The 115,343-nt window shown below is 43.5% G+C and carries 102 protein-coding genes, 1 tRNA gene and 2 rRNA genes (2 of these 105 only partly in view); 52 read left to right on the top strand and 53 right to left on the bottom strand.

Annotated features, from left to right (window positions below; genetic code table 11):
- Together V7S74_RS05150 and rrf are read left to right on the top strand one after the other, a co-directional pair.
- Positions 1–2,230 (top strand): 23S ribosomal RNA (locus V7S74_RS05150) (it extends 709 nt beyond the left edge of the window).
- A gap of 67 nt (positions 2,231–2,297) precedes the next feature.
- Positions 2,298–2,409, top strand: a 5S ribosomal RNA gene (rrf, locus tag V7S74_RS05145).
- 182 nt (positions 2,410–2,591) lie between these two features.
- On the opposite strand, the gene V7S74_RS05140 is transcribed toward rrf, so the two are convergent.
- Genes V7S74_RS05140 through V7S74_RS05125 form a run of 4 tightly spaced genes read right to left on the bottom strand, consistent with a single transcriptional unit; the run spans position 2,592 to position 8,456 of the window.
- Complete coding sequence (locus V7S74_RS05140; RefSeq protein WP_406777686.1) at positions 2,592–3,011, bottom strand: Fur family transcriptional regulator; 420 nt, start codon at positions 3,009–3,011, stop codon at positions 2,592–2,594.
- On the bottom strand, positions 3,012–4,820 hold the full coding sequence (locus V7S74_RS05135) for an ABC transporter ATP-binding protein (RefSeq protein ID WP_406777685.1): 1,809 nt from the start codon (positions 4,818–4,820) through the stop codon (positions 3,012–3,014).
- A gap of 1 nt (position 4,821) precedes the next feature.
- Positions 4,822–5,832, bottom strand: a complete 1,011-nt coding sequence (locus tag V7S74_RS05130) for a gliding motility protein GldB-related protein (protein ID WP_406777684.1) — start codon at positions 5,830–5,832, stop codon at positions 4,822–4,824.
- On the bottom strand, positions 5,832–8,456 hold the full coding sequence (locus V7S74_RS05125) for a valine--tRNA ligase (RefSeq protein WP_406777683.1): 2,625 nt from the start codon (positions 8,454–8,456) through the stop codon (positions 5,832–5,834). Before V7S74_RS05125 ends, V7S74_RS05130 begins: the two co-directional genes overlap by 1 nt.
- A gap of 97 nt (positions 8,457–8,553) precedes the next feature.
- On the opposite strand from V7S74_RS05125, the gene V7S74_RS05120 reads away from it, so the two are divergent.
- Entirely contained in the window at positions 8,554–8,991 is a 438-nt protein-coding gene (locus V7S74_RS05120; RefSeq protein ID WP_406777703.1) for a sterol desaturase family protein, read from the top strand.
- Between the two features lies 1 nt (position 8,992).
- Here V7S74_RS05120 and V7S74_RS05115 read toward each other — a convergent pair whose 3' ends face one another.
- From V7S74_RS05115 to V7S74_RS05105, 3 genes are read right to left on the bottom strand one after another with little or no spacing between them, the layout of a single operon-like run.
- Positions 8,993–10,243: a sulfate adenylyltransferase subunit 1 gene (locus V7S74_RS05115; protein ID WP_406777682.1), complete on the bottom strand. Its 1,251-nt coding sequence runs from the start codon at positions 10,241–10,243 to the stop codon at positions 8,993–8,995.
- 21 nt (positions 10,244–10,264) lie between these two features.
- Positions 10,265–11,179: a sulfate adenylyltransferase subunit CysD gene (cysD, locus tag V7S74_RS05110; protein WP_406777681.1), complete on the bottom strand. Its 915-nt coding sequence runs from the start codon at positions 11,177–11,179 to the stop codon at positions 10,265–10,267.
- Positions 11,180–11,182: 3 nt separating this feature from the next.
- Positions 11,183–11,875, bottom strand: coding sequence for a phosphoadenylyl-sulfate reductase (locus V7S74_RS05105; RefSeq protein ID WP_406777680.1), 693 nt, complete (start codon positions 11,873–11,875; stop codon positions 11,183–11,185).
- A gap of 85 nt (positions 11,876–11,960) precedes the next feature.
- Here V7S74_RS05105 and V7S74_RS05100 point away from each other — a divergent pair, with 85 nt between their 5' ends.
- The 3 genes from V7S74_RS05100 to V7S74_RS05090 all read left to right on the top strand — a co-directional run bounded on the left by V7S74_RS05100 (position 11,961) and on the right by V7S74_RS05090 (position 15,181).
- Entirely contained in the window at positions 11,961–12,656 is a 696-nt protein-coding gene (locus V7S74_RS05100) for an AlbA family DNA-binding domain-containing protein (protein ID WP_406777679.1), read from the top strand.
- A gap of 166 nt (positions 12,657–12,822) precedes the next feature.
- Positions 12,823–14,784 carry a KUP/HAK/KT family potassium transporter gene (locus V7S74_RS05095; protein ID WP_406777678.1) on the top strand — a complete coding sequence of 654 codons (1,962 nt, stop codon included), beginning with the start codon at positions 12,823–12,825 and terminating at the stop codon, positions 14,782–14,784.
- 1 nt (position 14,785) lies between these two features.
- A complete protein-coding gene (locus tag V7S74_RS05090; protein WP_377977476.1) occupies positions 14,786–15,181 on the top strand; it encodes an HIT family protein in 396 nt (131 codons plus the stop codon).
- Here V7S74_RS05090 and V7S74_RS05085 read toward each other — a convergent pair.
- The gene (locus V7S74_RS05085) at positions 15,173–16,198 is read right to left on the bottom strand and encodes an NAD(P)H-dependent glycerol-3-phosphate dehydrogenase (RefSeq protein ID WP_406777677.1); all 1,026 of its coding nucleotides are present in this window, start codon (positions 16,196–16,198) and stop codon (positions 15,173–15,175) included. The genes V7S74_RS05090 and V7S74_RS05085 overlap by 9 nt on opposite strands.
- A gap of 86 nt (positions 16,199–16,284) precedes the next feature.
- On the opposite strand from V7S74_RS05085, the gene V7S74_RS05080 reads away from it, so the two are divergent.
- Positions 16,285–18,975 (top strand): glycoside hydrolase family 2 protein, encoded by a 2,691-nt coding sequence (locus V7S74_RS05080; RefSeq protein ID WP_406777676.1) that lies wholly within the window; start codon positions 16,285–16,287, stop codon positions 18,973–18,975.
- 38 nt (positions 18,976–19,013) lie between these two features.
- Here the strand turns inward: V7S74_RS05080 and V7S74_RS05075 are convergent, their stop codons facing one another.
- From V7S74_RS05075 to ettA, 3 genes are read right to left on the bottom strand one after another with little or no spacing between them, the layout of a single operon-like run.
- Positions 19,014–21,191, bottom strand: coding sequence for a glycosyl hydrolase family 28 protein (locus tag V7S74_RS05075; protein ID WP_406777675.1), 2,178 nt, complete (start codon positions 21,189–21,191; stop codon positions 19,014–19,016).
- 53 nt (positions 21,192–21,244) lie between these two features.
- Positions 21,245–22,204 (bottom strand): AAA family ATPase, encoded by a 960-nt coding sequence (locus V7S74_RS05070; RefSeq protein ID WP_395616865.1) that lies wholly within the window; start codon positions 22,202–22,204, stop codon positions 21,245–21,247.
- 1 nt (position 22,205) lies between these two features.
- Positions 22,206–23,870 carry an energy-dependent translational throttle protein EttA gene (ettA, locus tag V7S74_RS05065; protein WP_406777674.1) on the bottom strand — a complete coding sequence of 555 codons (1,665 nt, stop codon included), beginning with the start codon at positions 23,868–23,870 and terminating at the stop codon, positions 22,206–22,208.
- Between the two features lie 120 nt (positions 23,871–23,990).
- Here ettA and V7S74_RS05060 point away from each other — a divergent pair, with 120 nt between their 5' ends.
- Positions 23,991–25,265: a DUF349 domain-containing protein gene (locus V7S74_RS05060; protein ID WP_406777673.1), complete on the top strand. Its 1,275-nt coding sequence runs from the start codon at positions 23,991–23,993 to the stop codon at positions 25,263–25,265.
- On the opposite strand, the gene V7S74_RS05055 is transcribed toward V7S74_RS05060, so the two are convergent.
- Positions 25,251–26,621, bottom strand: coding sequence for a UDP-N-acetylmuramate--L-alanine ligase (locus tag V7S74_RS05055; RefSeq protein ID WP_406777672.1), 1,371 nt, complete (start codon positions 26,619–26,621; stop codon positions 25,251–25,253). The genes V7S74_RS05060 and V7S74_RS05055 overlap by 15 nt on opposite strands.
- Positions 26,622–26,724: 103 nt before the next feature.
- Here V7S74_RS05055 and V7S74_RS05050 point away from each other — a divergent pair, with 103 nt between their 5' ends.
- A complete protein-coding gene (locus V7S74_RS05050) occupies positions 26,725–28,185 on the top strand; it encodes a type III PLP-dependent enzyme domain-containing protein (RefSeq protein ID WP_406777671.1) in 1,461 nt (486 codons plus the stop codon).
- A gap of 98 nt (positions 28,186–28,283) precedes the next feature.
- Here V7S74_RS05050 and glpK read toward each other — a convergent pair whose 3' ends face one another.
- Complete coding sequence (gene glpK, locus V7S74_RS05045) at positions 28,284–29,780, bottom strand: glycerol kinase GlpK (RefSeq protein ID WP_406777670.1); 1,497 nt, start codon at positions 29,778–29,780, stop codon at positions 28,284–28,286.
- Positions 29,781–30,482: an MIP/aquaporin family protein gene (locus V7S74_RS05040; protein ID WP_406777669.1), complete on the bottom strand. Its 702-nt coding sequence runs from the start codon at positions 30,480–30,482 to the stop codon at positions 29,781–29,783.
- A gap of 87 nt (positions 30,483–30,569) precedes the next feature.
- On the opposite strand from V7S74_RS05040, the gene ruvB reads away from it, so the two are divergent.
- Positions 30,570–31,595 carry a Holliday junction branch migration DNA helicase RuvB gene (gene ruvB / locus V7S74_RS05035; protein WP_406777668.1) on the top strand — a complete coding sequence of 342 codons (1,026 nt, stop codon included), beginning with the start codon at positions 30,570–30,572 and terminating at the stop codon, positions 31,593–31,595.
- A 9-nt stretch (positions 31,596–31,604) separates the two neighbouring features.
- Positions 31,605–33,707 carry a prolyl oligopeptidase family serine peptidase gene (locus V7S74_RS05030; RefSeq protein WP_406777667.1) on the top strand — a complete coding sequence of 701 codons (2,103 nt, stop codon included), beginning with the start codon at positions 31,605–31,607 and terminating at the stop codon, positions 33,705–33,707.
- A 62-nt stretch (positions 33,708–33,769) separates the two neighbouring features.
- On the opposite strand, the gene V7S74_RS05025 is transcribed toward V7S74_RS05030, so the two are convergent.
- On the bottom strand, positions 33,770–34,546 hold the full coding sequence (locus tag V7S74_RS05025) for a T9SS type A sorting domain-containing protein (RefSeq protein WP_406777666.1): 777 nt from the start codon (positions 34,544–34,546) through the stop codon (positions 33,770–33,772).
- 122 nt (positions 34,547–34,668) lie between these two features.
- Between V7S74_RS05025 and V7S74_RS05020 the strand changes: the two genes are divergently transcribed.
- Together V7S74_RS05020 and V7S74_RS05015 are read left to right on the top strand one after the other, a co-directional pair.
- A complete protein-coding gene (locus V7S74_RS05020) occupies positions 34,669–36,354 on the top strand; it encodes a sensor histidine kinase (protein ID WP_406777665.1) in 1,686 nt (561 codons plus the stop codon).
- Positions 36,338–37,039, top strand: coding sequence for a response regulator transcription factor (locus V7S74_RS05015; protein ID WP_406777664.1), 702 nt, complete (start codon positions 36,338–36,340; stop codon positions 37,037–37,039). The genes V7S74_RS05020 and V7S74_RS05015 overlap by 17 nt, the downstream gene beginning before the upstream one ends.
- On the opposite strand, the gene serS is transcribed toward V7S74_RS05015, so the two are convergent.
- From serS to V7S74_RS04995, 4 genes are all read right to left on the bottom strand, one after another.
- The gene (serS, locus tag V7S74_RS05010; RefSeq protein WP_406777663.1) at positions 37,036–38,307 is read right to left on the bottom strand and encodes a serine--tRNA ligase; all 1,272 of its coding nucleotides are present in this window, start codon (positions 38,305–38,307) and stop codon (positions 37,036–37,038) included. The genes V7S74_RS05015 and serS overlap by 4 nt on opposite strands.
- A 4-nt stretch (positions 38,308–38,311) precedes the next feature.
- Positions 38,312–39,637, bottom strand: a complete 1,326-nt coding sequence (locus tag V7S74_RS05005) for an aspartate kinase (protein WP_406777662.1) — start codon at positions 39,635–39,637, stop codon at positions 38,312–38,314.
- Between the two features lie 11 nt (positions 39,638–39,648).
- On the bottom strand, positions 39,649–40,125 hold the full coding sequence (ribH, locus tag V7S74_RS05000; RefSeq protein WP_406777661.1) for a 6,7-dimethyl-8-ribityllumazine synthase: 477 nt from the start codon (positions 40,123–40,125) through the stop codon (positions 39,649–39,651).
- Between the two features lie 70 nt (positions 40,126–40,195).
- On the bottom strand, positions 40,196–40,873 hold the full coding sequence (locus tag V7S74_RS04995; protein WP_406777660.1) for a tetratricopeptide repeat protein: 678 nt from the start codon (positions 40,871–40,873) through the stop codon (positions 40,196–40,198).
- Between the two features lie 133 nt (positions 40,874–41,006).
- Between V7S74_RS04995 and V7S74_RS04990 the strand changes: the two genes are divergently transcribed.
- The gene (locus V7S74_RS04990; protein WP_406777659.1) at positions 41,007–42,533 is read left to right on the top strand and encodes a glycerol-3-phosphate dehydrogenase/oxidase; all 1,527 of its coding nucleotides are present in this window, start codon (positions 41,007–41,009) and stop codon (positions 42,531–42,533) included.
- 2 nt (positions 42,534–42,535) lie between these two features.
- On the opposite strand, the gene V7S74_RS04985 is transcribed toward V7S74_RS04990, so the two are convergent.
- Positions 42,536–42,757 carry a DUF2795 domain-containing protein gene (locus V7S74_RS04985; protein WP_130895915.1) on the bottom strand — a complete coding sequence of 74 codons (222 nt, stop codon included), beginning with the start codon at positions 42,755–42,757 and terminating at the stop codon, positions 42,536–42,538.
- A 153-nt stretch (positions 42,758–42,910) separates the two neighbouring features.
- On the opposite strand from V7S74_RS04985, the gene V7S74_RS04980 reads away from it, so the two are divergent.
- On the top strand, positions 42,911–43,675 hold the full coding sequence (locus V7S74_RS04980; RefSeq protein ID WP_406777658.1) for a copper homeostasis protein CutC: 765 nt from the start codon (positions 42,911–42,913) through the stop codon (positions 43,673–43,675).
- Here V7S74_RS04980 and ftsZ read toward each other — a convergent pair.
- The 4 genes from ftsZ to V7S74_RS04960 are packed head-to-tail and all read right to left on the bottom strand — an operon-like array spanning position 43,661 to position 48,996.
- Positions 43,661–44,938, bottom strand: a complete 1,278-nt coding sequence (gene ftsZ / locus V7S74_RS04975; protein ID WP_406777657.1) for a cell division protein FtsZ — start codon at positions 44,936–44,938, stop codon at positions 43,661–43,663. The genes V7S74_RS04980 and ftsZ overlap by 15 nt on opposite strands.
- A 52-nt stretch (positions 44,939–44,990) precedes the next feature.
- Entirely contained in the window at positions 44,991–46,472 is a 1,482-nt protein-coding gene (locus V7S74_RS04970; RefSeq protein WP_406777656.1) for a M20/M25/M40 family metallo-hydrolase, read from the bottom strand.
- A 53-nt stretch (positions 46,473–46,525) separates the two neighbouring features.
- Positions 46,526–48,049: a YifB family Mg chelatase-like AAA ATPase gene (locus tag V7S74_RS04965; protein ID WP_406777655.1), complete on the bottom strand. Its 1,524-nt coding sequence runs from the start codon at positions 48,047–48,049 to the stop codon at positions 46,526–46,528.
- Between the two features lie 41 nt (positions 48,050–48,090).
- Positions 48,091–48,996 (bottom strand): S66 peptidase family protein, encoded by a 906-nt coding sequence (locus V7S74_RS04960; protein ID WP_406777654.1) that lies wholly within the window; start codon positions 48,994–48,996, stop codon positions 48,091–48,093.
- Positions 48,997–49,190: 194 nt separating this feature from the next.
- Between V7S74_RS04960 and V7S74_RS04955 the strand changes: the two genes are divergently transcribed.
- The 3 genes from V7S74_RS04955 to V7S74_RS04945 are packed head-to-tail and all read left to right on the top strand — an operon-like array spanning position 49,191 to position 51,689.
- Positions 49,191–49,793, top strand: a complete 603-nt coding sequence (locus V7S74_RS04955) for a glycosyltransferase (RefSeq protein WP_406777653.1) — start codon at positions 49,191–49,193, stop codon at positions 49,791–49,793.
- The gene (locus tag V7S74_RS04950) at positions 49,790–50,560 is read left to right on the top strand and encodes a DUF3473 domain-containing protein (RefSeq protein WP_406777652.1); all 771 of its coding nucleotides are present in this window, start codon (positions 49,790–49,792) and stop codon (positions 50,558–50,560) included. Before V7S74_RS04955 ends, V7S74_RS04950 begins: the two co-directional genes overlap by 4 nt.
- Positions 50,553–51,689: a glycosyltransferase family 87 protein gene (locus V7S74_RS04945; RefSeq protein ID WP_406777651.1), complete on the top strand. Its 1,137-nt coding sequence runs from the start codon at positions 50,553–50,555 to the stop codon at positions 51,687–51,689. Before V7S74_RS04950 ends, V7S74_RS04945 begins: the two co-directional genes overlap by 8 nt.
- Here the strand turns inward: V7S74_RS04945 and V7S74_RS04940 are convergent.
- Positions 51,667–51,999 (bottom strand): DciA family protein, encoded by a 333-nt coding sequence (locus V7S74_RS04940; RefSeq protein ID WP_406777650.1) that lies wholly within the window; start codon positions 51,997–51,999, stop codon positions 51,667–51,669. The two genes, V7S74_RS04945 and V7S74_RS04940, sit on opposite strands and share 23 nt — an antisense overlap.
- A gap of 347 nt (positions 52,000–52,346) precedes the next feature.
- Here V7S74_RS04940 and V7S74_RS04935 point away from each other — a divergent pair, with 347 nt between their 5' ends.
- From V7S74_RS04935 to V7S74_RS04900, 8 genes are all read left to right on the top strand, one after another.
- Positions 52,347–53,183 (top strand): MotA/TolQ/ExbB proton channel family protein, encoded by an 837-nt coding sequence (locus V7S74_RS04935; RefSeq protein WP_406777649.1) that lies wholly within the window; start codon positions 52,347–52,349, stop codon positions 53,181–53,183.
- Between the two features lie 69 nt (positions 53,184–53,252).
- Positions 53,253–53,852, top strand: a complete 600-nt coding sequence (locus V7S74_RS04930; protein WP_223130023.1) for an ExbD/TolR family protein — start codon at positions 53,253–53,255, stop codon at positions 53,850–53,852.
- Between the two features lie 25 nt (positions 53,853–53,877).
- The gene (locus V7S74_RS04925) at positions 53,878–54,393 is read left to right on the top strand and encodes an ExbD/TolR family protein (RefSeq protein WP_406777648.1); all 516 of its coding nucleotides are present in this window, start codon (positions 53,878–53,880) and stop codon (positions 54,391–54,393) included.
- A gap of 33 nt (positions 54,394–54,426) precedes the next feature.
- Positions 54,427–55,245, top strand: a complete 819-nt coding sequence (locus tag V7S74_RS04920) for an energy transducer TonB (RefSeq protein ID WP_406777647.1) — start codon at positions 54,427–54,429, stop codon at positions 55,243–55,245.
- Between the two features lie 69 nt (positions 55,246–55,314).
- Positions 55,315–55,560 (top strand): hypothetical protein, encoded by a 246-nt coding sequence (locus tag V7S74_RS04915; protein WP_406777646.1) that lies wholly within the window; start codon positions 55,315–55,317, stop codon positions 55,558–55,560.
- Positions 55,526–56,437, top strand: coding sequence for a PstS family phosphate ABC transporter substrate-binding protein (locus V7S74_RS04910; RefSeq protein WP_406777645.1), 912 nt, complete (start codon positions 55,526–55,528; stop codon positions 56,435–56,437). Before V7S74_RS04915 ends, V7S74_RS04910 begins: the two co-directional genes overlap by 35 nt.
- A gap of 157 nt (positions 56,438–56,594) precedes the next feature.
- Positions 56,595–58,292, top strand: a complete 1,698-nt coding sequence (locus tag V7S74_RS04905) for a tetratricopeptide repeat protein (RefSeq protein WP_406777644.1) — start codon at positions 56,595–56,597, stop codon at positions 58,290–58,292.
- Between the two features lie 62 nt (positions 58,293–58,354).
- Positions 58,355–59,128, top strand: coding sequence for an SDR family NAD(P)-dependent oxidoreductase (locus tag V7S74_RS04900; RefSeq protein WP_406777643.1), 774 nt, complete (start codon positions 58,355–58,357; stop codon positions 59,126–59,128).
- Here V7S74_RS04900 and V7S74_RS04895 read toward each other — a convergent pair.
- The 5 genes from V7S74_RS04895 to V7S74_RS04875 form a co-directional block, all read right to left on the bottom strand.
- Complete coding sequence (locus V7S74_RS04895) at positions 59,109–61,295, bottom strand: T9SS type A sorting domain-containing protein (RefSeq protein WP_406777642.1); 2,187 nt, start codon at positions 61,293–61,295, stop codon at positions 59,109–59,111. The genes V7S74_RS04900 and V7S74_RS04895 overlap by 20 nt on opposite strands.
- A gap of 127 nt (positions 61,296–61,422) precedes the next feature.
- Positions 61,423–62,307, bottom strand: a complete 885-nt coding sequence (locus V7S74_RS04890; RefSeq protein ID WP_406777641.1) for a hydroxypyruvate isomerase family protein — start codon at positions 62,305–62,307, stop codon at positions 61,423–61,425.
- 19 nt (positions 62,308–62,326) lie between these two features.
- A complete protein-coding gene (locus V7S74_RS04885; protein ID WP_406777640.1) occupies positions 62,327–63,979 on the bottom strand; it encodes a complex I subunit 4 family protein in 1,653 nt (550 codons plus the stop codon).
- On the bottom strand, positions 63,976–65,763 hold the full coding sequence (locus tag V7S74_RS04880; protein ID WP_406777639.1) for an NADH-quinone oxidoreductase subunit 5 family protein: 1,788 nt from the start codon (positions 65,761–65,763) through the stop codon (positions 63,976–63,978). Before V7S74_RS04880 ends, V7S74_RS04885 begins: the two co-directional genes overlap by 4 nt.
- A gap of 33 nt (positions 65,764–65,796) precedes the next feature.
- Entirely contained in the window at positions 65,797–66,042 is a 246-nt protein-coding gene (locus V7S74_RS04875; protein WP_406777638.1) for a MoaD/ThiS family protein, read from the bottom strand.
- Between the two features lie 35 nt (positions 66,043–66,077).
- Here V7S74_RS04875 and moaA point away from each other — a divergent pair, with 35 nt between their 5' ends.
- Positions 66,078–67,070 carry a GTP 3',8-cyclase MoaA gene (moaA, locus tag V7S74_RS04870; protein WP_406777637.1) on the top strand — a complete coding sequence of 331 codons (993 nt, stop codon included), beginning with the start codon at positions 66,078–66,080 and terminating at the stop codon, positions 67,068–67,070.
- A gap of 16 nt (positions 67,071–67,086) precedes the next feature.
- On the top strand, positions 67,087–68,064 hold the full coding sequence (locus V7S74_RS04865; RefSeq protein ID WP_406777636.1) for a bifunctional heptose 7-phosphate kinase/heptose 1-phosphate adenyltransferase: 978 nt from the start codon (positions 67,087–67,089) through the stop codon (positions 68,062–68,064).
- Between the two features lie 35 nt (positions 68,065–68,099).
- Here V7S74_RS04865 and V7S74_RS04860 read toward each other — a convergent pair whose 3' ends face one another.
- The 5 genes from V7S74_RS04860 to V7S74_RS04840 all read right to left on the bottom strand — a co-directional run bounded on the left by V7S74_RS04860 (position 68,100) and on the right by V7S74_RS04840 (position 73,144).
- Entirely contained in the window at positions 68,100–68,612 is a 513-nt protein-coding gene (locus V7S74_RS04860; RefSeq protein ID WP_406777635.1) for a hypothetical protein, read from the bottom strand.
- A complete protein-coding gene (locus V7S74_RS04855) occupies positions 68,593–69,795 on the bottom strand; it encodes a hypothetical protein (RefSeq protein WP_406777634.1) in 1,203 nt (400 codons plus the stop codon). Before V7S74_RS04855 ends, V7S74_RS04860 begins: the two co-directional genes overlap by 20 nt.
- 98 nt (positions 69,796–69,893) lie before the next feature.
- Positions 69,894–70,280 (bottom strand): RidA family protein, encoded by a 387-nt coding sequence (locus V7S74_RS04850; RefSeq protein WP_406777633.1) that lies wholly within the window; start codon positions 70,278–70,280, stop codon positions 69,894–69,896.
- Positions 70,270–71,064: a uroporphyrinogen-III C-methyltransferase gene (gene cobA / locus V7S74_RS04845; RefSeq protein ID WP_406777632.1), complete on the bottom strand. Its 795-nt coding sequence runs from the start codon at positions 71,062–71,064 to the stop codon at positions 70,270–70,272. The genes V7S74_RS04850 and cobA overlap by 11 nt, the downstream gene beginning before the upstream one ends.
- Before the next feature lie 4 nt (positions 71,065–71,068).
- Positions 71,069–73,144: a HEPN domain-containing protein gene (locus V7S74_RS04840; RefSeq protein WP_406777631.1), complete on the bottom strand. Its 2,076-nt coding sequence runs from the start codon at positions 73,142–73,144 to the stop codon at positions 71,069–71,071.
- A gap of 116 nt (positions 73,145–73,260) precedes the next feature.
- Here V7S74_RS04840 and V7S74_RS04835 point away from each other — a divergent pair, with 116 nt between their 5' ends.
- The 6 genes from V7S74_RS04835 to V7S74_RS04810 all read left to right on the top strand — a co-directional run bounded on the left by V7S74_RS04835 (position 73,261) and on the right by V7S74_RS04810 (position 77,164).
- Complete coding sequence (locus V7S74_RS04835) at positions 73,261–74,730, top strand: S10 family peptidase (protein WP_406777630.1); 1,470 nt, start codon at positions 73,261–73,263, stop codon at positions 74,728–74,730.
- Positions 74,731–74,762: 32 nt separating this feature from the next.
- A tRNA-Ser gene (locus tag V7S74_RS04830) sits at positions 74,763–74,850 on the top strand.
- A gap of 354 nt (positions 74,851–75,204) precedes the next feature.
- The gene (gene parS, locus V7S74_RS04825; protein WP_406777629.1) at positions 75,205–75,705 is read left to right on the top strand and encodes a type II RES/Xre toxin-antitoxin system antitoxin; all 501 of its coding nucleotides are present in this window, start codon (positions 75,205–75,207) and stop codon (positions 75,703–75,705) included.
- Complete coding sequence (locus V7S74_RS04820) at positions 75,705–76,175, top strand: RES family NAD+ phosphorylase (protein ID WP_406777628.1); 471 nt, start codon at positions 75,705–75,707, stop codon at positions 76,173–76,175. The genes parS and V7S74_RS04820 overlap by 1 nt, the downstream gene beginning before the upstream one ends.
- Before the next feature lie 85 nt (positions 76,176–76,260).
- Complete coding sequence (locus V7S74_RS04815; protein ID WP_406777627.1) at positions 76,261–76,845, top strand: 3-keto-disaccharide hydrolase; 585 nt, start codon at positions 76,261–76,263, stop codon at positions 76,843–76,845.
- Positions 76,846–76,897: 52 nt separating this feature from the next.
- The gene (locus tag V7S74_RS04810) at positions 76,898–77,164 is read left to right on the top strand and encodes a rhodanese-like domain-containing protein (protein WP_406777626.1); all 267 of its coding nucleotides are present in this window, start codon (positions 76,898–76,900) and stop codon (positions 77,162–77,164) included.
- A gap of 47 nt (positions 77,165–77,211) precedes the next feature.
- Here the strand turns inward: V7S74_RS04810 and lpdA are convergent, their stop codons facing one another.
- Positions 77,212–78,606: a dihydrolipoyl dehydrogenase gene (gene lpdA / locus V7S74_RS04805; protein WP_406777625.1), complete on the bottom strand. Its 1,395-nt coding sequence runs from the start codon at positions 78,604–78,606 to the stop codon at positions 77,212–77,214.
- An 81-nt stretch (positions 78,607–78,687) separates the two neighbouring features.
- Between lpdA and prfB the strand changes: the two genes are divergently transcribed.
- Positions 78,688–79,762 (top strand): peptide chain release factor 2 gene (gene prfB, locus V7S74_RS04800; RefSeq protein WP_406777624.1). Its coding sequence is split into 2 segments (ribosomal slippage): positions 78,688–78,738 and positions 78,740–79,762, totalling 1,074 coding nucleotides; the frame shifts between segments, so codons are not numbered across the junction.
- Between the two features lie 55 nt (positions 79,763–79,817).
- On the opposite strand, the gene V7S74_RS04795 is transcribed toward prfB, so the two are convergent.
- From V7S74_RS04795 to V7S74_RS04760, 8 genes are all read right to left on the bottom strand, one after another.
- Positions 79,818–80,135: a hypothetical protein gene (locus V7S74_RS04795; protein WP_406777623.1), complete on the bottom strand. Its 318-nt coding sequence runs from the start codon at positions 80,133–80,135 to the stop codon at positions 79,818–79,820.
- A complete protein-coding gene (locus V7S74_RS04790) occupies positions 80,122–80,427 on the bottom strand; it encodes a hypothetical protein (RefSeq protein ID WP_406777622.1) in 306 nt (101 codons plus the stop codon). Before V7S74_RS04790 ends, V7S74_RS04795 begins: the two co-directional genes overlap by 14 nt.
- A gap of 1 nt (position 80,428) precedes the next feature.
- On the bottom strand, positions 80,429–80,812 hold the full coding sequence (locus V7S74_RS04785) for a TraR/DksA family transcriptional regulator (protein WP_406777621.1): 384 nt from the start codon (positions 80,810–80,812) through the stop codon (positions 80,429–80,431).
- Positions 80,813–80,905: 93 nt separating this feature from the next.
- The gene (gene pnuC, locus V7S74_RS04780) at positions 80,906–81,463 is read right to left on the bottom strand and encodes a nicotinamide riboside transporter PnuC (RefSeq protein WP_406777620.1); all 558 of its coding nucleotides are present in this window, start codon (positions 81,461–81,463) and stop codon (positions 80,906–80,908) included.
- Entirely contained in the window at positions 81,460–82,107 is a 648-nt protein-coding gene (gene nth, locus V7S74_RS04775) for an endonuclease III (protein WP_406777619.1), read from the bottom strand. The genes pnuC and nth overlap by 4 nt, the downstream gene beginning before the upstream one ends.
- Complete coding sequence (locus V7S74_RS04770) at positions 82,107–82,466, bottom strand: DUF2752 domain-containing protein (RefSeq protein WP_406777618.1); 360 nt, start codon at positions 82,464–82,466, stop codon at positions 82,107–82,109. The genes nth and V7S74_RS04770 overlap by 1 nt, the downstream gene beginning before the upstream one ends.
- Positions 82,466–82,804, bottom strand: coding sequence for a TM2 domain-containing protein (locus V7S74_RS04765; RefSeq protein ID WP_406777617.1), 339 nt, complete (start codon positions 82,802–82,804; stop codon positions 82,466–82,468). The genes V7S74_RS04770 and V7S74_RS04765 overlap by 1 nt, the downstream gene beginning before the upstream one ends.
- 240 nt (positions 82,805–83,044) lie before the next feature.
- Complete coding sequence (locus V7S74_RS04760) at positions 83,045–83,644, bottom strand: RNA polymerase sigma factor (RefSeq protein ID WP_406777616.1); 600 nt, start codon at positions 83,642–83,644, stop codon at positions 83,045–83,047.
- Between the two features lie 190 nt (positions 83,645–83,834).
- Between V7S74_RS04760 and V7S74_RS04755 the strand changes: the two genes are divergently transcribed.
- Complete coding sequence (locus tag V7S74_RS04755; RefSeq protein WP_406777615.1) at positions 83,835–84,449, top strand: hypothetical protein; 615 nt, start codon at positions 83,835–83,837, stop codon at positions 84,447–84,449.
- A 50-nt stretch (positions 84,450–84,499) separates the two neighbouring features.
- On the opposite strand, the gene V7S74_RS04750 is transcribed toward V7S74_RS04755, so the two are convergent.
- Genes V7S74_RS04750 through V7S74_RS04735 form a run of 4 tightly spaced genes read right to left on the bottom strand, consistent with a single transcriptional unit; the run spans position 84,500 to position 87,366 of the window.
- Positions 84,500–85,216, bottom strand: coding sequence for a pyridoxine 5'-phosphate synthase (locus V7S74_RS04750; protein ID WP_406777614.1), 717 nt, complete (start codon positions 85,214–85,216; stop codon positions 84,500–84,502).
- Between the two features lies 1 nt (position 85,217).
- Positions 85,218–86,210: an aspartate-semialdehyde dehydrogenase gene (locus V7S74_RS04745; protein ID WP_406777613.1), complete on the bottom strand. Its 993-nt coding sequence runs from the start codon at positions 86,208–86,210 to the stop codon at positions 85,218–85,220.
- A gap of 1 nt (position 86,211) precedes the next feature.
- Entirely contained in the window at positions 86,212–86,691 is a 480-nt protein-coding gene (locus V7S74_RS04740; protein ID WP_406777612.1) for a hypothetical protein, read from the bottom strand.
- 60 nt (positions 86,692–86,751) lie between these two features.
- Positions 86,752–87,366 (bottom strand): 5-formyltetrahydrofolate cyclo-ligase, encoded by a 615-nt coding sequence (locus V7S74_RS04735; RefSeq protein WP_406777611.1) that lies wholly within the window; start codon positions 87,364–87,366, stop codon positions 86,752–86,754.
- A gap of 35 nt (positions 87,367–87,401) precedes the next feature.
- Between V7S74_RS04735 and ileS the strand changes: the two genes are divergently transcribed.
- Genes ileS through V7S74_RS04715 form a run of 4 tightly spaced genes read left to right on the top strand, consistent with a single transcriptional unit; the run spans position 87,402 to position 94,114 of the window.
- A complete protein-coding gene (ileS, locus tag V7S74_RS04730; RefSeq protein WP_406777610.1) occupies positions 87,402–90,788 on the top strand; it encodes an isoleucine--tRNA ligase in 3,387 nt (1,128 codons plus the stop codon).
- A 5-nt stretch (positions 90,789–90,793) separates the two neighbouring features.
- Positions 90,794–91,855: a tetratricopeptide repeat protein gene (locus V7S74_RS04725; RefSeq protein ID WP_406777609.1), complete on the top strand. Its 1,062-nt coding sequence runs from the start codon at positions 90,794–90,796 to the stop codon at positions 91,853–91,855.
- A gap of 29 nt (positions 91,856–91,884) precedes the next feature.
- Positions 91,885–92,691, top strand: coding sequence for a lipoprotein insertase outer membrane protein LolB1 (gene lolB1 / locus V7S74_RS04720; protein WP_406777608.1), 807 nt, complete (start codon positions 91,885–91,887; stop codon positions 92,689–92,691).
- A gap of 4 nt (positions 92,692–92,695) precedes the next feature.
- Positions 92,696–94,114 (top strand): murein hydrolase activator EnvC family protein, encoded by a 1,419-nt coding sequence (locus V7S74_RS04715; RefSeq protein WP_406777607.1) that lies wholly within the window; start codon positions 92,696–92,698, stop codon positions 94,112–94,114.
- Here V7S74_RS04715 and V7S74_RS04710 read toward each other — a convergent pair.
- The gene (locus tag V7S74_RS04710) at positions 94,111–96,429 is read right to left on the bottom strand and encodes a TonB-dependent receptor (RefSeq protein ID WP_406777606.1); all 2,319 of its coding nucleotides are present in this window, start codon (positions 96,427–96,429) and stop codon (positions 94,111–94,113) included. The two genes, V7S74_RS04715 and V7S74_RS04710, sit on opposite strands and share 4 nt — an antisense overlap.
- Positions 96,430–96,633: 204 nt before the next feature.
- Between V7S74_RS04710 and V7S74_RS04705 the strand changes: the two genes are divergently transcribed.
- The 5 genes from V7S74_RS04705 (at position 96,634) to V7S74_RS04685 (ending at position 101,192) form a co-directional block, all read left to right on the top strand.
- Positions 96,634–97,137, top strand: a complete 504-nt coding sequence (locus V7S74_RS04705; protein WP_406777605.1) for an RNA polymerase sigma factor — start codon at positions 96,634–96,636, stop codon at positions 97,135–97,137.
- A 129-nt stretch (positions 97,138–97,266) separates the two neighbouring features.
- Positions 97,267–98,736 carry a phytoene desaturase family protein gene (locus V7S74_RS04700; protein ID WP_406777604.1) on the top strand — a complete coding sequence of 490 codons (1,470 nt, stop codon included), beginning with the start codon at positions 97,267–97,269 and terminating at the stop codon, positions 98,734–98,736.
- 1 nt (position 98,737) lies between these two features.
- Positions 98,738–99,556: a phytoene/squalene synthase family protein gene (locus tag V7S74_RS04695; RefSeq protein ID WP_406777603.1), complete on the top strand. Its 819-nt coding sequence runs from the start codon at positions 98,738–98,740 to the stop codon at positions 99,554–99,556.
- 1 nt (position 99,557) lies between these two features.
- Positions 99,558–100,271, top strand: coding sequence for a sulfite exporter TauE/SafE family protein (locus V7S74_RS04690; RefSeq protein ID WP_406777602.1), 714 nt, complete (start codon positions 99,558–99,560; stop codon positions 100,269–100,271).
- A gap of 6 nt (positions 100,272–100,277) precedes the next feature.
- Positions 100,278–101,192, top strand: a complete 915-nt coding sequence (locus V7S74_RS04685; protein WP_406777601.1) for an ion channel — start codon at positions 100,278–100,280, stop codon at positions 101,190–101,192.
- A 31-nt stretch (positions 101,193–101,223) separates the two neighbouring features.
- Here V7S74_RS04685 and V7S74_RS04680 read toward each other — a convergent pair whose 3' ends face one another.
- On the bottom strand, positions 101,224–103,572 hold the full coding sequence (locus tag V7S74_RS04680; protein ID WP_406777600.1) for a M1 family metallopeptidase: 2,349 nt from the start codon (positions 103,570–103,572) through the stop codon (positions 101,224–101,226).
- Between the two features lie 144 nt (positions 103,573–103,716).
- Here V7S74_RS04680 and xylA point away from each other — a divergent pair, with 144 nt between their 5' ends.
- The 3 genes from xylA to V7S74_RS04665 are packed head-to-tail and all read left to right on the top strand — an operon-like array spanning position 103,717 to position 108,218.
- Positions 103,717–105,045, top strand: coding sequence for a xylose isomerase (gene xylA, locus V7S74_RS04675; RefSeq protein ID WP_406777599.1), 1,329 nt, complete (start codon positions 103,717–103,719; stop codon positions 105,043–105,045).
- A gap of 18 nt (positions 105,046–105,063) precedes the next feature.
- Positions 105,064–107,562 carry a glycosyl hydrolase gene (locus V7S74_RS04670; RefSeq protein WP_406777598.1) on the top strand — a complete coding sequence of 833 codons (2,499 nt, stop codon included), beginning with the start codon at positions 105,064–105,066 and terminating at the stop codon, positions 107,560–107,562.
- The gene (locus tag V7S74_RS04665; protein WP_406777597.1) at positions 107,559–108,218 is read left to right on the top strand and encodes a DNA alkylation repair protein; all 660 of its coding nucleotides are present in this window, start codon (positions 107,559–107,561) and stop codon (positions 108,216–108,218) included. Before V7S74_RS04670 ends, V7S74_RS04665 begins: the two co-directional genes overlap by 4 nt.
- Here V7S74_RS04665 and V7S74_RS04660 read toward each other — a convergent pair whose 3' ends face one another.
- Positions 108,219–110,021, bottom strand: coding sequence for a glycosyltransferase (locus V7S74_RS04660; RefSeq protein ID WP_406777596.1), 1,803 nt, complete (start codon positions 110,019–110,021; stop codon positions 108,219–108,221). It lies immediately after the preceding gene.
- A 5-nt stretch (positions 110,022–110,026) separates the two neighbouring features.
- Positions 110,027–110,962 (bottom strand): N(4)-(beta-N-acetylglucosaminyl)-L-asparaginase, encoded by a 936-nt coding sequence (locus tag V7S74_RS04655; RefSeq protein WP_406777595.1) that lies wholly within the window; start codon positions 110,960–110,962, stop codon positions 110,027–110,029.
- A gap of 110 nt (positions 110,963–111,072) precedes the next feature.
- Between V7S74_RS04655 and V7S74_RS04650 the strand changes: the two genes are divergently transcribed.
- The 4 genes from V7S74_RS04650 (at position 111,073) to smpB (ending at position 115,043) form a co-directional block, all read left to right on the top strand.
- Positions 111,073–113,508, top strand: coding sequence for a penicillin acylase family protein (locus V7S74_RS04650; protein ID WP_406777594.1), 2,436 nt, complete (start codon positions 111,073–111,075; stop codon positions 113,506–113,508).
- A gap of 4 nt (positions 113,509–113,512) precedes the next feature.
- Entirely contained in the window at positions 113,513–113,854 is a 342-nt protein-coding gene (locus V7S74_RS04645; RefSeq protein ID WP_406777593.1) for a hypothetical protein, read from the top strand.
- Between the two features lie 68 nt (positions 113,855–113,922).
- A complete protein-coding gene (locus tag V7S74_RS04640; RefSeq protein WP_406777592.1) occupies positions 113,923–114,522 on the top strand; it encodes an OmpH/Skp family outer membrane protein in 600 nt (199 codons plus the stop codon).
- Positions 114,523–114,581: 59 nt separating this feature from the next.
- On the top strand, positions 114,582–115,043 hold the full coding sequence (gene smpB / locus V7S74_RS04635) for an SsrA-binding protein SmpB (RefSeq protein ID WP_406777591.1): 462 nt from the start codon (positions 114,582–114,584) through the stop codon (positions 115,041–115,043).
- Here the strand turns inward: smpB and V7S74_RS04630 are convergent.
- Positions 115,040–115,343, bottom strand: partial view of a CopD family protein gene (locus V7S74_RS04630; RefSeq protein WP_406777590.1) — the 3' portion only. It continues 239 nt past the right edge of the window; the window shows 304 of its 543 coding nt (coding positions 240–543); its start codon lies off the right edge, out of view; the stop codon is at positions 115,040–115,042. The genes smpB and V7S74_RS04630 overlap by 4 nt on opposite strands.

The raw sequence follows: 115,343 nt of genomic DNA, 5'->3' as shown, positions 1-115,343 counted from the left end.
ATGAGCCTACGAGTTACTTTCACTGGCGAGGTTAATCACGTTGACGTGAGCAGCCGGAGCGAAAGCGAGTCTGAATAGGGCGCTTAGTCAGTGGGAGTAGACGCGAAACTTTGTGATCTACCCATGAGCAGGTTGAAGCTCCGATAACACGGAGTGGAGGACCGAACCAGTTTACGTTGAAAAGTATTTGGATGACTTGTGGGTAGGGGTGAAAGGCCAATCAAACTGAGAAATAGCTCGTACTCCCCGAAATGTTTTTAGGAACAGCCTCGGGGTTAAGTTTTAAGCAGGTAAAGCTACCGATAGGACTAGGGGGAGTCAAATCCTACCAAATCCTGACGAACTCTGAATGGCTTAAAATATACCCGGGAGTGAGGGCTGGGGTGCTAAGGTCCCAGTCCGAGAGGGAAAGAACCCAGACCAACAGCTAAGGTCCCAAAATCTTTACTAAGTTGAACTAAGGAAGTCTGATTGCAGTGACAGCCAGGATGTTAGCTTGGAAGCAGCTATTCATTTAAAGAGTGCGTAACAGCTCACTGGTCGAGCGAGGCGGGCATCGATAATAAACGGGCATCAAGTAAAGTACCGAAGCTTTGGATTATATTTATATACTGGTAGGGGAGCATTCTGATCTGCGGAGAAGGTGAAGCGACGAGCTTTGCTGGAGCGTTCAGAAAAGCAAATGTAGGCATGAGTAACGATAATGAGGGCGAGAAACCCTCACGCCGAAAGACTAAGGTTTCCTCAGCTATGCTAATCAACTGAGGGTTAGTCGGGGGCTAAGGGTCTAGCGAAGGCGACAACCTAATGCACAACAGGTTAATATTCCTGTACTTACTTATTGGGCAAATAGATGACGGAGATTACAGGTTACCAGATACTGACGGAATAGTGTCTTTGAGAGGCGGCAGCAATGCCAAAACGAGTGTAGTGAGTAAACTTCCAAGAAAAGTCTAGGCGTGTATAACTGATAAGTAACCCGTACCGTAAACCGACACAGGTGGTCGAGAAGAATATTCTAAGGCGCTCGAGTGAATCACGGCTAAGGAACTCGGCAAATTAACCCTGTAACTTCGGGATAAAGGGAGCCACGAGCAATCGTGGCCGCAGAGAAATGGCCCAGGCGACTGTTTAACAAAAACACATGGCTTTGCTAAATCGAAAGATGACGTATAAGGCCTGACACCTGCCCGGTGCTGGAAGGTTAAGGGGGGATGTTAGCCGCAAGGCGAAGCATTGAACTGAAGCCCCAGTAAACGGCGGCCGTAACTATAACGGTCCTAAGGTAGCGAAATTCCTTGTCGGGTAAGTTCCGACCTGCACGAATGGTGTAACGATCTGGGCACTGTCTCAGCCGTGAGCTCGGTGAAATTGTAGTAACGGTGAAGATGCCGTTTACCCGCAACGGGACGGAAAGACCCCATGAACCTTTACTATAGCTTAGCATTGAGTTTTGGTACTGGATGTGTAGGATAGGTGGGAGGCTGTGAGCCGGTGTCGCTAGGCATCGGGGAGCCAACGTTGAAATACCACCCTTCTTGTACTGGAATTCTAATCCCCAAAGGGGAGACATTGCTTGGTGGGTAGTTTGACTGGGGTGGTCGCCTCCAAAAGAGTAACGGAGGCTTTCAAAGGTTCCCTCAGCACGCTTGGTAACCGTGCGTAGAGTGCAATAGCAAAAGGGAGCTTGACTGTGAGACCGACAAGTCGATCAGGTACGAAAGTAGGATATAGTGATCCGGTGGTTTAGTATGGAACAGCCATCGCTCAAAGGATAAAAGGTACTCTGGGGATAACAGGCTGATCTCCCCCAAGAGCTCACATCGACGGGGAGGTTTGGCACCTCGATGTCGGCTCGTCACATCCTGGGGCTGGAGAAGGTCCCAAGGGTTCGGCTGTTCGCCGATTAAAGTGGCACGCGAGCTGGGTTCAGAACGTCGTGAGACAGTTCGGTCCCTATCTGTTGTGGGCGTAGGAATATTGACAGGTTCTGACTTTAGTACGAGAGGACCGAGTTGGACTGACCGCTGGTATATCAGTTGTTCTGCCAAGGGCATAGCTGAGTAGCCACGTCGGGACCAGATAAGCGCTGAAAGCATCTAAGTGCGAAACTGACCTGAAGATGAGTATTCCATGAAGGGTCCGTGTAGACGACACGGTCGATAGGCTACAGATGTAAAGACAGTAATGTCAAAGTCGAGTAGTACTAATTACCCGAAAGCTTACCTTTTATTAATTTACACACTGCTGTTTATTTTATCTCACAATATGGCTAAAGGCTAAAACCTTGCAAAAAGTATGGAGCCGATAGGACGGGTGTTCACCTCTTCCCATCTCGAACAGAGAAGTTAAGCCCCGCACCGCTGATGATACTGGGATCAAACCCGGGAAAGTAAGTAAGCTCCAAGTTATTTAAAAAAGACCGCCTCCAAGGAGAGCGGTTTTTTTTTGCATAACAGTCACTAGTCACTAGTCGCCGCTATGCGGCTTAGTCGTCACTTCGTGACTTAGTCGACTGCGTCTTAGTTGAAATTAGAGAATAGATTATAGAGTATAGATAGGACTCTCGACTAGCGACTAGCGACTAGCGACTATACTCTACACGAAGTGCACACCCCCTGAATCAACAAATTACTCTCCTGCTTAATAAACCCAGCGGGAAGAACAATGGTGGGGATGTGTACGGTTTCTAGGCAGGTAGTTTGGCCGCATTGATTGCATTTGAAATGCACGTGGTCGTGTTGGTGGTTATGATCACCTTGGTGACATAGTTCTTTACACAGAGCGTATTTCACGCCTCCGTTATCATCTAAAACTTTGTGTAATAATCCTGATGAAAGGAAAGTCTTGAGTGTACGATAAATGGTTACACGGTCGTATTGCTCACTCAGCTTTTGTTCAATATCTCCCTGACTTAAGGCAAAATCTACCGATTGAAAAGAAGACAGAACGTCTAGTCTGCAAGGGGTTGATCGTAGATCAAAGTCTGAAAGGGAATACGTGGAACTCATTTAGCCTAAATGTTCGGTTTGCAATTTGACCATATTTTGGTAAATACCCGATTTCTTCTTCATTAAATCTTCGTGTGAACCGGATTCTACGATCTTGCCTTCTTCCATCACGATGATCAAATCGGCTGAACGAATGGTAGATAATCGGTGTGCGATGATCAAACTCGTTCGGTTTTTCATGAGTTCTTCTAGAGCGGATTGCACCCACTTTTCTGATTCTGAATCGAGTGCACTCGTGGCTTCGTCTAATAATAAGAACTTCGGGTTTTTGAGAATGGCCCGGGCGATGGCGATACGTTGTCTTTGGCCACCTGATAATTTTACACCGCGTTCGCCTACCATGGTATCCCATTTCTCTGGGAAGGATTCGACGAATTCTTTGGCATAGGCTAATTCGGCAGCGGATTCTATTTCTTCTTGGGTAGCGCCTGGTTTACCGTAGGCAATATTTTCACGGATGGTTCCACCGAATAAAAGAACTTCTTGTGGTACTAGGGCAACCATTTTACGCCAATCAGTGATGTCAATATCTGCGATGGCACGATCTCCCAAGGAAATTGAGCCTGACGAAGGTTCGTAAAAACGCATCAACAATTGGGCAAGTGTCGATTTACCTGTTCCTGAGGTGCCTACGATGGCTACTTTTTGGCCTGGTTCAATGGTAAAGTTGATCCCTTTAATGATTTGAACCGATGGGCGTGAAGGGTAAGAGAACTCGAGGTCTTGTACTTTGATTCGACCGAAAGTTACTGCAGAAGCGGTGGAATCACGTGTTAGATCAATCTCCGACGGATCACCTAAGATTTCTAGAATTCGGTCTGAGGCACCAATTGTCTTCTGTAACTGGGCATAAATGTCGCCTAACCCTCCCACGGAGCCTCCGATGAAGGCCGTGTAGAAAATGAAGGTTAATAGATCTGCTAAGATTAAATCACCTTGGGCCACAAGAGCGGCACCGTACCAAACGACTCCCACAATTCCACCGAATAAAGCAAAGATTACAAAGCTTACAAAACCTCCACGTAGCGTTGCAGCTTTCAAAGCTTCTCCTACTACCTTATTTAAGGAAGTGGTGTAGCGATCTACCTCGTATTTTTCGTTGGTGAAGGCTTTGACAGCTTGAATCGAAGTCAAGGTTTCTTCGACGATGATATTGGTGTTAGCGAGTTCGTCTTGGGCTTTTTTGGAAATCTTCCGTATGAACTTACCGAACACGATTGCTGAAATCACCAGAACAGGGAAGGTGGCTAACATGAACAAAGTCAGCTTCCAGGAGATGTAGGTAATTAACGCCACACCACCTACGAGTGTGAAAACCTGGCGGAAGAATTCGGCTAAGGTGATTGATAATACGTCTTGTAATTGCGTGATATCTGATGTGATACGGCTCATTAACTCACCTACGCGTCTTTTCTCGAAATGGAAAATGGGAAGGGTGATGATTTTAGCGTATAAAGTCTGACGCACATCTCGCATGGCTTTCTCAGAGACTTGCGCAAAGGTATAGATGCGGAAGAAAGAGAGAATGGCTTGTACGATTAAAACCGCGAAAAAGAACAGGGTAACTTCGTTGATTTTATACTCCGATTTGCCTTCGATGACCTTCGTCATTTCACCGATTAAAAGAGGAAAGCTTAGGGTTGTCAGGTTAGAAAGTAAGAGAAATGCCATCCCGATAATGAAGGTCCACTTATAGGGAACGACAAAACGGAAGATCTTGATGGCCTTAGAAAGGCCTTGTTTGCTTACTTTAACGGCATCTTTTGGATCTACTCCTCCGCCTATATCACCGTGCTGTTTTTTTGCCATCTTATTTTTTATCTGCTTCTCCGCGGTAGCTTGAATCGAGGAATAATCGATTCGCTTCCGGGTCAGTCAATATCTTTGCTAATGTTGTTTTAGGCTTTTGTTTCCAATAGGAATCCACAATTCGCCATCCTACCCATCGGCCAATGCCGCCTGGACATGCTGGGCCAATTTCGGTCGTTTTTGGTCGTTCGTCCAGGTACTTTGACTTGATAGCCTTATCGGTACTGAATAACAATTTACGATCAATAAAATGTTCCCAAACTTCTTTTTGGAAGGCATTCGTCTCCGCAATTTCTTGTTGAGTATAGCCAAAAAGGAGGCTGTCAGGCACGGATGGCAAAATCGTTTTCGTGAAAACGTAGCCCTTTCCATACCAAATCATATCGCTTAATAAACTGACATCATTATCTGTTTGTTTAATTAAATAGGCAGAATACTGCAGGATGATTTGAGCCACCAGCGCTTGAGGTTCTAGCTTACGCAGCTGGTATTCGTAGACATTAGGGGCTTTGTAAAGACCTTTCGAGCCCATAAAGTAGTCTAAACCCACGATAATCAGGGAGTCCGAAACGACTAAATTTTGGGCAGTATATTCTCCGCCACCGATCCCACCAAATCCCGAGAATACGGTTCTGATTTTGGGTGTTTTGACACCTGGAAACTCTTGCTGAATCTTAGTGAAGGCCTCTTTTAACTCTTTTTCTAGCGCATCACCACCGAAAAAACCAGCCTCTTGACTTTGATCATAGAACTTGCGTAAATCCGGATTCGCATACAAACGGAATAAATCCTGAGCTAAATACGGGGCATTCGAAGGGGTTGCACCGAAATAGCCAACGCTGATTTCGGGGTGCTTCGACAGCAAAGTTGCCATTTCTGCCTCCGATTTCGTGGATGCCATTTCTCGCTCTACACGCTGGAAATCCCACTCGATGGTAACGGCCGAAGCCTCCTTTTCTGAAGAACAGGACCAAAGCAGCAAACTGAAAAGTACAGCGTAGAGAATTTTCATTATCCTAAACGAGCTAGCAATTCTTGTAAGGATTGAATCTTGGTTTCCGCGTCCGCTAATTTCTGTCTTTCGCGCTCCACTAAATCTGGTTTCGCATTCGCCACGAATTTCTCGTTCGCTAATTTTGCTTCGACAGATTTTTTGAAACCTAACAGGTACGCTAATTCTTTCTCTGATTCCGCCTTCACAACGGCTGGATCTTCGTCATTAGCTAAGGGAACGAAGAATTGATCCGCCTTTACTACGAAAGTTTGGGCATCAGCCACCGCATCAGAAACAAAAGTGATAGACTCTAAGTTCGCTAGTTTCACTAAGATGGCCACTACAGGGGCATAAGCCGCTTGATTCTCCGCTTTAACGTGAAGTGCTAAAGCTAACTTAGGCGATAGCTGTTTCGAATTACGAATCTCGCGAATCTTCGTTACCACTTCGAATACGACATCGAATTGAGCTACTAGCGCAGTATCAACAGGGCCTGCTATTGGGAATTCCGCTTTGCAAATGGATTCTCCTTCTGCACGCTCATCGATCACCTGCCAGATTTCCTCCGTAATGAATGGCATGTACGGGTGCATCAAACGCATTAATGAATCGAATAAACTCAATGCATCCCGTAGCGTGTCGGCGTGAATCGGGCTTTGGTACGCTGGCTTGATGATCTCCAAGTATTTACCGCAGAAGTCATCCCAAACTAAGTTATAGATGCTTAAAAGGGCATCGGAAATCCGGAATTTGCTGAAGTCATCTTGAACATCGAGGATGGTTTGGTTTAATTTCGATGTAAACCAAGCCGTCGCTAACACGTGTTCTGGTAGGGAAGCTCCAGGAACTACTTCTAAACCGCGTAGTAGTCTGAAGGCATTCCAAATTTTGTTCGAGAAGTTACGCCCTTGTTCGCACAACTTGTCATCGAACAATAAGTCGTTTCCAGCTGGTGCGGAGAATAATAATCCAGAACGGACGCCATCTGCACCGAAACGCTCGATTAACTCCAAAGGATCAGGCGAGTTGCCTAATGATTTGGACATCTTACGACCTTGCTTATCGCGAACGATACCCGTTAAATACACATTCTTGAACGGCAATTCTTCTCTCCACTCGTAACCCGCCATGACCATGCGCGCCACCCAGAAGAATAAAATATCCGGTCCAGTTACGAGATCGTTTGTTGGGTAATAGTACTTAATCTCTTCGTTATCCGGGTTTTCGATACCATCAAAAACCGAAATAGGCCAAAGCCAAGACGAGAACCAGGTATCCAATACGTCTGGATCTTGTGTCAAATCATCCTCCACTAAGGCATATAGCTGGTATTTGTCTCTAGCGATGCGAAGCGCCTCTTTTTTATCTTTCGCCACGATCACCGTGCCGTCCTCTAAATAGAAGGCTGGGATTTGTTGGCCCCACCACAATTGACGGGAAATACACCAATCACGTACGTTTTCCATCCAAGAACGGTAGGTGTTCTTGAATTTCGCTGGATGCAATTGGATGTTATCATTCATTACATTGTCTAGCGCAGGTTTCGCCATTTCCTCCATCTTCATGAACCATTGCAAAGACAATTTCGGCTCGATCACCGCGCCCGTTCTTTCTGAAGTTCCTACGGTCGATTTGTATTCGTCTGTTTTGGTCAAATACCCTTCTTCCGTTAATTGTTTCACGATGCGCTTGCGAGCCTCGAAACGATCAACACCCACGAATAATACTGCTTTCTCGTTCAACGTTCCATCGTCATTTAAGATGTCGATTACTGGTAACTTATGCTTTAAGCCTAACTCGTAGTCATTTAAATCGTGTGCAGGCGTCACTTTTAAGCAACCTGTTCCAAAATCCAAGGTCACATATTCATCCGGAATAATGCTGATTTCGCGATCGATTAAGGGGATGCGTACTTTCTTGCCATGCAAGTGAACGTAGCGTTCGTCCCCTGGATTCACACAAATCGCCGCATCCGCCATGATGGTTTCTGGACGTGTCGTGGCAATCGTTACCGATCCGCTGCCATCTACGAGGGGATATTGGATGTGGTATAATTTGGCCTGAACATCCTTGTAAATAACTTCTTCTTCTGATAAAGCGGTTTTCCCTTGCGGATCCCAGTTCACCATACGCACGCCGCGGTAGATTAAACCTTTGTTGTATAAACGAACAAACGTATCGATAACTGCTTGATATAGAGATGGTTCCATCGTGAATCGCGTACGATCCCAATCACAAGAAGCCCCTAATTTCTTTAATTGATCGAGGATAATTCCACCGTATTTATCCTTCCATTCGAAGGCATATTGTAGGAATTCCTCGCGGGTAATATCGGATTTCGCAATCCCTTTTTCCTTCAACATCGCCACTACTTTCGCCTCTGTCGCGATGGAAGCGTGGTCCGTTCCCGGTACCCAGCAGGCCTCTTTGCCCTCCATACGCGCCTTCCGAATCAAGACATCTTGAATCGTATTGTTCAGCATATGGCCCATATGTAGCACCCCAGTGACGTTAGGAGGAGGAATAACGATGGTGTAAGCCTCTTTCTCTGGGTTCGGTTTCGAAGCAAAAAGCTTGTTTTCTAACCAGTAAGCATACCATTTTTGTTCAATTTCCTGCGGGGCGTAATTCTTATCTATCATATGTGTTCTATAAGCCTACAAAGATAATTGATTTAGGCCAAAGGTGAGGGTGGTTTTTAAAACAATTCGCCGTAATTTTGGTTGAAATAGCGTTATGATGGTAGTCGGAATTTTACTTTGGTTAGGGACATTTTTAGGAATGGAAGGCGTGGCTTGGTTCACCCATAAATACATTATGCACGGCATTATGTGGAATTGGCACGAATCCCACCACGTACATCACAAGAATAAGCTGGAGAAGAATGACTTATTCTCCGTGGTTTTCGGGATCTCTTCTACCTTAACCATCATCGTGGGGGCTGAAATTCCGGAGTATTGGCCACTTTTTTGGATTGGATTAGGCATCGCGACCTATGGCCTTTTCTATTTTATTTTCCACGATATCATCGTGCACCGTCGAATCAAGATTAAATACAAGGCGGGTTCTGCCTATATGAAGCGCATCATGAAAGCGCATTATGTGCACCACGAGGTGCATACAAAAAAAGGCGCAGAGGCTTTTGGCTTCCTCTACGCCCCTAAAAAATACCAATAATTTATTTCACGAAACCGACTCCTACCGTTGAATTTGAGAATTCATCGATCAGGATAAAGGCTCCATTGGCTGGATTTGCTGCATATTGATCGGCAGCAATCGGTTGTGCCGTGCGCAAAGCAATGGTACCAATCTCATTAAGTTGCAAACCGGAGACACCTTCTGTAGCTGTTTGAGTCGCCACGTCTAGACGTTCCGTAATTTGTGAAATTTTCGCCTTCGTTATATTAATTCCGTGTTGCAATAAATACGTTTTACCTGGAGTTAATGCTGTGTGATCTAACCAGCAAACTTGGGCTGAAAAATCTTTCCATTGTGGAGCCTGATCTTCCGAAGCTAATACAAGCGTATTTCCACGCGAAATATCGATGTCTGTCGTTAGAGTGATCGTTACCGAATCTCCGGCGATTGCCTGCGATAGTTTGTTGTCAAATTTCTCAATCGTCGCAATCGTACTCTCTTGACCCGTAGGCAAGACGCGAATGCTGTCGCCCACTTTAAACGTGCCTGAACTGATTTTACCCGCATAACCACGGTAATCGTGGTAGGCTTCGGTCATCGGTCTCACCACAAATTGAACCGGGAAACGAGCTGGTGCATGTGCTAGGGTAGAGGCATATTCGAAGGCTTCTAATTCGCCTAAGAGTGTATTGCCGCTAAACCAAGGCATTTCGCTAGCCTTTTGGGTGATGTTTTGGCCGTACAAAGAAGAAATAGGCAAGAAGCTGATTTCCTGTCCTTCGAAAGTCGTTTGAGCGACTAATTCGGAAAGACTTTCTTTGATGGCATTAAATGTCGATTCTTGGTATTGCACTAGGTCCATCTTGTTTACACAGATGATCACTTTCGGGATGCGCAACATCGCGGCGATCGACAAGTGTCGAGCCGTTTGTTCAACCACACCTTGGCGGGCATCCACTAGGATTAAGGAAACCTTCGCGTTCGAGGCACCTGTCACCATGTTACGCGTGTATTCCACGTGACCCGGGGTATCCGCAATGATGTACTTGCGGGTAGGTGTGGAGAAATAAATGTGCGCCACATCGATAGTGATTCCTTGCTCGCGCTCGGCGATCAAGCCATCAGTCAAAAGAGATAAGTCTAAAAAGTCTAGTCCCTTGCGTTTAGAAGCACTTTCAAGGGCCTCTATTTTATCTTTGGTAATCGAATTAGTCTCGTATAATAGGCGACCGATTAAGGTACTTTTTCCATCATCAACGGAACCTGCGGTAGCTATGCGTAAAATATCCATGTGTTCTTGTCTTTGATTGAATTAAAAATAACCTTGTTGCTTTCTCTTTTCCATGGCGGCCTCTGAACGTTTGTCGTCGATACGCGCCCCTCTTTCGGATATTTCGGCAGAAAGAATCTCTTCAATAATCACATCGATATCGGTAGCATCCGAAGAAACCGCCGCTGTACAAGTCATATCGCCCACTGTTCTAAAACGAACTGTTGCCTCGAAAGGAATCTCATCTGCCTCCTTATTCAGGTATTCAGAATCTGCCCAAAGCATTCCATCCCGCTCAATCACCTGGCGTTTGTGCGAATAATAGATGCTCGGGATCTCCATCTTTTCTTCTTTGATGTAGTTCCAAACATCCAGTTCCGTCCAGTTCGAAATCGGAAAAACACGAACGTTTTCACCCACCGCGATGCGGCCGTTTAGCATATCAAATAATTCAGGTCTTTGGCGTTTTGCATCCCATTGCCCAAAATCATCACGCACCGAGAATATCCGCTCCTTCGCTCTCGCCTTCTCTTCATCGCGTCTCGCCCCACCGATACAAGCATCGAATTTGAATTCCTCGATGGTATCTAATAAGGTAACCGTTTGCAATACATTACGTGAGGCATATTTACCAGACTCTTCTTTCGCTTTTCCTTGGTCGATGGAATCTTGCACATAGCGCACGATTAATTCCGCTCCCGTTTCTTTCGCTAACCAATCTCTAAATTCAATCGTCTCTGGGAAATTATGTCCCGTGTCGATGTGCACTAATGGGAAGGGGATTTTACCTGGGAAGAAAGCCTTTTGGGCTAAACGAACTAAGGTAATCGAATCCTTTCCTCCTGAGAAAAGTAGGGCTGGGCGCTCAAATTGCGCCGCTACTTCGCGAAGAATGTAAATGGATTCATCCTCTAGTTGGCGAGGAAAATGGCCAATTTTGTCTTGTATTGTCTGCATATATTAGGCGTGTAAACCACATTCTTTTTGTGAATTCTCCCACCACCAACGTCCTGCACGCGGATGTTCACCTTCCGAAATTGCTCGTGTACACGGCGCGCATCCGATAGAAATGAACCCTTTTTTGTGCAAGGGGTTTTGGGGAATCTTGTGATCTGTTAAGTATTTTTCTAAAGTGCTAAAATCCCAATCAATCAGTGGATTAATCTTGAATAATTGACGGCTATCATCCCATTCTAAGATGGGCATGTCCGCTCTGTTTTCTGATTGTTCGGCGCGTAATCCGGTAATCCAAACCTTGGCTCCCTTTAATGCGCGCGATAATGGCTCCATTTTTCGAACAAAACAACACTCTTTTCGGTTCTCTACAGAAACATAGAAGGAGTTAAACCCTTTTTCAGCCACCAGTTTTTCGACGGCAAGCGTAGAAGGGAAAAAGGTTTGAATGGAGATACCGTATTTTTTTATCGTTAAATCCATCAACTCATAAGACTCTTGAAATTGACGGCCGGTATCGAGGGTAAAGATTTCGATATTCGATTTTGTACTCGCTATGGCCTGCGTTATCGCTTGATCTTCTTGCCCAAAGGAGCTAGAAAAGACGATTTTTTCTCCCGCAAAATACGAAGCAATGAACTGAATGCGTTCCGGGAGGTTTCTAGAAAGGAGCTCTTTTTCGAGGTTTGCAGGTGCCATAAAACGATATTTACACAAAGGTACATATTGTCTATTGAATAACTATACTAATAAATAAAAAAATAATTAGCTATCTTCGAGTGTCATGCGAATCGGTTCAGAAATTTTATTGGATTTACCTTTTGGAGACGAAGAAGAGAGCTTGTTAGATGTTCGCAATCTAAAGAATTTAGTGCGTCACGGCGAGGGACTTCGGCTGGAGTTCAAGATGAAGGTGAAATATCCGGAGAAGATCGTCAAAGAATTAGTGGCTTTTGCGAATACCGAAGGTGGCCATCTTTTTGTAGGGGTGAGTGATGCGGGCGTTATAGAAGGAGTGAAATTCGCCGAAGAAGAGCAATTTTTATTAGAGAGAGCCATCGAGAAATATTGTTTCCCTGCCTTCACCTACCGCGCGTATCGAATTCGATTAGATAATGGGCGGGAAGTTTTGGTCTATCAAGTTTATGAAAGTGTGGATAAACCTCATTTTGTCCAACTCGAAACGGATTCGCATCCCATCTGCTATGTGCGCGTGAAAGATCGCACTATTCAAGCGAGCAAAGAAATGAAGCAAATTCTCAGAAGGGAGAACGAGGAGGGGATTAGCTTTGCCTACGGAGATGTAGAACGTTTTCTATTGGATTACGTGCGGGAGAAGGGTAAAATTACCTTATCAGAATTAGCAATGGAGGCTAAAATTCCTACCTGGCTGGCTTCCAGAAAATTAGTGCTTTTAGTATTAACACGAGTGCTCAAAATCGAGCCAGGAGAATCGGTTGACACCTACGTCTTAAATTAATTTCACAGGAAGTTCATTATCAGGAAATTAAATCTATATTTGCATCCGTTTCTTGAAATATTTCAAGAAAACAGATAGAAATAGTACAATTTTGTGCATTTTTTGCACTTATTTAGTAATCAAAACAAAGCCGCTTGATAAGACTTTTACTCCCTAGAGATTAATAATGGAACACAAACACAAAAGTAAAGCCACAGCCGCAGGTTTGTTAGTGGCAATGGGGATCATTTATGGAGATATTGGAACATCTCCATTATATGTAATGCAATCAATCATCGGAGATAATCCGATTAATTCATTAACCGTTTTAGGTGGATTATCTTGTATTTTTTGGACGTTGACGTTACAGACGACTTTAAAATATGTAATTTTAATTTTACGGGCAGATAACAAGGGTGAAGGCGGAATCTTTGCCCTTTTTGCGTTAGTAAGACGTCATGCAAAGTGGCTTACCTTTCCTGCCATTATCGGTGGTGCGACTCTCTTAGCCGATGGAATTATTACACCGCCCATCTCAGTTTCTTCTGCGATTGAAGGATTAAAGATGCTTCATCATGCGGATGGAACGCCATTTGTGACGGACACGGTTCCTATTGTAATTGTTATTTTGACGGTACTTTTTGTCTTCCAAATCTTTGGAACGAAGGTTGTAGGAAAGCTTTTTGGACCGATTATGTTAGTTTGGTTCTCGATGTTAGCCTTGACGGGACTGATTTGGATCGGCCAAGATTGGTCTATTTTTAGAGCTCTTTCACCCTATTATGCTTGGGATTTATTGACAACTCACCAAGCGGGTTCGGCTGGATTCTGGACGCTTGGAGCGGTATTTTTATGTACAACTGGAGCGGAAGCGCTCTATTCTGACTTAGGCCACTGTGGAAGAGAGAATATTCGGGTGAGCTGGATTTTTGTGAAGATTGCGTTGATTTTACAATATTTCGGACAAGGAGCCTGGTTATTAGCTCATGAAGGGGCATTATTAGGCGTACGTAAACCAATTTTTGAATTGTTACCACGTGAGTTCTTATTCACAGGGATTATGATTGCAACGGCAGCGGCGGTTATCGCATCGCAGGCCTTGATTTCGGGTTCCTTTACCCTGATATCAGAAGCGATTCGCTTGAACTTTTGGCCACGTGTTCGCTTGGTTTATCCATCTGATCAAAAAGGACAGTTATATGTTCCTTCCATCAACATTATGTTATGGATGGGTTGTGTGGGAGTTGTTTTGTGGTTTAAAGAATCAGCGAATATGGAAGCGGCCTATGGTTTAGCGATCACGTTGACTATGTTAATGACGACCTCTTTAATGGCGTATTACTTGCACATTAAGAAGGTGGATATGTGGTGGATTCTCTTGTTCTTAGCTGTTTACGTTTCTTTAGAAGGGTCTTTCTTAGTGGCGAACTTGCAGAAATTCTGGCATGGTGGTTATGTTTCCTTATTCATTGCTGGGGTCATTATTTTGATCATGTGGGTATGGTTTAGAGCCACTCGAATTAAGAAGAAATTAACTGAATACGAGAAGTTATCGGATTATATCGAGCCTTTAAAAGAGTTGAGTAAGGATGAGACGATTCCGAAATACGCGACACACTTAGTCTTTATGTCCAATGCGGGTCGTGTGTCAGACATCGAATCGAAGATTATCTATTCTATATTCCAAAGACGTCCTAAGCGTGCCGATATCTATTGGTTCGTCCATGTGGATACCTTGGATGATCCGTATGCAATGGAATACAAGGTGACGGTAATTGAGCCGGATGATATCATCAAGGTGAACTTTAAATTAGGTTTTAAAGTGGAGCAACGCATTAACTTGTACTTCCGTAAGGTGGTAGAAGAAATGGTGGCCCGTGGCGAGGTGGATATTACCTCTCGTTACAAGTCCTTGAACGAGCAAAATGTGATCGGTGATTTCCGTTTCGTGGTATTGGAGAAATTCTTGTCTTATGATAATGAGCTTCCTTTATTAGATCGTATGGTGATGAAGGCCTACTTCTTTGTGAAGCAGTTTACGCATTCGGAGGACAAATACTTTGGCCTGGATTCTGATGCCGTTAAATTAGAGAAAGTGCCTATGATCATAAAGCCGATCACGAAATGTAATTTGAAACGCATCGACTAATATGAGCACGATATTTACCAAAATTGTCAACAAAGAAATCCCTTGTCATCTTATCAAAGAAGACGATCGCTTTCTAGCTTTCTTAGATGTAATGCCCTTAGTGGAGGGTCACGTATTAGTGATCCCAAAACAGGAGGTGGATTACATCTTCGATCTAGAGCCGGAATTGCTAGGTGATTTGATGAAGTTTGCACAGACGATTGCGCCAGCTATTAAGAAGGCGATTCCCTGCAAGCGCGTAGGAGTGGCGGTGATTGGTTTAGAGGTGCCGCATGCACACGTGCATTTAGTACCCATGAATCGGATGTTGGATATTAATTTCTCGCAGGAGAAGATGAAGCCGTCGGCGGAATCTTTGGCAAAAACAGCCGAATTAATTCGCTCATTCTTACTTTAAGAAACCCTTTAGCTTATTCATCTCTAACATCGGATTCGCTTTTTCGTATACGATGTTATAAACCGCCTCGATAATAGGCAACTTGATGTTGTGCTGACGCGAGATGCTGTAGATACTTCGCACGGCATAATAGCCCTCTGCGATCATATTCATCTCAATCTGAGCGGACTTCACGGAATACCCGCGACCGATCATATTTCCAAAGGTTCTATTTCTAGAAAACTGCGAATAAGCCGTCACGAGTAAATCCCCTAAGTAACCAGAACTATTTAAATCACGGTTTTTCTCTGGATAAACGACATCCAAGAAGATCTTGATCTCTTGCATCGCATTACTCACGAGCACGGCTTGGAAGTTATCCCCAAAACCCAATCCCCGCGTAATACCGCAAGCCATCGCCACAATGTTCTTGATAACGGCACAATATTCCACACCATACAAATCCTGGATGGCATGCGCTTGCAAAAAGCGGCTATTCAATAGGTTCGAGAAGGATTGAGCTAGGCTCAAATCCGGCGAAGCAATCGTTAAATACGACTGTTTCTCTAAGGCAACCTCTTCCGCATGGCAAGGGCCAGCGATGACACAGGTTTGGCCTAAGGGCAAATTAAAGGCGCGCTCCATCCAATCCGTTACCAACAGATTTTCGTCTGGAATCATCCCCTTGATGGCTGAAACCACCTTTTTGCCCTCAAAATGTTTCTTATTTAAATCATTTAACGTACTAGGAATGAAAGCGGCAGGAACCGCTAGGATGATGTATTCAACTCCCGCAAGGGCATCCACCATCTTGCTGTAGGTCTTCACTTTACGTGGATTGATGGCCACATCCGTCAAATAGCTGGGATTGTGATTGTATTTACGGATGAATTCCACGTCCGACTTCCGGCGGATCCACCACTTAATTTTCACATTATTCTCCGAAAGGATTTTCACTAAAGCCGTAGCCCAGCTTCCTCCACCTAAGACCGCCACCTGGGTAGGGATCTTTTTCTTTAACTCAGCTAATTCACTCATGCCGTAAAATTACGCTTATTTGATAAATATCCCGGATTTTTTGCCAAATTTGTGACCGCAGCTTATTACAGCTGACAGCTAAACCTATGAAAAAAATCGCCTTATTCCTGCTTGCAGGACTATCTTTTTGTGCGTTTGCACAGAAACCACAACCCCTTCCTGAACATCCTCGTCCAGACCTAGAGCGGACGCAATGGATGAATTTGAATGGTTATTGGGACTTTACCTTCGATTCTACTTTAACAGTACCATCCCGCTTTGCGAAGAAAATCCTAGTTCCTTTTCCCTGGGGATCTGCGCTATCTGAAGTAAAAGACGAGGCGGATGTCGCTTGGTACCACAAGGAAATTAAAATCCCTGCCAATTGGACTGGGAAGCGTATTTTCCTGAATATTGGGGCCTCGGATTGGGAAACGTCGATCTATTTAGATGGGGTTAAAATTGGAAACCACCAAGGTGGATATACGCCTTTTGATGCGGAATTAGCCGGTGTAAAACCGGGCTCCACGCACCACCTTGCCATAAGAGCAGATGACAAACGTCGGATGTTTACGCTCTATGGAAAGCAAGGTTACGGTAATGCGCGGGGGATTTGGCAGACCGTTTATCTAGAGGCGAGAGGCGCTAATTTTATCGATCATTATGCCGTTAATCCGGATATCGATGCGAAAAAAGCACAGATTAAGGTCTATTTAGGGGCACCTGTTTCGAAGGAACAAGCTGTTCAAGTGAAGCTTTCTAATGGCCAATCAGCCGTGGTGAAAATCCCGGCTGGGATGCAAGAGGGTAGTGTAGACATGGCTATAAAAGCGATGCATCTTTGGTCTTTAGAAGATCCCTATTTATATGGGTTGACGATGACCTCGGGGAATGATGTGGTGAAGGGGTATTTTGGGATGCGGAAGATTTCCGTGGTGAATTTACCGGGCTCGAAGATTCCGTATATCGGATTGAATAATAAGCCTATTTATGTACAACTGGCCCTAGATCAAAGTTACCATCCGACGGGATTTTATACTTTTCCGTCCGATCAATTTATGAAGGATGAGATTGTACGTTCTAAGCGCATTGGGTTGAATGGAATTCGTACGCACATCAAGGTGGATGTGCCGCGCAAATTGTATTGGGCTGATAAATTGGGCCTTCTAGTGATGTCTGACTTGCCTAATTCCTGGGGCGATCCGGAGGCGGATATGCAAAAGGAGTCTGAATATACGCTGCATGAGATGATCAAGCGCGACTATAATCACCCAGCGATTTTCTCCTGGATTACTTTTAATGAAACCTGGGGGTTGTTTACCCACAAAGATAAAAAGGCGACCTATACGCCGGAAACACAGAAATGGGTGGCATCGGTGTATCATTTGGCCAAAAAACTAGACCCCACTCGCCTCGTCGAAGACAATTCCGTTTGTTGCGGTAGAGGTCATACCGAAACCGACATCAACTCCTGGCATGCCTACCAAGCAGGGTATGAATGGGATAAATTGCTCGATGAACATTCCGCAAAAACCTATCCAGGAAGTTCGTGGAATTTTGAGAACGGATATCAGCAAGGAAGCCAGCCGATGATTAATTCGGAGTTTGGCAACGTCTGGGGTTACCAGGGAAGCACGGGCGATGTGGATTATACTTTCGATTACCACAAGGCGATGAATTCTTTCCGGAATCATCCGAAGATGGCGGGTTGGCTCTACACCGAGCACCACGATGTCATTAATGAGTGGAATGGCTATTATAAATTCGATCGGACTGAAAAGGAAACAGGCTTAAATGCCATTGTTCCAGGCATGTCGCTGCTCGATTTCCACAGTCCATTTTATCTTTCCACAGGTCAGGAAATCACCTTTGCAGGGATAGCCGGTCAAAAAATCAAGATTCCATTACACCTTTCCTCGTTAATAGATAAGTCGGGTTCCTTGACCTTGAAAATGACATTATCCGGAACCAATGCGGCAGGGGAGAAGCAAAACCATTGGACTAAATCTGCTAAGTTAAACTATTCAGCTTGGGACGTGAAGGCGCTTGACTCGGTGCAGGTGGTGTTGCCAGCTGACAAATCGATTAACACATTAGCCTTCGAACTAAGTGACGCTGCTGGGAAAGTCGTGCATCGCAATTTCGTATATCTCATTGTGGAAGAAGGAAACACACAGCCTGCGAAAGGTCAATTGATTTCTGTACCAGTAGAACGCTATAGTGCTGCAAGCTGGCCTAAAAAACAGTGGGAAGGCGTTTTAGGCCATAAATTAAATGGTGCGGGAGCAGGTTATTTCGAATATGAAATTCCTTTCCCTACTTCGGGTACGTCAGACATCAAGCAAGTTCGTTTTTTAGTGGAAGCTTCCGCTAAACCCATTTTAGGCAAGGATCGTGATGATGCAGGTAAAATGGATGGCGACTATATGTTAGGCAAAGGAACGTTTGACCCGGGCGTTAATCCTAATGCCTATCCACAAACCGATCGCTACACCACACCTGCTAAGTTGAAAGTGAGTGCGAATGGAGTTTTAGCGAAAGAAACGGTTCTGGCAGACGACCCAGCGGATCACCAAGGGATTTTGTCGTGGCATTACCAAGCGCGCAATAATAAATTAGATGAGGCTGGAACCTATGGCTATTTAGTCCAAGGGGTGATTCCTTCGTCTGCTTGGCAGCAAGCAGCTAAAACGGGGAAATTAATCTTGCGATTCGAGTCCACAGAAGGCGGATTATCTCTTTATGGAGATCAATCTGGCCGATATGTGATCGATCCGAGTATTATTATTGAGAGATAAAAAAACGCCAAACTGAACTAAGTGGATGTTAGTCTATATTAATTCAGTTTCCAGCGTTTCACATTAATCAATTCCGGTTTCTTATCGCCCGTCTGCTTGAATTTCGCATTCGAAAGGTGAATATCTGTTGCTTCAATAACTCGGAAGGTTTGCTTCGCCTCAATATCTAAGTTAGATAAATTGATATGGTGAATCGGCATTTCTGGAAGTCCGCGGACTAATAATCCAGTTTCTGCTCCTTTCGCAACCACGCGGTCTACGTAGATATGCTTGAATTGTGGCGTTCCAGCATCCACAGGTTTGCTTTCGATTTTAGGTGTTTCGTCTCCATTTCCGAATGTCGCCACGGGATCTTTTCCTTGGTAATACATATCGAACAAGATGGCCTCGCCGGAAATGTTCTTCATGCTGATATCTTGAATGTAGACATTCTCTACCACACCACCGCGACCGCGGGCTGTTTTGAAGCGTAAACCTACGTCAGTTCCTAAGAACTGGCAGTTCGACACGAATAAGTCATGCACACCGCCCGACATCTCACTTCCGACTACGACACCGCCATGGCCATGGAATACGACACAATTATCGATGGTGATGTGCGCACTTGGGCGGCCTCTTTTACGGCCTTCCGCATCTTTACCTGATTTTAAACAGATTCCGTCATCACCCACATCGAAGCGGGAGTTACGAACGGACACATATTCACAAGACTCGATGTCGATACCATCGCCGTTTTGTGCAAACCAGGGGTTTTTGACCGTGATGTTTTCTACCGTTAGGTGTTTGCAAAGAAGAGGGTGAACGTTCCATGCGGGGGAGTTTTGGAAAGTAACGCCTTCTAATAAGATTTGCTCACATTCGCGAAGCGAGATCATGTTCGGGCGAAGGAATTCTTTGATTTCCTCGGCTTTGGCCTCTGTAAAACCTGCCGCTATGACACCTGGTCGATCCATAGTTGATCCTTTTAATGCGCGAAGAGTCGGATACCAGGTATCTTTCTTCTCATCTAGCACGCCACCCGAACGAACCAATTTGTCCCACTCGCCCGGTGTTAATTTTCCTTTCTTCACCGGTCTCCAAGCTTCCCCATTTCCATCGATGATACCAGCACCCGTAATCGCAATGTTGCGCTCGCCGATAGCCGTAATAGGGGATTGAGCCCGAATCGCATCGACACCCTCCCAGTTTGTTCGAACTAAAGGATATTGTGCCGCATCTGCACTGAATTGCAAGACCGCACCAGCGTCTAAATGAAAATTAATATTCGAGCGTAAGGTGATCGCACCCGTCACCCAAAAACCAGCAGGCACACGTACCACGCCACCACCTTGCTTGGCTGCGATGTCGATGGCCTGTTGAATCGCCGAGGTATTCAAGGCACTTGCGGATGAAACGGCTCCGTAGGAAACGATGTTAAATGTGTCTTTTTTAAATGCCGTCTCTGCTACATTAGGTAACTCAAAGGCATATTTTTGATAGAAGCTAGACTTCTTTAAGAAGCTGCGCAGGTGTTCATTCGAAGCTAAAACGGCCTCAGCGACGATCGATGCAATCTTTCTCGCCCCAAAAGGAGAGAAGTGCGTATCGTCCGCTACCCCTTTGCTGAACTTCTTGAAAATGCCGGCAGGGTAATGTAGGAACATTTTTTTAGCTCCCTCCGGCCCTTCGGCGCTGATGTATTTTTTGCTTTCTTTTTCTACGTCGATTAATAATACTTTTTCAGCAGCGGCTACTTCGCGAACGACACTTGGATAATCCGCATGTTGATCCACAAATACGCCTGTGGAATCAAATTTTCTACGTTGCGTAGGCGTTAATAAGATAGGAATTCCGCCCTTTGAGCGTGTCTCGCGAACATAGCGAATGAGGTTCTCGCGGAAGTCGGTTTGGGCAGGAGCATAACGACTCGTATCTGAGACTTTGGCATCATTATGGCCAAATTGAATCAACACATAATCCCCCTTTTTGATCTGATTAAATACCTTCGCCCAACGGCCTTCTCTGCGGAAGCTTTTCGTGCTGCGGCCATTGTATGCGTGATTTTGAACCTCCACAGCTTCGTTAAACAACTGTGAAAAAGGCATCCCCCAACCTGTCTCTGGAAAGTCTGCCGAAACCTTGTCTGCCATCGTCGAATCCCCGATCAGGTATACGCGCATAGGCTCGGTCGCAGTGAAACTAAAAAAGAAAAGGCACAGGATAACAAGGTATTTCATACGGATCTATTTTGCTCTAAAAGCAATAAATACCCCAATTTTACCCAAAAAAATTAGCGATTAATTGCGACGCTACTTAAAATCGATTGGATGATTTGCAAAGTCGTGATGTTATCCGCTTCCGCCACATAATTTAAAATAATGCGGTGATTCAGGATATCCGGAGCCATTTCCTTGATGTCTTCCGGTAGCACATAATCACGCCCCTCTAAGTAAGCCATCACTTTCGCGGCTAAATTCAACTGAATACTGGCACGTGGCGAAGCTCCGAATTGGATATAGCCAGCCTCTTGTGTCAGACCATATTCAGCCGGATTTCTCGTCGCAAACACGAGTTCAATGATGTATTTCTCCAAAGTCTCCGAAATCGTAATTTCGTTGATTTCTTTGCGAATTTTAGCGATATCTTCTGCGTTCAATACGGTTTTAGGCTCGTAATTGAAGTCCATGTTGGACTTTTGGCGCATCACGGCTAACTCTTGATCTTTATCTAAGTAATTCAAGAAAACCTTCAGCATAAAACGATCCACCTGTGCCTCTGGAAGCGGGAAAGTCCCCTCTTGCTCTACCGGGTTTTGAGTCGCTAAAACCAAGAAAGGCTTATCTAATGGATAGGTCGTATCCCCGATCGTCACTTGCTTCTCCGCCATGGCCTCTAATAAAGCAGATTGCACTTTAGCTGGGGCACGGTTAATCTCATCTGCAAGGATAATCTGAGCGAAAATAGGCCCTTTTTTTACTTCAAATTCCGATTTTTTTGGATTATAAATCATCGTTCCCACTAAGTCCGCAGGCAATAAATCCGGCGTGAACTGAATGCGGTGAAAATGCAAGTCGAGAATTTTAGCTAAGGTATTAATGGTCAAAGTCTTAGCTAATCCAGGCACCCCTTCTAACAGGACGTGTCCGCCGGTAAAAAGACCGACTAATAGGCGGTTAATGAGGCGCTCTTGGCCTATCACCACCTTGCCCATTTCGTCAATGACTGCCTGAATTTTCTCTCTTGATGTCATATTACTGTAATTTCTTGTAACGAATACGCTTCGGAGTTGTGTCCCCTAAACGTTTCTTACGTGATTCTTCGTATTCTGAATAATTACCTTCAAACCAAACTACCTGCGAATCGCCTTCAAACGCTAAAATATGCGTCGCGATGCGGTCTAAGAACCAACGGTCGTGGGAGATGACTACCGCACAACCTGCAAAGCTCTCTAGACCTTCTTCCAGGGCACGAAGTGTATTCACATCCAAATCATTCGTAGGCTCATCGAGTAATAATACGTTCGCACCTTCCTTCAGCATCATCGCTAGGTGAACTCGGTTACGCTCTCCACCCGAAAGCATGCTGATTTTTTTCTCTTGATCTGCTCCGTTAAAGTTGAATTTACTTACGTAAGCACGCGCATTCGCCTGCTTTCCACCTAACATCACCCAATCATTGCCATCTGAAACCGTTTCGAAAACAGACTTCTCCGCTTTTAATTGATTGTGCTCTTGATCGACATAAGCCAGTTTCACCGTTTCACCTACTTCGAAAGTCCCCGCATCTGGTTGAATCTTTCCTGTAATCAGATTGAAAAGGGTCGTCTTACCGGCACCGTTTGGCCCAATAATACCGACGATTCCAGCTGGAGGTAGGGAGAAGCTAAGGTTTTCGTACAATAATTTATCGCCAAAGGATTTCGACACCCCCTGCACTTCGATCACTTTATTACCTAAACGAGGACCCGCAGGAATGAATAATTCCAACTTGTCTTCCTTCTGTTTGTTCTCTTCTGAAAGGAGTTTTTCGTACGCACCAATACGGGCTTTAGACTTCGCTTGACGCGCTTTTGGCGCCATACGAACCCATTCTAATTCGCGTTGCAAGGTCTTCTGACGACGCGATTCGGTCTTCTCTTCTTGTGCTAAGCGATTTTGCTTTTGCTCTAACCAAGACGAATAATTTCCTTTCCAAGGAATACCCTCGCCACGGTCTAATTCTAAAATCCAACCTGCCACGTTATCTAGGAAGTATCTATCGTGGGTTACGGCGATCACGGTACCTTTGTATTGACGTAAATGTTGCTCTAACCAGTCTACCGATTCCGCATCCAAGTGGTTCGTCGGCTCATCTAATAACAAGACATCCGGTTCTTGTAATAACAAGCGGCAAAGGGCCACACGGCGTTTTTCACCCCCAGAAAGTGTGCTCACTAGGGCATCAGATGGAGGACAACGAAGTGCATCCATCGCTTTTTCTAAACGCGTATCTAATTCCCAGGCGTTGAAGTGGTCTAATTTCTCTTGTACTTCGCCTTGGCGCGCTAATAATTTGTCAAAATCAGCATCTGGATCAGCGAATGCTTCGTTGATTTCGTCAAACTCTTTTAACAGGTTCTTGATTTCTACAACGGCTTCTTCTACTACTTCGATGACCGTTTTATTCGGATCTAATTGAGGTTCTTGCTCTAATAATCCTACCGTGTAACCTGGTGAAAAAACGACATCTCCCGTATAGGATTTGTCGATTCCAGCAATAATGCGCAACAAAGTGGACTTTCCTGATCCGTTAAGACCGAGTACCCCGATTTTTGCGCCGTAGAAAAACGACAGGTAAATATTTTTTATGATGGTCTTTTGAGGAGGTATGACTTTCGACACACGCTCCATCGAAAAGATGATGGTTTCGTTACTCATGAAATTTAATTTTGTACAACCCACAAATATCGCAATTTTTTAAATAAATTAGAGGCATAATAAGAATTACGATTAACATTTGAGCCAAAGTACATACTTGAAGCTCTTTCTTTAAAACATATGAGCCAGCCCACATCAAACAAGTTTGGATTTTGCCGCGACGGCAAAGTTTTCATCAACGCCTATTTAAGTTACCCAGAGCGCGAAATTGGATTCGTGCGTAATTCAGAAGAGGAAGCATTAGCCTATTTTGTGAAACGTTTTGACCTCGCTTTGAGCAAGGTAAAAGGTCTGTCTGCTGAGATAGAAGCGGCACAGAATAAAGGTTCTTTTCTGACCAAAGTCTTACAAATGAAAACCTACCTCATCGAGTTCGATGGCTTAGGTGATTTCGAACCTTTATTAACGGAATTAGACAAGCACGAGGTTTACTTGAAAGAGTTAATCCAAGCTAACCAAGTTAAAAACTTAGAAATCAAACGTGCCTTAATTCAAGACGCGAAGGAAATCTCTGCAGAGGAAGATGTGGTAGAAGCGACGGACAAATTGATGGAGGTCAAGATGAAGTGGGTGAAAACGGGTCCCGTTGACAAACAATTTCAAGACGAATTAACGGCAGAATTTCAAGAGGTGTTAGATGCCTTTTTCTTAAAGCGCCGTAGCTATTTTGAAGAGAAAAACCGTCAAATAGACGAAAAAATCCTGATTTTACAGGGCTATATTGATCAAGTTCACCAACTGCGTAAGGCGGAAGACATCGACGATTCGGTGGTAAAAGTGAAGGAGATTCAGAAAGAGTGGAAGAACGTGGTAGGCCTGCCTCCTAAGAAGCAGTCGATGCTTTGGAAGAACTTCAAGAAGGCGAATGACATGTTCTTCGAGAAATATAATCGTATCAAAGGAATCGACTACAAGCCACGCGTAGATCCACGTGTGCTTGAATTAACTTCGATGGCTGGTGATTTAGAATTGCGTCTAAAAGACCAGGTCAATATCGTAGCCACCGCTGACTTAGCGAAAGCGAACTTAGTGAAGTGGAAAGAGATTTCTGCTCAAGTGAAAAACATGGATCGCTCGTTAGCAGAACGGTTCCGTACCATTTGCGATAAAATTTTCGAGATGAATTATTTGCTTCGTGTGATTTCGTATCGCCATGCAAATTTGAATGAAAAGCCACGCATCGAGCAGTTGAAAATCATGATCAACCAGATGGATTACATGGCGAAGAAGGAGCGTGGAGAATTAGAAACTGCTATCGCGGAAGCAGAAGCTACGCGCATGATGGAAGACAAAGTTACCTTGAGTAAAATCAATACCCAGAAACGTAAAATCTCCATGAAGGAGATTTTATTGAATGGATTTAAAGAAGAATTAGATCAATTATTGAATTCGTAACCCGAGTTCCGTAGCTAAGCCAGGAAAATCGAGACCATCGAAGGTGCCAGAAGACATCATCAATAGGTTTTGGTTTTCCTGATTTTGTTTTAACAGGTATTCCTTTAATTCAGCTTGCTCTCTCAATACAATTAAGTTCGGGTGATTGAAATAGGTTTGAACCGTTTCCGCTTCAATCTTATCCATTCGTTTAATAGCCCGCGCATGCTCGCTCAAATAAATAATCGCCATATCCGCATCCGCTAATGTACCCTTGTATTCAGGTAAAAATGCGGGATTCAAACTACTGAACGTATGTAATTCCAAAGCTGCCACTAATTTTCGCTGCGGAAATTGGGCTTTTAAGGCTTGCGTGGTTGCCTTTACTTTCGAAGGCGCGTGCGCAAAATCCTTGTAGAATAATTGAGTATCAGATTCACCAACCCATTCTAAGCGTTTAGCAGCTCCTTTGAAGGACTGAATTGCCTTATAGAATTCCGTTTCGCTCACTCCTAGTTGAGTGCAGATGTGCAAGGCACCTTGCAGGTTCTTTAAGGTATGTTCTCCAAAAACCTGCAAGCCATATTCCTTCCCATCATTTCCTTTTAAGAAAGTTTGGCCGTTGCGAATCACCGAATCATGGGCCTTGTAACCTTCTGAATGGCAATGTTCCGGGCAAGATTCTGCGATAGCTTCTAGGGTTTTATCTGTTTTGTCGAAGAATAAGTGACCTGCTTTGGGCATTTCTTTCACTAAGTTCTCAAAGGCTTGTGTATAAGATTCAAATGTAGGATATACATTAATGTGATCCCAAGCGATTCCCGAAATCAAGGCGATATGCGGTTGATATAAAAGGAATTTAGCACGGCGATCGATAGGGGAGGCTAAATATTCATCTCCTTCAATGATCATGATAGGCGCATCTGTGATAGAGGCCATCAAGTCGAAACCTTCAATTCTAGCACCTACTAGGTAATCGAATTTGCGCTCTAGCGTCTTCAAAACGTGCAAGATCATCGATGTGATGCTCGTTTTACCGTGGCTTCCTGCGATAACGATCCGTTGCTTGTTTTTGCTTTGTTCGTAAATGAACGATGGGTAGGATTCGATTTTTAACCCTAATTCTTGTGCTTTCAACAATTCGGGGTTGTCCGCACGTGCGTGCATCCCCAAAACAATGGTATCAATGTCCTGGTTAATCTTCTCTGGGAACCAACCGAATTCAGCTGGAAGCAGGCCATGCTTTTCTAACAGGCTTTTAGAAGGTTCGTAGATTTCATCGTCTGAGCCCGTTATTTCGTGTCCTTGTGCTAAAAGAGCAAGGGCTAAGTTGTGCATAGCGGCACCACCGATGGCGATAAAATGAATTTTGGACATAATAACTTAATGTGTATTTGTCTTGCAAAGTACATACTTTTATTGCAGTTTTGCACGTTTTTCCACAAACTCGAGGTGAACTCGGGTGCATTTAAACATAGAGATGAAAAATTACATCGATCTAATTGACCAAACCATTGAGTTTCCAACTCGTGAGTTCAATATCAATGAGAACAATGAATTGTTGTTTAACAATGTGCCTTTAATGGAAATCATTAAGCAATACGGCACTCCTCTAAAGGTTTCCTATTTGCCTAAAATCTCCGAACACATCGAGAATGCGAAACTTTTGTTTCGTAATGCGATCAAGAAATACAATTACAAAGGAAACTATACCTATTGCTATTGTACGAAGTCATCTCACTTCTCTTTCATTTTGGAAGAAGTTTTGAAACAAAATGTACACTTAGAGACGTCTAGTGCGTTCGATATCCCGATCATTCGCGATATGTACAACCAAGGAAAAATCTCTAAATCGACGTATATTCTTTGCAATGGCTACAAGCAGCCTTTGTATACCCAATACATTTCTGAGTTAATTAACGACGGTTTTAACTGTATTCCGGTTTTAGATAACTTGAAAGAAATTGATTTCTACGAGAAATCAGTGACGGCAGAAAAAGTGAATTTAGCCATTCGCATCGCAACAGATGAGGAGCCAGATTTCGCGTTTTATACCTCTCGTTTAGGTTTACGTTATTCCGATGTAAACACCCTTTACACAGAGAAAATCAAGCCTAATCCGCGTTTTAATTTGAAGATGTTACACTTCTTCATTAACACGGGAATTAAGGATTCTGCCTATTATTGGTCTGAATTAAGCCGTTTCGTGTACAAATATTGCGAAATGAAAAAGATCTGTCCTGAATTGGATTCGATCGATTTAGGCGGTGGATTACCGATCCAAACTTCTCTACAATTTAACTACGATTACCAAGCCATGGTCGATGAAATCGTTGAATCGATCTCGTGGATTTGCAATAAGAATAATGTGCCTGTACCTAACATCTTCACCGAATTCGGTTCTTATACCGTAGGTGAAAGTGGAGCGGTCTTGTATGAGATTATTGACCAAAAACTACAGAATGATAAAGAGCTTTGGTACATGATTGATGGCTCATTTATTACGCAACTGCCTGACTCTTGGGGAATGAACCAGAAGTATATTATGCTTCCAGTAAATAACTGGGGCATGCCATACCAAAAAGTGAACCTAGGAGGTTTGACATGTGATTCGATGGATTTCTATAATACAGAGGCCCATAGTTCTGACTTGTACTTGCCGATCTTTGAAGAGGAATCAGAGCGTCAATACGTAGGTTTCTTCCATACAGGGGCGTATCAAGAGTCTCTAGGTGGTTATGGCGGAATTCAACACTGCTTAATCCCTGCACCTAAGCATGTTATTGTGGACCGTTTAGAAGACGGAACCATCACGACGCGTTTATTCTCAGAAGAGCAAAAGAGTGCACCGATGTTAGATATTTTAGGATATCAACAGTCCGGTGAACCAGTAGCGGCTAAAAAAGAATCACCAGCTAAAGCGAAGTTAGCTTCGGTATAAGATGAAAAAAGGAATTTTAATCGTAGCATTGGCCTGCGTGCTCGCCTCGTGTTCGAGACAAGCCGCATGTCCTGCGTATGGGATGACTCGGGCAAATACTAATCTTCCCAGTCAAAGGTTTTAGTCACCGCCTTCTTCCATTGCTTGCGGTAATGCGCACGCTTTTCGGAATCCATCGCAGGTTTCCACGTGTGCGCAATTCCCCAGTTTTTCCGTAAATCATCTAGATTTTCCCAATATCCTACCGCTAGTCCTGCCGCATAAGCAGCACCTAAAGCCGTAGTCTCAATAATTTTAGGGCAGATTACTTCTTCACCGATAATGTCGGACTGAAATTGCATTAATAATTGATTCACGACCATCCCGCCATCTACCCGAAGGGAGGCGATTGGGATACCTGCGTCTTTTTCCATGGCCTCTAAAACTTCCCAAGTCTGGAAAGCTGTGGCCTCTAAGGCAGCTCGAGCGATGTGTGATTTATTGATATAGCGCGTTAAACCCACTAAGGCTCCACGGGCATCTTGTTTCCAATAGGGTGCATATAATCCGGAGAAGGCCGGGACGAAATAACATCCACCATTGTCTTCTACTAGTTTAGCCAGCTTTTCGATGTCTGGGCTATGCTTGATAATGCCTAAATTATCACGTAACCATTGAACTAGTGCACCTGTAATCGCTACGGATCCTTCGAGTGCGAAGTGTACCGGTTCGTTGCCTAATTGATAGGCCACGGTTGTTAGTAGGCCAAATTGGGACGGAATAGCTTTCGTTCCCGTATTCATCAATAAGAAACAGCCAGTTCCATAGGTATTTTTGCCTTGACCGGGGTCGAAACAGGTTTGGCCCACAAGAGCAGCTTGTTGATCTCCTAAAATTCCTGCTAGAGGAACGCCACCAAGCACCCCTTTCGCCTTCGCATAAACGAGTGAGCTGGATTTGATTTCTGGGAGCATGGCTTTTGGAATGCTTAATACCTGCAGAATTTCGTCATCCCAAGCGCAGGTTTGCAAGTCCATTAATTGGGTGCGGCTGGCATTGGTCACATCCGTGATGTGGATTCCGCCATCAACGCCACCTGTTAAATGCCAAGCAATGAAGGTGTCCATCGTCCCGAAAAGGGCATCGCCTTTTTCTGCGTCTGCACGTAAACCGTCGATATTATTTAATAACCAGCGCAGCTTTAAACCGCTGAAATAGGTGGCTAATGGTAGTCCAGTTTTGGCTCTGAAGCGGTCCATTCCCCCATTTTTCGCTAATTCTGCTAGTTCAGATCCCACGCGCGTATCTTGCCAAACGATCGCATTATAATAAGCCTTGCCCGTTTTTTTATTCCAAACGACGGTAGTTTCTCGCTGGTTGGTGATTCCCACCGCTGCTAAATCTTTCGCGGAAAGGTTCGCTTTGCCTAGGGCTAAACCGATGACCTCTTGTGTATTTTTCCAAATCTCGTGTGAGTCATGCTCCACCCAACCCGCTTGGGGATAGATCTGTTTGTGCTCTTTTTGGCCTACCGAAATAATCTCCCCAGCCTTATTAAAGATGATAAAACGGGAACTTGTCGTGCCCTGATCAATGGATCCTACGTACATAGTCAATTAGTTGAGAGTCAAAATATAGGCACCTAACACGGCACCAGCAGCGGGTCCTACTACCGGAATCCAAGCATATTCCCAGCCGGAATCCCCTTTATTAGGAATAGGTAAAATAGCGTGCATAATGCGTGGTCCTAAATCACGTGCCGGATTAATCGCATAACCTGTAGTTCCCCCTAGGCCTAGACCAATCGCCCAGACTAAAATACCAACCAAAAATGGCCCTAATCCCGTTTCAATCGTTGAAAAAGTACCTAAGGCGACCACCGCAATTGCGGAGGCAAAAGCTTCTGAAATAAAATTAAAGGGAGTATTTTTAATCGCTGGACCTGTACTGAAGGTAGCTAATATCGCCCCTTTGTCTGTCGTAACATCGTAATGTGGCTTATAATGTAGCCAAACTAATAATTGGCCTAACATCGCCCCCGTTAATTGGGCTCCAATAAACGTAGGAAATAAGCTCCAATCCCCTGATTTTACACATCCGGCGATGGTTACAATGGGATTTAAATGAGCACCGGAGCTTCCAAAATAGGTGGAAACATAAATGGCAATGGTGACTGCAAAGGCCCAGGCAGCTGCGATGGCTAATAATCCTGTACCACTTCCTTTCGTATCTTTTAATAACATATTGGCAACAACGCCGTTTCCAAGGTAGAGTAGGGTAGCAGTTCCGGCTAGTTCGCCGATGAAAATGGATGACATAGGTGGAGGTTGTTATTTTGGTTTTCCAAAACTATAAAATCTTCTCAATAAAAAAATTATCTTTGATTTCAATTTACTATTTCGACGATGCGTGAAGATTATTTAACTGGGGATGCGGAAGCGTTGAACCCACAAGAGAAAGAGTTTGACAAGGCCCTGCGGCCCTTGAGCTTTTTGGACTTTTCGGGTCAAGGTAAAATTGTAGACAACCTTCAAATCTTCGTAGGGGCGGCAAAAGCCCGTGAGGAGGCTTTGGATCACGTTTTATTACACGGGCCTCCAGGTTTAGGCAAGACGACTTTATCTCACATCATCGCGAACGAATTAGGTTCTACCCTGAAGATTTCTTCGGGTCCCGTATTAGACAAGCCCTCCGATTTAGCGGGTTTGTTGACGAATTTGCAGCCTTACGACGTTTTATTTATTGACGAAATTCACCGTTTGAATCCCATCGTAGAGGAATATTTGTATTCCGCGATGGAGGATTATAAGATTGATATTATGTTGGATTCTGGGCCTAATGCGCGCAGTATTCAGATCGGTTTGAATCCCTTTACCCTGATCGGAGCGACCACGAGAGCCGGTTTATTGACTTCGCCTTTGCGGGCGCGTTTTGGGATAAATGCGCGTCTGGAATATTATGATGCTGCTTTATTGACTAAAATCGTGAAACGCTCAGCGGCGATTTTAGATATGCCGATAGACGAGTCTGGGGCCTATGAAATTGCGCGTCGTAGCCGTGGAACACCGCGTATTGCGAACAATTTATTGCGTCGTACACGCGACTTTGCTCAAATGAAAGGTAATGGTTCCATCGATGTTAAAATCGCTGAAATCGCCTTAAATGCCTTAGATGTAGACCAAAACGGGCTAGACGAAATGGACAACCGTATTCTAATGACCATCATTGAGAAATTTAAAGGTGGCCCAGTCGGCTTAACGACCATTGCTACGGCTTGTGGCGAGGAGGCTGAAACTATTGAAGAAGTATATGAACCCTTTTTAATTCAAGAGGGATTCTTGAAGCGCACCTCTCGGGGGCGTGAGGCTACAGAAAAAGCGTACCGCCACGTGGGGATAGCGCCTAGAGCCGAGACAGGATCTCTATTCTAAATCAAACCTATGTCAACATCTAAACACTTAATTGCAGCGATGATGCTCGTATCTGCGTCTGCATTGGCCCAAATGAACTACCCTGCTACCAAGAAAATCAATCACGTCGATAATTACCACGGAACTCAAGTGGCGGATCCGTATCGCTGGTTAGAAGACGACAATAGCGAGGAAACAAAAGCCTGGGTGAAGGCACAAAATGAAGTTAGTTTTGGTTATTTAAACCAAATCCCGCTTCGCGAAGAATTCAAAAAGCGCATCGAGGCGCTTAGTAACTACGAAAAAATCTCTGCCCCTTCACGCAAAGGCGAGTGGTATTATTTCTACAAAAACAGCGGCTTGCAAAATCAATCCGTTTTATACCGTCAAAAAGGCCTCAATGGGAAACCAGAGCAGGTCATCGACCCTAACACCCTATCAAAGGATGGAACGACGCGATTAACTGTTTTCTCTTTGAACAAAACAGGGAAATATGCCTGTGTAGGTCTGAGCTTAAGCGGAAGCGACTGGCAAACCTATTACGTTCGCGACATGGAAACAGGCAAAAACCTGGCGGATGAACTGAGCTGGGTAAAAGTGAGCGGCGTGGCTTGGAAAGGCAACGGCTTCTACTATTCACGCTATCCAGAGCCGGGTAAGGGGAAAGAATTGAGCACGAAAAACGAGAATCACCAAGTGTGGTTTCACACAGTAGGAACGCCTCAGTCACAAGATCAATTGGTTTATGAGGATCCGAAAAATCCGCAACGATTCCACACAGTAAGCACTTCGGATGACGAGCGTTTTGCCTTCTTGACGATTTCAGACCGTGGTAAAGGTTTGGATGGGAATGCGCTTTGGGTGTTAGATGCTTCTAAAAAAGAAACAAAATTCAAGCCTGTAGTTGCTGAGCCTGGAAAATACGATTTCAGCATCGTGGATAATGATGGCGACATCTTGATTTTGGAAACGAATGAAGGTGCACCGAACAAGAAAATTGTTCGGGTAGATCCCTCTAATCCATCCAAGGAAAACTGGAAAACCATCGTTGCCGAGAAATCTGAGCCTTTGCAAGGGGTGAATACCGTGGGCAAACGCTTGTTCTTGAATTATTTAAAAGATGTGACTTCCCGCGTGTCTATCTATGATTACACAGGAAAAGCATTAGGAACTGTGGCCTTGCCAGGTTTAGGAAATGCCGGTGGTTTTGGTGGTGAGAAAGAAGATAAATTTACGTTCTATACGTATTCCTCTTTCAATTTTCCGCCGACGATTTACCGCTATGACTTAGCATCGAATACGTCTACGGTATTCCAAAAACCATTATTGGCCTTCGATCCATCAGATTACACGGTCGTTCAAAAGTTCTATCCGTCCAAAGATGGTACCCAAGTTCCGATGTTTATCGTGAGCAAAAAGGGCCTTAGTCTGAACGGCAAAAATCCAACGATCATTTATGGCTATGGAGGATTTAACATTAGCTCTACTCCGTCCTTCTCTGCCAGCTTAATTCCTTGGTTAGAAAAAGGTGGGATTTATGTGGTCACTAATTTACGTGGTGGTAGTGAATACGGCGAGAAGTGGCACGAGGCAGGAATGAAGTTGAAAAAGCAAAACGTTTTTGACGACTTCCTTGCCGGGGCGGAATACTTGATTCGCGAGAAATATACTTCTCCAGCGTATTTAGCTGCATCTGGTCGCTCTAACGGCGGATTATTAGTGGGTGCTGCGATTAACCAAAGACCTGATTTATTCGCCGCAGCTCTTCCAGGGGTAGGTGTGATGGATATGTTGCGTTTCCAAAAATTCACGATAGGATGGAACTGGGTAGCTGATTATGGTAGCAGCGATAATGCAGAAGAATTCAAGGCACTCTATGCCTATTCGCCTTTGCATAATATCAAAGCGATGAATTATCCTGCCACCATGGTGTTTACGTCTGATCATGATGATCGCGTAGTGCCTGCGCACTCATTTAAATATGCAGCAACACTTCAAGAGAAGAACACAGCTGCGAAACCAATGATCATCCGAATTGATACAAACAGCGGCCACGGTTCTTCTAACACGGCTAAACTAATTGAATTGACGGCTGATTCCTATGCCTTCGTACTATATAATATGGGAAAGTAGCAGAACTAAAAAAAAGCCTGGAATTTATTTCCAGGCTTTTTCATTCTCAAACCTTAAGCGGATTATTTTACTTCTACTCTTCTTACAGCTCCATCATTTCCTTGCGTAACGCGTAAGAAATACACGCCTGTACCTGCTTTCTTCAAGTCGATTTGACCTAAGTAATCACCTTGGAAATCCTTCACAATTTCAGTTGCGATTTCTTTCCCGTTCACATCTGTCACGGCGATAGTCACATTTCCTTTTTCTGGAGCGTTGAATCGAACGTTTAACTTGCCGTTGAAAGGTTGATTTTGCTTACCTGAAAGGCCGTGGATAGTTTTCGATCCTTTTTCTTCTGCCCATTTTTTTAACTTTTTTAAACCCATGCTAGGTCCGCCCATTGGTCCATCTAATTGAATATTGAATTCTTTTTTCAAGCCTTCTGGGCCACCTTCTCCACGGAAGATCATCACATTTTTTTGTGCTTCCGGTGCTAAAGCCATTCCTGGTCCACCTCGGCGAATAATTACTCGTTTGTCAGGGCCTCCTTCGGAACCCCCTTCAATCCGCTCTTCAATAATGTGACCCGGTTGGTCAGACATACGCGAGTGGCTTTTATTGACATCCATGCGGATGATTTTTTTCTTTCCACCTGAGTTAGTGACTGTGATTTGTAGCGAGTCGTTTAACTTCTGTACTTCGGCATCTGCCTTTGCTAAGTCAGTGAATTTCTTCTCGATAATGCGTTCTTTGCCGTTTTCATTGATTAGAATTTTTACGGTAGCTTCTTGTTTTTCTTGCGCGAAAGCCGAAGTTGACAAGCAAACAGCTAAAGCGGTGACGAATAAATATTTCATAAGATTTTGGTTTTTGATCCGGTGCAAACTTACGAAAACCGCTTAATTCATAAATGTTAAAGAGTGTTAATGTGATGAGCGGCTGCTAATTATCTCTTACATTTGTAGCGAATTATTTTCCTATGTCGAAACGAAAAATACGCTTACTGATCGCCTTGATGTCTTTTGCCCTGTTAGGTTTAATTGGGTTTCAAGCGTATTGGTTGCGTTTTATGTTAGAAACGAAACAGGAGAATTTTGCCAAAGACGTTCGAACCAGTCTCGATCAAGTGGTTCGAAAACTCGAGAAACAGGAGCTTGTTGTTTTGGCAGAACGTCAAAAAAAGTTCGAATCGGTAGCAAAAGCACCCAAGCCTAAGAAAAAACAAGCGCCTGTGTATGCAGAGCCTACTGTCCAAGAAGAACATCCCATTTTAACTCCTCCGAGACAAGATGTGATTTTCGTACGTAAATCCTTCATGTTGCCTAATGGGCAATTAGCTGAGGTGACGGAAGAATATACGGTAGATGAAGACCCTGAAGAAGCAAGACAACGGATTAGAGCAGAGGTAGAAATGAATCGAATGCTCAAGAGAGAGCAACAGAAGGCCTTGAGAAAAATGCGTTTACGAACGAATCGCTTGGTTCAAAACTTGGGTGATCGTCAGGCACAATCGCAAGCGCAACTAGCACAAGAGAAGTCGGAAAGGCAGGATTTGGAAAAAGTATTACAGAAAACACAGTTAGCCAAAGAAGTATTCTCTGACTTTTTATTTAAAGATCGGCCTATCTTGCAACGGATTCAGCCTGGTTATTTGGATAGCTTGATCCGAAAAGAATTAGCGGATAAAGAGGTGACGCTGGATTATTCATTTGGTATTGAGACTACACCAGGAAACTGGGTGTATACCTCCTCCCCTGAAATCAAATCGCAAAAATCCGCATTTACAGCTGCTTTATTTCCCAATGACTTGCATCCGACGCAGGATCATTTGCGAATTTATTTCCCAGAAAGAGCTAACTATATTTGGCAAACGATGGGGCTAAGTCTGGCTGGCTCTGGCTTATTATTACTCGTGATGATCGGTTGTTTTTACTTCGCCGTTCTGACGATTTTAAGACAGAAAAAATTAGCCACGGTGAAGAATGACTTCATCAACAATATGACCCACGAGTTCAAAACGCCTATCACTTCGATCTCCTTAGCTACGCAGCTATTACAAGAGGAATTGAAGCCGGGTAAAAATGAGTCGATTTTGCGGTATTTGGGGATAATTAAAGATGAAAATACCCGCTTAGGTCAGCAGGTTGAGCGAGTGCTGCAGACCGCCCAAATGGAAAAAGAAGAGATCACACTGAAGCGTAAAAAAGTGGATATTAGTGCGCTGGTGCATCAGGTGGCAGAAATTAATGGACCACTGATTGAGTCGGGGAATGGTTCGTTATCGGTAAATGTGGATAAGTTGCCATCCACGGTCGAATTAGATGAAGTGCACATTTCGAATGTCTTGAATAATTTGATTGATAACGCCGTAAAATATAGCCCATCGAATCCGCAGGTAGAAATTCTGGCACGTAGCCAAGATCAAGGAATTTCTATCCAAGTGAAAGATCATGGAATGGGCATGCCGAAGGAAGCGCTGAGCAACATCTTTGATGCCTTTTACCGCGTTCCTACGGGGAATGTACACAATGTGAAAGGCTTCGGTCTCGGATTAAGTTATGTAAAGAAAATCGTGGAGGCCCATGGCGGCAAGGTCCACGTGAAAAGTAAATTAGGAGAAGGAAGCACATTTGAAATCTATTTGCCTTATGTCGAAAACGCCTGAAATTTTAGTCGCTGAGGATGACCCTAATTTGGGTTTATTGTTAACGGAGTTCTTGAAGAAGAAGGGATACCACGTTTCCTGGGCACAAAATGGGGATGAAGCTTTGGACTTATTCGTTAAAGGCTCGTTCGATTTGTGTTTATTAGACGTGATGATGCCGAAGAAGGACGGTTTTTCGCTTGCCAAAGACATTCGTGCAAATCACCAGCAAGTACCCATCATTTTCCTTACAGCGAAGTCGATGGAGGAAGACACGCTCCAAGGTTTCAAAGTAGGTGCAGACGATTATTTGACCAAGCCTTTCTCGATGGAAGTGCTCGTGGCGCGTATGGAGGCCATTCTTCGCAGAAGCCATTCGGATAAATCGGTGCCTAGTTTAGCGGAAGAAATTGTCCTTGGAAATTACACCTATGTGCCGGGAAAAATGCGTCTAAGCATTGGTGATACAGAATTAAAATTCACCCCGAAAGAGAACGAATTAATGAAACTGCTTTGTGAGAACTTAGGTCGTCCGGTCAGCAGATCTTATGCTTTGAAATTGATTTGGGGAGATGATACCTACTTCAATGCGCGCAGTATGGACGTGTACATGACGAAGTTGCGCAAGATGCTAAAAGAAGACCCTCGCGTTCAGCTGTTGAATCTGCACGGCGAGGGCTTCCGATTGAGTGTAGAAGGGCTTTAGTTAATGTGTGTAAAGCCGGTATAAGGGACTAATACCTCTGGAATCTTGATTCCATCTGGTCCCTGGTTATTCTCTAAAATAGATGCCACGATGCGTGGAAGTGCTAATGCCGATCCATTCAAGGTATGGCAAAGGATTGATTTTCCGTCTACCTTCGTTCTTAGCTTCAAGCGGTTCGCTTGGAAAGTTTCGAAATTAGAAACGGAACTCACCTCTAACCAGCGGTTTTGAGCTCCAGACCACGCTTCCATATCATACGTCAACGCTGAAGCAAAACCCATATCTCCGCCACACAGACGAAGCACACGGTAATGCAATCCTAATTTCTGCAATAATCCTTGTACGTGTAGGGACATCTCCTCTAAAGCCGCATACGAATTCTCAGGTTTGTGAATCTGAACGATTTCAATCTTGTCAAATTGGTGCAAACGGTTCAAGCCTCGCACGTGAGCTCCCCAAGAACCTGCCTCGCGACGGAAGCAAGGCGTGTGGCCCACATTTTTGATCGGCAACTCTTTCTCGTTCACAATCACATCTCGGTATAAGTTTGTAATAGGCACCTCCGCCGTCGGAATTAAGAATAAGCCTTCCTCTTTCGTGACATACATTTGGCCTTCTTTATCTGGCAATTGTCCTGTCCCAAAACCCGAGTCTTCATTGATCAAAATCGGAGGTTGAATCTCATAATACCCGGCTTTAATTGCCTCATCTAGAAAGAAATTAATCAAAGCCCTTTGTAAACGCGCGCCTTTCCCCTTGTAAACTGGGAAGCCAGCACCTGTAATCTTATTTCCTAAGTCGAAATCGATGATATCGTATTTCTTGATCAAGTCCCAGTGAGGTTGTGCATCTGCGGGTAACTCAGGTAGAGAACCCCAGGTCAACACCACTTCATTGTCATCTGCCGTTTTTCCTTGTGGAACGGAGCTATGCGGAAGGTTTGGTAAAGTAACTAACAGATCCGTTAACTCCTTTTCTGCCGCTTTCGCAGCCTCTTCCATTTCTTTAATCGAAGCTTTTAAAGCAGCTGTTTCTGCACGCTTGCCTTCTGCTAATTCTTTTTGGCCGGATTGCATTAAGGCCCCGATTTCTTTTGCGGCTGCATTTGATTTCTCTAAGGCAGACTCGGCTTGCTGTAAAAGTGCTTTACGTTGATCGTCTTGAGCGATCAATTTCGCAACGATTTCAGCCGCATTGGCGAAATGTTTCTTTTGTAAACCGGCGATCGTGGTTTCTTGATTCGCACGAATAAAGGGTAGAGTTAACATAGCGCTATTTTAGGAAAAGTCCTTCGTTTAAAGCATTTAATGCATCATTTTTGTGTGAAGCATCCACTAATAAGGAGATATTGTGCTCAGAGGCGCCATACGAAATCATGCGGATCGGGATGTTTTTAATGGCATCCAACACCTTGATCGCGATACCTTCTTTGTCCGCCCAGAAATTACCTACGATACAAATAATCACTTGATTCATATCTGGATCTTCAAGTTCTGCAAACTCGCGTAATTCGCTCATGATTGCATCTAAATGCGTCGTTTGGTCGATGGTTACACTTACAGAAACTTCTGAAGTTGTAATCATATCGACCGGTGTTTTGTATTTTTCAAACACCTCAAACACGCGCTTTAAGAAGCCATAGGCATTCAACATACGTGTTGAGTGGATATAAATCGCGGTGATATTGTCTTTTGCGGCAATCGCTTTGATTTCCACGTCAGTTGATTTCTCTGAGATCAAGGTTCCGAAAGCACTCGGTTCCATCGTATTTTTCAAACGAACCGGCACCCCTTTTAATTTCGCCGGGGTGATGGTGCTTGGGTGCAAGATTTTGGCCCCAAAATAAGCCAACTCCGCCGCCTCAGCAAACGAAAGCTCGCGAATAGGGAAGGTGTTCTTCACGATACGCGGATCGTTATTGTGCATGCCATCGATGTCCGTCCAGATCTGAACTTCCTCCGCTTGAATCGCACCACCAATTAAGGAAGCCGTATAGTCGGATCCACCACGCTTCAAATTGTCTACTTCACCCGCCGGATTACGGCAGATAAACCCTTGCGTTACATAAATTTGCTTTCCTTTAACCGGAGCTAAAACTGCAGCTAATTTTTGTTCAATAACGCTCAAAACAGGTTCGTTATCTTCGTCGATCACCATGAAGTCTAAAGCAGGCAATAAAGCAGAGCTAACGCCTTCCTCTTGCAAGAATGCTTCGAAAATTTGCGTAGAAAGCAATTCACCTAAAGCGACCATCTCTTTCTCTTGCTTCCCGGTATAGGGAGCCGTAGCAATCAGGCTATCGATGAAATTAAATTCTTTTTCAACGATGGCTTGTCCTTTACCTAAACCGGCAGGAGTCGAATATAATTCAGTTAAGAATTGATCATAATGTGCGCGCAATTCAGTCGCCTTTGCTTTCGCTTCGGTCTGATTTCCAGAGTTCAATGATTCTGAAATAGAAAGAAGCGTGTTTGTGCTGCCTGAAAGGGCAGAAAGTACCACAATTTTAGGTTGACCATCTTCCGTAATTAGCTGACGGATAGACTTCATTCGCTCTGGTTTTCCGACGGAGGTTCCTCCAAATTTCCAAACTTGCATATATTCTCGTATTATATTCCTAACATCTTGATGGCTGTTATGGCCGCCTCATCGCCCTTATTGCCATGTTTTCCTCCTGCGCGATCCATCGCTTGTTCCTGTGAATTAGGAGTCAATACCCCAAAAATCACCGGCTTGTCATATTTCAAACTCACATTCGTAATCCCGTCCGCCACCGCCTGGCAGATAAAGTCAAAGTGTCTTGTCTCCCCTTGAATCACACAGCCTAGGCAAATAACAGCATCGATATTCGCTTGCTGGGCCATTTTTTGAGCTCCTAAGCTTAATTCGAAGCTACCAGGAACTTTATTGCTGATAATATTTTCTTCTTTTGCCCCGTATTTTAACAAGGTATCATACGCGCCAGAATACAAGGCATGCGTCACCTCCGTGTTCCATTCAGAAACAACGATGGCAAAGATTTTGCCAGAAACGTCCGGCAAATTTTCGGTGGTAAAATCACTCAGGTTTTTAAGTGCTGAAGCCATAATAGGGGTTAAAAAAACAAGGGATAAAAGCTCAAGCTCTTATCCCTCATCTTATAATCTGTTCTAAAAATTATTCAGAGATAGAGCTTTCTAAGATCGCTTTGTATTTCTTCGCTGGGATCGACTCTGATGATTGTCCGTATTTCTCTACAATGATCGAGTACGTGTCTACTGCTTCCTTCACTTGTTTATTTGCCTCGTAAGCATTCGCTAACTTTAACAAATAGGTAGGAGTGAAGAATTTATTCGGCTTGTGATCAGCTGCTTTTTTGTAGTAATCGATCGCATCTGCATAGGATTTCTTTTCTGAGTATGCATCTCCGATTAACGAATAAGCACGCGCTTGAACTAATAAATCAGAGCTAGAGAAGTTTTTCAATTTCTCAATAGATTGATCGAATTTGCCTTGCTTTAACAAGGTAATACCTAAATATAGATCAGCTAAGTTTTGTGTATTTCCGCCAAACTCATCTGAAACTTTCGCTAAATCTTTTGCTGCAGCCGCTAAAGAATCCGATTCAAAAGCATAAACCGCTTTGAATAATTTCTTCTCGCCTTCTGCGTCTTGCGTAGTGGAGTACCATTGGTAGCCGAAATAAGCTGCGACAGCTAGAACCACAACGCCTAGAATCGTAGCGATGCCAGATTTATTCTTATCTACTAATTCAGTTACTTTAGAAACTTCTTGTTGAAGAGCTTCTGGGCTCTCGATAATCTCAATCGATTCTACTTTTTCTTTCTTTGCCATAAGGTCATTAATTCATTTGGCAGATTATTATAGGTGCCAAAGGACTGCAAAATTATAAAATCTCTTTCATTTTTATCCATATATATTGAATCTTTTGCATTTTATTTTTCAATTTAGGGGTAAATAAACCTGTATGTCCTTTAATCGACCAGACCAACTCCGTAAACTCAACGAGACTTTTGATATTTGTATCATTGGTGGTGGCGCGACAGGGGCTGGAGTGGCACTGGACGCAACCTTGCGCGGCTATAAAGTTGTCCTGATTGAAAAAGGAGATTTTGCCTGCCAAACCTCTTCAAAATCAACCAAATTAGTTCACGGAGGCGTTCGCTATCTAGAGCAAGCCGTTAAAAAATTGGATTGGCATCAATTCAAAATGGTCTATAAGGCCTTGCACGAGCGCAAAATCCTCCTAAAAAATGCGCCTCATTTAGCTCATCCCTTAGGTCTATTGACACCTTGCTATACGCGTTGGGAACGCCTTTATTACCGCATAGGTATGTGGCTTTACGATAAAATTTCAGGGAGCACGAATTTGAAATCAAGTCGTGGCTTGAGTAAGAAAGAGATACAAGCAGAATTCCCGTCTATCGAATCTCATCATTTGCGAGGTGGTGTATTGTATTATGATGGGCAATTGAATGATGCCCGATATGCTTTAGCCATCTTAAAGGAGGCTGAACGATTAGGCGCTTGTATCTTAAACTATGCGAGTCTGGATTCCTTCGAATTAGGGACTAAAAGTTTGAAGATTAAGAAAGTGGTTTTCTCAGATTTGCTGTCGAAGGAAATTTATACTATTCCCGTTAAGGCCGTTGTCAATGCGACGGGGCCATTTACCGATAAAATCAGGGCCTTGGCTAATCCTCGGATGAAGCCTCGTATGAAGGTCAGTCGCGGAGCGCACGTGGTGTTGCCGGCGGAGTTTTGGCAAGGAGAAACGGCCCTTTTAATTCCTAAAACGGATGATGGTCGCGTGATTTTTGTGATACCTTGGCGCGACTATGTCTTAGTCGGAACCACGGATGATCCGGATACTTTATCTGAATCTCCTGTCATTTTGGAGGCGGAGAAAGAATACCTCATTTCCTACTTTAATCGCTATTCTTCGAAGAAAGCGACATTAGAGGATATCAGTGCGACGTTTGTAGGCCAAAGACCTCTTCTCCAAGCGCAGCTCGATTCAACGATGAATACTGATACTAAATCCCTTGTTAGAGATCATGAGGTCGAGGTAGATGGTCGTTCTAAACTGGTGAGCATCATGGGCGGCAAGTGGACCACCTACCGGGTTATGGCCTCCGATACGCTGGATGTGTTAGAAAAAGAGGTATTGAATGTGTCTACAAAGCCATGTTTGACGAAAGATCATATATTAGTTCCAGCTTCTCCTGAGGCCTTACCGTCTACCGTTGATTCGGATATTCGTACCCACCTGGAAGAAATCTATGGTCCAGCTGCTGGGGAAGTGTATGGATATGGAGCGGAACGAATACTGCCAAACCAACCCTACTTAGTGGGCGAATTAACTTACTTAAAAGAGCATGAAATGGCGGTGACTTGGGAGGATGTGTTAGCACGCCGTTGGGGAATTGCTATTAGAGATGAGGCTTTAGCAAAAAAACTACAGGCCATAAAAAAAGAGGCTTTCGCCTCTTAATCTTAATATTCGTCCTCGTTAAAGAAGAAGTCATCTTTTGTCGGATAATCCGGCCAAATTTCTTCGATGCTTTCGAATGGTTGACCATCGTCCTCTAGCTCTTGTAGGTTTTCTACTACTTCTAATGGAGATCCTGTACGGATGGCGAAGTCAATTAGTTCATCTTTCGACGCTGGCCATGGCGCGTCTTCTAAATAGGAGGCAAGTTCTAGTGTCCAATACATAATTTATAACGAATAATATTTTGCTTATTACAGGGAGGAATTTACTAATTGTTCCTCCTACCTAAGTGCAAAAGTAAAATAAAAATGTATTTATGAAAGATTTATTTTTTAAATTTTCATTAATTATCAAAACCCTGATTTTTTCCCTCTTTTATGCCTCCATCTAGTCCTGTTTCTGTCGAAGTTTGTGCCTATTCTTTATATTCCTGTATCGCCGCAGATCGGGCCGGAGCACAGCGGGTTGAATTATGCGCTTCCCCTTGGGAAGGGGGTACAACACCCAGCGCAGGCCTCGTGGAGCAAGCTTTGAAATCGACTACACTGGAGATTCATCCCATGGTCAGACCGCGCGGCGGAGATTTTGTCTATGATGAAACGGAAAAACAGACGATGCTTGCAGAGGCTAGAGCCCTAGTGGCTCAAGGCGTGCATGGGATTGTGGTGGGTGCACTGAAACCGGATGGTGATTTAGATGTGGAGTTTATGCGGGAATTCAAACAGATAGCCTCAGGTCGTGAATTGACTTGCCATCGGGCCATCGATGTCTCTCGTGAACCTTTGGAGGTTATGGAACAATTAATCGCCATCGGCTTTAACCGTATCCTAACGTCAGGCTGTAAAGATAAGGCCCTAGATGGCATCGAAAACATAGCAGAATTAGTGTCAGCCGCTAAAGGCCGCATCCAAATTATGGCCGGCAGTGGAGTCAACCCAATGAATTGCTTAGATTTTGTGCAGGTAGGTGTGGATGCGATCCACTTAAGTGCGAGAACAACGCGTAATTCTGAAATGGATTATAGACGTCCCGGAATTTCGATGGGTGGGGTAGCGGCGATCTCGGAATTCGAGGTAGCCTACTCGAGTGAAGAAATCATCCGAGCGGCTATCTCTAAGATCCAGGAGTTATTCAGCGAATAAATCCGTTGTTTGCCAAGCCTTCTCAGGCATGGTCGTAATATCGTATAAACCTACTTCCGTGCGCTTGTAAGTCGGGATTTTGAATTCAGCATCTGACATAGATCCTTGCTTGAATTTTTCAATCATTTGTGCAAATCTCGCTTCTTCTGAATCTGCTGAAACAGGAGCAGCCGTTTCTAATTCGCCATCTAATTCAACGCTGTCACCTGGATTTAAGAATACCGGAGCAGCTTTTCTAACCACTTTACGCATACTTCCATCCATTCCGCTAGAATCTTGCTCATATCCTGCTGCGATGACAGTCAAATACAGGTCTTCTCCTAAATCTTCATCCGTAGAGAAACCAAACTTCACCATATCAGCTTGCGCATCAATTCGTTCATTTAGGTATTCAATGATCGCATCTTTTTCCCAAATCAATAAATCTTTCGAGCTACTCGTAGAAACCGTTACCAGGATACGTTTCGCTCCTTTAATTTCTTGTGAATTTAGTAGCGGAGAATTCAAGGCTTCCACGATCGCCGCCTTCGCTCTTTCTTCTCCTTTACCTAGCGCTGAACTCATCATCGCTTGACCTGCATTCGTCAATACCTTCTTCACGTCCATGAAGTCCGTATTGATATCGCCCGGTTTTGCAATCACGTCTACCACTGATTTAACCGCTTTCGCTAACACGTCATCCGCTTTCGCAAAGGCATGTTTTACCGCTAAATCTTTGTAGTGTTCAGATATTTTATCGTTCATGATCACCAAAACCGTATCGCAATACGCTTTTAGTTCTTCAATCCCGTCTCTTGCGTATTGAATTTTCTCTTTTCCTTCCCAGTTATACGGAAACGAAACGACAGCCACCGTTAATAAATCACGGTCTCTAGCGATTTCTGCCACCACCGGTGCAGCTCCCGTACCTGTTCCTCCACCCATACCCGCGGTGATGAAAACCATCTTTGTTTCATTCGAAAGAACCGCTTTGATTTTTTCTTGACTCTCTTGTGCAGCTTGTTTACCCACTTCAGGATCCGTTCCGGCTCCTAAACCTTGTTCTCCTAGTTTAATTTTCGTGCGTACCGTGTTAGAAGCTAAAGCCTGAGAATCGGTATTGCAGATAATTAAATCTGCCCCTTTGATCTTCAGGTTGTCCATGTGCTTCACCGCGTTGGATCCTCCACCTCCGATACCGATCACCTTAATGATGGATTTGAAAGATGTTTCAGGCACTACTTCGATTTGATGGTTAAAAAAGGAGGGGTTTTGGCTACTCATAGGGTCAATTCAAATTTTCTAAAACGTAAAAATAATAGAATTTATGTATTAATTAATCATTGCCCCAGCGCCATTCATTTCCTAATTCTAGTTCATGGCGGAGCTTATGTTTAATGAAGAATTCTTTCGTCGAATAAAAGTCTAATTTCTTCGCAGGAATTTGCTCTGCGTTCGCTAGTCCGTACAAAAGCATGGTGGTGTATTTCACCGTGTTCTCCATTTCTTTTTTATTAACTAGGCTAAAATCATCACAGTTTGCATGGTAGCAATCCAATACGCTGCGGGTTAATTTTCCCAAAGGATCCGCTGCCGGAATTCCTTCCATCAAGAAGGTTTGGTTATCTGAGTGTAAACCAGGGGAGTTCTCCACTAAATTCTCAAAATTACCGTCAATCGCTTTGATTTGATCTCCGATCGATTTTAAAAGAGGAAGCATCTCGTCCCGTCCACCTCCATTAAATCCATTTACGTTATTAGTCATATCGAGGTTGATCATGTACACGATTTGGTCAAGATCACCTTCTTTCTTTGCCCGCTCTACATAGGCTTTTGAACCTAATAGACCTTCCTCCTCACCCATAAAGGCCACAAATTCAATGGTGCGTTTACTGCTCAGGCCTAAAGCGCTAAATGTTCTAGCGACGTCTAGTACCGAGAAAGACCCGATGCCATTATCAATCGCACCTGTAGCTAGATCCCAAGAATCTAAATGGCCACCAATGATAATCTTTTCGTTTCTTAATTTCGAACTACTTCCTTTTAAAGTTGCGACCACATTGCGCGCTTTAATCGGTTTACTCACGTTGTGCATCTCGATCAAACTCAACAATCCTGGTTGATCTTTCATCCACTTTCTGATCTCTGTTCCATTCTCCAAAGAAATACAAACAGCTGGAATCGAAATTAAATTTCCCGTCACAGAGGCTGTACCTGTTAATAAGACTTGTCCTTTTACGGTATTGACGAAGATGACACCAATAGCACCATGTTGAATAGCCAAGGCTGTTTTTTCAGAACGGTGTAAGTTTTTCGTACCCGCAGGAGCGTCTAAAAGCCCGATGTTAGCCAAAACCACTTTCCCTTTTACTTCTTTACCTACATAATCCGAATCCAATCCATTTCCAAGATCCACAATTGTACCTTGTATGTTCGCATCCACAGGAGTCATAGCTAGGGAAACTACGGGAACTTCTCTGAAGTCATCTGATTTAGGAGGGGCAATCGATAAAGTGACTGTGTCACGTGCCCAAGCTTCCACTTGAAATCCTTGAAACTTGGTATCCTTAAAACCGTATTCTTTTAATAATTTGAAAGCGTACTCTTCCGCCTTTTTTCCCTTATCGCTACCGGTTAATCTATGACCTATGGTTTTGCAGGCTTCTCCTAGCGTGGCGTATGCTTTAGAATTCAATTCAACCTCTGCCTTAATTTTCTTATATACATCCTTGAAATCTTCTTCTCCGGATGCCGGAGTAAAGGAGCTAGTTAAAAAGGTAGCTGAAAGTGCCAAAAAGCCAAGGGTCAATCTTCTCATTCTTAATTTTTAAATATCTGTTTAAATTTAGCTTATTTAGCCGAAAAACACAATTAGCCGGACCAATTTTCCCGGTCTAAATTTCGGTAGTTAATCGCTTCGGCTAGGTGTTTGGGTTGAATCTCTTTTGTTTGGCTGATATCCGCTATGGTTCTCGCCATTTTAAGGATGCGATCATGCGCTCTAGCGGATAATTGCAATTTTTCAATGGCGTTCCGGAGCAGTGAGGCTGAGGTCGTATCTAAAACACAAATCTCTTTCACCTGTACGGAGTTCATCTCGGCATTCGTTCGAATGGACAATTCTTTAAAACGGGCTTTTTGGATGTCTCTGGCAATACAAATTCGCTCCCGTATCACTTGACTCGATTCGCTTTCTTGGGACTTAAACATATCCGAATAGCCTAAAGGGAAAACTTCTAAATGCATATCGATCCGATCTAATAGTGGTCCGGAAATTCGGTGCAGGTATCGGTCTACCTGGTAAGGTTTACAGGTACATGGTTTTTCTGGGTGGTGAAAATAGCCGCAGGGACAGGGGTTCATGGCAGAGATGAGGAGGAAGTTTGCGGGAAATTCGACTGTGCCATGAGCGCGAGAAATGGGTACTTTCCGTTCTTCCAATGGTTGGCGGAGCAGTTCTAAGACATTCCGCTGAAATTCGGGCAGCTCATCTAAAAACAATACTCCTTGATGTGCCAGAGAGATTTCGCCGGGCTGTGGATTCGTTCGGCCACCGATGAGCGCGGAGGAAGTAATGCTGTGGTGAAGCGCCCGAAATGGTCTTTCCGTCACGAGTGGTTGATCAATGCTTAATTTTCCGACGATGGAGTGTATTTGGGTGGTTTCGATAATTTCCTCCAAACTCATGGGAGGCATGATGGAGGGAATGCGTTGGGCCATCATGGTTTTTCCTGCACCTGGAGGGCCTACCAAAAGTAGGTTATGAGACCCAGCTACTGCGATTTCAATAGCCCGCTTCGCTTTTTCCTGTCCTTTTATTTGGGAAAAATCGGACGCGTAAGGAGGACTGGTTGGGAGAATATGATCTCGTTTGATAGCCGCTTGTGGGCGCCCATGCAAAAAACGAATCGTGTCCCGCAAATTATCCATCCCGAAGATCTGTAATCCTTCAATCAAGGCGGCTTCGAGGGCATTTTCACGCGGGAGGATAAGGGAGTGGATGCCTTGTTTTTTAGCTTCTATCGCCATTGAAAGCGCTCCTTTGATGGGACGGATTTCGCCGGTGAGAGAGAGTTCACCCATGATTAGGAAGTCTGAAAGACGCGTCATCTTCGTTTGCTCGGATGCTTGAAGGAGGCCTAGGGCGATGGGGAGGTCATAACCTGAGCCTTCTTTGCGCACATCCGCCGGCGCTAGGTTGATGACCACTTTTCTTCGAGGAAAGAAATAGCCAATTTGCTTGATGGCAGACTCTACCCGTTGAATGGATTCTTTGATGGTCGAATCCGGTAGACCGACGAGGTAACACTTCGATCCTTGCCCCACATGGGTTTCAATGGTGATAATGGAGGCATGAATGCCCACGAGAGCACTGCCAAAAGTTTTCGTTAACATAGTGGTCGTTTAAGACACAATGTTAGACAATAGCCGAGTGATTAAATAACAGTTAATTGGACTTCTTGAGAATTGACCAACAACTTGGATTTTACGCCGAAGAGTAAAGGTTGGTTGTTTGGGATATGTCCCGCCGGGAAATCAAACGCAATGGGAAATGAAGTCCCTGAGGTATGTTCCGCGACTAATTCATAAGCTGATTTACCAATCGTCAAACTCGCTTCATTGCAATCGGTAAATCCACCTAGGATTAGGCCGGCTAGGTTTTGGAAATAACCTGCTCTTTTTAATTGCAAAAGCATCCGATCCACGTGGTATAAACGTTCGCCTATTTCTTCGATAAAGAGGATCTTGCCTTCCGTAGATTTGAAAGTAGAGCTACCTACTAAATGACATAAAAGAGATAGATTTCCGCCGATAATCTCTGCGGAGGCCTCACCTGGGCGGTTTAGCTCATGCACAGGAGCGCTTACTGAAACCTTGCCTTCGAATAAAAGGGAATGCAAATTTTGGAGGGCAGATTCACCCCCTTTTTGGCAGAAATTATGCGGCATAGGCCCATGCACACTAGCGTATCCCCTCGAATCTAGTTCACACAAAAGTGCGGTAATATCTGAAAAACCTACGACCCATTTTGGCGAAGAAAAAAAGCCGGAAAAATCCAAGGAGTCTAACAGGCGACTGACTCCATAACCGCCTCGAATGGGGAAAATGGCCTTAATAGATGGGTCATCTAGCATTTGCTGTAGATCAGAAAGTCGTTCTGCATCCGTCCCGCCCAAACCATGGTGTCGAGATAAGTAATTTGGTGCATTTCGAACCCGTAATCCCCAATTTTCTAAGACTTCTACACCTTGCTTCCAATTATCCGTAGGAGGAAAGGAGGCAGGAGACAAAATAGCTACTTCGTCGCCAGGCTGTAAAAAAGGGGGGATGATCTGAGTCATGACGTAAATATCTGTTTTTTTTTAGGATCCTCAAGGGCTAAATTTCGTAATATTGTAAAAATTCTATTCTCATCGCTCCTGCAGATTTAAATCTTGTTCATCCGATTTACAACCCGCATCCGGGTTGGGCGGAGGAATTGGTGCATTATTATACCTTATTTAAGGAAGCTATTCCGGCAGATACTTCTATTCACATGTATTTAGTTAACGATGGGAGTAGGTCTGGTATTCGCCAGGAGGATATCGAGTTATTGAAAACAGGAGTAGCCGGTTTTACCTATATCGATTCGCAGATTAACCAAGGAAAAGGGGGGGCATTACGTGATGCCGTCCGCCAAACAACGGGTAAATACATCATTTATACAGATGCCGATTATCCCTATTTGATAGCGAATGCCGTAGACATGTTTCGCCTACTTTCCACCGATGCGGCCGATGTGGTCGTGGGCGTACGCGACGAACAATATTATGATCAGTTGCCGCTAGGCCGTAAAATATTTTCACTATCTCTGAAGGTGATGAATTATTTATTTTTCCCTGAGTTGAAGGTGAAAGACACGCAATCTGGCTTAAAAGGATTCAATCAAAAAGGCAAAGAAATCTTCTTGAAAACGCGAATTCCAGCCTTCCTTTTTGATATGGAGTTTTTAGTCTTAGCCTCGAAGCGCTCTGACATTCGAATTCAGTGGATTTATGTGCAAGCCCGGGAAGGAATCGTATTCTCCACAATGCGTGCGAAGACCATTCTGACTGAGCTGCTTAATTTCACGAAAATCTTATTCCGTCTAGATAAATGAAACCGATTCTAATCACCATCGATGTGGAAGAATGCGATATTCCGTTGGAATACGGTTTTGACATTCCTTTAGAGGAGCAATTGGCGATTTCACAGGAAGGTTTGAGAGACTTCATGCAAATCGTGGAGGAGGCAAAGGTTCCGGTGACTATTTTTTGCACCGGAGTGTATGCTGAAAACAATGCTGAATGGATCAAATCCCTAGATCCGATGCACGAATTAGCTTCGCATGGTTATTATCATGGGCATTTTGACGCCTCGAAAGACCTTATAAGTTCGAAACAATTATTAGAATCTTTAAGCGATAAAACCATTACAGGATTTCGGATGGCCCGCATGCAATATGTGGAAGAAAGTGAAATATTGAAAGCTGGATATACCTATCATTCTTCCTTAAATCCCACTTGGATTCCAGGTCGCTATGACCACCGTGATAAACCGACGAAGCCATTTTTTGAGAAAGGGTTGTGGAATGTTCCGGCTTCTGTAAGTCCCTGGCTGCGAATTCCGCTTTTTTGGTTATCCTTTAAGAATTTCCCTTTGTGGATATATACCATGTTAGCGAAGCGCACCTTGCGCAAACAGGAATACTTGAATATCTATTTCCACCCTTGGGAATTTGCGGATTTGAGCAAATACCCGTTGCCGGCACATGTAAAAAGGGGGCATAATGGTCCTTTGCAGGATAAATTACGCACTTTTTTAAAGCAGATGAAAGGGGAGGGCGAGTTTACCACGATGGCAAAAATGCTAAAGGCTTATGAATAAGAAATCCACCTTATTGATAATTTGGGCCCTCGCAGGTCTATTGACGGGTTGGAAGCAATTCTCTTTGAGCGCCGTTCATTCGCACATCAATAATTTTCAGATTTTCAAAGCAAGTTTCGGTCACTTCATACACCGGATGCCTTTGTATTTAGAATACCCGAAGGAGTATTTCGATCTCTATTTATATGGACCGATTTTTGCGATTTTGATGGCTCCATTTTCCGCATTACCTGATGGCCCTAGCGTGATCATGTGGAATGTGCTGAATTCAGGGGTGCTATTTGTGACGCTTTGGCATCTGCCTCTTGTTGAAAACAAACGAGTTGCCATCACGTGGATTGTGTTGAATTCCTCAATTACGGCATTGTTGAATACGCAGTTTCATGCCTTGTGTCTTGCTTTAATTCTTTGGTCTTATATCTGCGTAGAGAAAAAGAACTATTTCTGGGCGACGCTGTGGATCGTTTTAGGGATCTATATTAAATTGTATGGCGTGGTAGGTCTAGCCTTTTTCTTTTTTGCCAAAGATCGCCTCCGTTTCGCCTCCTACTTTTTTTTCTGGTTATTGGTGATAGGCTTTATTCCTTTCGCTTTAGGTGGATTCGATTATGGACTCCAAACCTACCGAGAATGGATGGGCATCCTAGCGCATAAAAACGATTTAAACGAGAACATCAAAAACATTCGAACGGATGTCTGTGTTATGGGCATGATTCGCCGCTGGACAGGCGATCCGACGATTTCGAATTTGTGGTTTCTAGTACCCTCGATGCTCTTAAATGTGTATCTATTTTTCCAAACCAAGAAGTGGTCGGACCCCGAATTTAGATTGCGCATTTTGGCATTTGTGCTACTGTATATAATGCTTTCAAGCACGGGTACCGAATCGCCTACCTTAGTGATGGCTTTTCCAGCAGTTGGAATCTGGTTTGTGTTAGGGGAGAAAACCAAAGCTCGCTGGGCCATGTTGATCTTTACACTCTTAATTTCAAGCTTTTCACCTACCGATTTATTTCCTGCGTATATAAGGAATGAATTCATCAATCCGCTTGCGCTAATGATTGTGCCTCTGTTCGGGGTATGGATTTGGCTGGCTTGGGAGCTGTTTAGAGAAAAACAACCTCAGTAATAATGTCCTGCTGAGCGGTTTTATTCAAAAGCTCGATCATCTTCTGTTTAGCCATCAAGAGCTCTTTCTTTAAAGGAGCAGAATCAAGGCCTAAAAACAGCTTTTTGTCCTTAATGAAGATTTTCGTGGTTCTCGCAGCAATCGGCTTCCCCATAATCTCCTCCCAATGCGCGATAATATAGGTTTCGTCGTATTTATTCTGAAGCTTGTAGACCCGCATTAAGGATTCGATTGCCTCTTTCAAGCTCATATTATCCTTACTTCGGGTAGAAGCACGGGGGCCTTTTGGATTGAAGGGGGAATCGATCATTTGAATGTTTTTGACTGCCAAAATTAAGCCATTAATTAGGTTTAATCAGGAAATTCTCAACAAAATTTAATTTTTTTTTGATTTTTTTAAAATTTGATAATCCCAAAATAGTACCCTAATTCTTTCAATAAATCGAAGAAAATATCAGATTAGTACAATAGTGCTTTCGGCGTAACCTGAATAGAAGCCTACAAGGATTATTTAAAGGATGAAAATTATATTAGAATTCTATTACTTTTGCCTTTACTGAAAAGGAAAGCGAGAGTCTAAACTATGAAAACTACGATCGCCGCATTTTCTACAAGTTTTATTAAAAAATAATTCTTTAACCCCAAATTACCAAACTAATGAGTACACAACAACCAAAGCCAGCTGCTAAGCCAGCTGCAACCGAAAAAAAATCTGGCGGTATTTCTGCAGGTTTAATTCTAATTGTCCTTTTTGCAATTGCAATTGCAATTTACACTTTTGTGATGGGTGATGGCTCTCACTTTGAAGGTGGTACAAATGAAGGACACCCACTTCCAGGTGACTACTTTGGTGTAGTTTACAAAGGTGGTGTTATCGTGCCAGTTTTGATGACTTGTTTCTTAACTGCATTAACATTCTCAATTGAGCGTTTATTCACAATCGGTAAAGCAAAAGGTACTGGTGATGTTAACGCATTTGTTCGTTCAGTACAAGCAGCTTTAGACAAAGACGATGTGGAAGGTGCTTTGAAAGCTTGTGATAAGCAAAAAGGTTCAGTAGGTAATGTTACATTAGCTGCTATCAAAAAATACAAAGCTTTAACTTCAGAGAAATCTTTAGATAAAGAGCAAAAATTAGCTGCATTGAGCAAAGAAGTGGAAGAAGCTACTTCATTAGAATTGCCAATGTTAGAGAAAAACTTAACTATCATCGCAACTTTAGCATCGGTATCTACTTTGATTGGTCTATTAGGAACGGTAGTTGGTATGATCAAGGCCTTCGCGTCATTAGGTAACTCAGGTGGATCAACTGATTCATCAGCTTTAGCAAATGGTATCTCTGAAGCCTTAATTAACACTGCATTAGGTATCGGTACTTCAGCTATCTGTATCATTGCATACAACGTGTTCACAGCGAAAATTGACGAGTTAACTTACAGCATCGATGAAATCGGCTTAAGTGTTAACCAAAACTACGCTACGCATCACAATTAATATTTGAACTGATTTAGGGGCTTCAGCCCTTTCATTCAATTTTATTCACCGTTCAAAAAAATAATTGTTATGCCAAAAGTTAAAGCTAAACGACATAGTGTCTCACTCGACATGACAGCGATGTGTGACGTGGCTTTCCTTCTTTTGACGTTCTTCATGTTAACCGCGAAGTTCCGTCCAGAAGAGGCAGTTACGATCACTCCTCCATCTTCTATTTCAGAGAAACCTTTGAATACGAAAGATGGTATGCTGATGGTTAGTGTTTCACCAGAAGGTGGCGTTTATTTGGCAACTGATGATCAAATGGCTCGTGAGTTTATGTTAGAGCGTATGGCTAATCGCTATGGTATCGCTGTAACAGCTGAGATGAAGAAGAACTTTATGGCTTCAGAAATCGTAGGCTATCCTCTAGGAGCAATGCGTCAGGTGTTAAATATGAAACCTTCAGAAGCGAAAGCGCTAAGTAAGGGAATTCCAATTGATTCAGCTAATAACGAGCTTTCGTATTGGGTGGGTTATGCGAAATTGTCTAATCCAGAGTTGAAAGTTGCTATCAAAGGAGATAAAGAGTCTAACTACAAAGTATTTGCTGATATCATCGGTACTTTGCAAGCTCAAAACATCAATATCTTCCAATTAGTAACTGGACCGGAAAATAAACCGAAATAAGTTTTCATTTTAATTACGAAAAGAAATGGCAGAAATAGATAGCTCCGGTGGCGGGAAGAAAGGCGGAAAGAAGCGTAGTAAGAAAATGTCGACCAAAATCGACATGACACCCATGGTGGACTTAGGCTTCCTTTTGATTACTTTCTTTATGTTAACTACAACGTTAGCAAAGCCCGTTACCATGCAATTAAACATGCCTGATAAAACGGATACAAAGGAAACATCACCTGTAAAATTATCAGAAACACTTACAGTGTGTCCAGATGAGACAAAGGTGTATTATTACCAAGGTATCCCAACTGAAGCAGGTACAGTAATGCAAGTTACTAACTATTCGGAGACAGGAATTCGCAAGGTTATCGCGGATCTGAAAGCGAAAGTGGGTAATAATTTTACTATCGTGATCAAGCCAACCAAAAAAGCGAAATATCGCAATATGATTGATATGCTTGATGAATGTGCGATTACTAATAACAAGCGTTATGCTTTATTAGAAATCGATCCGGATACGGAGGCACTGATTAAACGATCAGGAAAATAAGGGTATAAATTAATTTAAAATTAAACGAATATTATGTCACAAGTAATAAGCCAAGATGCTACTTTGGACGATATTATCTTCAAAGACAAGAACCGTGAATTCGGTGCCTTCGTTCTGCGCAAGACATATCCTAAAGTAATGAAGCGGTCCGTATTACTAGGCTCTGCACTCTTTGTCGGTGCTCTTTTGTTAGCGGCTTTCTGGAAACAGTTAACTGCAGCTTCAGAAGAAAAGACTGAGGTGACTGCTGAAGTAATGAAATTGGATAAGCCAGCTCCACCTAAAAAAGTAGAGTTGCCTCCTCCGCCACCGCCGCCACCACCCAAGGAAATTCCTAAGGTGACAACAACGAAATTCTTACCTCCAGAAATCAAGCATGATGAGGAAGTAACGAAACCTGAGCCTCCACCTGAAGAGGTAAGGGGTAACACGGCATCTGAAACTGTAAAGGGTGAAACGGAAACGTATGAGCCGCCAGTAGATCCAGATGCGAAGGGTTCTGAACCTGTTGAGCCACCTAAGCCAGCTGAAGATGAAATCTTTACGGCGGTAGAGCAACAAGCAGAATTCCCAGGAGGTCCGGGTGCATGGGGACGTTTCTTGCAAAAGACGTTAAAATACCCATCTGCAGCTCAGCGTGCGAACGTAGGCGGTAGAGTATTCGTATCTTTCGTTGTAAATACGGACGGTTCTGTTCAAGACGTACAAGTTTTGAAGGGAGTTGGTTTCGGATGTGACGAGGAAGCTATTCGCGTAATCAAGGCTATGCCAAGATGGAATCCAGGTAAGCAATCTGGACGTGCGGTTAGATCTCGTTTTACTCAACCGATCACTTTCGTATTATCTGAATAAGATAGAAACGATTAAACATAGACAGACCTGCTGAATGTATTTTTAGCAGGTCTGTTTTTTTAAATGAAGATGAAAAGACCAGTTGCTATTTGGATTAATGTAACGTTTAGATTGATTGTTGCCTTTGCCTATTTTCTGTTAGGCTTGTATGTGGCTTTCTATTCTGAATTTGATTTAGGTACGAATTTTGGCGTGCCTACCATTGTACTTTTTGGATTACTTTTTATGGCTTATGGCGTTTTCAGAATTTGGAGATCCTATGCTTATTTTAAATCAACAGATGAAGAAGAAGATGATGAATATCAGAAATATTAGTTTAGTTCTTTTAGGGCTATGTTTTTTTCAATGTTCAACTGATAAAAAAGAAACTGCGAAAGATTCTGCGACCGTAGGTGAAATTACCTTGGGTGTTGATGAATCGTTTCAGCCTTTGATGAAGGCAGAGAAGACTGCCTTTGAAGAGCAATATAAATATGCTAAAATCAACTTCAAGTTCAGTCCTGAAAATGAGGTGATTGCTGATATGTTGAATGACAAGATTAGAGGGGTAGTGGTTACTCGTGATTTGACAGAAAAAGAAAAAGAAATCTTCACTCGTGAATCAATCACCTATCGAAGTTTTAATATTGCCGCGGATGGTATTGCTTTACTAGCAAACAAATCGAATAAAGATACGCTTCTTACCTTAGCCGATTTACGCGATTTGATCGTGGGTACATCCACAAAGTATACTGTCGTAGTTGATAAGGCGAACTCGAGTAATTTGAAATTTTTAGTGGATAAATTAAAGATTTCTACTTCTGATAAATTACACGTAGTTGCTGCTGGATCTAATATAGAAGTTATTAATCAAATAAAAAAAGATCCACGTGCGATTGGTATTGTAGGGTCTAACTGGATTAGTGATGGCGATAATCCGACTTCGCTTGGATTCATTCGCTCGGTGAATGTCATGTCTGTGGCGGAAGGTAAAGGAATGCCTTATACCCAGCCTTTTGGTTATAATTTAGCCTTAAAAAAGTACCCGCTTCGTCGGGAAATCAAATATATTTTGAAAGAGGCCCACCAGGGTTTAGGTACAGGATTCTTAAATTATGTATCTGGTGATTTGGGTCAGTTAATCGTTTTGAAGGCCGGCTTGATCCCTTTGACCCGCCCTATCACGATTCGTACCTATCAAATTAGCCAATAGTGCATTTTTATTCGGTTTAGGCTAGGGAAAATAGAAGATTGTTTTTATTTTTGTTCCTCTTACGAATTTAATGTTAAGTGTATAAAATTGGACATTTCGATGTTCGAGGCCTAGGAAAAAGATTGAAAGCTATTAATTAAACAACAAAATGAAGAAAATGAAATCGTGGATATTGGCAGTCAGTTTATTGATCACCAATATGGCAATGGGACAAACTATCGCAGACGGATTACACTTAATCGATCGCGATCAACCAAGTAGAGCTAAGCAAGTATTTGAAGGCTTAGTTAGCGCTTCTCCTACCGGTGAAAATTACTACTATTTAGGATACTATTTCTTAACGCGTAGAGATTGGACTTCAGCTGAAGATGCCTTCAAAAAAGGCTTAGCTGCAGATCCTAAGAACTACTTAAATCAAGTGGGTCTTGCATCGATCAAAGTAGGTCAAAATAAAGTAAACGAAGCGAAAGTTGATTTTGACCGTATTTTACAAGAAACAAAATACAAAAATGGTGATGTGATTCACCGAATTGCAGAAGCCTATTCAATGTTCTACAAATTAGGGCGTGATGCGGAATTTAATGCAAACAATAACGACCCAGCTGAAGCTATTCGTTTGATCGACTTAATGTTAGAAAAGACAAAGAAAGGTCCAAACGCAGAGCAAATGATTGTTCGTGGTGATGCTTTCTTGATCAAGAATGATGGCGGTAATGCTGTTTCATCTTATGAGCAAGCTTTGATGCAAGATCCTAAGAACGTGAAGGCGAAGGTAAAAATCGGTACGGTTTTCTTACGTGGTAAAAACTACAGAGAGACGCAATCTCGTTACAAGGAGGCGATTGATTTAGATTCAAACTACGCACCAGCTCACAAGCGTTATGGCGAGTATTTGATCGTAGGTAGCCAATACAAAAATGCCTCTCGTTATTTCAGAAAGTATTTGGAGAAGGCTGAGGCAACTCCTGAGGTGACTTTGGAAACAGCTAAATTATTATTCTTATCTCAAGATTATGAGGGTGCGATGAAGTACACAGATGAGGCAGATAAGAAAGGGGTAAAGGATAATGATATCTTCCGTATGCGTGGATATTCAAACGTGGAGATGAAGAACTACCAACAAGGTATCGATAACTTAGAGGGTATGGTTCGTTCTGGTGTGAAGCCTTACTACATGGATGATTTGTATTTCGGTAAAGGATACCAAGGTTTAGGTAAGGATTCAGTGGCTTTAACTTATTTAGAGCGTGCTGCACCTTTAGATACAAATAACAACGTTTACAACATCATCCACGATATCCGTTACAAGCAAAAGCGTTATAACGACGCAGCTAATGCGGCATTGAAAGGTATTGAGTGGAAGCAAAAGAAAAATCAAGCCGTAGGTTCTGGAGATTACTTCAAAGCAGCGATGGATTATTATTTCGTAGCTGCCTATATTCCTAATACGGATACATTAAATAGACCATTAGTTGCGATGAAGGCTGATACTTTATTCGGTAAAGCAATTTCAGTGAATGACAAATGGCCTCCATTTTATTTAAATCGTGCACGTGCGAATAACTTAATTGATTACTCGGGTACGAAATGGTTAGGAGTTCCTCATTATGAGAAATTCCTAGAGACCATTGCAAAGTTGAAGGAAGAAAAGTCAACTACCTTTAAAGAAGATAAGAATCAATTGTTTGAAGCCTACAAATACTTAGGCGGATATCATATTACTATTACGAAGGATGATGCGAAAGTGAGAGATTATTTCACCAAAGCACAAGAAATTAAAGCGGATGATAAGGTTTTAATGGAGTACTTCAATCCAGGTTCTACTGCCACAGCTCCAGCAGCGCCTAAAAAATAAGTTTTAAATACATATAGAAAAAAGCTGCTCCTCGAGCGGCTTTTTTCATTTACATTAAGCATATGTCATACGCAATCATAACCGGCGGAAGTAAAGGGATTGGGAAAGAGATTGCCTTGCAATTAGCTGAAAGAGGCTACAACTTGTTACTCGTAGCTCGTAATTCTTATGAGCTTCAACAAGTGAAGGAGGAGATCCAAAAAAAATTCGCGAAGGATGTAGATTATTTAGTAGCAGATCTAGCTGATCCTTCTGCCGTTAATACACTCTACGAATGGGTATTAGCAAAGCAGATTGATCTACGAATTTTGGTGAATAATGCAGGCTATGGTTTAGTGGGAGAGTTTGAATCTTATTCTTTCGAAGAGACCCAAAAAATGATGCAAGTAAACATGAACGCGTTAGTCGAAACCTGTTACCGTTTTTACCCCATGCTTTCAGGTAAGGGTCAAGCTTATGTGTTAAATATAGCTAGTTCAACAGCCTACCAAGCGATTCCTTTGATGAGCGTTTATGCGGCTTCCAAAGTGTTTGTATTAAACTTCTCCCGTGGACTTTTTCATGAATGGAAGGCTAAAGGCATTTCCGTTACGGCGGTAAGCCCTGGTGCAACCACTACAAACTTTAATGACCGAGCAAACTTACCAGCTAAAGCGAGTAAGGCAGCAGAAAAAGTAACGATGACTCCGGCAATCGTTGCTAAAATGGCCGTCGATGGCATGTTTGCTAAAAAACAAGAAGTGATCACTGGCTTCATTAATAAGTTAGGTGCTTTCCTTGCTTGGATTGCCCCAAAGGCTATCTCAGAGAAAGTGGCTAAGGGAATTTACGAATAGTTTTTTCTTGGCTGATTCCATCCGAAATTAGCCGTATCACATAGGTTCCAGCAGAAAATGGGGAAATATCAAAATCCATCTTTCTGCTGGAATTTTTTATTTGTCTTGAGTCTAGTAATTGTCCTTTCAGGTCAACCAGTTGCAGTAAGGCATCTTCTGTCTCATAGGCGATTTCAATTGAAAATAGTCCCTTCGTAGGATTGGGGTAAACGGTGAATTCGTAGGTGGGTGGTGCGTCCACATAATAGACATTCGAATAGGGAGAGTAACAAGATAGATTTTTGTGCCGCCATTTAGCGCGGGCATAAAACTCCCTTCCTTTGTTTAGTTTTTGAAAATAGCTAGAATCGGTCGATCGGGTTTGATCAATTAACCATTCCGGAATTCCCTCCGATTGAACGCGTACGAAATAAGCTCCTGTTTTTTCAAGGGTGGGTGTAGGTGGATTGGATTTTCGCTCGAGGAGGATTTTTTCAGCTCGGTAAAAGCAACCATTGTCTTCCATTACACCTCCATATTCACCTGCAGGTAATATCCCTTTCACCGTTTTATCAGTAGAAAAGAGATGGCCATTTAATTCCCATCCTATAAAGCGAACGCTAGAGTCTATGCTTAGGGTCAGAAATGCGCTGTCAGCGGCACAAATAGGACCCGTGAAGGATTTGCGCAGAGAGGAACTTGGTTGCCTTAATTGGGGCAAGTTCAGGCTAATGGTGTCCGTCTCTCCATCGTTGCAGATAAATCGATATAGGCCTCCGGTTAGAATGAATTCCGCCGAAGGAGATTCGTATCGTTTGGTCGAGCCTATGGCTGAGGTTTTAAGAGGGCAACCTTGAATTTTGATGAGGTAAGTATGGGTTGAACAGTTGGTTGTTTTTAGGGCAATGAGGTGATGAATGATGGGGCCGTTTCGGGTATAATGAACAAGGGCAGTATCTTTCGCGCTACAACCGAGGGAATCGATGACAGTTCTGATCAATAGTCCAGGAGAGGTAAAAGGTCCTAGTGGGCTGTTCGCGGAGGAGGAATAGCTAACGCGAATAGGAAGGCTAGCTTGTGTGACATTTGTTTCAGGTATAGGGATGGTCCGATCTCCAGTTAAGCTAAATGCCTCGAGTGGCTCTAGCTGTAGTTGGGGTTTTATGCGAATGGGTACCAGTGTTCGGCTGCTTTCGCAATCGTTTATTTTTACGCTTACAAATCGAGTAAGTAGAGAATCATTAGCACCATTAGCGGTGATTGCTTTCATAGCTAAGGCAGAGGCGGTGCTTAGATTTGATTTTGCTGTGGCGGTTTCATACCAAATATTGTTTACTCCTCCGCTAGCTTGCAAGGAGATAGGGACGCCTGAACAGAAATAGGAAGGGGACATATTTTCAGGTGCTTCGGGTATGGGAATGGGGGTAGTTTTTACCCCTAACGACAGAGGTCCTTCACATCCGGACTTAACACAGGTCGCACGAAAAATACTGCTATCAGATCGAATCACTTGGAGACGACTTCCTTCTCCTACTTTTCGGCCCGATACATTGTACCAAAATGTCAAGGAGGGCGAGCAACCTGTGGCGTTGAGGGAAAAAGGGAGACCTAGGCAAGCTTTGACTAGTTTTACGGCATGGACGGGTGCAGCAGGGAGTGAGGTGACACTCAATGTTACCTCATTTGAAGCTAGCACACAGGATCCGAAAGGTAGTGTTAAAAAACGGGAGAAGGCTTTCAGTTTTGCGCCCTGCAAGGAGGGAGTTGCTAGGGCCGAATCGACAGGTAATCCGTTTATTGTCCAAGAATAAGCAGAGGAAATCGGAACACTGGAATTCTCGCAAACCGTTAGAGCAGAAATAATGGGTGCTTTTCGCAATATGATTAGGACAGAATCCGAATAATTGACACATTTCCCTACCGATATTTTCAATCGATAATAGCTTCCAGAAGGATGGGTGGCTCCGCCTGATAGAAAGGCAAAGCGCGATGAACGTGCACCCGTGATAGAAGTGAATTTAGAGTCGGATGGCCTACGTTTTTCCCATTGATAGCTACCGCCTGAACTAGTGCAAAATAGTCGAATGGAATCGCCTTCGCAGGTTATTTGGGCGAGGGGTTGCGTAAAAATGGTCGCACATTGTGCGAGGGAGACAAAAGAGAAAAAAAGCAATACCAGCGTTTTCATATCCCGAAATAGAGGAGAAAAATGCCGGCCTGCAAACGCGAAAAATCAATTAACAAGAACCTGATAAATAAAAAATGCAAACCACTCACCTGGAGCAGTTTGCATTTTTATCAAGGTATTGATATCCTTAGATGTCGCAGATTTTTACCGCTTGTTCTAAAGAAGCCATTTTGTCTTTGCGAGCCGGAATAAACTCTTGACCAATGAAGCCTTTGTATCCGGTATCGTAAATCGCGCGGATAATGGCTGCATAGTTCAATTCTTGCGTCTCATCGATTTCGTTACGACCAGGAACACCACCTGTGTGGTAGTGAGAGATGTATTGGTGGTATTTTTTGATGGTGGCAATTACGTCCCCTTCCATGATTTGCATGTGGTAGATATCGTAAAGCAATTTGAATTTATCGGAACCTACCATCTCACAAAGTGCAGCGCCCCATTCGGTTGTGTCGGCCTGGTAATCTTTGTGGTTGACTTTGGAATTTAACAACTCCATGGAGATCGTTACATCGTAACGTTCAGCCGTTTTCATGATGCGTTGTAGCCCTTTTTTGCAATTAATTAGGCCATCTTCATCGCTCATTCCGTCTCTGTTTCCAGAGAAAGTGATGATGTTTTTAACGCCCGCTTTCGCTGCTTTTGGAATAATATCTTCGTAGAAGCCTACTAAAGCATCGTGGTTTTTTGTGCGGTTAAAGAAGTTCGGAATGTTCATTCCATCTGGATATTTTCCCCAACCGATGGCTGCAGTCATATCGTGTTTCTTCAAAATTTCCCACTCATCGGGACCCGTTAATTCGATCGATTGTAAGCCGATTTTTTTGGCATTCATCACTAATTCCTCAAAAGGAATATCTTGGTAGCACCAGCGACAAGCCGAGTGATGTACTTTTCCTTTTAGGTCAAGTCCTGCTTGTTTGTCGGCCTCTTCAAAACGGTGGCCCATCATGCCCAGGCCAGCGAATCCTGCAGAGCTCTTTAGGATGTCTCTACGGCTGAATTTGTTTTCCATAGTGTATAATTTAATAGGTTTATTTTAACAGGGTAGTCACGAATTTATCACTGAGTTCGAATAGTAAACCGGGATAAATGCCTAGCAATATACTGATAATTCCAAGACCAAAAAGACTAACTAGTTCTAAATTAGTCAAATCAGGCAAAGACCAGTCGGTGTTTTTTAAGAAGAGTTTTCCCAAATAGATTTTTTGGAAAGTCCATAACAAATATCCAGCGCCTAATAATAGTCCCAAAGCTCCGAAAATCGCAATCCCCGGATGTACAAATGGACTCGTGAAGGCACCCATTAAACTAAAGAATTCGCCGATAAATCCAGAGAATCCAGGCATACCTAAGGAAGCAAAAATGGCAATCCCTGAGATGACCGTAAATCGAGGCATTAAGGTCACTAAGCCTGAATAAGAATCAATTTCACGGTTTCCAGTGCGGGAATATAATACGCCTACCATCAGGAACAATAAGGCGGATAAGACCCCGTGGGAGATGGTTTGGAAGATAGCTCCTTGCCAGCCTTCTGCTGTGAATGCGGCGATCCCTAGGAGTACGAAGCCCATGTGGGAAACGGATGAATAAGCGACTAATTTCTTTAAATCTGTCATCGCTAGCGCATTATAGGCACCGTAAACGATGGATAAGGCTCCTAGTCCAGCGAGGATATTAGCTGATGCGATTGCTTCTGCTTGGAAGAACGGAATTGTGATGCGTAACCAACCATAGGCGCCGATTTTCAATAAAACGCCGGCTAATAAAACGGAGATGGGTGTAGGTGCTTCCACGTGCGCATCCGGTAGCCAGGTGTGCAAGGGAACCATCGGTAATTTGATGGCAAATCCGATGAATAAAAGCCAAAAGCCCCATTCTCGAGCGCTCATTCCAGCTAGTAACCAGCCGGAGCTAGGGTGGAGGATGCTCGTGATTTGGACATTATTTAGATCCGATAAAGCCTGCATATCGAAACTATGCACCATCGAAGCGGTGGCAATTTCCTGCGATAATAACATGCCCTGAACGGCGTGCAATGCGTCCACATTAAATCCTTGTTCCGGACGAATCAAGCCGTTTAATAAGGCTGTTTCATACGGATCTACATAGGCTAAACCCATGCCTAACATCACTACAAGGATGAATAGGGAGCCTACGAGGGTATAAATGAAGAACTTCAAAGAAGCGTAATTTCGTCGCGGTCCACCCCAAATTCCAATTAAAAAATACATCGGAAGCAACATGAATTCGAAGAAGACGTAGAAAAGGAATAGATCTTTTGCTAGAAAACAGCCGATAATCGAGGCGTTTAAGAGCAATACTAAGGCATAATAGGTACTTAGTTTTTCTTTTATTTCTGTTGAGTTCCAAAGGGCCACCCAGGTAATTAAACCCGTTAAAAGAATCAGTGATATGCTTAATCCATCGACTCCGAGGGTGTATTTGGACATAAATTGCCCCATTGAACCCAGTGAAATCGAGAACCAAAAGTGCGATTCATTAAATTGAAATAAACCCGATTGCGTGTCGAAAGCAGCATAAATGTAGCCTAAAAGTCCTAATTGAATAGTCGAAAGACCGATGGCAATCGTTCTTGCCTGCTCCTTTAATTGACCTAATCCAAGGATGAGGGCACCTACGAGTGGCAATCCAATTAAGAGTGATAAAAGGGGTAAATTCGTCATTTAGTAAATACAGCGTAAAGTAAAAATAGGGCAAATGTCACAATAATCATAGCCCAGTAACTTTGGACTTTAGCTGATTGCCAGCGACTTAAAATTTTTCCAGTAGCCAGACTGAGGCTTGAGCTTCCGCCTACTAAAATTCCATCCACTAGATGTCGATCACACCAAGCAAGTAGGTGCGCGAGAATGACTTGTAAGGAGGCAATCCCATTGACTAGTCGATCAAGGATTTGGGTTTCGAAAATGAGGGCAGATCTACTTTTCCAGCGAATGAGGCGGAATAAGTTAGGCCAAAAACGAGGTAGGAACTGGTAATTTTCCGCCGGTATCCAGTTTCTGGATACATACGCTCCAGCGATACCGATAACCCAAGTCATAGCCGTGATGTATAGCCAAAAAGAAGGGATGTGGTAAATCGTTAGGAGGGCATTTTCAGGCATTTCAAACGGATGGCGAGAAATCCAAATGGACAAACTCGCGATAATTAATAGTCTGATGGGGATGTTTTGGGCAGAATTTTTCTCCGCAGAACCTTCCTTCAGTGGTCCCATGAAAATGAGATAAAACTGGCGGCTGATGTAGAAACTGGTCAATACCATTCCTATTGCTAACACAACCAGTAATTCGGCACGTCCAGAGGTATACAAGAATCCAGCTAGATTTTCCTTACTAAAAAATCCACCAGTTAAAGGTAATCCCATTAATCCGGCACCGAAAATAAGGTAAGCAAAGGCTGCCACCGGTGCTTTTTTTCGCAGGCCACCCATGTCGTTTAGGCTTTGGGAATGTACGGTATGAATCACGGCGCCAGCGGCTAAAAACAAGCCGGCTTTGAAAATGCCATGTGTTAATAAGTGAAATAAGGAGGCGTCTGAGCCCATTCCCATCCACATTAAACCCAGCTGGGAGATAGTGGAATAGGCGAGTGTCTTCTTGATATCTTTTTGGAAAATAGCAAAAACAGCTCCTGATAAGAACGAAATCGCACCAATGATTCCCATAAATAGGTGGGTCTCTGGACTCGTGATGTCGAAAACGCGCACACCCACGAAAACTCCAGCCGCCACCATCGTCGCTGCGTGAATTAAAGCAGAGGCGGGCGTAGGACCTTCCATCGCATCAGGAAGCCAAGACATTAAAGGAAACTGGGCTGATTTAGCGATTCCCCCAGCAATAATCGCCACCCCTATCAAGGTAGGTGCGATGCCCTGCATCGCAGAAAATTGCCACGTATTGAAATGTAAACCTAAACCGATGAGTCCGAACAACAGCGCAATATCACCAAGTCGGTTGATCAAAAAAGCTTTTTTCGCGGCTTGCGTTGCGGCTTGTTTTTGATGCCAAAAACTAATCAATAAATACGAACACGCCCCCACTAATTCCCAAGCTCCGTAAAAAAGGAAGACAGAATCCGTTAAAAGTAATAGCGTCATCGCACCCACGAACAGGTGCAAATAGGTATAATAGCGGCCGATAGACGGATCTCCTTTTAGATAAGATTTCGAAAACAGCTGGACACAAAACGAGACTATAGCCACTAAACCGAGCACTAATTGCGCAGAACTATTCGCCCAAAAACTGGCATTGATTTCCTGTCCTCCTAACTGAAACCAGGTATAGGCGATTTTAAAATCAGCCCCCACGCTTGAAAGGAAATAAAGTGCGGCAGCACTAAACAAGCCGGAAAGAGTGATCGAAACAAGGGATTTAGGGAAACAAGCTACTAAAAGGGCAGAAACCCACGGTAACAAGAGCACTCCAAGAAATAGGAGATTTAATCCCATATAAATGCAAAGATTTAATCGCAAATATACGGATTATCCGCCACTCACGGGAGGAATTAGGGCAATTTCCATGCTTTCTGACAGGATAAAATCCGGTTCCGGAAAGCGGTGTTCGGCAGCCAAACGTAAGGAGGGTAATTTTTCCAAAGCCGGGTGCATTGAACGCACCGTTTGCAAAAGCTCTTCTACGGTCACCTTTCCCTCTTTTTCGATGGAAATCGTAGACGATTTTAATAAATCGCGGCAAATCCCAAAGAGAAGAATGTGGTAGGTTGACATCGTTTTTTGTACCTTTGAATAATTGAGCAAATATATTGGATAATCCTCAGCTTTTTGATAATCACGGCCGCGAATTGAGTTATTTACGACTCGCAGTGACCGATCGTTGCAATCTGCGCTGCACCTATTGTATGCCGGCAGAGGGGATTAACTATATGCCGGAACGGGAGTTGTTGAGCTGGGAGGAGATGTTTCGCTTGACGCGTATCATGCACGAGATGGGTATCAAAAAGGTACGTATCACGGGTGGAGAGCCTTTTGTTCGGAATGGATTGCTTGAGTTTTTGACGGATTTAGCTGGCTTAAAGGACCTTGAAATCTGCCTAACGACGAACGGTGTTTTCGTGGGAGATTACATTGAATCTTTACAGAAACTCGGCGTTCGTCACATCAATTTAAGTCTAGATTCGTTAGATCGGGATCGCTTTAAGCAAATTACGCGAAGAGATGATTTCCAAAAAGTATACGACAATCTCCTTCGTTTAATTCAGGCCGGATTCCAGGTGAAGATTAATGCCGTTGTTATGCAGGGCAAAAACGAGGAGGACATTATTACTCTGACCGAGTTCGCTCGGGAGCATCCGGTATCCGTTCGTTTCATCGAAGAGATGCCGTTTAATGGGTCGGGGCTGGTAGAGGAAACCTTGTTTTGGGACCATATTCGGATTTTAGATCGCATTAAATCGGCTTTTCCTGGTTTACAGCCAAGACCATTTCTATACGGAGAAACGGCTCACACCTATGATGTTCCCGGATTTAAAGGGAATGTTGGAGTGATCGCAGCCTTCAGCCGAACCTTCTGTGGCACCTGCAATCGCATTCGTCTTACTGCCAAAGGCCAAGTCAAGACTTGCCTCTACGATGATGGCGTTTTTGATTTGAAGGCGTATCTTCGTAGTGGAGTGAGCGATGAGGAGGTGAGGAAACAACTGTTAACATTATTCAATAAACGTCCTTTGGACGGTTTTGAAGCAGAAAATAAAAGGATAGGTGTCATTACAGAATCGATGACGACTATTGGAGGATAAAATAAGAGGGAAACCTATGAGCCAATTATCAAGCCTAATTGAGAAATTTTCAAACCTACGCGTTCTCGTGGTAGGTGATTTAATGGTGGATGCCTACACTTGGGGAAAAGTGAACCGCATTTCGCCGGAAGCACCCGTTCCCGTGGTGAACGTTGTGAAGCGTGAATCTCGCCTAGGTGGAGCAGGAAATGTAGTTTTGAATATCGCCAGTTTAGGTGCAAAACCATTGGTTTGTTCGGTCATTGGAGATGATTCCACAGGCGAAACTTTACAAGGTATTCTACAAGAGGCAGGTTTATCTACAGCTGGCATTATTATCGAGAAAGGACGTCCTACGACAGTAAAAGAGCGTGTCATTGCTGGATCGCAACAACTGATCCGAGTAGATTCAGAAACGGAAGCACCTATTTCAGCTACCTCGTCTGCGTCCTTATTAGCGCAAGTAAAAGCGTGGTTACCGGAAGTCGATGTGATCCTTTTTGAGGATTATGATAAGGGCGTTTTGAGTGCTGATATAATTCAGGAAATCATTGCTTTGGCATCCGCACAAAATATTCCCACCGTCGTTGATCCTAAGAAAAAGAACTTCTTTTCCTACACAGGAGCTACCTTGTTCAAGCCTAACTTAAATGAATTACGGGATGGTTTAGGTTTGGATGTGTCGGCAACGAATCCAGAAAATATCGCTAAAACCGTAGCAGACTTCAAAGTAGCCCAGTCATTCACAGGACTTTTCGTGACGATGTCAGAACGCGGTGTTTACATGGATTTTGCCACAGACCAAATTCAAATCCCAGCCCACATTCGCCAAATCGCCGATGTCTCTGGTGCTGGCGATACCGTTATTTCCATTGCAGCCTGCGCTTTAGCAGCTGGAGGAACTGCTTCGCAAATCGCAGAGCTTGCAAACCTTGGCGGAGGCTTAGTTTGTGAATCCTTAGGTGTGGTTCCGATTGATGTGGAATTGCTGAAGAAGGAGGCTAGTAAGATTTAATTTTTCATAATTTCAGGTTCATTTCAAAAACCAGATCAATCCAGTTTTATTCGTGGATCTATGTACCAAACCAAATCGGTAACATAAAATTCTCCGGAATAAATTCCATAAGAAGTTAAATTATTTAATGCAGAGAATGCTTGAATGGTTGTACTTTTAAAGTCTGGCCCGATATGTGAATTCGCGTTGCCTTTTCCTGATATAAAAGGGAGTACTATCCATTTAAAAAGTTTCGGGTCTGAAGGTAAATTCCAACAATTTTCTGACTGTTTTATAAAATTCATTACTTGTTCTGCATCGGTTTTTTCCATTCCTCCAAAATGCCTCATTTCTGTAATTTTTCCGTTTCCAGATAATTTAAAAACGAATAAATTAAAAGTAGGTCTATTGCCCCATACTTTTAGATTATGTGAAAAATATTCGTAAAATTCACCTTTATCACAACCATTGAATAAAAATTCGTTTTTAGGATTTTCTTGAGCCACAGTCTTGATGCTACAAGATGTGATTATGAAAATAATCAGTACTTTAATTGCAGTGTTTGCCATAATTTTGGTTTTTATATTTTTGATCGATATTGTAAACCTCCCATTTATTACTTCTTAGGCTATCAAGGATGACTTCGTAGCATTCTTTTTCTTTTTGAAGTCCTAATAAAGCTAAAATTTTAGCATCTCGCTCATTAGTGTCATACAGAGAATGTAGTAAGGTAGCTATTTCATTTACATATTGGTGTAAAATTACTTGATGGTCATCTTTTGCAACCTTTCCTCCAATATAGATATGTAAATATTCATGGATGATCACTCGAGCAATATATTCTTTTGAAGCAGTTTTTAAATCTTTAGAATTCAAAGTAATTACATTACCGCGGACATAAGCATTTTTGTCATTTAGATTTGTATCTCCATCTACCGTATTTTCATTAATGATTACGGAGTATTTCAAGCCTCGTTTTGAGTAATCAAATTTTTGAATTATTGCTGAAATTTTACTGTAGGCGTTATTTTTCTGAAGATCTGCTAACACTTCTTTAAAGCAGGGATTTGTCAATTTTAATTGCATCTCACTGTAATTGTAATCAATGTAGTTAGTATGGTCACCGCCAGAGCCATTCTCATTTACACTTTCACCTCCCTCGTAATTCCCATAATAATTCATTGAGTTGGGTCTTGAATAGCCCCAGATGAATCCTCCGCCGCCACCTGTACCATAGACATTTACATTGTTAAGTAGGATGCCCATGATATACTCATAAATGAAGGCTACTTCCATATCTAAGTTCATCTCTCTCATGGAAAACGATTTTCCTTTTGGGATTAGGGCTTTTTTTTTACTTATGAAACCTGCTTTCAATGTTTCACCCTCGATGGATTGAATGATGATTTCCATGTCGGTTTCATTTAAGCGTCGATAGGATTTATACAATCCGTATCGTTTTCCAGCTAGCTCAAAGGTGATGAATTCCATGAAATCGGGTGAAATGACTGCGGGGTAGGTGTTTCTGACAGGAGCAGCATAGGCAGAGACACTGTCAGAAAGTTTAATCGGAATGGCTGCTTCCCAAGCAATAGAGGAAGCAAGTTTAAGTGGGTCCGTTTTTTGGGTCCAGGCTCGAAGCTCTGAAATGGCTGAAGGAATTGCGGGGTCTATCACTGTTTCTTTCGTGCAAGAAAACAGGCTTAGGCATCCTAAAAGAAGGATTAAGGTTTTTTTATAGTGGTTTATCATCGTTATGTGGTTTAATAACGATGTAGAGGTAGGCTTTTAAATTTGAGTTAGCTACAAATTAACTGATAATCCCAGCAGATTATCAGTTAACTGATAATTTACCCCACCCAAGCCGTGAATTCAATTTCCACTTTGTACTGTGGAGCGATCAAGGCAGAGATTTCGTAGATACCAGTTGTTGGTTTCACCTCTTTAAAGAAATGCGCATGAGCGCGAGCGATGTCAAGGTTTTTGGAAATATCCGTCGTAAAAATACGGGTACGAACCACGTCATTTAAGGAAGAACCAGCTTCCTCTAAAACGACTGCGATGCGTTCGATGATATTATACGTTTGAGCATATAAATCGTCAGCGGTGATTTTTTCGCCATCGACTAAAGCGACCGTTCCAGAAATTTCTAATAGATTTCCTGTTTTTACAGCACGGCAGTAACCGAAGGTATCTTCGAAAGGGGAACCGCTGTTGATGTTAATTCTATTGCTCATTTTCTTTGCTAATTTTCGTTATTTGTTTCCATAATTCAGGCTTCGCATGGCGAACCACTTCGCCTATGACGATGATGGCCGGATTGCTTAAACCGTCTTTAATAGCCATGGAGGCTAATTCAGAAGCCGAAGATACGCCGATTCGCTGGTTTTTCATCGTTCCGTTTTGGATAATCGCAGCAGAAACATCGCCTTTGCCGAAACGAGCACATAATTGTGCAATCTCTTCTACTTTATTCATCCCCATTAGGATCACCAAGGTTGCAGTGGATTGCAAACCTAAGGCTAGATCTGCTGTTAAAGAGCCGTCTGATTTAGTGCCCGTCATCACCCAAAAGCTCTCGTTTACTCCACGAATCGTTAAAGGAATTTCAGCCGCACCGGGAGCCGCATAAGAAGATGAAATGCCCGGAACATAATCCGTTAATAAACCGAAGCTGCGGGCATATTCAATTTCTTCTTGACCGCGGCCAAAAACAAATGGGTCACCCCCTTTTAATCGCACTACATGGCCTAAAGCATAAGCTTTTTCAACGATTAAAGTATTAATCGCGTCTTGTGAATGGCTAGAGCCTGCTCGTTTACCTACATAGATTTGCTCGGCGGAGGGGGAGCAGTGTTCTAGTAGACTTTGGTCCACTAATGCATCGAATAAAACGACCTGAGCAGACGCAATCGCCTTAATGGCCTTCAACGTAATCAATTCCGGATCACCCGGGCCAGCACCTACCACCGTTAATTTCGGGTGGGGTTCTAATTTTTTGAAATGGCTTAAATGCTTCATAGGATTAAGAACGGATGGCTTTAGCGGATTGTAAAAAGGCGTAAGCTTGTGCAGTATAGCAAGCAGCGAATTCGGCTGATGGCTCGTTTTGGTTAATCTGCAATACTAATTCAGCGAATGAGGCTGCATCTACCACAAACTCGCCTGTCGCTACGAAGTTCTCATCGAATTTCGTGATGACCGAATGTTGGGTTGGAACCGAAATCGATTTATCTAATAATAAGGCCTTCGCCGCAGAAATAAACACACTGTAGGCGTGGTAGATGGCATCCGCATAGCGTTTGTCCTCTAATGCCGCTGCCGTCCACTCGTATTTTTCGTCTGATTCAAAAAGTAAGGTAGCCACCAAGTCGATCACCACACCCGCACATTCTCCCACACCGATTTCGGTAGCGAAGTTTTCTGTTGCACCCCAATCAATGAAATCATCATCTACTAAAGTGCTTAAATCCGCGATAGGCTTCAATAAATCGTAGAAATATTTCTCGCCTTGGCGATCGTAATAGCTGTGGAAGTATTCGTCCGCCTGAGCGTTTTCTTCGAAATTGTTTAATAAGGTGCGTAATACTTGAGGGCCTCTTTTGGAGGGAACTTTGATCACTTTATCCGCAATTTTTCCTTCGCCATTTCCCAAAGTGGCACCGCCTAATAAAACTTGCAATGCGGGTAAAACACGTTTGTCGGCTGCTTTTAAGGACGAGCCGTGGAATCCAATGGATGCCATGCTGTGTTGTCCACAGGCATTCATACAGCCTGAAATTTTGATTTTCATGGCGCTGTCATGGATCAAAGAAGGGAATTCTTCGGTGATGACTGCCTCTAATTTCGAGGTGATATTCGTTGAATCTGAGATCGCTAAATTACAGGTATCTGTTCCCGGGCAGGCCGTGATGTTTGCGATGGAATTTGCTCCCGGAGCCGCTAAACCATGTGCATCTAATACGGAATATACGTAGGCCAAATTCGCCGTAGGCACATATTTCAACATCAAACCTTGGTTAATCGTGATGCGAATATCATCGCCGATATATCCTTTTAGTGCCTCGATTAAAGAGCGAGAGGTAGTGCTTGAAATATTCCCATTTAGGATACGCACATAAACTGCGTGGAATCCTTTTTGCTTTTGTTCAAAGGTATTCGTCGCAAACCAGGTAGCGTATTCCTCGGTAGATGGTGTTGCCACATCAGCATTTAATGTAGGCGCTTCCACTTCCCAGGCAGTTGCCGATGGAATTTCGAAAGAATGATTTTTCAATGCCTTCGATTCCGCTTTCACTAAATCCATAAAGGCTTCAAAACCGATTTTTTGGATCAAGAATTTCATGCGGGCTTTGTGGCGGGAATTACGTTCGCCGTGGCGATCGAAAACACGCAAAATAGCCTCGATGAATGGAATTACTTTATTTTCTGCAAGGAATTCGTATGCTACGTGAGCCAACATCGGTTGTGCGCCTAAGCCACCACCCACGACTACTTTGAAGCCGCGCTCGCCGTTCACGATTTTCGGGATGAAACCCACATCGTGTAAATAGGCTAAAGACGTATCTTCGTCCGTATTCGAGAATGACATCTTGATTTTACGACCCATTTCTTGGCAGATCGGGTTACGCAAAAAGTAGCGGAATGCTGCGTCTGCGTGTGGGCTGACGTCGAATAATTCCTTCGGATCGATGCCGGAAGTAGGGGAGGCCGTGATGTTACGGACTGTGTTTCCACATGCTTCGCGCAAGGTGATATCGTCTTCTTCTAATTTAGCCCAAAGTTCCGGTGTGCGGTCCAGCGACACATAGTGAATCTGGATGTCTTGCCGCGTTGTTAAGTGCAAATTACCCGTCGAATATTCATCTGAAATGTCCGAAATCCGCTTCCATTGGTGGAATTGAATCTTGCCATATGGCAATTTAATGCGGATCATCTGCACCCCTTGTTGGCGTTGTCCATAGACACCGCGCGCGAGGCGAAGACTTCTGAATTTCTCCTCGTGGATCTCGCCAGCCTTGAATTGAGCGATTTTTTTCGCTAAATCCAGGATGTCTTTTTCGACAACGGGGTTTTCTATCTCAGAGCGGAAACTTTGCATAATTTAATCTTGAAATGTTTATAAAGTCTATATAATATATAGAGTAGATGCAAAAGTAAGGCAAAACGGGTTTATTGCCAAAGAATTTTTATATTCGTTTTCAAAATCTTCAAACGATGAAAAAAATATTGATTATTCTTTTTTGCACTTTAGCGCTGTCATTGAATGCACAGATCGGGAAAGACCCGGCAGGCGTGCAGGTGGTAAAGACGAAACACTCCATTACGATCGCCGGAAAGGTGATTAATTACACGGCGACCACCGGTTATATGCATATGAAGGCTGATACGGGTAAGGTTTTGGCCAAAATCTTCTTCACCTACTACTCTAAAGACGACGAAGACGGAGCCAAGCGCCCAGTCACTTTCACCTTCAACGGTGGCCCAGGTTCTGCCTCTTTGTGGTTGCACATGGGCGGCGTAGGCCCTAAGCGCGTCGTATTAAAAGACGACGGCACCGCAACCGCCGCACCTTATTCTTATGTACCCAACGAATTCTCCTGGTTAGATAAAACGGATTTAGTCTTCATCGATCCTGTTTCGACCGGCTATTCTCGCGCTGTGGGCGAACCCGCTAGCAAATACCATGGCTATGTAGAAGACATCAATTCGGTAGGCGATTTCGTGCGCAATTTCTTAAGCCGCTACGACCGCTGGGCTTCTCCAAAATTCTTAGCCGGCGAAAGCTACGGTACGACGCGTGCCGCTGGATTATCCAAATTCTTGCAAGACGAACACCGCATCTACATTAATGGAGTGATTTTGATCTCCGCTGTCTTGAATTTTGGGACAAACGATTACAACATCGGAAACGACCTACCTCGCGCCTTGTACATTCCATCGTATACCGCCGCAGCCTGGTACCACAAGAAATTAGCACCCGCTTTACAGGCGAGACCGATCGCAGACGTATTAAAAGAATCCGAGCAATGGGCTATCGGCCCTTACGCGACTGCCTTAATCAAAGGCGGTTGGATGTCAGAAGCTGAGAAATCTGCCATCGCTGAAAAAATGGCCTATTACACCGGTCTTTCCAAAGAGCTCTGCCTTCAAGCTAACCTTCGCCTAGACGAAAACCGTTTCTACAAAGCCCTTCGCCGCGGCGACGGACTTTCGATCGGACGTTTAGACGCTCGTTTCACTGGTCGTAACTTAGATGATGCTGGCGAATACGTCGATTTCGATCCTTCTTTCACAAACATCGATGGCCCATTCACAGCGACGATTAACGATTATTTATCCAAAGAATTGAAGTTCACAGACGAGAAAGGCTACAACGTCTTCGGCGAAGTGTATCCTTGGTCTTACAAAAACGTCCAAAACAAATACTTGAACGTGGCAGAGAGCCTTCGTGATGCGATGGCCAAAAACCCGAACCTCAAAGTCTACCTCGGCTGTGGCTACTACGATTTCGCTACTCCCTACTTCACGGCGGTCTACGACATCGAGCACATGTTTCTACGCCCGGAGCAACGCTCCCGCGTAGACATTAAGTATTACGAATCTGGACATATGTACTACATCCACAAACCATCCTTGATTCAATTCAAGAAGGATATTGATTCCTTTTTCGATTCGTCGAAATAAATTACTATTTTTGCAACCCCACGGGCGCTTACAGAGGGGTGTCCGAGTGGTTTAAGGAGCACGCTTGGAAAGCGTGTGTAGGTCTCAAGCTTACCGAGGGTTCGAATCCCTTCCCCTCTACAAAGCCTTCCAGCGTGAGCTGGGAGGCTTTTTTAATGGGCGGAAGTGAATTCCGCTAGCGAGATTGAACGTACGCCCATTAAAAAAAGCCACGGTTCGCAGCGCGAACAGTGGCAGGCTTTGTGCAAGATGCCCCGCGGGCTGACAGCGAAACGGAGTGGAGCTGTCACTCCCTGTTGAAAATATCAAGTAACTGATAATCTGAACTTTGTATTATTATTCCAGCTAATTCAAAGCTAGCTTGCCGAAGGATTGATGGGATTCTGTTTTGGCACAACCATTACATAATTTAATTTTCCCTTTAGAACTATGGTAGCATTTATGTTGTACATTTACAGCATAAATGCTATATCTGTGAAAAAAGAAATAAATGAACCTGCAATTTTTGATACGCAAAAGAGTATAAGACGCGCACGAGTTGTTGTATCATCAATGCCTAAATGGCGATTCGAGTCTGAGGGGATCGAATATGCTTGGCAATCTACATTAGATAGAGTGGACATTATTAGAAGAGGTGTTCCTTATTCATCCATTGAAATAATAAGTAAAAGAATTGACGTTCCGGTAAAATCAGTTTTGCATATGTTTGGCCTACCTCAAACCACTTACAATAAAAAAAGAAGAGAAAAATCACTGCTGAACGGCAGAGATAGCGAAGTTATTTTACTTCTGACAGAATTGGTTGATTTTGGGATTGAAGTTTTTAATCAGGAAGAGGATAAATTTCTTCGTTGGATGAAAAAGCCCAATTATTCGTTGGGAAATAATACACCAGAAAGTTTATTGGACTCAAATACAGGCATTCAAGAAGTTCGAAATTGTTTGAATCGAATTGAATTTGGAAATTTTGCCTAATGAAAGTATACCGAATAGATCGAAAAAAATACCTTGACACCACTTTGTCAGGTGGTGGAGCATCTAGAATGCAGGGTTATCGATGGAATAGCCTGAACACGTATATTGTATATACTTCTGCATCTCGAGCACTCGCTACGTTAGAAGTATCCGTTCATATTGATCTATCTGAAGATCTACCTACAGATCGGTATTACGTGGAAATAGAGATTCCAGAAGAAGTTAAAATAGTAGAACTGAAAATGGATGATTTACCTCCAAACTGGGACACCAAACCACCCATTTTAGAAACCCAGTTTATTGGCGACGATTTTGTTGCGCTGAGTTCAGCCGCAGTTTTAAAAGTACCTAGCAGTATCGTGCCTCCTGAATTTAATTACCTAATTAATCCCGCCCATCCTGATAGTGTTAAAATCAAGGTCATTTCTGTGGAGGCGCTGGTATTTGATGGTAGGATAGTTAAGAGGTGATTATAGTAGATTAATCCCCACCACTATTTCATTTTTAAACTTTTAAGTTCATATTTACCACCATAAATTAAACCTATCAGCTAAAATGAAAAACCTACTTCTTTTACTTCTTCTTTTAAACTTTTCCGCCCACGCCCAATGGGTCGAACTCTTAAACGGCCGCGACTTAACAGGTTGGAAAGCCAGTGAAAATCCGAATTCGTTTCAAGTAAAAGACGGCGAGCTACGTATCGAAGGCCCTCGGGGGCACCTCTTTTATGAGGGTCCGGTAGGTAATCATTCCTTCACTAATTTCGAAGTGAAAGCCCTAATTAAAACCCAAGAAGGCGCTAATTCAGGTTTATTTATTTGCACCGCATTTCAAGACACTGGCTGGCCTTCTCAAGGCTATGAAATTCAAGTAAATAATTCTCATACCGATTGGCGCAGAACTGCCAGTCTCTATGGCATTGTGGATACCGCTGAGAAATTAGTGCACGATGAGGAATGGTTTGAATTGTATGTAAAGGTGGAAGGGAATCACGTTACGACCAAGATAAATGGAAGAACGGTGGTTGACTACGAAGAGCCGGCGGATAAGAAAAGAATCCAACCTGGTACCATCGCCATCCAGGCGCACGATCCGAAAAGCAAGATCGCTTATAAAAGTGTTCAAGTTTTCGTTCACTGATAATTTAACATTGGATAAGTAGTTCTCAGTTGATTGAGCTGATATTTGTCTTATGATAACACAGGCAGAATTACGCGCATTAATGCCCCATGTACTCGTCGTTGACGTTCGCAGTGGGGAGGAGTTTCAAGAAAGACATATACCCAATGCCCTTCATATCCCATTATTGGAAATTCCTCAGCGACTAAGTGAATTAAATGTCATGATTCCCATTGTCACCGTTTGTGGGAAAGGCGGAGGCCGTTCTATGGATGCCGCCTCACTCATCACGGGTGCGGATTGGCTCGAAGGTGGAACGGATGGTTTTTTTGTACAATAAAAAAGAGGAGCCTTTTGAGCTCCTCTTTCTTTTCCTATCGTTGTAGATTATAAGTCTACCGCTTCTCCGTAAGCCGCTTCTGTCGCGCCTTTGAAAGCTTCTGACATCGTCGGGTGAGGGTGAACAGTTTTCATAATCTCGTAAGCTGTACTTTCTAACTTGCGAACCACTACCGCTTCAGCGATCAATTCCGTTACGTTGTAACCGATCATGTGCGCGCCTAATAATTCACCATATTTGGCATCATAAATAACTTTCACGAAACCATCACGAGCACCGGCAGCCGTAGCTTTACCTGATGCAACAAATGGGAACTTACCCACTTTGATATCGTAACCAGCTTCTTTCGCTTTCTTCTCTGTCATACCCACTGACGCGATTTCTGGCGTGCAATACGTACAACCTGGGATGTTCGAATAATCTAAAGCCTCTGTCTTATGACCAGCGATTTTCTCGACACAAATGATACCTTCTGCTGAAGCTACGTGTGCCAAAGCAGGACCCGGAGTCACATCGCCAATCGCATAATATCCTGGCATATTCGTCTCGTACCAAGCATTCACTGGGATACGACCTTTGTCTACGATAATACCTACTTCTTCTAAACCGATGTTCTCTAAGTTGCAGATCACACCTGCCGCAGAAAGAACGATATCGCATTGGATTTCCGTATTTCCTGTCGGAGTCTTGATGCTTACTTTGCAACCTTTTCCTTTAGTATCAACAGATTCTACGCTTGAAGACGTTAAAATCTCGATACCCATTTTCTTGTATTGCTTCGCTAATTCTTTTGATACATCTTCATCCTCGACAGGAACAATGTTTGGAAGGAATTCTACGATCGTCACTTTCGTTCCCATCGCTGCATATACGTAAGCGAATTCAACGCCAATCGCTCCTGAACCGATGATAATCATCGAATCTGGACGTTTTGCTAAGCTCATCGCCTTGCGGTATTCGATTACTTTTTCGCCGTCGATAGGCACATTAGGCAATGCACGTGCACGTGCACCCGTAGCAATCATGATATTTTTACCTTCGTAAACGGTTTTCTTTCCGTCTGCGTCAGTTACTTCGACTTTCTTGCCAGGTTGGATTTTTCCAAAACCCATAATCACGTCGATCTTATTTTTCTTCATCAAAAACTGAACGCCTTTGCTCATGCTATCTGCCACCCCACGAGAACGTGCAATAACTGCTGAGAAGTCTGCTTCAGCTCCTTTTACGGTGATACCGTAATCAGATGCGTGTTTAATATATTCGAAAACTTGGGCAGATTTCAAAAGGGCTTTGGTAGGAATACATCCCCAGTTTAGGCAAATACCACCTAGAGATTCTTTTTCAACCACTGCACATTTTAAACCTAATTGAGAAGCTCGGATAGCTGCTACATAACCTCCTGGGCCTGAGCCTACCACGATCAAATCGTATTGTTGCGCCATTTTATTGCTTGATTTAAATGAATGAGGCCGCAATTTAGCACAAAATCGGGTATATTTGCACTTTATTAAGTAGAAAATCACATGACTAGAGACAGGTTCAATGACCTGAAAGCCAGAATAGAGGCTTTAAGGAGGTATCTTTGACTACGATCACAAGAAATATTTAATCTCTGAACTAGAGACGGTCACCTTAGATCCAGAGTTTTGGAATAATCCAGATAAGGCAGAGAGCACGATGCGGGAGATGCGCGGGCTGAAATTTTGGACGGATGGATTCGACAAACTTTCGAGCGCACAAGGTGATCTAGAAACCATCTGGGAATTTTACGAAATGGGCGAAGCGACCGAAGCGGAAGTGGATGCGGAAGGCGAAAAGCTAGAAGCTAACCTGGAAGCACTCGAGTTTCGCAAGATGATGTCTGACGAAGGCGATAATATGAGCGCCGTATTAGAGATCAATGCCGGTGCGGGTGGAACAGAATCCCAAGATTGGGCATCCATGTTATTGCGTATGTACCACATGTGGGCAGAAAAGAATGGATTCAAGGTGCGTTTAGTGGATGAAAATCCAGGGGATGTGGCTGGAATCAAATCCGTGACCATCGAGGTAGACGGTGAATTTGCCTACGGAAATTTAAAATCAGAAAATGGGGTACACCGCTTAGTGCGTATTTCCCCTTTTGACTCGAATGCGAGACGTCACACCTCTTTTGCGTCTGTGTATATCTGTCCTTTGGCGGATGATACCATCGAAATTGATGTAAATCCAGCCGACATAGAATGGGATACTTTCCGTTCGGGAGGGGCAGGTGGCCAAAACGTGAACAAAGTCGAAACTGCCGTTCGTTTAACCCACAAACCTTCCGGAATCATCATCGCTTGCCAGCAAGAACGTTCGCAATTAATGAACAAAGAAGTAGCGTTGCGCCTTTTGAAGTCCAAATTATATCAAATCGAAATCGATAAACGGAATGCTGCACGTGCCGAAGTGGAGGCAGGTAAGAAGAAAATCGAATGGGGCTCGCAAATCAGATCCTATGTTTTAGACGATCGACGAGTAAAAGATCACCGTACAAATTACCAGACATCGAACACTGATGCGGTGTTGGATGGGGAGATAAATGAGTTTATTAAGGCTTATTTGATGGAGAATTAGTCGACAGTCGCTAGTCGCTAGTCACTTAGTCCGGAGTCGATAGTCCGAAGGAGGGCTAGGCTTTTTCCGAAGAGGTTTCCTCTACAGTTTCAGTTTCTTGCTCTAGTGAGGCTAGGTAATCAACTAATAGGTCCTTTGCATAAGATAGTGCTAGGGCTAAGGCATAGGATTTAATGGCATCGCCCACGAAGGATCCTTTTTTCTTAGATCCAGAGAACATAGAGTACAACAAATAGCCGCCTGCAAAGATTCCTCCTGCGATGAGCATTTGATTGCCTATCTTCTTGTATTCGGTAACAGTTTCTGTTAATTGTTCTTCAATAGCGGCAGCTTGGATTTCTAATTCCGCTCTCTTCTCTTTATTCTGACTCATTTTCGCGGGGTTTTAAGGATAAGAAAAGAAATAAACTAGCTACGCCGATGATGGCAGCCACGATAAAGTAGCCGATGAAATGGCTTTCTAAAGCTTCATTGATCCATTCAGATCCACCTAAAAGAAGGAAAAATAGGGTGATTCCAAAACCAGTCGCCACGAGGAATAACTTGAAAATCCGGATGAAGATTTCTTCCAATTTCTCTTGAATATCTAACTTGACGATCTCAAATTGAGTTTTGAGGTAATCGGTTATCAATTCTATTAGGCGGTTGTTTTCGAAAAAACCCATGCTATTTTTGCTTTAACTTCGCTTCAATCGAGTGTTGCGTGTGCGGTACTAAACGTAAACGTTCTTTGGAAATCAACTTCCCTGAATCAATACAAACGCCGTAAGTTCCGTTTTTAATGCGCATTAAGGCATTTTCCAAGTTCTTCGCGAACTTTTGTTGACGAACAGCTAGCTGATTAAGATTTTCTTTCTCCGCCGTATCTGCTCCATCTTCCATCACTTTCGAGTTTCCGGATGTCGCGTCTGTCCCTGTGTCGTTTTTCTTACTTAGTGATTCTCTTAAATACTTTAACTCAGCATTCGTATCATCTAATTTAGCACGGATAATTTGTTCAAACTCTTTTAATTCTTCGGCAGAGTATCTTTGTTTTTCTTCGGTTGCCATAAATCTATCTAAATTGTAGTCTTTACCAATCCGCAAATATAAAAAGGCTAAGCTTAATAAGGTAGGATTTAAGATAAAATCTCTGACAATTTTTTAAGCCCTGTCTTTCAGTTGCTTATGCCAATCGACGTAGCCTTTGACGGCCAAAAGAATAAAGACGCCATACAGAACAGCAGTCCCCCACAATCCTTTGGAAAGATACATGCCCACATAAGCGAAATCGACGATCATCCAGACAATCCAGTTCTCGATTTTGCGTTTCGTAGCTAGCCAGGTGCCGTAAATGCTTAAGCCTGTTAGAGTTGCATCTAGGTAGGGGAAACTTACCGAAGGAAAATAGAGCAAATGTAGGTAACCAGATCCTGCACCGAAAAGTAGCGCAATCATTAATCCCTTTAAAAGCGGCAAATAGGGAGACTTTTCAGGTTTCCAATCCGCTTCAGATTGCGACCAATTCCACCAACCATAGGCAGCCATCAGGATGAAAAAACCTTGTAATTCCATATCGGAATACAGGCCGCTTTGCCAGAAAATATAACCATAGAGCCCAGATGCTAAGATATTACAAAGCCAAGCTAGGCTTTTGCGTCCCATGCTTAGGATAACACCGGCTAATGAGGCAATGATGGCTAGAATTTCTATACTGCTCATGCCTTGTTATTTTTCTGATAAAAGGCGCAGAAATGCGTGATGTCGCATTTTGCACATTGCGGCGTTCTCGCTAGGCAGACATAACGTCCGTGTAGGATTAGCCAATGATGCGCAGTGGCGATGACTTCATCGGGCAAGTGTTTGATCAGCACCATCTCGACTTTCAAGGGGGTGTTCGCCGTTTTAGGAACCAAACCTAAGCGCTGAGAAACCCTAAAAACATGGGTATCCACGGCCATGGCAGGTTGATTATAAATGACTGACGCAATGACGTTCGCGGTTTTACGACCCACGCCGGGAAGACTTTGAAGGTCCTCTATCGTTTCGGGTACTTCGCCGGCGAATTGGTCGGTGATTTTTTGGCCTAAACCTAAAAGATGTTTCGCTTTATTATTCGGATAAGAAACGGAACGAATGTAGGAGAAAATCTCTTCGACGCTCGATTCAGCTAGAGATTTTGCATCCGGAAAACGTTTGAATAGGGCAGGAGTGACCTGGTTAATCCGCTTATCCGTGCACTGTGCAGATAAAACAACGGCCACTAAAAGTTCAAAGGGATTCGTGTAATGCAGTTCGGTTTCCGCCTCCGGAAAGTGACTAGAAAAATGATCCACAAAAGCCTTAAATCGCTCCTTCTTTAACATTATAAACCTTTATATATCGTCCAAATCCAATTCAATACCACTAGCGCAATCAGCAAAGCCGCATTCAAGGGCTGTCGGCACTTATCTTCTGCCCAAAGATACGCCCTAAAAACGCGATCTCCTCCACGTAGAAAGTCAATAACTACGCCTATAGGCAATAAAAATGCAGCACCCACGAAGATTCCAAACGGATTGCCCTGTATGAAATCGCCCTGAATGAAGCGAGTCGTTCCACAGGCTGGACAGGGAATTCCGGTAAGGCTTTTGAAAAAACAGCTAAAACCTATACCTGTCCACAAATAAATAAATCCAGTAGCGCAGGCAATAAGAATGGTAAAATAGAGCTGATTTCTGCTCATTAGACTAAATAGGGGTGTAATCTAGTTAAGTTTCTAGCACGTGTTGCATCCATGATGAAGAACCAATCTGCGATGGTCCAAATACCTAATCCTCCACAAGTGAGCAGTTTGGCAAAACCTAAACCAATATCACCGATCAGAAAGCGATCTATTCCAAAGTGACCACCCACGATGGAAACAATAAGGCTGAGAACCGGATCTTTAATAGGAACATGCTGTAACATGACCCAGGCAGAATTATCCAAGGCTAACAGCTGTTCTCTGATAAATGACAATTGATGCGTTTCAAAACTCTTCGCATGTGTCATGATGAATAGGTCAACTTTTACGGCGTCCATAGGGTCTGATTTTTGTTAAAATTAGCGAGATTTTTTGAATAAAAAAGCCCCTAGTGTGCTAGGGGCTTTTTACTCTGACGAGCGTGTTCGAGAATTTTCTCCAGACTCCTTTCGGAGGGCTCCATATAAGCCGTGTTCAGCAAGTTTTGGACCTGTTTTAAATGAGTCAGCTCTTGCTTCTCATCTTCATTTAATGTTTGCTGGAACCCTGCTTCAGGCTCATAAAGGTGTTTAATCAGGTCATTCGGGGTAGAGTTTTTTGTCATAGGCAAGGTTTTGTTTCTCTAACATTTTCCGCAGGTTAATGAGCGCATACCGCATGCGCCCTAGTGCGGTATTAATACTAACATGGGTTAAATCAGCGATTTCTTGGAAGCTTAATTCTTCATAATGGCGCATCACAAGCACATCGCGCTGCTCATCTGGAAGTTTTTTTATCAAGTCCCTGATATTAACGATCAAATCTTCTTTTAATTGTTTGTCCTCAGAACTTTCTTCTGCAAATTGAAAACTGTTCCATAGTGGCGAGCCATCATCTAACACAATTTTGGGATAACGCTTCTCTTTCCGGAAGTGATCGATGGCCATATTGTGGGCTATGCGAACAATCCAGGGAAGGAATTTGCCTTCCTCATTGTATTTACCTTGGTTGATGACATCGAGTGCCTTAATGTAGGTCTCCTGCAAAAGATCCTCCGCAATGTAGCGGTCTTTTACAATGAGGTAAATAGTCGTATAAACTTTTGATTTACTGCGTTGAAGTAGCGTCTCAAATGCCTTTGAATCACCTTGGATGTATGCGGAAATTAACGCTGCATCGTTAACGGGTATTTTGCTCATAAAAAAGTAAAATGGTTAACGTAGAGGTTTATCTCATGCAATAGGGTCTAAATGGGCGAATTGTTTGTGACGCAATATTGAAGTTTTCTTTGGAAAAACAAAATTGTATTAATTTTTGAATAAAAAATTGTGACAAAATTTGGAAGCTCGTTTTTATCCTTAATTTTGGTACCCTAAACTTTAAAGAAAAATGAAAAATCTACGTTCTATTGTGTCAGCATTGGCCCTGACTTGTTTGGCCTTCGTTTCAAATGCTCAAAAAGCCTCTGATTATGCTGGCGAATACAAGATGAGCGATAACCCTTACGTGAAAGTGTTAAAATTAGCGGATAAAGAGGGTAAATTAATCATGTCTGCCGAAGGATTTCCGGATACAGAATTAACGCCAGGTGCAAAAGCGGATGCGTTTGTCTTAGGTGGAATGGGTGGCGATATCGTTTTCACACGTGAAGGTGGTGCCGTAACTAAATTAAAAATTGAAGCTCAAGGTCAAACTTTGGAAGGTGTGAAGGAAGGTGCAGCAGCAGCTGGAACATCTGAGTATGCAGCTACCTTCAAGATGGCTGACAATGAGTACGTGAAGAAGATGATTGTGACAGCGAAAGATGGCAAATTATTAATCGCGTCAGATGCTAATCCAGGTGAAGGAGCGGTTTTGACACCAGCTTCTACTCCAGATACCTTTGCTGCAACATTGCAAGGCTACGAAGCTGAGATTACCTTTGGTCGTGCAGCTGGTAAAGTAAAGACGATTAAATTATCGGTTGCTGGTGGTGCAGTTGTACTAACAGGTGACGTTGAGTAATTTATAAAATCATAAAAAAGGGGCTTCGGTAGATATCGAAGCCCCTTTTTTTATTTTAGTTGTCTGCGGTAGAGTTGAATCGTATTCTCTAAGCCGTAATAGAGCGCATCGCAAATGAGCGCGTGGCCGATGGAAACTTCGTCCAAAGGATTCACATTCGCTGCGAAAAAAGCTAAATTCTCTAGACTTAAATCATGGCCGGCGTTGATGCCTAATCCGATTTGATGTGCTTTGAAAGCTGCTTTTCGGTAAGAGGCTACGGCCTGTGTTGGATTCGTCGGGAATTCCGTCGCGTAAGGTTCTGTGTATAATTCGATGCGGTCCGTTCCTGTGGTGGCAGCCGCTTCGACCATTTCTAAGACGGGGTCTACGAAGATGGAAGTGCGAATGCCGGCCTCTTTGAAAGGAGCGATCAGGCGCTTCAATAATTCTTGGTGTTGAATGGTATCCCAGCCGTGGTTGGAAGTGATTTGGCCTAACGCATCTGGAACTAAAGTTACCTGCTCAGGTTTCACCGCTAAAACTAATTCAACGAAAGAGGCCTCCATCGGATTGCCTTCGATATTAAACTCCGTCGTAACGTGCTCTTTTAATGCATACACATCCGCGTAGCGTATGTGACGCTCATCCGGACGGGGATGAACCGTAATTCCTTGTGCGCCAAAACGTTCACAATCCAAAGCCACCTGAATCAGGTCTGGATTATTGCCACCTCGCGAGTTACGCAAGGTGGCAATTTTATTGATATTGACGCTGAGTCTAGTCATCTTAGATCAAGTGATTTGCTGCTAAGTATTCAGCAATTTGAACCGCATTCGTAGCTGCCCCTTTACGCAAGTTGTCAGCAACGATCCACAGATTCAAGGTGTTCTTTTGGGACTCATCACGGCGGATACGACCTACGAAAACCTCATCTTTTCCATGTGCAGTGATCGGCATCGGATATAGTACGTTTTTAGGATCATCTTGAACGATAATTCCTTCTTCTTTTTCTAAAATCGCACGAACCTCCGCTAAATCGAAGTCATTTTCGAATTCGATGTTCACAGCCTCCGAGTGACCGCCAATCGTAGGGATACGAACCGTCGTGGCAGTTACTTTGATCGAATCGTCCATCATGATTTTATTGGTCTCTAAAATCATTTTCATCTCCTCTTTCGTGTAGCCATTGTCTTGGAAAACATCGATGTGAGGCAATACGTTTAAGTCGATTTTGTGTGGATACACTTTCGCGTAATCCGTTTTTCCAGCGCGCTCATCGAATAATTGATCGACCGCTGCCTTTCCCGTTCCTGTGACAGACTGGTAAGTGGAAACGACTACACGCTTGATTTTGTATTTCTTGTGCAAAGGATTTAACACGACTACCATTTGGATGGTCGAGCAATTCGGGTTTGCAATGATTTTATCTTCTGCTGTTAAAGTGCTTGCATTGATTTCTGGAACGACTAATTTTTTCGTCGGATCCATACGCCAGGCAGACGAGTTGTCTACTACCGTGATGCCGGCTGCGGCAAATTTAGGAGCCATTTCTAAAGAGCTGCTTCCACCTGCAGAGAAAATAGCCACGTTAGGTTTCATGGAGATTGCAGTCTCATAACCTACTACCGTGAAGTCTTGGCCTTTAAAATTCACCTTTTTACCGATCGAACGCTCGGATGCTACCGGGATTAACTCCGTAACAGGAAAATTTCTTTCCGCTAATACTTTCAAAATTTCTCCGCCTACTAGTCCAGTGGCGCCTACAACTGCAACTTTCATTCTATTTTAATTTATAAGTGATTCCAATACCTACAGACCCTTCCGAGCCTACTCTAATGCCCATTTGGGCCTTACTCAATTCGTTATATCGTTTTAATGCGTTGTTGAAGTGTCTATTGCTAATGGTTCCGATGTAGACGTTTGCCAAAGCTACGCCACCCACCGCTGACCAGTAAAAGCCTTCTGATATGCTTCCTTTACTCAAATAAGTAGAAAAAGCGAACACAGTAGAGAAACCGGCTAACCAGCTAGAAAGTTTACGTTGGCGTTTGAATTTCAAGAATTCAACATTGATTTCTGGGTCTTTGGCCTCCATTAAAGGGATTTGCAGGGCCAAAGGATGGTCAATCAACTGCCTGTTGTACATAAACTTTCTGCTCCACACCCCAGATACCTCCTCAATCGGGATTAATCTCTTTTCCTGCGCCATAGCACTGCTAGAAGCGATCAACAGAAAGAAAAGTAAACTCCTGATTTTCAAAGTAAATTTGGGATGATAGCCTGCAAAATTAGGGCTTAAAATGGGGAATCGAAAGGAAAATTAGCGAAAATCGTAGACCTGAGTGGGGCAAATGGCCATATCCAGGGCAATATCGTGCGCTTCCACATCATCGATGGACGCCAAGGAATCAAAAAAACTAATGCCTATTTTCAGGCAATCCGGTCTACAAGCGGCTAAATACCGATCATAAAATCCTTTGCCATAACCTACTCGGTGACCCTTTACATCAAAGGCTAGCAAGGGGATGAGCACCACATCGAACTCAGTGGGCTCCACGACGTGACCCCCAATAGGTTCAGGGATTCCCCAGCGCGAATTCGCGAACTGGTCTGAATAAACCATTTCCATGGTGCCTGCGACTTCTGAAGTCACCCGGGGGAAAGCAAAGGAGCCTTCGAGCGAATCTAAACTGATCTCTTTTCGATGCGGGATGGCTTTGAAACTAGCGATAATCGAGCCCTCACTGAGTAGGGGGCGTAAGTAAGAAAGGATGGCTGCTTCGCGATCAGCGCAGGCTTGCTCGCTTAATTGCGATCGTTCAGCTGTGACTATTTTTCGGATCTCCGCCTTCTTCATATTCAAACCTAGGGATTTGCTTTCAGAATACAAATCTTCACGTGAGATGTTCGGTATAATTTTGTATTTTTGCCTCAATTTTGCCGATTTTTTCAATTTAACCCCACACGTCTGTGAGCTTTAAGGAATACAAAAATTTAGATTACGCCGTTTTGGCAGATGAAATTCTAGATTTCTGGAACGCGAATAACATCTTTGAAAAATCCATCTCGACTAGAGAAGGACAGCCTACGTTTACGTTTTTTGAAGGACCTCCTTCTGCAAACGGAACTCCGGGTATTCACCACGTGATGGCACGGGCGATTAAAGATATTTTCTGCCGTTACCAAACTTTGAAAGGCAAGCAGGTGAAGCGTAAAGGGGGCTGGGATACACACGGTTTACCGGTGGAATTGCAGGTGGAGAAGGAATTAGGCATTACAAAAGAAGATATTGGCAAGACGATTTCGGTCGAAGAATACAATAAAAAGTGCCGTGAGACGGTGATGAAATTCACGGATCAGTGGAATAATTTGACGGAGAAAATGGGCTATTGGGTGGATCTCGAAAACCCCTATGTGACCTACCAGGCGAATTATATTGAGAGTGTTTGGAACTTATTGAAGCGTCTATACGACCAAGGATTATTATACAAAGGGTATACGATTCAGCCCTATTCTCCGGCAGCGGGAACAGGTTTATCGTCCCACGAATTAAACCAGCCGGGTTGCTACCGCGATGTGAAGGATACCTCTTTAACAGCGCAGTTTAAGGCGATCAAGAATGCTAAATCAGAGTTCTTATTTAAGGCCTCAGGCGATGCACCCGTCTATTTATTAGCTTGGACGACGACCCCCTGGACTTTGCCTTCGAATACGGCTTTGACGGCTGGAAAGAACATTTCTTACGTCTTAGTGAAGACTTTTAATCCCTATACCTATGTTTCGGTATATGTGGTGTTAGCCAAAGACTTAGTCAAAAATTATTTCCAGTCAGCTGCAGAAAACGGCGATTTCGCTGCTTATGAAGCTGCTGAGAAAAAGCCACAAGCCATTCCATATGAGATTGTTGCGACCTGCAAAGGTTCCGATTTAGAAGGAGTGGAATACGAGCAATTAATGCCTTATGTTCAGCCATCAGCTCCCGCTTTTCGCGTGATCTTAGGCGACTTCGTGACGACTGAAGACGGAACGGGTATGGTGCATACGGCGCCGACTTTCGGTGCGGATGACTTTAGAGTCGCTGCCCAAAACGGCATCCCTGCCCTTTTAATCACGGACGAAAATGGCAAAGAAGTGCCATTAGTGAATCGCCAAGGCCGTTTCGTGGCTCAGGTGACGGACTACGCTTTGGAACCCGTAAAAGAAGCTTATTTAACCGACGAGGAGAAAGAAGCGGAGCGCGTGAAGCAAGGTCGCGATAAGTACCTGTCTGTGGATGAGCGCATTGCGATTCAATTGAAGACGGAGAACAAAGCCTTCAACGTACAGAAATTTGATCACCCGTATCCACACTGCTGGAGAACGGATAAGCCCGTTTTATATTATCCATTAGACTCTTGGTTCATCAAGACGACGGCAGTAAAAGATAAATTAATTGCCTTAAATAAGACGATTCAGTGGAAACCAGAGTCGACGGGAACAGGACGTTTCGGAAACTGGTTAGAGAACTTAGTGGATTGGAACTTGTCTCGTTCGCGCTATTGGGGTACGCCATTGCCTATCTGGCGGACAGAGGATGGTTCGGAAGAAATCTGCATCGGTTCACTAGATCAATTGAAAGAGGAGATCGAAAAGGCGCAGGCTTCAGGGGCTCTGTCTGACGTTCAGAAGAAAGGTAATGCAGCCTTTTTACAGGCATTAGCGGCTGGAGAAGCAGACTTACACCGTCCATTTGTGGATGAGGTATTCTTGCTTTCTGCGACTAGAAATGTGTTGACACGTGAATTGGATTTGATTGACGTTTGGTTCGATTCGGGTGCGATGCCGTTTGCACAATGGCATTATCCATTCGAAAATCAAGATATATTTAAGCAGAGTTATCCGGCGGATTTCATCTCGGAAGGGGTGGATCAAACGCGTGGTTGGTTCTTTACTTTGCACGCTATTTCGAGCATGGTGGAGGATTCTGTGGCATTCAAGAATGTCGTTTCGACGGGATTAGTACTAGATAAGAATGGAAACAAAATGTCTAAGCGATTAGGCAACGCTATTGATCCATTCGAAACGTTGAAGAGTTACGGAGCCGATCCTACGCGCTGGTACATGATTACCAACGCGCAGCCTTGGGATAACTTGAAATTTGATTTAGCTGGGATTACGGAGGTGCGAAACAAATTCTTTGGCACCCTGACCAATACCTATAATTTCTTCGCGATGTATGCGAACCTGGATGGATTCGTGTCCAAGGGCATTAAAGAGGAAGATTTGACGGAATTAGACCGTTGGATTCTATCTAAATTAATGAATTTGATTGTGGAGGTGGACGAGTCATTCGAGACGTATGAGCCTACCAAAGCAGGTCGTGCGATCCAAGATTTCGTATGTGATCATTTGTCTAACTGGTATGTTCGCTTGTCACGCCGTCGCTTCTGGAATCCGGAAACGGCTAACCAGGCAATTAATGCAGATAAACAAGCGGCTTATGAGACTTTATACCATTGTTTAGAGACGGTTGCGCAGTTAATGTCGCCTATTGCGCCGTTCTACGGAGAGTGGTTATACAAGAATTTGACGGGCAAAGAATCGGTTCACTTGACGCATTTTGTGAAAGTTAATCCGAGCCTTCAAAACCCGGCTTTAGAAACCTCGATGGAATTAGCGCAAGGTATTTGTTCACTCGTTCACTCGATTCGTAAAGTACACCGTTTGAAAGTGCGTCAGCCTTTAGCACAGGTCTTAGTGCCGGTATTGCAAGAGTCAGTAAGAGATCAAATCCGCCGCGTGGAAGATCTGATCAAATCAGAAGTCAACGTGAAGGAGGTCAATTACTTGAACGACGCATCTGGTGTATTGAACAAGAAGGTGAAGCCTAATTTCAAGGCCTTAGGTCCTAAGTTTGGGAAAGATATGAAAGTGGTTGCGGAGGCGATTACGGGCATGTCTTCGGAGGATTTAGCAGCAATCGAGTCAGCTGGTTCAGCGAAAATTCAAGGGTTTGAGATTGCACTTGCGGATATTGAAATCTTGACAGAGGATATGCCAGGATATTTAACGGCGAGTGAAGGTGGATTAACGATTGCGTTAGATAATACCTTGACGTCAGAATTAGTGCGCGAAGGAAATGCGCGTGAGTTCGTGAACCGTATCCAAAACCTGCGTAAAGATTCTGGTTTCGATGTGACCGATAAAATAAACATCCAAGTGCAGCGTTCTGACGAAGAGTGGACAGCTAGCTTGAATGAATTCAAGTCCTACATTTCGCAAGAGGTGCAAGCCTTGAGTTTAGAATGGGTGGATTCGGCTTCTACTGAAATTACCTTTGATGAGTCTAATTTATTCGTGAACGTCACCGTAGCCTAAATCGCATGATTCGGAAACTCGCTTATTTGATCATACTTCTAGGTGGGTTTTTCCAAATGCAGGCGCAATCAGAAGACTTGATGGTCGACGGGATGCGCGCTTACATGAAGGAGGATTTTACGGAGGCGATTTTGGTTTTCGAGAAACTGGCGAAGGTGCAAACCCAGGAGCCGGCGGTTTTTTATTATTTGGCCAAAAGCTACCTCGCCGAAAAACAACTCACATCTGCCCGCACTAACGCCGAAAAGGCACACCTATTATCTCCTTATTCCTTCGATTACGGGGTGCTCTATGGGGACTTGCTCTTAGCGAATAAAGAATTCAAAAAGGCGTTAGACTGTTTCGAAAAGCTCTTAGCCTACGATGACCATCGCCTCGATGGAGAACCGGATATGATCCGAGTGAAGCAATTCGTATTCTTGTCGAAAGGAGACGATAGTAAAGACCTTGCAGAGAAAAAAGCCTATTATTTAAAAGCAGCCGATTTAGGCTCCGTGCAGGAGGAATTGTGGGTGCGCATTATTCAATTAGATTGGGAATTAAATCAAAAGGATCAAGTAGTGGCGCATGCCCAAGAGGCGCTTGAAAATTACCCGCACATGGCAGCCTGGGTGTATCCGATTTTAGGGGACGCTTACCAAGCATTGGGAAATAATGCCGCATCCGATGCCGCCTTCGATAAGGCCTTGAAAGCAAATCCCAAAGACGATCACGTGCTCAATAATTACAGTTATTTCCTCTCGATTCGAAAAGAGAAATTAGCCCTAGCGGATTCGCTATCTGCTCGATTAGTTGCGGATCACCCGCGCAATGGCACTTATTTAGACACGCGGGCTTGGGTTTTATACGAACTGAAAAGATATCCAGAAGCTCGCGTGGCGATGGAGGCCGCGCTGAAAGACCGAGAAAATGTGTCGGCTACTTTGTGGGAACATTATGGCGATGTGCTTTTTCGCTTGAAACTAGTGGATAAAGCCGTGGAGGCCTGGAAGGAGGCGCTTCGTTTAGAACCAGGCAGGCAATCTGTAGATAAAAAGATTCAGATGCGTCAAATTCCCGAAAATTGAGCTATTTTTGAATATTCATACCCATTTCTATGCGGAGTATTTACGGTCTTGTTTTCTTGTTTCTGTTAGGCGCCTGCGCTCCTAAGGCGACAGTGGCCGTGATTCAGGAGGTCAAAACCGATACCATTCGGGTGGATTCGACACCAGTAGTGGTGGCTCCTCCAGCCGAAAACCTAGATCAACAATCCGCTTCAGATGACTTGAGTTTTACCTATTTAAAGGCGAAGTCGAAGGTCGTTTGGAAGACAAAAAACAATACCGATAATTACATCGTCGATATCCGGATGAAGAAGGACTCTGTCATCTGGGCAAATATTTCGGTTTCTATGATCTCCGGGGCTGCGGTTTTATTCACAAAGGATCGGGTGCAGTTCTACCACAAGATTAATAACGAATACACGAATTTGACCTACGATAGTTTAAGTACGAGTCTAGGATTTAAAGTGTCCTACGATTTGCTCCAAAACATGATCGTGGGCAATCAACCTTACAAGAAAAATAACACGCGCCGCGTGGTTCGCGAAAATGAAAACTTCTTAGTTAAACAACAAGAGGGGCACGTGGAAGTCAATAATTGGGTGGGTCCTAATCGCAAACTAAAGAAATTATCGGTGAGCGATGTACCTTCTTCGAATAAAATGACCTTGGATTACGAGGATTTTGCCACGCTGAATTCTGCACTTTTCCCTTTCTCCAGTTCGATTACGTTAGACGTTAAGAACAAACAGAATCAAGTCAATCAAACCTTGATCACGATTAAATATTCCAAAGTGGAATTGCTAGATACCCCTTTGGAATTCCCATTTAAAGTACCCGCTAAACTATTAAAGAATTAACACCTTGAGATATTTCGTTTTTATAGTCAGTTTTTTATTCGCGTTTAATTCCATTGCTCAGACGGACAAAAAAGCCGCATTAGAGCAACAGAAGAAAGATAATTTATCCAAAATCAAGGAGCTAAATTCCATCATCTCGCGTACGTCGAAAAAGAAAAATGCATCGCTTGGAAAATTGAATGTCTTAAAGGAGCAAATCGGAGTTCAGAAAAAGCAAATCTCGGTACTCGAGCAAAACCAGCAAATCTTAGCGGAGGAGGCTGAAAAATTGCGCGAAGAGGGGGATGTGTTGAAAGCGAAATTAGAGCGTTTGAAGAAGGAATATGCTTTGATGATTTATGAAGCCCAAAAGACATCTACGGTCTACAATAAGATGAGTTTTCTTTTGTTATCGAATGATTTAGGCGAGTTCGTTCGTCGCTTTGATTATCTACGTCATTATTCAGCGAATCGGAAGAAGCAGGCTGATTTAATTTACAAGACACGTCAGGATTTAATGACGCAGGAGCAAAAAGTCGTTTATAAGAAACAGGAGGAGAAGAAAGTATTAGTGGAAAAGGAAGGGGAGAAGAAGAAATTAGAGGTGCTGAAAACGAAGGAGGATAAAGTGGTGACGGTTTTAACGCAGCAAGAAAAGAAATTAAAAACGGAGTTAGAACGTAAGAAGTTAGCGGTTCGTAAATTGGATAATTTGATCGCAGGAATCGTACAACGGGAAATCCAAAAAAGTATTGAAAGGGAGCGAAAGCTTCGTCAGGCACGTCAGGTAAAGAAGGTAGAAGTAGCAAAGCCCGTGTTGCCTGTGTTGAAGAAGGGAGAGACTACAAAGATTGTCGCGGAGAAACCGTCAGAGAAATCGTCAGAGAAGAAAGAGGCTTCGGCAAAAGAAGAGAAGAAAACCGTGGTGGCTGAAACGAAAAAAGCACCAAAAGCCGAACCAGCTCCAGCTCCAGTGGAGGAGAAAAAGATCGAAAGTAATACCTATTACATGAATGCGGATGAGGCGAAATTAGCTAGTTCCTTTGCTGCGCTGCGGGGTAGAATGCCATTCCCAGTGCCGTCTGGTTTTATTTCGGATCATTTCGGAGTTCACAAACACCCGTTATTGAAAGGGGTGATGATCAATAATAACGGAATTGATATTCAAACTTCCCCAGGTTCGCCGGTTCATTCGGTGTATGATGGGGTGGTGCAATCCGTGGTGAATATTCCAGGTATTAACATGGTAGTCGCGATTCAACACGGTGATTACTTCACGGTATACAGTAAACTGGCGAACGTGTCAGTGAGTGTGGGGACGCGCGTGAGAACAGGTCAGCTTATTGGATCGGTCGCTTCGGATGACGATGGAACGGCAGAGATAAACTTCCAGGTTTGGAAAAATACGGTGCGCCAAAACCCAGAATCCTGGCTTCGTCGCTAGAAATGATACCCTAGTTTCAGGCTGATATTGCGTCCTTGATCGTCTGCATAATAGCGGAATCGATTCAGATAGTCGCGGTATGCCGCATTCAAGGCATTTGAAATTCGCAGGTTCAACTCGAATGTGTGCAGATTAATTCCCCAATTGACATTCATTAGAAAATAGCCTGCTGGAGGGTTCGCGTAATCAGATCCTGGTTCCACACGATTTTGTTTCGCTACTTGCGTTAAGCCCGCGCTCACATATTGGTTGTATTTTTTGAAGGCATAACGCGCAATATATTCAAAACGATCTGCTGGAATCCCCACTAAGAATTGATCATTCTCTGTATCAAAAGCGCGAACGATGCTCGTTTTCTGTTGGATCGACAAGCGCGGCGTCAACAGGTATCCCGCTTGAAAATCAATCCCTTGAAAACGGGCATTCACCTGTTGGTAACTAAAGATCGGGAATACGCCGCGAACCGTTGTGGCATAAACAGCCGCACCATTTAACACCTCAGGTTTTAAATAAATGAAGTTATGAATCTGATTTGAGTACAATCCTAGCTCGATATCCCATCTTTCTGGTTTGAAATTTGTGCTGAAACTCAGGTTAACCGCTGACTCCCCTTTTAGATTCGGGTCGCCAATCTCATAGGCTCCAGCACCGTGATGCACTCCATTGGAGAATAATTCGTTCGCTCCCGGGGCTCTGAAAGCGCGTGATACCGTAATTTGAGATTTAGCTACCAGATTCCAATGGTAGGTATAGGCTAAGCTTCCAGACCATCCATCGAAGGAATTGTTCTTGCGGAGAATGATAGGCGAAAAGTTGATCTTAGGTCGGTGCGTCTCGATTTCTTTCACATCAAAACGAAAGCCCGCCTCGAACTCCCATTTTTCTGTCGCACGTCTTTCCAGCGCAAAAATACCAATATTTTGAAGACTATAGTTCGGAAGTAAACTGGTTGTTAGCGTTGGATTTTGCACTCGATTGCCAGAAGTAATGTTTCCCTGGTCTAAGAAAGTAAACCCGAATTGCCCTTTCCACAGCTTATTTGTATTCGTTTCATCGTACAGAAATTCGCCACTATGCGTATCCAAATTAAAGCGAAGCGTATTAATATTTTTCCCAGCTCTCAACACATCTAATTCCCAACGCTCGTCTGATTGGGCAGCCACAGTTGCACGCAAGGTAGCCATAGAGGCCAAGTGGTAGTAAGCCTTGATTTTTCCTAAATCATGCCAAATATCTTGATTCGGTCGTTCAATTCTTCGACTAAACTCTTTAGGAGTGAAAGCAGCTAATGGCCTGCTTCTTGCAATTGAATTCTCTAAATCAGCGATGTTTCCAATGTGAGAACCTTCATAGATGCCAATCACATTATGGAAGCGACTTAAAAATAAATCCGCCCCCAAGTGATTCGATTTATACCCAAAACCCAAGGAGACATTTTCCTCCTTTACGCCTGTATTGCTGAGGTAATAGTCAGCCGTTTGTACATTTCCTCCGTCTTTCAAGGTGCCTTGCACGCGCCATCCCCAGCCTTTGGCCTTCGGAATACCTCCCTCCAAAAGCCCAGAAACCACCCCTTGACGACCATTGGTAAAATAAATACTTTGAATTGAACCATGAAGGGCGGATGTATCAGGCAGCGCATCCGGCTCTAGCATGACGATTCCTCCAATGGCATCGCCCCCATAGCGCAAGCCGCCTGGGCCCTTGATTACTTGAATGTTTTTAGAAACAAAGGGGTCGATTTCGGGAGCATGTTCGCTGCCCCAGTTTTGGCCCTCTTGTCTAACTCCCTGATTTAATATGATCACGCGACTGGAATGTAATCCGTGAATGACGGGTTTTGAAATGGAGCTACCCGTTTGTAAGCTTTGAACTCCCGTTAATCCCTTCAGCATTTCGCCCAAAGACAAGCCGTCTCGTTGAGACCGCTCTTCCTGAGACAACTGTGTTTTGAGTTGGGAGGTAATTTCTTGCTTTCTTCCTTGAACAAATACTTCTTGTAAATGTTCATCATGTGCACTCAATTCAAAATCTTCTTCGTGCTCATCGGTGAGGTTAATGGTGGTCTCAATGGGGTCAAAACTCGCCATTTGACAAACCAAGGTATATTTTCCTGGACATAAATCCTTGATCAGAAATAAGCCATTGGCATCTGTGACCGTGGCTTTATTTGTGCCTTTTATATAGACATAAGCACCTGGAACCTTTTCTTTGCGCTCTTTTGAAGCCACAATTCCCTTCAGCGAACAATGACAGGAGGTCTGCGCAAAGTTGCTGAATGAAAGGAATACGAAAAGGATAATTAAGTATCTCATAGGGATAATAGGGCTTAAAGATAGGCTAAAAAGTGCTTTTTTGCGAATCGGGCAAAGCCTAAAAGATGAATGCATTCGATATGTCGATGAATAGACATCTTAAGGCTACAAAATTTTTGTTTAAACTTTTTTAAAATTTTTTAAACAAAATATTTGTTTTGTTTAATCTTTTTATAAATTTGTTGAACAAAATCACTCAGGAATATGACAGCTTTAGAGTTTACTTACCAAATAGGCACGTTTTCGAAGTTTTTACGCCCATTCGCTTTGCGTTTGACGAAAGACGGAGACGACGCGAATGACTTAGTGCAAGACACTTTAGTAAAGGCTTTTACCAATCGGGAGAAATACCAGGATGGGACTAACCTGAAGGCTTGGTTGTTCACGATCATGAAGAACACCTTCATCACGCAATACCAACGTATGGTGCGCCGTAACACGTTCATCGACACAACAGATAATTTACACTTCATCAACTCAATGGAGTCACTGCAGGAAAATGAGGCAGTGAACTCCTTTATCAGTGCAGACATTCAATCCGCTTTAGCGAAAATCGATGCTATGTACCGCGTTCCATTTATGATGTATTTCGAGGGTTTCAAATACCACGAAATCGCTGAAGAATTGGATTTGCCTATCGGAACGGTTAAAAATAGAATCTTTATGGCAAGACGTGATTTGAAAAATCATTTACACATGTATGCTTAAGTATGTTATAGGTTTTGATTAGTTTTTTGGTTAACAGAAGGAGTTAAAAAGTCAGATTTTATCTGGCTTTTTCTTTTTAGCCCTTCACCCTTCAGAAAGATTGGTATATTTGTTAAATTAGAGCTTAGTATGAAAAAAGTAATCGTCATAGGAGCAGGTTTTTCCGGTCTTTCGGCCGCGACAGAACTAGCCACAAAAGGATACGAAGTCCAAATTCTAGAAAAAAACGACCACGCAGGCGGCAGAGCTCGGGTGTTTCAATCCGATGGTTTTACCTTCGACATGGGTCCTTCTTGGTATTGGATGCCAGATATTTTCGAGACCTATTTTGGTCGCTTTGGTAAAAAGCCGTCAGACTATTATGATTTAGTTCGCTTAGATCCGTCTTATTCTGTTATTCTTTCAGAAACAGAAACCATTGATTTGCCGGCGAATTATGCTGATTTGAAAAAATTATTTGAATCCTATGAAGCGGGTTCTGGGGCTCAGCTAGATTCCTTTATGGAGCAGGCAGCCTATAAATACAAGGTGGGAATTCAGGAATTTGTTTGGAAACCTTCTCGTAAAATCACCGAATTCTTAAGCTTGAAATTGTTAGTGGACGCCGTACGAATTGACGTCTTTACCTCCTTCTACAAGCACATTCGCAAATTCTTCACTTCGCCCACTTTATTGAAGTTGATGGAATTTCCTATCCTCTTTTTAGGAGCGATATCGGAGAATACACCTGCGATGTATTCCTTAATGAATTATGCTGAAATCAAATTAGGTACCTGGTATCCAATGGGTGGTATGCACAACATTGTAAAAGGGATGGTGGCATTAGCCGAAGAAAAAGGGGTGAAGATTGCCTATAATTCGGAGGTCCTAGGCTTTGAAATTAAGAACGGGAAAGTACATGGCGTTCAAACGGCTGCTGGCTTAATCGAAGCAGATGCCGTGGTGGCAGGTGCAGATTATCACCACGTGGAAGAATTACTAGGGGACGGTTTGCGTAATTACGACGAAGCTTATTGGGACAAGCGCGTGATGGCCCCTTCGTCGCTCCTATTTTATCTAGGTATTTCGAAGCGCTTGCCTAATTTAAAACACCATAACTTGTTTTTTGACCGTGATTTCACGGTGCATTCACACGAGATTTACACGGATCCGGCTTGGCCTTCAGATCCCTTATTTTATGCCTCAGCACCTTCTGTGACGGACCCATCGGTGGCTCCTGAAGGTTGTGAAAATATCTTTTTATTAATTCCGGTAGCTCCGGATTTAGAAGATACCGAGGAAGGAAGAGAGAAGTATTTTGAGCAATTGATGGATCGTTTAGAGGCGCATTGTGGCGTTTCCATTCGTGATTCCATTGTATACAAGCGCTCGTATGCGCACCGTGATTTCAAATCAGATTACCATGCTTACAAGGGGAATGCCTATGGATTAGCGAATACGCTGATGCAGACCGCTATTTTGAAGCCTACTTTGAAAAATAAGCACTTGGATAATATGTATTATACAGGACAATTAACGGTTCCAGGCCCGGGCGTTCCTCCTTCCTTGATTTCGGGGATCGTGGTAGCGACGGAAGTCGATAAAGAATTAAAAGGATAATATGGATTTATATTTAGAGGTTTCTCTGGCCTCGAGTAAGTTGCTAACGAAAGCTTATTCGACCTCTTTCTCTCTGGGAATTCGCACCTTGGATGAAAAAGTGCATGATCCTATTTATGCCGTTTATGGCTTTGTTCGATTAGCAGATGAGATTGTCGATACCTTTCATAGCCACGATAAAGCCGCTTTATTGCAACGTTTTAGAGAGGATACCTACCGGGCGATCGAGGAGAAAATTAGTTTAAATCCCATTCTTCATTCGTTTCAGTGGGCGGTGAACAAGTTTGGGATGGAGCGCGAATTAATTGATGCGTTTTTGTATTCCATGGAGTTGGATTTAACGAAGCGTGATTACAATCCGGAAGAGTACAAAAAATATATTTATGGATCGGCAGAGGTGGTGGGCCTGATGTGTCTTCGTGTTTTCTGTGATGGAGATGCGCAGCAATACGATTCCTTAAAAGAAGATGCGTGTGCGCTGGGTTCTGCTTTCCAAAAAATCAATTTCCTTCGGGATATCCGTTCCGATTACGATGAACGAGGTAGAGTTTATTTCCCTGGAATCGATTTCACGACCTTCACAGATGAAGAGAAAAAAGAAATCGAGGCGGATATTCAGCTCGATTTTGATGCGGGTTTGCGTGGGATTCACCGCTTGCCTGACGTCGCTCGCAAAGGCTGTTTACTGGCCTATGAGTATTACATTCGACTTTTTGAGAAAATTAAATCTTTACCAGCTTCTAGAATTAAGGAAGAACGTATTCGCGTGGCGGACTGGGAAAAGATGTTCATTTATTTCCAATTAGCTCTTCGAAAATAGCGTGGAATTAATCGTTTTGCTGGGTATCATGGCCTTCTTGTATGCTTCCGTAGGACACGGAGGGGCTAGTGGTTATTTAGCGGTGATGGCCCTTTTTGCCATCGCTCCCCCCTTGATGAAACAAACCGCCTTGTTGTTGAATTTAGGCGTTTCATTGATGTCTTTCATTGCTTTTTATCGCCAAGGCTATTTTAAATGGAATCTGTTTTGGCCATTCGCCCTGGGGTCTATCCCCCTTGCATTTATTGGCGCGCGAATACCACTGAACGATTCAACCTACAAACAGATTCTGGGTGCTTGTTTGTTTTTAGCGGTGATTCGAATGGTAGTCGTATTAAAAGAAGACTCATCGCAAAAACTAAACCTAGGAGTAGGTATACTTACTGGATCTGCGATTGGGGTACTTTCAGGAATGATCGGCATAGGTGGTGGTATTATATTGAGTCCGCTTTTATTGCTTTTCCGCTGGGCTTCTTTAAAAGAAGCTGCGGCCGTTTCTGCCTTGTTTATTTTCGTGAACTCCGTTTCTGGATTAGCTGGATTGAAAACCTGGATTCCTTTGGATCAATCCCAAATGATCTATTGGTTAGGGGCTTCGCTGGTGGGCGGATTTTTAGGAGCTAGGTGGGGTGCGGCGATTGCCTCGAATACGAAGGTGAAATGGATTTTGGCTTTGGTATTAGTGATTGCATCGCTTAAATTGTGGTTTGTTTAATTGACTATGATCGAAAACGTAAATCAAGACACGGGTTTTGGGGAAAGAACCTCGGATATGGGTGGCCGAATGGTCAACAAGGACGGGAGTTTTAATATCAAACGAATTGGTATCAGCGTTCGGGATCGGGCGAGTGGATACCAAAGCATGCTAACGATGCCTCGTTGGCGCTTCCTAAGCATCATTTTCATCTTTTACTTTCTGATTAATTGCTTCTTTACAGCGCTCTATTGGTTAGCAGGGCCATCGGGTTTAGAAGGGGTGGAAAAGGTGCGTTTTTGGGGGAGAATCAAGGAATTATTCTTCTTTTCTACCCAGACATTTACGACCGTAGGGTATGGTCGAGTAAACCCGGTGGGTGAGTTAACGAACTGGATTGCGGCGGTAGAATCCTTGATTGGTTTCCTTTCGTTTGCCATTGCGGCGGGTCTTTTATATGGTCGTTTTTCACGCCCGAGGTCCTTTATTCGCTTTTCGGAGAGCTTGGTGTATGCGAAGTATAAAGAGGGATATGCCTTGATGTTTCGCCTGGTTTGTTACAAAGACGATCACCTTTTAACGAATGCGGAGGTAAGATTGAATGCGCGCATCGTGACGAAAAACAAGGGCTATCAATTTTTTAATTTAAACTTAGAGCGTAGCCACGTAGATAGTTTGGTTTTGAACTGGACAGTGGTGCACCCGATTGATGAGCACAGTCCGTTTTTTGGATTATCCCAAAAAGATATCGTCAACCTACAACCCGAAATATCAGCTTATCTGAGCGGCTTTGATGAAGTCTATTCGAGTGTGGTCGTAGCACGCGCTTCTTATGCGATTAAAGACTTTAAGTTCGGCTTTAAATTCCTCCCGATGTATTTCAGTCGTAACCAAAGGACGGAGTTAGATCTTTCGAAGTTGAATCTAATCGATCAAGAATAAAAAAAGCCCCTCGCAAAAGGGGCTTTTAATTTTAGTTGTTTTTCGATCCAGTCACCGCTCCTGATTTCTCTTTTGCGTTCTTGGCTTCTTGCATCGGGTTAGGCCCTCCGCTGTAGGTTCTGCCTTGCATCTTGAACAATTGTACCTTTGTAGGTTGTGCAGGCTCGCGAGGGAAGGAATTGTCTTCCGTATCGATGTCCGCGATCTCATAGAATGGATCTAGCGTCCACTTCACGACCTTCTTTGAAGTTGGAATAATCTTCTTCGCCGTCACATCGTTCAAGCGCCAAACCTCCGCAGGGAAACGCAATACCTCATCCGTGCCATCCTCATAGCTCAATTTAACAATCACTGGCATCGGTAAGCCACCTTTGTTTTTGAAGTTCACCACGTAGAAGTTTTTGCCTTCAGAAACCAATTTCTTTTCGTCCTCATTTAAAGACGCCATATAGTCTTGGTATTTCTTTTTATCTGCTTCCGTAGGAGCAAAACGATCGTAGGTATTGTAGAAATCCGTCAAATCTGGATTCTCTTCTACTACCGTACGCTTGATGTCGGTTTTATTGCGAATGGCTGACATCGTTTTTGCTTTCGCTTCAGCTACTGCCTTATCTCCTGCCTTCTTAACTGTTGGATCTTGTGTATCGATTCCGAACCATTCTACGGTCTCGATGGACTGATTTACTGGTTCCGTTCCGTAGAACCAACCTCTCCAGAACCAATCTAAATCCACACCTGAGGCATCTTCTAAGGTACGGAAGAAATCAGCTGGATACGGTTGTTTGAAAGCCCAACGACGTGCGTATTCTTTGAACGCATAGTCAAATAATTCGCGTCCCATGACGGTTTCACGCAGGATATTTAAGGCCGTAGCAGGTTTGGCATACGCATTATTGCCAAAATCCATAATATTCTCCGAGTTCGCCATAATAGGCACCTGGTTCTTCGAATCTAAACGCATGTAAGGAACAATCGTCTGTGGCTCTCCACGGCGTGCTGGGAAATTGCGATCCCATTCTTGCTCTGCTAAATACTGGCAGAACGTGTTCAAACCCTCATCCATCCAAGACCATTGACGCTCATCTGAGTTAATGATCATCGGGAAGAAGTTGTGACCCACCTCGTGGATAATCACACCGATCATTCCGTTTTTCACATTCTCCGTATACGTTCCATCTGCCTCAGGACGACCCCCATTAAAGGAAATCATCGGATATTCCATTCCGCCACCTGCTGTCGCGTGGCAAGAAATAGCTACTGGATACGGATAAGCCACTGTTCTCTTCGAATAAGAGCGAAGCGTATGTGCTACCACCATCGTCGAATACTTACCCCAAAGTGGATTTCCCTCTTTCGAATAATAGGACATCGCCCACACTTTTTTACCTTCTACATCCACCTGCATCGCATCCCAAATGAACTTACGGGAAGCTGTGAATGCGAAGTCACGTACGTTATCTGCTTTAAATACCCAGGTTTTCTTTCCAGTTGGAACACTTTTTTCCGCCTTGATCGCTTCGTCTTGTGTCACGATTTCCACTGGACGCGTGGCTGTTTTTGCTTGCTCCCAACGCTTTAATTGGGTAGCAGTCATCACCTGATTTGGGTTTAATAATTCGCCTCCTGCACCTACAACGATGTCATTCGGAGCCGTAATAGCTACTTTATAATTCCCAAAATTCAAGGTAAACTCCCCTTGACCCATGAATTGCTTGTGTTGCCAGCCATACACGTCATTGTACACGGCTAAACGTGGGAACCAGTGTGCGATGAAGTAATTCGCGATGTTCTCCTTGCCTAGAATCTCATAGCCAGATCGGCCATAATATTCCGTAATTAAGTAATTCCAATCAATGCCAAAACTCACCGATGCACCCGATTTCAACGGGGTAGGTAAGTCAATACGCATCATCGTTTGATTAATCGTGTGACGTAAAGGATTGCCTTTTGCGTCTTTCACCGCCGTGATTTTGTAGCCGTAATCTTTCGGGTCCGTTAATTCTTGGAAAGCACCAGCGCTGATGCCATTCTTGATTTCTCCTGTTTTGGTGGTTTTGCCAGGGGCATTTTTCTCAAAAAGATTTTGGTCTAATTGAATCCATAAATAGGGCAAATCGTCTGGGGAATTATTGTAATACGTGATTGTTTCTGAACCAATGATCTTGCGATTAATGTCATCTAGTTCCACTTTGATGTCATAATCAGCGCGTTGTTGCCAATAATCCTTTCCCGGTGAACCACTCGCGGTCCGGTAGGAATTAGGCGTAGGTAAAGTCGATTCTAATTGCTCGAATCGGTTGTTTGCGTTAAAAGAGGTTTGGGCTTTCGCGGGTAACAATAGGGTCGTTAGCGCGACTAGCGAGAGTAGTTTTTTAAGCATGTTGAAAAGGTTATTTTATGCAAAATAAGAATTTTTATTTAATTCTGTAGCTGTGCTAATCTGTGCTAAATTTAATTTGTATATAATAGGTAGATTATGTAGTTTTGGGCCTTTACTAGTCAAAATCATTAAGCATTATAAAGCATGAGTGTAATCATTGGTCAAAAAGAATATTTCAAAGGCATTGGTCAAATCAAATTTGAAGGTGCAGAATCAGATAATCCCTTAGCTTTCCGTTATTATGACGAGAATCGCATTGTAGCGGGGAAGAGCATGAAGGAACACCTTCGTTTTGCAATCGCCTATTGGCATTCTTTCTGCGGAGATGGCGCGGATCCTTTTGGTCCTGGTACACATCATTACCCATGGGACGTTGCTTCAGATGCGCGTCAACGTGCGGCTGATAAAGCGGATGCAGCTTTTGAATTCATTACGAAGATGGGTGCGCCTTACTATTGTTTCCACGATGTGGATGCAATCGATGGCCACAATGATCCGAAAGAATTCGGCGATCGCGTGAAATTTATCACGGATATTTTTGCCAAAAAACAAGCAGAAAGTGGTGTGAAGCTTTTGTGGGGAACGGCGAACTTGTTCTCAAACGAGCGTTATATGAACGGTGCTTCGACGAACCCGAACTTTGAAGTAGTAGCTCATGCAGGTGCTCAATTAAAAGGAGCGATCGATGCGACGATTACTTTAGGTGGCGAAGGCTATGTGTTCTGGGGAGGTCGTGAGGGCTACATGAGCTTGTTAAATACGAACATGAAATTAGAGCGTGAAAACTTCGCTCGTATGTTACATACTTGCGTAGAATATGCGCGCCGCAATGGTTTCAAAGGGAAGTTCTTTATTGAGCCTAAGCCTTGTGAGCCTACAAAACACCAATACGATTACGATGCAGCTACGGTGATCGGTTTCTTACGTGAGTTCGATTTATTAGGTGAATTCGGTCTAAACTTAGAAGTAAACCACGCTACTTTAGCTGGGCACACCTTTGCACACGAATGCCAAGTAGCTTCGGATGCGGGTATGTTAGCTTCCATCGATGCTAACCGCGGAGATAATCAAAATGGCTGGGATACAGATCAATTCCCGACGGACATTTACGAGTGGGCGGAGGCGATGGCCATCATCTTAAAGCAAGGAGGATTAGCGGGAGGTGGAATTAACTTCGATGCGAAGCGTCGCCGTAATTCGACAGATATGCAAGATTTATTCTATGCACACATCGGTGGTATGGATACGATTGCTCGTTCTTTATTGATCGCAGAAAAAATCGCGAAACATGGTGAAATGGATCGTTTGAAAGCAGAGCGTTATGCTAGCTTTAACTCGGGCAAAGGAGCTGATTACGCAGCTGGAAAATTGAAATTAGAAGATTTATACAAAATCGCTGTTGAAGTGGGAGAACCTGCTCAGATCTCTGGTAAGCAAGAATACTTAGAGAATTTGTTAGGCCGTTTTGTTTAAAAATACGTAATTCGGGGTATGAAAAGATTTTTTTTACTCCTTCTGTTTTTTGCCTCTAAATTTATAGCAGCAGGGTCATCCGATGATCCTGCTGTTTTTTCTACGGCGAAACCCTGGGCCTATTGGTGGTGGCCCGGAAGTGCTGTGACAGAAAAGGGGATTACACATAATTTGGAGAATTTTAAAAAAGCCGGTTTCGGCGGTCTCCACATCATCCCCATCTACGGGGCAAAAGGTTCAGAGTCTTTATTCCAAAACTATTTAAGTCCCGGCTGGCAAGCTAAATTCTTTTTTACCTTAAAAGAAGCCAAACGATTAGGTCTCGGCATCGATATGACGATGGGGACTGGCTGGCCTTTGGGCGGACCCTCCATCACCGAGATGGAGGCAGCTAAAAAATACCAATTTAAAGACGGCGTTTTTTCCACCGATCTAACCGGCCAAAAAGTTAAGCGCGCCGCTCCCGGCGGCGAAGGCCTCGTGATGGATCACTTCGATATGAAGGCCTTTGCGAAATACAGCCATACCTTCGCGCCCTTGTTAAAGAAAGCGCATTCACCTTTGCGTGCGATTTACAACGATTCCTACGAAGTATACGGCGGGAATTATACCCCAGAATTATTCCCTGCATTTCAACGGTTGAACGGCTACGATTTGCGAAAGCACTTCGATGTGCTTTCTAAGAAGAAGGCGGAATCGGAGGAAGAAAACCAAATTTTTGCGGATTACCACCGGACGATATCGACCCTATTACAGCGCAATTTTGTCCTCCCATTCGATCATTGGATTAATTCGATGGGCTTTACTTCGCGAAATCAGGCACACGGTTCTCCGGGTAATTTGCTAGACATTTATGCGGCGGCGGACATTCCGGAGGCAGAGTTTTTCGGATCGAAGCCATTTGACATTCCAGGCTACCGAGTGGATCCGGAATATGATTCGACCACCTTTGGGATTCCGGATATTCGGGCACTTAAATTAGCGAGTTCGGCGGCGAATTTGACTGGGAAGAAATTGGTTTCAGCGGAAACGGCGACTTGGTTAGGGAATCACTTCAAGGTTTCGATTGCACAGGTGAAACCGGTTTTAGATCAAGTTTTTGTGGGTGGTGTGAATCACGTCTTCTTCCATGGGGCGACTTATTCTCCTCCGGAAATCGCGTGGCCGGGCTGGTTGTTTTACGCGAGTACGAACTTTAATCCCCAAAGTCATTTTTGGGAGGCCATGCCCGCTTTAAATAAATACATCGAAAATGTACAGACGATGTTGCAGGCGAATCCGACGGATAGCGATGCGCTCTTGTATTTTCCGATGGAAGATGTTTGGCACGAAAATAATGGTTCAGGAAAATTGCACACCCTAGAATTGCATGCGAATAGTCGGGTGTGGTTGAAGAATACGTCTTTTGGGAAATGGTCTGAATTATTGCAGAACAAAGGTTTCTCGGTGGACTATATTTCGGATGATTTGTTGACGGATCTTGTGCTGACGCCTACGAAGACCTTTAAGACTAAGTCCGGTGGAAATTACAAAGTCTTGTTAATTCCGGCCGCACACTATGTTTCCGTGGAGACGCTGGAGTTGCTCGCGAAATGGGTGAAGCAAGGCTATCCGGTCTATTTCTTAGAACATTTACCTCTTCATTTGAATACCTATGGAGCTACGAAGGAGGCCAAAGAACGTTGGGAAATCGCCCGCAACGCCTTATTAATGCGCGTGCTTTCAGATCCGGCTGATAAGTTAACTCGCCTGGGCGTTTCGACGGAGTCGATGTCTGCGAATGGCCTTTCCTTCCTTCGTAAAAAGACGCCTGCCGGCGCGGCTTATTTTGTGACGAATTTACAATCGAAATTTTCGGAGGGGTCGATTTCTTTGAAAAAAATCGCTGGAAATTACGAGGTATGGGATCCCTTGACGGACACAAAAAGCTATGGCAAAAAAGGTTCAGATGCCTGGCTTTCTTTAGCTCCCGGCCAAAGTGTGATTATTAAATCGGTCGCTAAAATACCTTCTGCTTCTCCGATAGCTGCAGCAAAAATCACGACGGAAGTTGCCCCACAGAACCTCCAAGTTTCCGTCGGTTCTCGCACGTTTGATTTACCAGATTTTGCCTATTACACGCATTTGGATACCTCTATAGCAGATTCTCCTTCCGCTCGCTACCGTTTTAATCTAAGCTTAAATTCGGATCAACTAGCTGCTGCTAAAGTCTTACATCTAACAGACCTGCGAGATATGGCAAAAGTTCGGATCAATGGAAAAGAGATCGGGATGATTTGGTCGCTCCCATTCCAATTAGCGATTCCTTCAGGCACCTTGCAAGAACAAAATCAGATAGAAATCGAAGTGGTTTCTAATTCCGCGAATCGGATTCGGAAGATGGATCAGCAAGGGGTGGTCTGGAAGAATTTCTATGAGATTAATTTTGTGGATATCCGATACAAGCCTTTTGACGCCTCGAAGTGGGCGATTGAAGATGGAGGGATGAAGGGTAAAATTTATTTCACGAATCGATGAGTCAATTTATACCAGCGATTACTGAAGCCTTACGCGATCTAGCAGATGCAGACAATGCGTTTTGGATGCGCAAGTACATGCGAGAGAAATACCCGTTTCTGGGTGTGAAAAAGCCGGAGCGTCAAGAGGTATTTAAATACCTGTATAAGCAATACGGATCCTCAGGAGATTGGTTCGAGGTATCTTCTCAGCTATTCGCCATGCCGGAACGGGAGTTTCAGTATGTCGCGATGGAATACGTGAAACAGGCGAAAAAATCATGGGACAAGCGTTTGCCTGCTCTGTTCGAATCTTGGGTAGGTGAGGACTCTTGGTGGGATGTGGTTGATTTCTTAGCCCCACAAATTCTAGGTCCCTATTTCTTGAAATTTCCCGAAGATCGCGATGTGTGGATTCAGCGCTGGATGGATTCAGGGAATTTTTGGCTGCAGCGTTTTTGTCTCGTTTTTTCGCTTGGTTACAAGGATAAAACGGATACCGTTTTACTTGCGAAAACCATTCAAGTTTTAAGCGGATCAAAGGAGTTTTTTATTCAAAAAGCCATCGGCTGGGCACTTCGCCAATACGCTCGAACAGACCCGGAATGGGTGATGGATTTTGTGGGAAATAATGCGTTGGCCCCGCTGAGTAAACGCGAGGCCTTGAAGCATCTTTAACTATCTTTTCTTTTTGATGATCGCAAGTTCGTGCGCCGTATCGTAATACGATCGCAAGTTCGACCAATCGAAGGTATCTGCGATACTCTCTACGCGGTTACGCTGCGTGATGCGATCCCGCTGTGATTGCTGCACAAATTTGAACAAGAGATTCGCTAATTGTTCCGCTGACTCCTGGTAGCTTTGCGTTTTGCGATTCACTACACTTACTCCCCATTGTTCGTAATCACGCATAATTTGCATCATATAATCACCAAAACCAGAAAGGTCTGAAGTTACCGTAGGTACCCCGCGTGCCATACATTCTAAAGGCGTATAACCCCAAGGTTCGTAATAGCTAGGGAAAACACCTAAGTGACAGCCGCGTACGAATTGGCCATAATCCAAGCCAAAAAGTGGGTTCGTCGACACAATAAAGTCGGGGTGGTATACCACTTTGACCTTGTCCTCTGGATTATTTAAGAGATTCGTGCGGTGTAAATTTCGGATGATATCATCCTCTTGTTTTAAAAGGTGAGTCACGACTTTTGGTCGTGCATTCGTCTTCCAAGTCTGCACCGTTCTACGCAAACGCATCCGCCAATATTCATCCACGAAGGCATTCAAATCCGGTAATTGTAAATCATTCGAAGAAGCGGAGGCGTTGAATAAACGCTCGCCTACTTCTTTTTCAATGGCGTGGCAGTTTTCTCTAATTTCATCTAGTACTGCGCGGGAATGCAAGACTTCCGGGTCGATCGAATGGTAAGGTTGCTTCGTGACAAAGAACATCACGACCGTTTTCTTCGATCCCGCTTCCTTCATCTTGCGATTCAAAATGGCTAATGCATCTAACGTGATGTCGTATCCTTTGTTCGAATATTCGAAGCGACCCGAAGTAAATAAATATAGGGTTTGATCTAGGTCAAAGGGTTGGCTTTGGAAGAAGTGCCCCATGACGAAGTTCGAGATGCTTTGCTTGTATTTTGAGTGCAGGTTTTGGTGCTCGTGAAGGGCAGCGAAACGCTGGATATTTAAACCATTCGGTAGAATCAATTCAGGGATTCGGCCTAGGAAATACTGGCATTCTTTGGCTGTTATGTCACTGACTGTTGTTAATACGTCGGCTTTTTGTGCAGCTGCACGCTCGAAACATGCTTGTGCCTCGATCCCATAATGTTTCGCCTCTTTGAACCAATCGAAGTTTTCGATCACATCGTAGAAATTAGGCACATTGCCCGCTAAATAGCGGCCTAGCATCGTCGCGTGTGTGGTGAAAACTGTTGAGATTTTGACCTTGTCTTTCTTTAGATCCGGTAGACCCGTAGAGGCCATCCACTCGTGGAAGTGGGCCACTAGTTGCGTTTTACTCTTGTTCTCCTCTGCTACTTCCGTTAAAAGCAGGCGGATCATTTCGCCAAAAACAATGGTCTGATTCACTAAATCCTCTACTCCTAAAGTGGAGATTTTGTGGTTATCCCAGATGCGTCCTTTGATCGCATCCACCTCTGGCATCAAGGAATCTAGCTCGAATAAAACGATTTTAGGTTTACCGGTGATCAACCAATAGCCATAGTGAACACCTAAACCTGCTTGGCGTAATTTCAAGACCGCTCGCTCCAAAGGAGTTTCCTCGGTTACGGTGATGGGCTCGAATTCTGCGGCCGCTGTTTGGGGAAAATACGGTCCTAATAAGGCATAATCATCGCCCCATTTTTCGACCATGGAGGGTACTTTTGTCCGGATAACGGTATAAATTCCGCCTACCTGATTACAGGTTTCCCAGGCAATCTCGAACAAATATTTTTTCTTTTCTACTGCCATAAATTTTACATGTAGGACGCACTCTCAAGCACTTGCGTTTTCCCGTTTTTAGTAATGGTGTAATTAAATCCTTTTTGAATGGCATAGGCGCCATGTTCTCCTTTTTTATTGATGGCCAAATAACCAATCTGAAATTCCTTGTATTTATAGCGTTTCACGATGCGCATCACGGCTTCCTCACACGCTTGCTGTGGCGACTTGCCTTGTCTCATTAATTCAACAATCAGGAAGGATCCCAAGGTCTTCATTACGAATTCCCCTAATCCCGTCGCACAAGCGCCTCCTACTTCATCGTCGCAAAAAACAGCTCCACCTATGATAGGGGAGTCTCCCACACGTCCGTGCATTTTAAAGGCTAAACCACTTGTGGTGCAGGCTCCTGCGATTTCACCCGCTTTTCCGATCCCTAATAAACCGATGGTATCGTGTCGTTCGATGTTAATGACAGGCTCGTATTTGGATTCTTTTTTCCATTCCTCCCACGCCTTTTTCGAACTTTCTGTGAGTAAGTTCTCTACTTTAAACCCTTGATCTAACGCAAATTTCAAGGCCCCTGCACCTGATAACATCACGTGAGGCGTTTTTTCCATCACGGCTCTCGCCACAGAAATAGGGTGCATAATGCCTTCTAAAAAGGTAACAGACCCGGCATTGCCCAGGTGATCCATGATGCAAGCATCCAAAGTCACGTGGCCATCGCGATCGGGGTAACCGCCGTAACCCACCGAAGTATCATTCGGATCTGCTTCCGGAATTCTTGCCCCAGCTTCTACGCCATCGAGCGCTTTCCCTGTTTCCATCAGTTTATTCCAACCTGCGATGTTCGCTTTCTCATTTTTCCAAGTGGCAATGATGAGAGGCTCTGATGTCGCCGCCTTAGCGGTCGCGCCTAGGCCTGCGCCCAATAGAGTGGATGTTTGAAGGAAGGTGCGTCTTTTCATATAGCTTTAAAGATAATTTATTTGGGCTTAAAGGAACAATTTTGTAAAATTGTCTTTCTAAAATAGAAAAAAATCTTCGGATATTTCATTTATTTATCCCTATTTCATCAATGAAAATCATTAAATCTGCTTTTCCTTTGGCCATCGCCCTGTTTTTAACCTATGCGATGAACCAAAGCTGGGGAACAATTCCTCCCATTGGAAAAATATTTAGCCCTTTTCACGGCTTCTGGATGAATGCTGAAAGCCCAGAATCAGGCGAGCCCACGGAAGAAACCTTGCAAATCGCTGGATTACATCAGCCCGTTCAAGTCGTTTACGACGAGATGGGGGTGCCTCATGTTTTCGCACAGGATGACCACGATCTATATTTAGCACAGGGTTATTTGACCGCCAAAGACCGCCTATGGCAAATGGAATTCCAAACACACTTTGCAGGTGGTCGTATTTCCGAGATTGTAGGCGAAAAAGGAATGGCATCCGATCAATTCCAACGCCGCATGGGTTCGGTGTATGGTGCAGAGAAATCATTCGAAGGAATGAAGGAAGATCCTGCTGCTAAAACCGCATTAGAAGCCTATTCAGACGGGGTGAATGCCTATATCGCTTCTTTGTCAGACCGTCAATTACCCTTAGAATACAAATTATTGAACTACCGTCCTGAGCCTTGGACACCAATTAAGAGCGCCTTGTTCTTAAAAAACATGTCCTTTGTTTTAGCGTCTGGTACGGATGATTTGAAGATGACCAACATATTACGCAAGTATGGTCGCGAGGTAGCAGAGGATTTATTCCCTAATTATCCCTTCCAAGAAAGCCCGATCATTCCCGTAGGTTCGCCAGTAGATTTCAAGCCAGTACCTATTCCAGCGGGTCCAGTAGACTTTACTGGTTTAGGATCTTCGATGACTACGCCAGAAAAAGATCCGAACATCGGGTCGAATAACTGGGCAGTAGCTGGAAATAAAACCGTTTCGGGTTTACCTATTTTAGCGAATGACCCGCACTTAACGTTATCTCTTCCATCGATTTGGTACCAAATGCAATTAGTTGCACCCGGTGTCAATGTTTATGGATCTACGATGCCAGGAACACCAAATGTGATCATTGGTTTCAATAAAAACGTAGCTTGGGGAGTAACTAACGTAGGTTCTGACGTGTTAGACTGGTACCAAGTGAAGTTTAAGGATGCTTCTAAAAAGGAGTATTGGCACGATGGAAAATGGAAGAAAACGACCATGCGTATCGAAACCTTTAAAATCAAGGGTAAGAAAGACATGGTGGATACTATTTTCTTCACACACCATGGTCCTGTGGTTTATCTTTCTCATGAAAAACCCTTCCGTTCGAACATTCCGGTAGGACACGCGCTTCGTTGGATTGCGCATGAGAAATCTCAAGAATTAACGACTTTCTACCAATTGAATCGCGCGAAAAACTATGCCGATTACGCGAAAGCGTTAACCTACTATTCTGCTCCGGCTCAAAACTTCGTGTTTGCTAGTAATGAAGGGGATATCGCCTTGTGGGTGAATGGTAAGTTTCCTTTAAAGTCGAAATGGCAAGGAAAGTATTTATTAGATGGAACGGATGCCGCGGCTGATTGGCAAGGATTTATTCCACAAGCGCATAATCCGCACGTGAAGAATCCGGTTCGCGGATTCGTGAGTTCAGCGAATCAATTCTCGGTTGATCCGTCCTATCCCTATTATTTGGGCTGGCAATATGCGCCATCTGAGCGTGGACGTCGTATCAATGAGCGCCTAGCCGTGATGGAGAAAATTACGATGGATTCCTTACGTGGTCTCCAAAACGATAATTTCAATATTCGTGCTCGCGAATTATTGCCATTGCTTTTTGCTCAGGTGAAATCGCCAACTGCTGCTCAGTCGAAAGCATTAGCGGCCTTGAAATCGTGGAATTTAGTGAATAGCCCAGAATCTGTGGGAGCGACGATTTTTGAAAACTGGGTGTTGACGCTTCAGGATTGTCTTTGGAGTGATGAGTTCTCTGCCGATGATAAGGTTCCGATGAGCCGTCCTTCGATGGATCGCACCATTCAGTTGATTAAATCAGAGCCAGCAGCTCGCTGGTGGGATGATACCAAGACGCCGGCTAAAGAGTCGATGTCCGATATCGTGATGAAGTCCTTGCAAGCGAACGTGGATACGCTTGTGAAGCAACATGGTCCTCAGGGGCCTGAGTGGGCTTGGTACAAGCACAAGCAAACGGGTGTTCGTCACTTGATTCCAGGGATGGACGCATTATCTCGTTTAAATATCCCGATTGGGGGTGGTGGAACGATTGTAAATGCTACCACAACGAAGACGGGTCCATCTTGGCGTTTGGTGGTGGAGCTTTCGAAAGAGGGTAAACCGAGAGCCTATGGCGTTTATCCAGGCGGTCAGTCCGGAAATCCGGGTAGTAGTCATTACGATGATTTGATTGATACATGGGCCAAAGGAGAGCTTAAACCTCTTCTTTATTTAACATCTCCCGAGGAGAAATCGAATCGTTTACGTAAGAAAATCACTTTATCTAAATAAGTCTATGAGCAAATTAATTTATAGTTTGATATTGATCGTGATAGGTGCCCTAGTGGGTATTTATTTGCCCTGGTACGCGATGGGAGTGGCCTTTGGGTTGATCGCCTTTGTATTGAATATGCCTGTAAAGTCGAGTTTTTTAACGGGCTTCTTGGCGGGCTTTATTTTATGGGTCGTGGCAGCCTTGTGGCTTGATTTACAACACCCAAGTACGCTACCTGGCCGTATGGCTCAAGTATTTCCATTGAAGGGGAATGTGTTCGCTTTATTTGCCGTGACTGGTGTGCTAGGAGGCTTATTTAGTGGCATTTGGACCTGGGCTGGAGCTAGATTAAGACAGAAATAATAATTTTTTAGGACAAACGATACAGACCTTGTATATTTGCCGTCAATCCAATTAATAAAAATAAACACGTGAAAAATTTACCTTACGCTTGGTTGGGCGTTTTAACCATCGCAATTGCCTTTTTATTTTACCAAAATTCAGATAGCGCGTCAGCAGGCTTAGGAGCTTCGACAGCAGCAGATGGAAGACGAATTGTTTTCGTGAACTCTGATTCGTTATTAACGAACTACCAGTTTTACAAAGACGCTCAAAAGGAGTTTGAAAATAAAGGATATCGTTTACAAGTTGATTTGGGCCAAAAAGAGCAATCTCTTCAAGCTGAATTACAAGCAATTCAACAACGTGCTTCAGCGATGACTCAAGCAGAGTTACAAGCGGCAGACATGACTTTGAAGAAAAAAGGAGCTGAATTGCAACAATATTCTCAACAAAAGCAAGCGGAGTTAGGTCAAGAGCAAGCAAAGAAGAACGAAGAGTTATACAATAACATTCGTGATTATATCGCAAAGACAAACAAAGCAAACAAGTATGAGTTTGTGTTAGGTTATTCTAAAGTGGGTGGCGGAATTTTATTCGCTGATGCTTCTGTAGATGTAACAAACAAAATCATTGAAGGATTGAACAAAGAGTACGCTGCAACAAAAGGCGACAAAAAAGAAGATAAGTAATAGCAAATAGCTGAATTTAGCCACGCAGTATTTCAGCTGTGTGGCTTTTTTTATTCCCAATGGCAAAAGAAAAAATCCAAAAGACTGTTGAAATTAAGAACCGCAGGGCATCCTTTGAATATGCATTCATCGATACCTTCACGGCGGGCTTGGTTTTAATGGGAACGGAGATAAAATCAATTCGCCAGGGAAAAGCGAATCTCACCGATGCCTATTGTGTTTTCTTTCAAGATGAACTCTTTGTGCGCAATATGCACATCTCCGCTTACGAGGAGGGAACCCATTACAACCACGAACCTTTGCGAGATCGTAAATTATTATTGTCAAAACGCGAGCTGGGTAAATTACAAAAGGAATTGAAGAACGTGGGTTTGACCATCATCCCTACGCGCCTATTTATCTCTGATAAGGGTTACGCGAAATTGAACATTGCCCTATCGAAAGGAAAGAAGACCTTCGATAAACGAGATGATATAAAAGAGAAAGATGTGAAGCGCGACATGGACAGATCGATGTCCTAGTTTTTCGTTCTGATTTTCTTCACGATAGTCACCGCCGCCATGATGACGATGGCAAAAATTACAAATCCCCCTAATCCATACATCCAATCCAGGGTATTTTTAGCCACCACTAGAAATACGACAGCGACTAAAAGAATCGTAGCGATTTCATTGAATAGTCGTAGCTGTGGACCTGAAAGTAGGAAATTTCCTTTTCTGAATTGAAGAATCAGATGTCTACAAACGAAGTGATAAATCGTGATGGCTACCACAAAGGCTAATTTCAAATGCAACCATCCTTGGCTTGAGAAACTAGATAGC

The sequence above is a fragment of the Aquirufa novilacunae genome, from assembly GCF_045310505.1.
GTDB classification, from domain to species: domain Bacteria; phylum Bacteroidota; class Bacteroidia; order Cytophagales; family Spirosomataceae; genus Aquirufa; species Aquirufa novilacunae.
The sequence above is the reverse complement of the archived record's forward strand: the minus strand, read 5'-3'. Positions and strand labels throughout refer to the sequence as shown.

Coding starts and splice junctions, on each gene's coding strand:
- V7S74_RS04755 (WP_406777615.1), top strand. CDS start 83,835: ATGAAAAATCTACGTTCTATTGTGTCAGCATTGGCCCTGACTTGTTTG.
- V7S74_RS04970 (WP_406777656.1), bottom strand. CDS start 46,472: ATGAGAAGATTGACCCTTGGCTTTTTGGCACTTTCAGCTACCTTTTTA.
- V7S74_RS05120 (WP_406777703.1), top strand. CDS start 8,554: ATGGTAGTCGGAATTTTACTTTGGTTAGGGACATTTTTAGGAATGGAA.
- V7S74_RS04695 (WP_406777603.1), top strand. CDS start 98,738: ATGGATTTATATTTAGAGGTTTCTCTGGCCTCGAGTAAGTTGCTAACG.
- V7S74_RS04850 (WP_406777633.1), bottom strand. CDS start 70,280: ATGAGCAATAGAATTAACATCAACAGCGGTTCCCCTTTCGAAGATACC.
- V7S74_RS04855 (WP_406777634.1), bottom strand. CDS start 69,795: ATGATAAACCACTATAAAAAAACCTTAATCCTTCTTTTAGGATGCCTA.
- V7S74_RS04980 (WP_406777658.1), top strand. CDS start 42,911: ATGCCTCCATCTAGTCCTGTTTCTGTCGAAGTTTGTGCCTATTCTTTA.
- V7S74_RS05080 (WP_406777676.1), top strand. CDS start 16,285: ATGAAAAAAATCGCCTTATTCCTGCTTGCAGGACTATCTTTTTGTGCG.
- V7S74_RS04810 (WP_406777626.1), top strand. CDS start 76,898: ATGATAACACAGGCAGAATTACGCGCATTAATGCCCCATGTACTCGTC.
- V7S74_RS04820 (WP_406777628.1), top strand. CDS start 75,705: ATGAAAGTATACCGAATAGATCGAAAAAAATACCTTGACACCACTTTG.
- V7S74_RS04795 (WP_406777623.1), bottom strand. CDS start 80,135: ATGAGTCAGAATAAAGAGAAGAGAGCGGAATTAGAAATCCAAGCTGCC.
- ribH (WP_406777661.1), bottom strand. CDS start 40,125: ATGGCTTCAGCACTTAAAAACCTGAGTGATTTTACCACCGAAAATTTG.
- V7S74_RS04995 (WP_406777660.1), bottom strand. CDS start 40,873: ATGGCAAAGAAAGAAAAAGTAGAATCGATTGAGATTATCGAGAGCCCA.
- V7S74_RS05050 (WP_406777671.1), top strand. CDS start 26,725: ATGAAAAATTACATCGATCTAATTGACCAAACCATTGAGTTTCCAACT.
- V7S74_RS05125 (WP_406777683.1), bottom strand. CDS start 8,456: ATGATAGATAAGAATTACGCCCCGCAGGAAATTGAACAAAAATGGTAT.
- V7S74_RS05105 (WP_406777680.1), bottom strand. CDS start 11,875: ATGGCACCTGCAAACCTCGAAAAAGAGCTCCTTTCTAGAAACCTCCCG.
- V7S74_RS04665 (WP_406777597.1), top strand. CDS start 107,559: ATGAGTCAATTTATACCAGCGATTACTGAAGCCTTACGCGATCTAGCA.
- V7S74_RS04985 (WP_130895915.1), bottom strand. CDS start 42,757: ATGTATTGGACACTAGAACTTGCCTCCTATTTAGAAGACGCGCCATGG.
- V7S74_RS04925 (WP_406777648.1), top strand. CDS start 53,878: ATGGCAGAAATAGATAGCTCCGGTGGCGGGAAGAAAGGCGGAAAGAAG.
- V7S74_RS05085 (WP_406777677.1), bottom strand. CDS start 16,198: ATGAGTGAATTAGCTGAGTTAAAGAAAAAGATCCCTACCCAGGTGGCG.
- V7S74_RS04965 (WP_406777655.1), bottom strand. CDS start 48,049: ATGTTAACGAAAACTTTTGGCAGTGCTCTCGTGGGCATTCATGCCTCC.
- V7S74_RS04790 (WP_406777622.1), bottom strand. CDS start 80,427: ATGGGTTTTTTCGAAAACAACCGCCTAATAGAATTGATAACCGATTAC.
- V7S74_RS04725 (WP_406777609.1), top strand. CDS start 90,794: ATGATTCGGAAACTCGCTTATTTGATCATACTTCTAGGTGGGTTTTTC.
- V7S74_RS04660 (WP_406777596.1), bottom strand. CDS start 110,021: ATGGCAGTAGAAAAGAAAAAATATTTGTTCGAGATTGCCTGGGAAACC.
- V7S74_RS05100 (WP_406777679.1), top strand. CDS start 11,961: ATGCGAATCGGTTCAGAAATTTTATTGGATTTACCTTTTGGAGACGAA.
- V7S74_RS05075 (WP_406777675.1), bottom strand. CDS start 21,191: ATGAAATACCTTGTTATCCTGTGCCTTTTCTTTTTTAGTTTCACTGCG.
- V7S74_RS04930 (WP_223130023.1), top strand. CDS start 53,253: ATGCCAAAAGTTAAAGCTAAACGACATAGTGTCTCACTCGACATGACA.
- V7S74_RS05140 (WP_406777686.1), bottom strand. CDS start 3,011: ATGAGTTCCACGTATTCCCTTTCAGACTTTGATCTACGATCAACCCCT.
- V7S74_RS04750 (WP_406777614.1), bottom strand. CDS start 85,216: ATGACTAGACTCAGCGTCAATATCAATAAAATTGCCACCTTGCGTAAC.
- V7S74_RS04770 (WP_406777618.1), bottom strand. CDS start 82,466: ATGAGCAGAAATCAGCTCTATTTTACCATTCTTATTGCCTGCGCTACT.
- V7S74_RS04655 (WP_406777595.1), bottom strand. CDS start 110,962: ATGAAAAGACGCACCTTCCTTCAAACATCCACTCTATTGGGCGCAGGC.
- ftsZ (WP_406777657.1), bottom strand. CDS start 44,938: ATGAGTAGCCAAAACCCCTCCTTTTTTAACCATCAAATCGAAGTAGTG.
- V7S74_RS05135 (WP_406777685.1), bottom strand. CDS start 4,820: ATGGCAAAAAAACAGCACGGTGATATAGGCGGAGGAGTAGATCCAAAA.
- V7S74_RS04700 (WP_406777604.1), top strand. CDS start 97,267: ATGAAAAAAGTAATCGTCATAGGAGCAGGTTTTTCCGGTCTTTCGGCC.
- lolB1 (WP_406777608.1), top strand. CDS start 91,885: ATGCGGAGTATTTACGGTCTTGTTTTCTTGTTTCTGTTAGGCGCCTGC.
- V7S74_RS05055 (WP_406777672.1), bottom strand. CDS start 26,621: ATGTCCAAAATTCATTTTATCGCCATCGGTGGTGCCGCTATGCACAAC.
- xylA (WP_406777599.1), top strand. CDS start 103,717: ATGAGTGTAATCATTGGTCAAAAAGAATATTTCAAAGGCATTGGTCAA.
- V7S74_RS04885 (WP_406777640.1), bottom strand. CDS start 63,979: ATGACGAATTTACCCCTTTTATCACTCTTAATTGGATTGCCACTCGTA.
- V7S74_RS04670 (WP_406777598.1), top strand. CDS start 105,064: ATGAAAAGATTTTTTTTACTCCTTCTGTTTTTTGCCTCTAAATTTATA.
- V7S74_RS05015 (WP_406777664.1), top strand. CDS start 36,338: ATGTCGAAAACGCCTGAAATTTTAGTCGCTGAGGATGACCCTAATTTG.
- V7S74_RS04760 (WP_406777616.1), bottom strand. CDS start 83,644: ATGAGCAAAATACCCGTTAACGATGCAGCGTTAATTTCCGCATACATC.
- V7S74_RS04840 (WP_406777631.1), bottom strand. CDS start 73,144: ATGCAAAGTTTCCGCTCTGAGATAGAAAACCCCGTTGTCGAAAAAGAC.
- V7S74_RS04940 (WP_406777650.1), bottom strand. CDS start 51,999: ATGATCGATTCCCCCTTCAATCCAAAAGGCCCCCGTGCTTCTACCCGA.
- ruvB (WP_406777668.1), top strand. CDS start 30,570: ATGCGTGAAGATTATTTAACTGGGGATGCGGAAGCGTTGAACCCACAA.
- V7S74_RS05020 (WP_406777665.1), top strand. CDS start 34,669: ATGTCGAAACGAAAAATACGCTTACTGATCGCCTTGATGTCTTTTGCC.
- V7S74_RS04765 (WP_406777617.1), bottom strand. CDS start 82,804: ATGGACGCCGTAAAAGTTGACCTATTCATCATGACACATGCGAAGAGT.
- V7S74_RS04815 (WP_406777627.1), top strand. CDS start 76,261: ATGAAAAACCTACTTCTTTTACTTCTTCTTTTAAACTTTTCCGCCCAC.
- V7S74_RS04920 (WP_406777647.1), top strand. CDS start 54,427: ATGTCACAAGTAATAAGCCAAGATGCTACTTTGGACGATATTATCTTC.
- V7S74_RS04945 (WP_406777651.1), top strand. CDS start 50,553: ATGAATAAGAAATCCACCTTATTGATAATTTGGGCCCTCGCAGGTCTA.
- V7S74_RS05090 (WP_377977476.1), top strand. CDS start 14,786: ATGAGCACGATATTTACCAAAATTGTCAACAAAGAAATCCCTTGTCAT.
- V7S74_RS05115 (WP_406777682.1), bottom strand. CDS start 10,243: ATGGATATTTTACGCATAGCTACCGCAGGTTCCGTTGATGATGGAAAA.
- V7S74_RS04895 (WP_406777642.1), bottom strand. CDS start 61,295: ATGAAAACGCTGGTATTGCTTTTTTTCTCTTTTGTCTCCCTCGCACAA.
- V7S74_RS04705 (WP_406777605.1), top strand. CDS start 96,634: ATGACAGCTTTAGAGTTTACTTACCAAATAGGCACGTTTTCGAAGTTT.
- V7S74_RS04835 (WP_406777630.1), top strand. CDS start 73,261: ATGAAAAAAATATTGATTATTCTTTTTTGCACTTTAGCGCTGTCATTG.
- V7S74_RS04890 (WP_406777641.1), bottom strand. CDS start 62,307: ATGGAAAACAAATTCAGCCGTAGAGACATCCTAAAGAGCTCTGCAGGA.
- V7S74_RS04685 (WP_406777601.1), top strand. CDS start 100,278: ATGATCGAAAACGTAAATCAAGACACGGGTTTTGGGGAAAGAACCTCG.
- V7S74_RS05040 (WP_406777669.1), bottom strand. CDS start 30,482: ATGTCATCCATTTTCATCGGCGAACTAGCCGGAACTGCTACCCTACTC.
- V7S74_RS04785 (WP_406777621.1), bottom strand. CDS start 80,812: ATGGCAACCGAAGAAAAACAAAGATACTCTGCCGAAGAATTAAAAGAG.
- V7S74_RS05030 (WP_406777667.1), top strand. CDS start 31,605: ATGTCAACATCTAAACACTTAATTGCAGCGATGATGCTCGTATCTGCG.
- V7S74_RS05025 (WP_406777666.1), bottom strand. CDS start 34,546: ATGAAATATTTATTCGTCACCGCTTTAGCTGTTTGCTTGTCAACTTCG.
- V7S74_RS04915 (WP_406777646.1), top strand. CDS start 55,315: ATGAAAAGACCAGTTGCTATTTGGATTAATGTAACGTTTAGATTGATT.
- V7S74_RS04900 (WP_406777643.1), top strand. CDS start 58,355: ATGTCATACGCAATCATAACCGGCGGAAGTAAAGGGATTGGGAAAGAG.
- V7S74_RS04955 (WP_406777653.1), top strand. CDS start 49,191: ATGTATTTAGTTAACGATGGGAGTAGGTCTGGTATTCGCCAGGAGGAT.
- V7S74_RS04910 (WP_406777645.1), top strand. CDS start 55,526: ATGAAGAAGAAGATGATGAATATCAGAAATATTAGTTTAGTTCTTTTA.
- V7S74_RS04990 (WP_406777659.1), top strand. CDS start 41,007: ATGTCCTTTAATCGACCAGACCAACTCCGTAAACTCAACGAGACTTTT.
- V7S74_RS04880 (WP_406777639.1), bottom strand. CDS start 65,763: ATGGGATTAAATCTCCTATTTCTTGGAGTGCTCTTGTTACCGTGGGTT.
- V7S74_RS05070 (WP_395616865.1), bottom strand. CDS start 22,204: ATGACATCAAGAGAGAAAATTCAGGCAGTCATTGACGAAATGGGCAAG.
- V7S74_RS04745 (WP_406777613.1), bottom strand. CDS start 86,210: ATGAAAGTTGCAGTTGTAGGCGCCACTGGACTAGTAGGCGGAGAAATT.
- nth (WP_406777619.1), bottom strand. CDS start 82,107: ATGTTAAAGAAGGAGCGATTTAAGGCTTTTGTGGATCATTTTTCTAGT.
- V7S74_RS04960 (WP_406777654.1), bottom strand. CDS start 48,996: ATGACTCAGATCATCCCCCCTTTTTTACAGCCTGGCGACGAAGTAGCT.
- V7S74_RS05005 (WP_406777662.1), bottom strand. CDS start 39,637: ATGCAAGTTTGGAAATTTGGAGGAACCTCCGTCGGAAAACCAGAGCGA.
- pnuC (WP_406777620.1), bottom strand. CDS start 81,463: ATGAGCAGTATAGAAATTCTAGCCATCATTGCCTCATTAGCCGGTGTT.
- V7S74_RS05060 (WP_406777673.1), top strand. CDS start 23,991: ATGAGCCAGCCCACATCAAACAAGTTTGGATTTTGCCGCGACGGCAAA.
- cysD (WP_406777681.1), bottom strand. CDS start 11,179: ATGCAGACAATACAAGACAAAATTGGCCATTTTCCTCGCCAACTAGAG.
- V7S74_RS04680 (WP_406777600.1), bottom strand. CDS start 103,572: ATGCTTAAAAAACTACTCTCGCTAGTCGCGCTAACGACCCTATTGTTA.
- cobA (WP_406777632.1), bottom strand. CDS start 71,064: ATGAAGCATTTAAGCCATTTCAAAAAATTAGAACCCCACCCGAAATTA.
- V7S74_RS04950 (WP_406777652.1), top strand. CDS start 49,790: ATGAAACCGATTCTAATCACCATCGATGTGGAAGAATGCGATATTCCG.
- V7S74_RS04875 (WP_406777638.1), bottom strand. CDS start 66,042: ATGTCAACCTACCACATTCTTCTCTTTGGGATTTGCCGCGATTTATTA.
- lpdA (WP_406777625.1), bottom strand. CDS start 78,606: ATGGCGCAACAATACGATTTGATCGTGGTAGGCTCAGGCCCAGGAGGT.
- V7S74_RS04710 (WP_406777606.1), bottom strand. CDS start 96,429: ATGAGATACTTAATTATCCTTTTCGTATTCCTTTCATTCAGCAACTTT.
- serS (WP_406777663.1), bottom strand. CDS start 38,307: ATGTTAACTCTACCCTTTATTCGTGCGAATCAAGAAACCACGATCGCC.
- V7S74_RS04865 (WP_406777636.1), top strand. CDS start 67,087: ATGAGCCAATTATCAAGCCTAATTGAGAAATTTTCAAACCTACGCGTT.
- smpB (WP_406777591.1), top strand. CDS start 114,582: ATGGCAAAAGAAAAAATCCAAAAGACTGTTGAAATTAAGAACCGCAGG.
- V7S74_RS04645 (WP_406777593.1), top strand. CDS start 113,513: ATGAGCAAATTAATTTATAGTTTGATATTGATCGTGATAGGTGCCCTA.
- V7S74_RS04905 (WP_406777644.1), top strand. CDS start 56,595: ATGAAATCGTGGATATTGGCAGTCAGTTTATTGATCACCAATATGGCA.
- V7S74_RS05130 (WP_406777684.1), bottom strand. CDS start 5,832: ATGAAAATTCTCTACGCTGTACTTTTCAGTTTGCTGCTTTGGTCCTGT.
- V7S74_RS05095 (WP_406777678.1), top strand. CDS start 12,823: ATGGAACACAAACACAAAAGTAAAGCCACAGCCGCAGGTTTGTTAGTG.
- V7S74_RS04860 (WP_406777635.1), bottom strand. CDS start 68,612: ATGGCAAACACTGCAATTAAAGTACTGATTATTTTCATAATCACATCT.
- ettA (WP_406777674.1), bottom strand. CDS start 23,870: ATGAGTAACGAAACCATCATCTTTTCGATGGAGCGTGTGTCGAAAGTC.
- V7S74_RS04650 (WP_406777594.1), top strand. CDS start 111,073: ATGAAAATCATTAAATCTGCTTTTCCTTTGGCCATCGCCCTGTTTTTA.
- V7S74_RS04935 (WP_406777649.1), top strand. CDS start 52,347: ATGAGTACACAACAACCAAAGCCAGCTGCTAAGCCAGCTGCAACCGAA.